General features: G+C 70.0%; 113 protein-coding genes, 3 tRNA genes and 1 pseudogene (1 of these 117 cut by a window edge). 62 read left to right on the plus strand and 55 right to left on the minus strand.

All coding sequences use genetic code 11. The features are described 5' to 3' along the window. Window positions 1-343: 343 nt before the first annotated feature. Window positions 344-1,519: a zinc-dependent alcohol dehydrogenase gene (locus ACYVJ0_RS03305; protein WP_422117798.1), complete on the minus strand. Its 1,176-nt coding sequence runs from the start codon at window positions 1,517-1,519 to the stop codon at window positions 344-346. Between the two features lie 232 nt (window positions 1,520-1,751). Here ACYVJ0_RS03305 and ACYVJ0_RS03310 point away from each other — a divergent pair, with 232 nt between their 5' ends. Beyond that, window positions 1,752-2,276 (plus strand): glycosyl-4,4'-diaponeurosporenoate acyltransferase CrtO family protein, encoded by a 525-nt coding sequence (locus tag ACYVJ0_RS03310; protein WP_460816222.1) that lies wholly within the window; start codon window positions 1,752-1,754, stop codon window positions 2,274-2,276. Between the two features lie 457 nt (window positions 2,277-2,733). On the opposite strand, the gene ACYVJ0_RS03315 is transcribed toward ACYVJ0_RS03310, so the two are convergent. Further along, window positions 2,734-3,885 carry a glycerol dehydrogenase gene (locus ACYVJ0_RS03315; protein WP_364274412.1) on the minus strand — a complete coding sequence of 384 codons (1,152 nt, stop codon included), beginning with the start codon at window positions 3,883-3,885 and terminating at the stop codon, window positions 2,734-2,736. 227 nt (window positions 3,886-4,112) lie between these two features. Here ACYVJ0_RS03315 and ACYVJ0_RS03320 point away from each other — a divergent pair, with 227 nt between their 5' ends. After that, the gene (locus ACYVJ0_RS03320; protein WP_460815997.1) at window positions 4,113-4,598 is read left to right on the plus strand and encodes a CidA/LrgA family protein; all 486 of its coding nucleotides are present in this window, start codon (window positions 4,113-4,115) and stop codon (window positions 4,596-4,598) included. Then, window positions 4,598-5,323 (plus strand): LrgB family protein, encoded by a 726-nt coding sequence (locus ACYVJ0_RS03325; protein ID WP_364274418.1) that lies wholly within the window; start codon window positions 4,598-4,600, stop codon window positions 5,321-5,323. Before ACYVJ0_RS03320 ends, ACYVJ0_RS03325 begins: the two co-directional genes overlap by 1 nt. A gap of 33 nt (window positions 5,324-5,356) precedes the next feature. On the opposite strand, the gene ACYVJ0_RS03330 is transcribed toward ACYVJ0_RS03325, so the two are convergent. The 4 genes from ACYVJ0_RS03330 to ACYVJ0_RS03345 all read right to left on the minus strand — a co-directional run bounded on the left by ACYVJ0_RS03330 (window position 5,357) and on the right by ACYVJ0_RS03345 (window position 9,072). After that, the gene (locus tag ACYVJ0_RS03330) at window positions 5,357-7,198 is read right to left on the minus strand and encodes a GAF domain-containing protein (RefSeq protein ID WP_364274406.1); all 1,842 of its coding nucleotides are present in this window, start codon (window positions 7,196-7,198) and stop codon (window positions 5,357-5,359) included. Next, window positions 7,195-7,818: an NAD(P)/FAD-dependent oxidoreductase gene (locus ACYVJ0_RS03335; protein ID WP_460815999.1), complete on the minus strand. Its 624-nt coding sequence runs from the start codon at window positions 7,816-7,818 to the stop codon at window positions 7,195-7,197. The genes ACYVJ0_RS03330 and ACYVJ0_RS03335 overlap by 4 nt, the downstream gene beginning before the upstream one ends. 142 nt (window positions 7,819-7,960) lie before the next feature. Continuing rightward, the gene (locus ACYVJ0_RS03340; protein ID WP_058871375.1) at window positions 7,961-8,263 is read right to left on the minus strand and encodes a putative quinol monooxygenase; all 303 of its coding nucleotides are present in this window, start codon (window positions 8,261-8,263) and stop codon (window positions 7,961-7,963) included. Window positions 8,264-8,514: 251 nt separating this feature from the next. Next, a complete protein-coding gene (locus ACYVJ0_RS03345) occupies window positions 8,515-9,072 on the minus strand; it encodes a hypothetical protein (protein WP_460816000.1) in 558 nt (185 codons plus the stop codon). 207 nt (window positions 9,073-9,279) lie between these two features. On the opposite strand from ACYVJ0_RS03345, the pseudogene ACYVJ0_RS03350 reads away from it, so the two are divergent. Both ACYVJ0_RS03350 and ACYVJ0_RS03355 read left to right on the plus strand, forming a co-directional pair. Beyond that, window positions 9,280-9,459: pseudogene (locus ACYVJ0_RS03350) on the plus strand (transposase); the annotation flags it as partial. Window positions 9,460-9,752: 293 nt separating this feature from the next. After that, window positions 9,753-9,875: a hypothetical protein gene (locus ACYVJ0_RS03355; protein WP_302794024.1), complete on the plus strand. Its 123-nt coding sequence runs from the start codon at window positions 9,753-9,755 to the stop codon at window positions 9,873-9,875. Window positions 9,876-9,982: 107 nt separating this feature from the next. Here the strand turns inward: ACYVJ0_RS03355 and ACYVJ0_RS03360 are convergent, their stop codons facing one another. Beyond that, on the minus strand, window positions 9,983-10,609 hold the full coding sequence (locus ACYVJ0_RS03360; protein ID WP_302794022.1) for a hypothetical protein: 627 nt from the start codon (window positions 10,607-10,609) through the stop codon (window positions 9,983-9,985). Window positions 10,610-10,848: 239 nt separating this feature from the next. On the opposite strand from ACYVJ0_RS03360, the gene ACYVJ0_RS03365 reads away from it, so the two are divergent. Next, window positions 10,849-11,743 (plus strand): IS5 family transposase gene (locus ACYVJ0_RS03365; protein WP_156145918.1). Its coding sequence is split into 2 segments (ribosomal slippage): window positions 10,849-11,199 and window positions 11,201-11,743, totalling 894 coding nucleotides; the frame shifts between segments, so codons are not numbered across the junction. Between the two features lie 339 nt (window positions 11,744-12,082). Here the strand turns inward: ACYVJ0_RS03365 and ACYVJ0_RS03370 are convergent. Further along, window positions 12,083-13,108 (minus strand): HAD-IIA family hydrolase, encoded by a 1,026-nt coding sequence (locus tag ACYVJ0_RS03370; RefSeq protein ID WP_460816002.1) that lies wholly within the window; start codon window positions 13,106-13,108, stop codon window positions 12,083-12,085. A 110-nt stretch (window positions 13,109-13,218) separates the two neighbouring features. On the opposite strand from ACYVJ0_RS03370, the gene ACYVJ0_RS03375 reads away from it, so the two are divergent. Genes ACYVJ0_RS03375 through ACYVJ0_RS03385 form a run of 3 tightly spaced genes read left to right on the plus strand, consistent with a single transcriptional unit; the run spans window position 13,219 to window position 15,441 of the window. Then, window positions 13,219-13,665: an RpiB/LacA/LacB family sugar-phosphate isomerase gene (locus ACYVJ0_RS03375; RefSeq protein ID WP_329747725.1), complete on the plus strand. Its 447-nt coding sequence runs from the start codon at window positions 13,219-13,221 to the stop codon at window positions 13,663-13,665. After that, entirely contained in the window at window positions 13,662-14,513 is an 852-nt protein-coding gene (locus tag ACYVJ0_RS03380) for a transketolase (protein ID WP_460816003.1), read from the plus strand. Before ACYVJ0_RS03375 ends, ACYVJ0_RS03380 begins: the two co-directional genes overlap by 4 nt. Next, entirely contained in the window at window positions 14,503-15,441 is a 939-nt protein-coding gene (locus tag ACYVJ0_RS03385; protein WP_460816004.1) for a transketolase family protein, read from the plus strand. Before ACYVJ0_RS03380 ends, ACYVJ0_RS03385 begins: the two co-directional genes overlap by 11 nt. Before the next feature lie 44 nt (window positions 15,442-15,485). Here ACYVJ0_RS03385 and ACYVJ0_RS03390 read toward each other — a convergent pair whose 3' ends face one another. Further along, a complete protein-coding gene (locus tag ACYVJ0_RS03390) occupies window positions 15,486-16,223 on the minus strand; it encodes a GntR family transcriptional regulator (RefSeq protein WP_460816006.1) in 738 nt (245 codons plus the stop codon). Between the two features lie 154 nt (window positions 16,224-16,377). On the opposite strand from ACYVJ0_RS03390, the gene ACYVJ0_RS03395 reads away from it, so the two are divergent. From ACYVJ0_RS03395 to ACYVJ0_RS03420, 6 genes are all read left to right on the plus strand, one after another. Continuing rightward, window positions 16,378-17,256 (plus strand): class II fructose-bisphosphate aldolase, encoded by an 879-nt coding sequence (locus ACYVJ0_RS03395; RefSeq protein WP_460816007.1) that lies wholly within the window; start codon window positions 16,378-16,380, stop codon window positions 17,254-17,256. Beyond that, window positions 17,253-18,026 (plus strand): HAD-IA family hydrolase, encoded by a 774-nt coding sequence (locus tag ACYVJ0_RS03400; protein ID WP_460816009.1) that lies wholly within the window; start codon window positions 17,253-17,255, stop codon window positions 18,024-18,026. The genes ACYVJ0_RS03395 and ACYVJ0_RS03400 overlap by 4 nt, the downstream gene beginning before the upstream one ends. Window positions 18,027-18,044: 18 nt before the next feature. Then, window positions 18,045-18,686: a dihydroxyacetone kinase subunit DhaL gene (gene dhaL / locus ACYVJ0_RS03405; RefSeq protein ID WP_460816010.1), complete on the plus strand. Its 642-nt coding sequence runs from the start codon at window positions 18,045-18,047 to the stop codon at window positions 18,684-18,686. A gap of 50 nt (window positions 18,687-18,736) precedes the next feature. Further along, a complete protein-coding gene (dhaK, locus tag ACYVJ0_RS03410; protein WP_068751136.1) occupies window positions 18,737-19,732 on the plus strand; it encodes a dihydroxyacetone kinase subunit DhaK in 996 nt (331 codons plus the stop codon). 191 nt (window positions 19,733-19,923) lie between these two features. Beyond that, complete coding sequence (locus ACYVJ0_RS03415) at window positions 19,924-20,643, plus strand: MIP/aquaporin family protein (protein ID WP_042540857.1); 720 nt, start codon at window positions 19,924-19,926, stop codon at window positions 20,641-20,643. A gap of 133 nt (window positions 20,644-20,776) precedes the next feature. Further along, on the plus strand, window positions 20,777-21,196 hold the full coding sequence (locus ACYVJ0_RS03420; RefSeq protein ID WP_042540859.1) for a GlcG/HbpS family heme-binding protein: 420 nt from the start codon (window positions 20,777-20,779) through the stop codon (window positions 21,194-21,196). A gap of 213 nt (window positions 21,197-21,409) precedes the next feature. Here ACYVJ0_RS03420 and ACYVJ0_RS03425 read toward each other — a convergent pair. From ACYVJ0_RS03425 to ACYVJ0_RS03435, 3 genes are all read right to left on the minus strand, one after another. Then, window positions 21,410-22,304, minus strand: a protein-coding gene (locus tag ACYVJ0_RS03425; protein WP_156145919.1) for an IS5 family transposase whose coding sequence is annotated in 2 segments (ribosomal slippage) — window positions 21,410-21,952 and window positions 21,954-22,304 — 894 coding nt in all. Because the reading frame shifts where the segments join, the coding sequence is not laid out codon by codon here. A 61-nt stretch (window positions 22,305-22,365) separates the two neighbouring features. Next, the gene (locus ACYVJ0_RS03430) at window positions 22,366-23,391 is read right to left on the minus strand and encodes a DUF3375 family protein (RefSeq protein WP_460816012.1); all 1,026 of its coding nucleotides are present in this window, start codon (window positions 23,389-23,391) and stop codon (window positions 22,366-22,368) included. A 111-nt stretch (window positions 23,392-23,502) separates the two neighbouring features. Then, window positions 23,503-24,054: an LURP-one-related/scramblase family protein gene (locus ACYVJ0_RS03435; RefSeq protein ID WP_460816013.1), complete on the minus strand. Its 552-nt coding sequence runs from the start codon at window positions 24,052-24,054 to the stop codon at window positions 23,503-23,505. A gap of 122 nt (window positions 24,055-24,176) precedes the next feature. Between ACYVJ0_RS03435 and ACYVJ0_RS03440 the strand changes: the two genes are divergently transcribed. Together ACYVJ0_RS03440 and ACYVJ0_RS03445 are read left to right on the plus strand one after the other, a co-directional pair. Then, complete coding sequence (locus ACYVJ0_RS03440) at window positions 24,177-24,596, plus strand: VOC family protein (RefSeq protein ID WP_460816014.1); 420 nt, start codon at window positions 24,177-24,179, stop codon at window positions 24,594-24,596. Between the two features lie 125 nt (window positions 24,597-24,721). After that, on the plus strand, window positions 24,722-25,720 hold the full coding sequence (locus ACYVJ0_RS03445) for a PHP domain-containing protein (protein ID WP_460816016.1): 999 nt from the start codon (window positions 24,722-24,724) through the stop codon (window positions 25,718-25,720). 7 nt (window positions 25,721-25,727) lie between these two features. On the opposite strand, the gene ACYVJ0_RS03450 is transcribed toward ACYVJ0_RS03445, so the two are convergent. Next, a complete protein-coding gene (locus ACYVJ0_RS03450; protein ID WP_460816017.1) occupies window positions 25,728-26,489 on the minus strand; it encodes a GntR family transcriptional regulator in 762 nt (253 codons plus the stop codon). 209 nt (window positions 26,490-26,698) lie between these two features. On the opposite strand from ACYVJ0_RS03450, the gene ehuB reads away from it, so the two are divergent. Genes ehuB through ehuA form a run of 4 tightly spaced genes read left to right on the plus strand, consistent with a single transcriptional unit; the run spans window position 26,699 to window position 29,779 of the window. Continuing rightward, window positions 26,699-27,580, plus strand: a complete 882-nt coding sequence (gene ehuB, locus ACYVJ0_RS03455; RefSeq protein ID WP_460816019.1) for an ectoine/hydroxyectoine ABC transporter substrate-binding protein EhuB — start codon at window positions 26,699-26,701, stop codon at window positions 27,578-27,580. Between the two features lie 18 nt (window positions 27,581-27,598). Beyond that, window positions 27,599-28,324: an ectoine/hydroxyectoine ABC transporter permease subunit EhuC gene (ehuC, locus tag ACYVJ0_RS03460; RefSeq protein ID WP_449853013.1), complete on the plus strand. Its 726-nt coding sequence runs from the start codon at window positions 27,599-27,601 to the stop codon at window positions 28,322-28,324. Next, entirely contained in the window at window positions 28,321-28,980 is a 660-nt protein-coding gene (ehuD, locus tag ACYVJ0_RS03465) for an ectoine/hydroxyectoine ABC transporter permease subunit EhuD (RefSeq protein ID WP_460816020.1), read from the plus strand. The genes ehuC and ehuD overlap by 4 nt, the downstream gene beginning before the upstream one ends. Next, window positions 28,964-29,779, plus strand: a complete 816-nt coding sequence (gene ehuA, locus ACYVJ0_RS03470) for an ectoine/hydroxyectoine ABC transporter ATP-binding protein EhuA (RefSeq protein ID WP_449853011.1) — start codon at window positions 28,964-28,966, stop codon at window positions 29,777-29,779. The genes ehuD and ehuA overlap by 17 nt, the downstream gene beginning before the upstream one ends. 23 nt (window positions 29,780-29,802) lie before the next feature. On the opposite strand, the gene ACYVJ0_RS03475 is transcribed toward ehuA, so the two are convergent. Further along, on the minus strand, window positions 29,803-30,312 hold the full coding sequence (locus ACYVJ0_RS03475) for an Lrp/AsnC family transcriptional regulator (protein ID WP_460816022.1): 510 nt from the start codon (window positions 30,310-30,312) through the stop codon (window positions 29,803-29,805). A gap of 122 nt (window positions 30,313-30,434) precedes the next feature. On the opposite strand from ACYVJ0_RS03475, the gene ald reads away from it, so the two are divergent. Continuing rightward, on the plus strand, window positions 30,435-31,532 hold the full coding sequence (gene ald, locus ACYVJ0_RS03480) for an alanine dehydrogenase (RefSeq protein ID WP_460816024.1): 1,098 nt from the start codon (window positions 30,435-30,437) through the stop codon (window positions 31,530-31,532). Window positions 31,533-31,538: 6 nt separating this feature from the next. Here ald and mnhG read toward each other — a convergent pair whose 3' ends face one another. The 7 genes from mnhG to ACYVJ0_RS03515 form a co-directional block, all read right to left on the minus strand. Next, window positions 31,539-31,886 carry a monovalent cation/H(+) antiporter subunit G gene (mnhG, locus tag ACYVJ0_RS03485; RefSeq protein ID WP_460816026.1) on the minus strand — a complete coding sequence of 116 codons (348 nt, stop codon included), beginning with the start codon at window positions 31,884-31,886 and terminating at the stop codon, window positions 31,539-31,541. Beyond that, entirely contained in the window at window positions 31,883-32,146 is a 264-nt protein-coding gene (locus tag ACYVJ0_RS03490) for a monovalent cation/H+ antiporter complex subunit F (protein WP_449853007.1), read from the minus strand. Before ACYVJ0_RS03490 ends, mnhG begins: the two co-directional genes overlap by 4 nt. Beyond that, entirely contained in the window at window positions 32,143-32,742 is a 600-nt protein-coding gene (locus ACYVJ0_RS03495) for a Na+/H+ antiporter subunit E (RefSeq protein ID WP_460816028.1), read from the minus strand. The genes ACYVJ0_RS03490 and ACYVJ0_RS03495 overlap by 4 nt, the downstream gene beginning before the upstream one ends. Then, entirely contained in the window at window positions 32,739-34,301 is a 1,563-nt protein-coding gene (locus ACYVJ0_RS03500) for a Na+/H+ antiporter subunit D (RefSeq protein WP_460816030.1), read from the minus strand. The genes ACYVJ0_RS03495 and ACYVJ0_RS03500 overlap by 4 nt, the downstream gene beginning before the upstream one ends. Further along, on the minus strand, window positions 34,298-34,912 hold the full coding sequence (locus ACYVJ0_RS03505) for a Na(+)/H(+) antiporter subunit C (protein ID WP_460816031.1): 615 nt from the start codon (window positions 34,910-34,912) through the stop codon (window positions 34,298-34,300). Before ACYVJ0_RS03505 ends, ACYVJ0_RS03500 begins: the two co-directional genes overlap by 4 nt. Next, window positions 34,909-37,884: a Na+/H+ antiporter subunit A gene (locus tag ACYVJ0_RS03510; RefSeq protein ID WP_460816033.1), complete on the minus strand. Its 2,976-nt coding sequence runs from the start codon at window positions 37,882-37,884 to the stop codon at window positions 34,909-34,911. The genes ACYVJ0_RS03505 and ACYVJ0_RS03510 overlap by 4 nt, the downstream gene beginning before the upstream one ends. Before the next feature lie 105 nt (window positions 37,885-37,989). Next, the gene (locus tag ACYVJ0_RS03515; protein WP_449853002.1) at window positions 37,990-38,754 is read right to left on the minus strand and encodes an LLM class oxidoreductase; all 765 of its coding nucleotides are present in this window, start codon (window positions 38,752-38,754) and stop codon (window positions 37,990-37,992) included. A 77-nt stretch (window positions 38,755-38,831) separates the two neighbouring features. Here ACYVJ0_RS03515 and nucS point away from each other — a divergent pair, with 77 nt between their 5' ends. The 3 genes from nucS (at window position 38,832) to ACYVJ0_RS03530 (ending at window position 41,487) form a co-directional block, all read left to right on the plus strand. After that, complete coding sequence (gene nucS / locus ACYVJ0_RS03520) at window positions 38,832-39,527, plus strand: endonuclease NucS (protein ID WP_460816034.1); 696 nt, start codon at window positions 38,832-38,834, stop codon at window positions 39,525-39,527. 92 nt (window positions 39,528-39,619) lie between these two features. Next, on the plus strand, window positions 39,620-40,288 hold the full coding sequence (locus ACYVJ0_RS03525) for an HAD hydrolase-like protein (protein ID WP_460816035.1): 669 nt from the start codon (window positions 39,620-39,622) through the stop codon (window positions 40,286-40,288). Between the two features lie 20 nt (window positions 40,289-40,308). Next, complete coding sequence (locus ACYVJ0_RS03530; RefSeq protein ID WP_460816036.1) at window positions 40,309-41,487, plus strand: MalY/PatB family protein; 1,179 nt, start codon at window positions 40,309-40,311, stop codon at window positions 41,485-41,487. A gap of 73 nt (window positions 41,488-41,560) precedes the next feature. Here ACYVJ0_RS03530 and ACYVJ0_RS03535 read toward each other — a convergent pair whose 3' ends face one another. Both ACYVJ0_RS03535 and ACYVJ0_RS03540 read right to left on the minus strand, forming a co-directional pair. Continuing rightward, window positions 41,561-41,767, minus strand: a complete 207-nt coding sequence (locus ACYVJ0_RS03535; RefSeq protein ID WP_067028170.1) for a cold-shock protein — start codon at window positions 41,765-41,767, stop codon at window positions 41,561-41,563. A gap of 442 nt (window positions 41,768-42,209) precedes the next feature. Further along, window positions 42,210-42,296 (minus strand) — tRNA-Leu (locus ACYVJ0_RS03540). A 176-nt stretch (window positions 42,297-42,472) separates the two neighbouring features. Here ACYVJ0_RS03540 and ACYVJ0_RS03545 point away from each other — a divergent pair. The 7 genes from ACYVJ0_RS03545 (at window position 42,473) to pknB (ending at window position 51,497) form a co-directional block, all read left to right on the plus strand. Then, window positions 42,473-43,195: an FhaA domain-containing protein gene (locus ACYVJ0_RS03545; protein WP_460816038.1), complete on the plus strand. Its 723-nt coding sequence runs from the start codon at window positions 42,473-42,475 to the stop codon at window positions 43,193-43,195. A 4-nt stretch (window positions 43,196-43,199) separates the two neighbouring features. After that, complete coding sequence (locus ACYVJ0_RS03550) at window positions 43,200-43,721, plus strand: FHA domain-containing protein FhaB/FipA (RefSeq protein WP_460816039.1); 522 nt, start codon at window positions 43,200-43,202, stop codon at window positions 43,719-43,721. A 9-nt stretch (window positions 43,722-43,730) separates the two neighbouring features. Further along, entirely contained in the window at window positions 43,731-45,083 is a 1,353-nt protein-coding gene (locus tag ACYVJ0_RS03555; protein WP_460816041.1) for a PP2C family protein-serine/threonine phosphatase, read from the plus strand. After that, window positions 45,080-46,456, plus strand: a complete 1,377-nt coding sequence (locus ACYVJ0_RS03560) for an FtsW/RodA/SpoVE family cell cycle protein (protein ID WP_449852986.1) — start codon at window positions 45,080-45,082, stop codon at window positions 46,454-46,456. Before ACYVJ0_RS03555 ends, ACYVJ0_RS03560 begins: the two co-directional genes overlap by 4 nt. A gap of 28 nt (window positions 46,457-46,484) precedes the next feature. Next, window positions 46,485-47,942, plus strand: coding sequence for a peptidoglycan D,D-transpeptidase FtsI family protein (locus ACYVJ0_RS03565; protein ID WP_449852985.1), 1,458 nt, complete (start codon window positions 46,485-46,487; stop codon window positions 47,940-47,942). After that, window positions 47,942-49,714: a serine/threonine protein kinase gene (locus ACYVJ0_RS03570; protein WP_460816042.1), complete on the plus strand. Its 1,773-nt coding sequence runs from the start codon at window positions 47,942-47,944 to the stop codon at window positions 49,712-49,714. The genes ACYVJ0_RS03565 and ACYVJ0_RS03570 overlap by 1 nt, the downstream gene beginning before the upstream one ends. Window positions 49,715-49,802: 88 nt before the next feature. Further along, entirely contained in the window at window positions 49,803-51,497 is a 1,695-nt protein-coding gene (gene pknB / locus ACYVJ0_RS03575) for a Stk1 family PASTA domain-containing Ser/Thr kinase (RefSeq protein WP_460816044.1), read from the plus strand. Window positions 51,498-51,509: 12 nt separating this feature from the next. On the opposite strand, the gene ACYVJ0_RS03580 is transcribed toward pknB, so the two are convergent. Beyond that, window positions 51,510-51,683, minus strand: coding sequence for a hypothetical protein (locus ACYVJ0_RS03580; RefSeq protein ID WP_449852982.1), 174 nt, complete (start codon window positions 51,681-51,683; stop codon window positions 51,510-51,512). Continuing rightward, window positions 51,683-52,447, minus strand: a complete 765-nt coding sequence (locus tag ACYVJ0_RS03585) for a class E sortase (protein ID WP_460816045.1) — start codon at window positions 52,445-52,447, stop codon at window positions 51,683-51,685. The genes ACYVJ0_RS03580 and ACYVJ0_RS03585 overlap by 1 nt, the downstream gene beginning before the upstream one ends. Before the next feature lie 44 nt (window positions 52,448-52,491). On the opposite strand from ACYVJ0_RS03585, the gene ACYVJ0_RS03590 reads away from it, so the two are divergent. Continuing rightward, the gene (locus ACYVJ0_RS03590; protein WP_460816047.1) at window positions 52,492-52,725 is read left to right on the plus strand and encodes a cell division protein CrgA; all 234 of its coding nucleotides are present in this window, start codon (window positions 52,492-52,494) and stop codon (window positions 52,723-52,725) included. A gap of 269 nt (window positions 52,726-52,994) precedes the next feature. Here the strand turns inward: ACYVJ0_RS03590 and ACYVJ0_RS03595 are convergent, their stop codons facing one another. Next, entirely contained in the window at window positions 52,995-53,891 is an 897-nt protein-coding gene (locus tag ACYVJ0_RS03595; RefSeq protein WP_460816049.1) for a rhomboid family intramembrane serine protease, read from the minus strand. A 30-nt stretch (window positions 53,892-53,921) separates the two neighbouring features. After that, the gene (locus tag ACYVJ0_RS03600; protein ID WP_460816050.1) at window positions 53,922-54,476 is read right to left on the minus strand and encodes a peptidylprolyl isomerase; all 555 of its coding nucleotides are present in this window, start codon (window positions 54,474-54,476) and stop codon (window positions 53,922-53,924) included. A 97-nt stretch (window positions 54,477-54,573) separates the two neighbouring features. Here ACYVJ0_RS03600 and ACYVJ0_RS03605 point away from each other — a divergent pair, with 97 nt between their 5' ends. Both ACYVJ0_RS03605 and ACYVJ0_RS03610 read left to right on the plus strand, forming a co-directional pair. Further along, complete coding sequence (locus ACYVJ0_RS03605) at window positions 54,574-55,089, plus strand: DNA helicase (RefSeq protein ID WP_460816052.1); 516 nt, start codon at window positions 54,574-54,576, stop codon at window positions 55,087-55,089. Beyond that, window positions 55,086-55,577: an aminoacyl-tRNA deacylase gene (locus ACYVJ0_RS03610; protein WP_460816054.1), complete on the plus strand. Its 492-nt coding sequence runs from the start codon at window positions 55,086-55,088 to the stop codon at window positions 55,575-55,577. The genes ACYVJ0_RS03605 and ACYVJ0_RS03610 overlap by 4 nt, the downstream gene beginning before the upstream one ends. Before the next feature lie 91 nt (window positions 55,578-55,668). Here ACYVJ0_RS03610 and aroQ read toward each other — a convergent pair whose 3' ends face one another. The 13 genes from aroQ to dnaA all read right to left on the minus strand — a co-directional run bounded on the left by aroQ (window position 55,669) and on the right by dnaA (window position 69,065). Next, complete coding sequence (aroQ, locus tag ACYVJ0_RS03615; RefSeq protein WP_460816055.1) at window positions 55,669-56,109, minus strand: type II 3-dehydroquinate dehydratase; 441 nt, start codon at window positions 56,107-56,109, stop codon at window positions 55,669-55,671. A 32-nt stretch (window positions 56,110-56,141) separates the two neighbouring features. Then, the gene (locus tag ACYVJ0_RS03620; protein WP_449852974.1) at window positions 56,142-56,564 is read right to left on the minus strand and encodes an NUDIX hydrolase; all 423 of its coding nucleotides are present in this window, start codon (window positions 56,562-56,564) and stop codon (window positions 56,142-56,144) included. Between the two features lie 23 nt (window positions 56,565-56,587). Continuing rightward, entirely contained in the window at window positions 56,588-57,649 is a 1,062-nt protein-coding gene (gene cds1, locus ACYVJ0_RS03625) for an L-cysteine desulfhydrase Cds1 (protein WP_460816057.1), read from the minus strand. A gap of 45 nt (window positions 57,650-57,694) precedes the next feature. Continuing rightward, entirely contained in the window at window positions 57,695-58,471 is a 777-nt protein-coding gene (locus ACYVJ0_RS03630; RefSeq protein WP_460816059.1) for a TSUP family transporter, read from the minus strand. A gap of 418 nt (window positions 58,472-58,889) precedes the next feature. After that, a tRNA-Ala gene (locus tag ACYVJ0_RS03635) sits at window positions 58,890-58,962 on the minus strand. 13 nt (window positions 58,963-58,975) lie between these two features. Further along, a tRNA-Ile gene (locus ACYVJ0_RS03640) sits at window positions 58,976-59,052 on the minus strand. 79 nt (window positions 59,053-59,131) lie between these two features. Then, on the minus strand, window positions 59,132-59,536 hold the full coding sequence (locus ACYVJ0_RS03645) for a DUF3566 domain-containing protein (protein WP_460816061.1): 405 nt from the start codon (window positions 59,534-59,536) through the stop codon (window positions 59,132-59,134). Next, window positions 59,533-62,094 (minus strand): DNA gyrase subunit A, encoded by a 2,562-nt coding sequence (gene gyrA / locus ACYVJ0_RS03650; RefSeq protein ID WP_460816063.1) that lies wholly within the window; start codon window positions 62,092-62,094, stop codon window positions 59,533-59,535. Before gyrA ends, ACYVJ0_RS03645 begins: the two co-directional genes overlap by 4 nt. Window positions 62,095-62,135: 41 nt before the next feature. Further along, the gene (gene gyrB / locus ACYVJ0_RS03655; RefSeq protein WP_449852969.1) at window positions 62,136-64,184 is read right to left on the minus strand and encodes a DNA topoisomerase (ATP-hydrolyzing) subunit B; all 2,049 of its coding nucleotides are present in this window, start codon (window positions 64,182-64,184) and stop codon (window positions 62,136-62,138) included. 153 nt (window positions 64,185-64,337) lie between these two features. Continuing rightward, window positions 64,338-64,832, minus strand: a complete 495-nt coding sequence (locus tag ACYVJ0_RS03660; RefSeq protein ID WP_460816065.1) for a DciA family protein — start codon at window positions 64,830-64,832, stop codon at window positions 64,338-64,340. Continuing rightward, window positions 64,825-66,009, minus strand: a complete 1,185-nt coding sequence (recF, locus tag ACYVJ0_RS03665; RefSeq protein WP_460816066.1) for a DNA replication/repair protein RecF — start codon at window positions 66,007-66,009, stop codon at window positions 64,825-64,827. The genes ACYVJ0_RS03660 and recF overlap by 8 nt, the downstream gene beginning before the upstream one ends. 50 nt (window positions 66,010-66,059) lie before the next feature. Beyond that, window positions 66,060-67,202, minus strand: a complete 1,143-nt coding sequence (gene dnaN, locus ACYVJ0_RS03670; RefSeq protein ID WP_449852966.1) for a DNA polymerase III subunit beta — start codon at window positions 67,200-67,202, stop codon at window positions 66,060-66,062. 459 nt (window positions 67,203-67,661) lie between these two features. Then, entirely contained in the window at window positions 67,662-69,065 is a 1,404-nt protein-coding gene (gene dnaA / locus ACYVJ0_RS03675; RefSeq protein ID WP_460816068.1) for a chromosomal replication initiator protein DnaA, read from the minus strand. Between the two features lie 302 nt (window positions 69,066-69,367). Between dnaA and rpmH the strand changes: the two genes are divergently transcribed. From rpmH to ACYVJ0_RS03735, 12 genes are all read left to right on the plus strand, one after another. Further along, entirely contained in the window at window positions 69,368-69,505 is a 138-nt protein-coding gene (rpmH, locus tag ACYVJ0_RS03680; RefSeq protein ID WP_043595303.1) for a 50S ribosomal protein L34, read from the plus strand. A 31-nt stretch (window positions 69,506-69,536) separates the two neighbouring features. Next, entirely contained in the window at window positions 69,537-69,902 is a 366-nt protein-coding gene (rnpA, locus tag ACYVJ0_RS03685; RefSeq protein ID WP_460816070.1) for a ribonuclease P protein component, read from the plus strand. Then, window positions 69,899-70,249: a membrane protein insertion efficiency factor YidD gene (yidD, locus tag ACYVJ0_RS03690; RefSeq protein ID WP_460816071.1), complete on the plus strand. Its 351-nt coding sequence runs from the start codon at window positions 69,899-69,901 to the stop codon at window positions 70,247-70,249. Before rnpA ends, yidD begins: the two co-directional genes overlap by 4 nt. A 3-nt stretch (window positions 70,250-70,252) precedes the next feature. Beyond that, window positions 70,253-71,335: a membrane protein insertase YidC gene (gene yidC, locus ACYVJ0_RS03695; RefSeq protein WP_460816072.1), complete on the plus strand. Its 1,083-nt coding sequence runs from the start codon at window positions 70,253-70,255 to the stop codon at window positions 71,333-71,335. Between the two features lie 13 nt (window positions 71,336-71,348). Next, window positions 71,349-71,861, plus strand: a complete 513-nt coding sequence (locus ACYVJ0_RS03700) for a Jag family protein (RefSeq protein ID WP_460816074.1) — start codon at window positions 71,349-71,351, stop codon at window positions 71,859-71,861. A gap of 25 nt (window positions 71,862-71,886) precedes the next feature. Then, a complete protein-coding gene (rsmG, locus tag ACYVJ0_RS03705) occupies window positions 71,887-72,534 on the plus strand; it encodes a 16S rRNA (guanine(527)-N(7))-methyltransferase RsmG (protein ID WP_460816076.1) in 648 nt (215 codons plus the stop codon). A 2,196-nt stretch (window positions 72,535-74,730) separates the two neighbouring features. Beyond that, a complete protein-coding gene (locus ACYVJ0_RS03710) occupies window positions 74,731-75,657 on the plus strand; it encodes a ParA family protein (RefSeq protein ID WP_460816077.1) in 927 nt (308 codons plus the stop codon). Further along, window positions 75,657-76,652 (plus strand): ParB/RepB/Spo0J family partition protein, encoded by a 996-nt coding sequence (locus tag ACYVJ0_RS03715; RefSeq protein ID WP_449852958.1) that lies wholly within the window; start codon window positions 75,657-75,659, stop codon window positions 76,650-76,652. The genes ACYVJ0_RS03710 and ACYVJ0_RS03715 overlap by 1 nt, the downstream gene beginning before the upstream one ends. A gap of 102 nt (window positions 76,653-76,754) precedes the next feature. Beyond that, complete coding sequence (locus ACYVJ0_RS03720) at window positions 76,755-77,537, plus strand: hypothetical protein (RefSeq protein ID WP_460816079.1); 783 nt, start codon at window positions 76,755-76,757, stop codon at window positions 77,535-77,537. Between the two features lie 156 nt (window positions 77,538-77,693). Next, window positions 77,694-78,578 (plus strand): SDR family oxidoreductase, encoded by an 885-nt coding sequence (locus tag ACYVJ0_RS03725; RefSeq protein WP_449852956.1) that lies wholly within the window; start codon window positions 77,694-77,696, stop codon window positions 78,576-78,578. A 1-nt stretch (window position 78,579) separates the two neighbouring features. Then, window positions 78,580-78,837 carry a DUF7218 family protein gene (locus tag ACYVJ0_RS03730; protein ID WP_449852955.1) on the plus strand — a complete coding sequence of 86 codons (258 nt, stop codon included), beginning with the start codon at window positions 78,580-78,582 and terminating at the stop codon, window positions 78,835-78,837. 59 nt (window positions 78,838-78,896) lie between these two features. Next, window positions 78,897-79,247 (plus strand): tryptophan synthase subunit alpha, encoded by a 351-nt coding sequence (locus ACYVJ0_RS03735; RefSeq protein ID WP_449852954.1) that lies wholly within the window; start codon window positions 78,897-78,899, stop codon window positions 79,245-79,247. Window positions 79,248-79,309: 62 nt separating this feature from the next. Here the strand turns inward: ACYVJ0_RS03735 and trxA are convergent, their stop codons facing one another. From trxA to ACYVJ0_RS03750, 3 genes are all read right to left on the minus strand, one after another. Next, window positions 79,310-79,669, minus strand: coding sequence for a thioredoxin (trxA, locus tag ACYVJ0_RS03740; RefSeq protein ID WP_449852953.1), 360 nt, complete (start codon window positions 79,667-79,669; stop codon window positions 79,310-79,312). Window positions 79,670-79,696: 27 nt separating this feature from the next. Beyond that, window positions 79,697-80,662 carry a thioredoxin-disulfide reductase gene (trxB, locus tag ACYVJ0_RS03745; RefSeq protein ID WP_449852952.1) on the minus strand — a complete coding sequence of 322 codons (966 nt, stop codon included), beginning with the start codon at window positions 80,660-80,662 and terminating at the stop codon, window positions 79,697-79,699. 73 nt (window positions 80,663-80,735) lie between these two features. Then, window positions 80,736-82,904 (minus strand): DUF6049 family protein, encoded by a 2,169-nt coding sequence (locus ACYVJ0_RS03750; protein WP_460816082.1) that lies wholly within the window; start codon window positions 82,902-82,904, stop codon window positions 80,736-80,738. Window positions 82,905-82,990: 86 nt separating this feature from the next. On the opposite strand from ACYVJ0_RS03750, the gene ACYVJ0_RS03755 reads away from it, so the two are divergent. After that, window positions 82,991-84,517, plus strand: a complete 1,527-nt coding sequence (locus ACYVJ0_RS03755; RefSeq protein WP_460816083.1) for a DUF7059 domain-containing protein — start codon at window positions 82,991-82,993, stop codon at window positions 84,515-84,517. Between the two features lie 36 nt (window positions 84,518-84,553). Here the strand turns inward: ACYVJ0_RS03755 and ACYVJ0_RS03760 are convergent, their stop codons facing one another. Then, window positions 84,554-85,621 (minus strand): zinc-dependent alcohol dehydrogenase family protein, encoded by a 1,068-nt coding sequence (locus ACYVJ0_RS03760; RefSeq protein ID WP_460816084.1) that lies wholly within the window; start codon window positions 85,619-85,621, stop codon window positions 84,554-84,556. Window positions 85,622-85,869: 248 nt separating this feature from the next. On the opposite strand from ACYVJ0_RS03760, the gene ACYVJ0_RS03765 reads away from it, so the two are divergent. The 5 genes from ACYVJ0_RS03765 to ACYVJ0_RS03785 all read left to right on the plus strand — a co-directional run bounded on the left by ACYVJ0_RS03765 (window position 85,870) and on the right by ACYVJ0_RS03785 (window position 90,467). Next, entirely contained in the window at window positions 85,870-87,297 is a 1,428-nt protein-coding gene (locus ACYVJ0_RS03765; protein WP_460816086.1) for a CCA tRNA nucleotidyltransferase, read from the plus strand. A 123-nt stretch (window positions 87,298-87,420) separates the two neighbouring features. Beyond that, window positions 87,421-88,608 carry a glycosyltransferase gene (locus tag ACYVJ0_RS03770; RefSeq protein ID WP_460816088.1) on the plus strand — a complete coding sequence of 396 codons (1,188 nt, stop codon included), beginning with the start codon at window positions 87,421-87,423 and terminating at the stop codon, window positions 88,606-88,608. Between the two features lie 6 nt (window positions 88,609-88,614). Further along, window positions 88,615-89,817 (plus strand): glycosyltransferase, encoded by a 1,203-nt coding sequence (locus tag ACYVJ0_RS03775; protein WP_460816090.1) that lies wholly within the window; start codon window positions 88,615-88,617, stop codon window positions 89,815-89,817. Window positions 89,818-89,916: 99 nt separating this feature from the next. Next, window positions 89,917-90,330 (plus strand): rhodanese-like domain-containing protein, encoded by a 414-nt coding sequence (locus ACYVJ0_RS03780; protein WP_460816091.1) that lies wholly within the window; start codon window positions 89,917-89,919, stop codon window positions 90,328-90,330. Continuing rightward, on the plus strand, window positions 90,327-90,467 hold the full coding sequence (locus ACYVJ0_RS03785) for a DUF1272 domain-containing protein (protein WP_449852944.1): 141 nt from the start codon (window positions 90,327-90,329) through the stop codon (window positions 90,465-90,467). Before ACYVJ0_RS03780 ends, ACYVJ0_RS03785 begins: the two co-directional genes overlap by 4 nt. On the opposite strand, the gene ACYVJ0_RS03790 is transcribed toward ACYVJ0_RS03785, so the two are convergent. Then, the gene (locus tag ACYVJ0_RS03790; protein ID WP_460816092.1) at window positions 90,443-90,628 is read right to left on the minus strand and encodes a hypothetical protein; all 186 of its coding nucleotides are present in this window, start codon (window positions 90,626-90,628) and stop codon (window positions 90,443-90,445) included. The two genes, ACYVJ0_RS03785 and ACYVJ0_RS03790, sit on opposite strands and share 25 nt — an antisense overlap. A gap of 117 nt (window positions 90,629-90,745) precedes the next feature. Here ACYVJ0_RS03790 and ACYVJ0_RS03795 point away from each other — a divergent pair, with 117 nt between their 5' ends. Together ACYVJ0_RS03795 and ACYVJ0_RS03800 are read left to right on the plus strand one after the other, a co-directional pair. Then, entirely contained in the window at window positions 90,746-91,750 is a 1,005-nt protein-coding gene (locus ACYVJ0_RS03795; RefSeq protein ID WP_460816094.1) for a GlxA family transcriptional regulator, read from the plus strand. 178 nt (window positions 91,751-91,928) lie between these two features. Then, window positions 91,929-94,076, plus strand: a complete 2,148-nt coding sequence (locus ACYVJ0_RS03800; RefSeq protein ID WP_460816095.1) for an ATP-dependent Clp protease ATP-binding subunit — start codon at window positions 91,929-91,931, stop codon at window positions 94,074-94,076. A 93-nt stretch (window positions 94,077-94,169) separates the two neighbouring features. Here the strand turns inward: ACYVJ0_RS03800 and ACYVJ0_RS03805 are convergent, their stop codons facing one another. Then, window positions 94,170-95,264: an ABC transporter permease gene (locus ACYVJ0_RS03805; protein WP_449852940.1), complete on the minus strand. Its 1,095-nt coding sequence runs from the start codon at window positions 95,262-95,264 to the stop codon at window positions 94,170-94,172. Continuing rightward, the gene (locus tag ACYVJ0_RS03810) at window positions 95,261-96,145 is read right to left on the minus strand and encodes an ABC transporter ATP-binding protein (RefSeq protein ID WP_460816224.1); all 885 of its coding nucleotides are present in this window, start codon (window positions 96,143-96,145) and stop codon (window positions 95,261-95,263) included. The genes ACYVJ0_RS03805 and ACYVJ0_RS03810 overlap by 4 nt, the downstream gene beginning before the upstream one ends. A gap of 198 nt (window positions 96,146-96,343) precedes the next feature. Here ACYVJ0_RS03810 and ACYVJ0_RS03815 point away from each other — a divergent pair, with 198 nt between their 5' ends. After that, window positions 96,344-96,901, plus strand: coding sequence for an NADPH-dependent FMN reductase (locus ACYVJ0_RS03815; RefSeq protein ID WP_460816097.1), 558 nt, complete (start codon window positions 96,344-96,346; stop codon window positions 96,899-96,901). Window positions 96,902-96,988: 87 nt separating this feature from the next. On the opposite strand, the gene ACYVJ0_RS03820 is transcribed toward ACYVJ0_RS03815, so the two are convergent. From ACYVJ0_RS03820 to ACYVJ0_RS03830, 3 genes are all read right to left on the minus strand, one after another. Beyond that, window positions 96,989-97,684 (minus strand): response regulator, encoded by a 696-nt coding sequence (locus ACYVJ0_RS03820; RefSeq protein WP_460816098.1) that lies wholly within the window; start codon window positions 97,682-97,684, stop codon window positions 96,989-96,991. After that, window positions 97,681-99,015: a sensor histidine kinase gene (locus ACYVJ0_RS03825; RefSeq protein ID WP_449852936.1), complete on the minus strand. Its 1,335-nt coding sequence runs from the start codon at window positions 99,013-99,015 to the stop codon at window positions 97,681-97,683. Before ACYVJ0_RS03825 ends, ACYVJ0_RS03820 begins: the two co-directional genes overlap by 4 nt. Before the next feature lie 76 nt (window positions 99,016-99,091). Further along, window positions 99,092-99,937 (minus strand): exodeoxyribonuclease III, encoded by an 846-nt coding sequence (locus tag ACYVJ0_RS03830; RefSeq protein WP_460816100.1) that lies wholly within the window; start codon window positions 99,935-99,937, stop codon window positions 99,092-99,094. Window positions 99,938-100,149: 212 nt separating this feature from the next. Here ACYVJ0_RS03830 and ACYVJ0_RS03835 point away from each other — a divergent pair, with 212 nt between their 5' ends. From ACYVJ0_RS03835 to ACYVJ0_RS03850, 4 genes are read left to right on the plus strand one after another with little or no spacing between them, the layout of a single operon-like run. Continuing rightward, window positions 100,150-101,559 (plus strand): hemolysin family protein, encoded by a 1,410-nt coding sequence (locus tag ACYVJ0_RS03835; RefSeq protein ID WP_460816101.1) that lies wholly within the window; start codon window positions 100,150-100,152, stop codon window positions 101,557-101,559. Next, a complete protein-coding gene (locus ACYVJ0_RS03840; RefSeq protein WP_460816103.1) occupies window positions 101,556-102,569 on the plus strand; it encodes a CNNM domain-containing protein in 1,014 nt (337 codons plus the stop codon). Before ACYVJ0_RS03835 ends, ACYVJ0_RS03840 begins: the two co-directional genes overlap by 4 nt. A 34-nt stretch (window positions 102,570-102,603) precedes the next feature. Next, complete coding sequence (pyrE, locus tag ACYVJ0_RS03845) at window positions 102,604-103,185, plus strand: orotate phosphoribosyltransferase (RefSeq protein WP_449852934.1); 582 nt, start codon at window positions 102,604-102,606, stop codon at window positions 103,183-103,185. Next, entirely contained in the window at window positions 103,182-104,084 is a 903-nt protein-coding gene (locus ACYVJ0_RS03850; RefSeq protein WP_460816104.1) for an ROK family protein, read from the plus strand. The genes pyrE and ACYVJ0_RS03850 overlap by 4 nt, the downstream gene beginning before the upstream one ends. A gap of 218 nt (window positions 104,085-104,302) precedes the next feature. On the opposite strand, the gene ACYVJ0_RS03855 is transcribed toward ACYVJ0_RS03850, so the two are convergent. Then, entirely contained in the window at window positions 104,303-105,121 is an 819-nt protein-coding gene (locus ACYVJ0_RS03855; RefSeq protein WP_449852932.1) for an HAD-IIA family hydrolase, read from the minus strand. An 87-nt stretch (window positions 105,122-105,208) separates the two neighbouring features. Between ACYVJ0_RS03855 and ACYVJ0_RS03860 the strand changes: the two genes are divergently transcribed. Then, window positions 105,209-106,195 (plus strand): SDR family NAD(P)-dependent oxidoreductase, encoded by a 987-nt coding sequence (locus tag ACYVJ0_RS03860; protein WP_460816106.1) that lies wholly within the window; start codon window positions 105,209-105,211, stop codon window positions 106,193-106,195. A 31-nt stretch (window positions 106,196-106,226) separates the two neighbouring features. Here ACYVJ0_RS03860 and ACYVJ0_RS03865 read toward each other — a convergent pair whose 3' ends face one another. Further along, complete coding sequence (locus ACYVJ0_RS03865; RefSeq protein WP_460816108.1) at window positions 106,227-107,072, minus strand: hypothetical protein; 846 nt, start codon at window positions 107,070-107,072, stop codon at window positions 106,227-106,229. Between the two features lie 27 nt (window positions 107,073-107,099). Continuing rightward, the gene (locus tag ACYVJ0_RS03870; RefSeq protein WP_460816109.1) at window positions 107,100-108,020 is read right to left on the minus strand and encodes an ABC transporter ATP-binding protein; all 921 of its coding nucleotides are present in this window, start codon (window positions 108,018-108,020) and stop codon (window positions 107,100-107,102) included. A gap of 134 nt (window positions 108,021-108,154) precedes the next feature. On the opposite strand from ACYVJ0_RS03870, the gene ACYVJ0_RS03875 reads away from it, so the two are divergent. Continuing rightward, window positions 108,155-108,928, plus strand: coding sequence for a hypothetical protein (locus tag ACYVJ0_RS03875; RefSeq protein ID WP_460816110.1), 774 nt, complete (start codon window positions 108,155-108,157; stop codon window positions 108,926-108,928). On the opposite strand, the gene ACYVJ0_RS03880 is transcribed toward ACYVJ0_RS03875, so the two are convergent. Together ACYVJ0_RS03880 and ACYVJ0_RS03885 are read right to left on the minus strand one after the other, a co-directional pair. Then, the gene (locus tag ACYVJ0_RS03880; RefSeq protein WP_460816112.1) at window positions 108,918-109,520 is read right to left on the minus strand and encodes a metal-dependent transcriptional regulator; all 603 of its coding nucleotides are present in this window, start codon (window positions 109,518-109,520) and stop codon (window positions 108,918-108,920) included. The two genes, ACYVJ0_RS03875 and ACYVJ0_RS03880, sit on opposite strands and share 11 nt — an antisense overlap. Before the next feature lie 13 nt (window positions 109,521-109,533). Next, window positions 109,534-109,627, minus strand: partial view of an Nramp family divalent metal transporter gene (locus ACYVJ0_RS03885; protein WP_460816114.1) — the end only. It continues 1,163 nt past the right edge of the window; the window shows 94 of its 1,257 coding nt (coding positions 1,164-1,257); its start codon lies off the right edge, out of view; the stop codon is at window positions 109,534-109,536.

Here is a 109,627-nt window from a genome sequence, read left to right on the forward strand (position 1 = left end):
CTGCACGACGAGCTGGACCGCGTCGGCCTTGAACTCCTCAGTGAACTTCCTGCGATTCGTAGACATCTCTGCCTGTCGTTCCTTCCTGGTAACGACCGTCTACAAGAAGTGTCACACCCCACCCGTGGCAACACGGCCCCTCAGAGCACTATTCCGGCCACTGACTTCGCCCGATGAATCCCCGCGCCCCTCTGCGCTGCTGTGTGCGATCGACCCCGGTGCTGGCCGTGAACGGTGAACGCACCACACGGCCACCCGGTGTGGGCGCGGGCCACGGACGGGCCCAAGACACGCCAGTGCCCGGTCTCGAGATGGAGACCGGGCTCCGGCGCGTACTGGGAGGCTAGGGCTTGAGGACGACCTTGATGCAGCCGTCTTCCTTCTTCTGGAACTTCTCGTACATCGCCGGCGCCTGGTCCAGGGGGGCGGTGTGCGTGGTGAGGTCCAGCACGCCGAGCGGGTCTGAAGGGTCATCGACCAGCGGCAAGAGGTCATCGGTCCACCGCTTCACGTTGCATTGGCCCATGCGCAGCTGGATCTGCTTATCGAACATCGTGAGCATCGGCAGGGGGTCCTTCATGCCGCCGTAAACCCCGCTGATCGAGATCGTCCCGCCTCGCCGGACAGCCTCGATCGCGGTGTACAGCGCATCGAGCCGGTCCACCCCGGCCGTCTCCATCGCCTCGCGTCCCAGCGCGGAGGGCAGTAGCCCTACCGCCTGGTGGACCGCCCCGGCCACCGGGGAGCCGTGGGCCTCCATCCCGACCGCGTCCACCACCGCGTCCGGGCCGCGCCCGTCGGTGAGGTCTTTCAGCTGCTCCGCCACCTCGCCGGACGAGTCCAGCGTCTCGATGCCGTGGCGCTCGGCCATGGCACGCCGCTCGGCGACCGGGTCCACCGCGAGTACCCGGTAGCCCAGGTGGCGGCCGATCCGGGCGGACATCTGGCCGATCGGGCCCAGGCCCAGCACGGCCAGGGAACCGCCCTGAGGGGGCGCGGCGTACTGTACGGCCTGCCAAGCGGTGGGCACCACGTCGGAGAGGAACAGGTAGCGCTCGTCCTCACCGGTGTTGGGGACCTTGATGGGTCCGTAGTCCGCGTGCGGGACGCGCAGGTACTCGGCCTGCCCGCCGGGCACTGAACCGTAGAGGCGGGAGTATCCCAGGAAGACTGCACCGCTGTTGTACTCCCGGACCTGGGTGGTCTCGCACTGGGACTGCAGGCCCTGGGTGCACATGAAGCAGTGCCCGCAGGAGACGTTGAACGGGATCACCACCCGGTCCCCGGCCTTGATGTGGGTGACGGCCGAGCCGACCTCCTCCACGATCCCCATGGGCTCGTGGCCGATGATGTCGCCCTTATCCATGAACGGGGTGAGCACCTCGTACAGGTGCAGATCCGAACCGCAGATCGCGGACGAGGTGATCCGCACGATCGCGTCCGTGGGCTCCTGGATAACCGGATCCGGGACCTCCTCCACACTCACCGTCCGCTTCGCCTGCCAAGTCAAAGCCTTCATGCGTCCTCCTCTCCCAAGGCCGCCGCCCCGACCGGAACGACAGCCTGCTGATCTGATCGGTCCCAACGACCCTACTCACGCCATTTTAGGCGCAGGCGCGTGTTCACCGCCAGAGAACGACGAGACTCACATAAAGTCCCCGCGTAGCAGGGGCCGTGCCTCACATGGTTTTCCCCGCGAAATCTTCCGTGGTTTCGGGGGACTGCCCCAACTTCCTAAGTCAGTGCTTGCCATGCTGGCCGCATTGCTGACGACGGCAATCGCAGCCGGAGGTGTTGCATCGGCGTGGGTGTTCATCGGCCCGACGGGGTTTGTCTTCGCCTTGGTCACTCATTTCCTTCTTATGGCGTGGGTATCTTCGGTCGTTGGCCATCGGGTACGGATTTCGGATTACGGTTGGCTGCGAGTCAGGTTCTGGGAGTTGCGGCTCTACCCAGCATTGGGGGTCCGGCTGTTCGGAAAGCTGCTCGACGTCATCGGATGGAACCGAATCATCTCAAGAGAACGCGGGTTCAACGGCACACGGCAGGGCCTGAAAGAGCTCGATCAGCACACTCGGCGCTCCGAAATCGGCCACAGCAGCTGCCTGTTCGTCACTGCGGCCCTGACTCTCGGCGTGCTAGCGACAGGATCATGGGAAGGCGCTGTCTGGCTAGTTGCTCTCGGGATTCTTTTACACTTGTACCCGGCGCTGCTTCAGCGGCTCTTACGTGCGCGCATCCAAGCCATACCGATCAGCCCCTCAGGGGGCGTTTAGCTAGCCCAAGCCGACCCGCTGACCGATCCTCAAACTGACACGACTGAGCGCGAGCCGCCATATAGCCCTGCGAGAGCCCCGCCACTTATCTCTGCGATTCACAAAACAGGGCGTTCTTTACGGCGCACAGTGTCGCCGTTGGGTATACCCAAACAGGACACTATTAGTGCCGTGCAGTTGTTCGGGAGCACCGCAAGTCACGGCGCAGCGGCGAGCAAGGGCCGAGGAGCCCTCCTGCATCTGCCGGCCGAAAAGGGTGATTCGCCATTGCAGGGGAGGCCATTTAAGGTTCGAGGAGTTTTCCGCTCTCCGGGCGCGACTTATGCGATGACGAAGCTGACCGACCTCCGCCGAGCTGTAGCGGCACGCGCTTCGGCTCGGGGAGGTCGATCCTTGGCGGATTCAAACGGGGCGAGGTTGAATGGTTCCGCGACCCGTCGACCTACTTCGCCCCGGATCAGTGCTTCTTCGGGGTGTACAGCACAGGGGCGGGGAGCCCCGCCTCCTCGCGGATCCGCCGCGAAAGGTGCTCGATCGAACGCAGGGCATCAACGAGCGCAGGCACGGTGACCTCGAAGGGCATGCAGTGGATGGTCTCGCCCTCCGCCGTCGCACCCTCGGCGACCTTGGTGATCGTGTCGATGTCGTCCACATCGATGCCGACCTCGGTGAGGGTCGTGGGCAGCCCCACGCGAGTCGTGAACTCGATGAAGTCAACGATGTCCTGGTACGGGGCACCTTCCAGGACGAGCTGGGTGAGGCTACCAATGTTCACCTTGAAACCGTGCATGAGCCCGTGGGTCTGGGGCACCTGCGTGAGGCCGTTGTGGATCGCATGCGCTGCAGCAAGGCCACCCGACTCAAAGCCAAGACCCGAAAGCAGGATGTTCGCCTCCGTGAGCTTTTCGACCGCGGGAGTGATCAGCCCATGGCGCACTGCGTCCATCGCAGGAAGCGCATTCTCCCAAATGATCTCCCAGGAGAGCTTCGCGAGAGCCGTCCCGGTGACTGTCGCGAGGTCACCCGCGATGGTGTCGGAGAAGGACTCCGCCACGGCTTTGGCCTCGAGCCAGGTCGCGAGCGCATCCCCGACACCTGCCGCGAGGAAGACGGGTGGTGCCGCCGCGATGACATCGACGTCCACAAGGACGAGGTCGGGGTTGTGGGGGAAGATCCGGTACTCCAGGAAGTTGTGCTCGGCGGTGTAGATCACGCCGAGCGCGGAGGTGGGCGCGTCCGTGGATGCCGCCGTCGGTACCGTGACCCACCGGATGCCAGTCTCGTGCCCCGAGGACTTCGCGACATCGATGGCGCTTCCGCCACCCACGCCGACAACCACATCGGCGTCGTGCTGCTTGATGAACTCCACGAACCGGGCGATCTCCCCGGGATGGGGAATGCCTCTGAACTCCTCCCAGATGACAGGCAGCCCGGCTGCCTCGAGGCTCGCGACGACACGGTCGCCGACGAGCTCGCGGACGAAGGCATCCGAGATAATGAGGGGCTTCTTGCCGACGCGGGCGAGGTTTTCGCCGAACTGTGCGAGCGCGCCGCGCCCCTGGACGTACCGACCAGGGCTGACGAGTGTCTGAACAGTGCTCTGAGCCATAGCTGCAGTCTCCTTCGACTGGATTCTTCCGACTGAATTCTTCGAGTCGCCGCTGCGGGTGATGCGCCGCGGTTGTGCTCCACGCTAGGGAAGCCCGCGGGGTGTGCACATCGGGAAGAGCCCTACGCCGGAGGTAGGGAAAATCCGCCTTGTCCGCTCCCGCCGCGAACGGAAGGGTAATCGCGGAGCCCTTCAGGCACGCTGAAGGTTTCGATGAGGAGGCCCCGATGACACCGGAGGACGCACCCCGTACCCGAACGGAGCGGGAGGAAGGCCCCGACGCAGCGCAAGGCGATTCGCTGTATAGCAGCCTTCTCACGCTGATCTTCGGATTTGTGCAGATCCTCGCCTGCCTCGCTCTCGGAGATCTGGTGGTCGCCCTGGCCGGGGTTCCCGTCCCCGGGGCGATCCTCGGGATGATGCTCCTGCTGATCGTGCTGTCCGTGAAGGGACACGTGAAGGGAGACGGGCAGGGCCACGGAGAGGGGCTCGCGGCCATCCGCGTCTCCGACCGTCTGCTGGCCCTGCTCCCGTTGCTCTTCGTCCCCGCGGGCACCGGGGTGATCGCGCTCGTGGCGAGGATCCGGCTCGATGCCCTGCCGCTGCTGGCCGGTCTCGTCCTGTCCTGGGCCGCAGGATTGGCCGTCACCGCGGTGGTCTCCCGGTTCGCCCTCAAGGCCCAGAACGGGTTCCGTTCGAGGAGAGCATCGTGATGTCGATGCTGCACGAACTCTGGCGTGTGCTCACCGATTCCCCGGTCTTCGGGGTCGGCCTCACCCTGGGAGCCTTCCTCCTGGCGAATCGGATCGCGACCTGGGTGCATGGGCACCCGCTCGCCAATCCGGTCTTCCTCTCGATCCTTCTGACCTGCCTCGGCCTCGCCCTGACGGGCGTGGACTATCAGACGTACATGACGGGGGGAGAGATGATCGGATTCCTGCTCGCACCGGCAACCGTGGCCCTTGCGGTGCCGCTGCATCGGGAGGCACAGCGCATGCGAGGCTCCTTGATCGCTGTTCTCGCCTCTGTCGTGGCGGGCGCAACTGCTGCTGTGGTCACCGGGTATCTCGTGGTGCACGTGCTCGGAGGGAGCGCGGCGGCGGCCTTGTCTATGGCTCCGAAGACCGCCACCACGCCGGTCTCGATCGCAGTCTCTGAGAAGATCGGCGGGGAGCCGGCGCTCTCCGCGGTGCTCACGATCCTTGCGGGGATCCTAGGGGCGATGGCCCTGGGTCCGGTACTAACGGCGGCGCGGGTGCACGACCCGCGTGTGCGTGGGCTAGCGATGGGTGTTGTGTCCCATGGGATCGGCACCTCGGCGATGCTCCAGTCCGAACCTCGGGCAGCAGCATATTCAGCTCTTGCGATGGCGATCACGGCGCCGGTGGTCGCTCTCCTCTCGCCCCTGCTGGTTGCAGCCTTGCTGATGGTCGGATAGTTCAGGAGTCACCCATGACACCCCACATCTCTCCTACATCTGTTTGACCTGTGCAAGATCGAGCTGGGCGAGCATGGTCCGATTGCGCACCCCGGTCTTTCGCAGCAGCGAACCGACATGCTTCTCCACGGTCTTGACCGAAATATGAAGGGCGGTAGCGATCTCCTTGTCCGGCATCCCCTGGCTCACGAGGTCTCGCACCTCGTGTTCGCGGGCCGTGAGCGCTTCCGCAGAGGGGTCGGCGCTCTGGGTCAGCCACGCGGCGTTCTCGGCATCCAGAAGGATCTCCCCGCGACCGGCAGCGATCAGGGTGCGGACGATCTGCTCTCCCGTCGCGTGATGGCTGAGATACCCCTTGGCTCGGAACCGCGTGCCCGCGCGATACGTTCCAGCGTTGGGAGCCGCGTTCGAGACCACGACTGAAGGATCTCCCGGCAGATGCAGGTTTCCCTCCGCATCTCGATCCACCCCCGATAGAACCTCGATGTCCGCGACCACGATGTCGGGCGCGAGCAGATCACAGGTCGAGACGAGAGTCGAGGGATCATCGAGTTCCCCGACCACGTGCAGGCTCGGCTCGGCAAGGTTCACTAGGCGCGCGATCCCAGAACGATCCACCGGCCAGCGACAGGCGATCAGGACCCGGATCCGATGGGCCTGCGAATCCTCGCTGCGGCTCGGCGTATCCGGAAGCTGGACGCGTACTTGGGTTCCCCATCCCGGTGTGGAGGTCACGGAGAGATCCCCACCGATCTGCTGCGTCCGGGAACGGACCTGGCGCAGGCCCTGGCGGAGCGGCGGATCCTCGGTGGCGAGCGCCGTCGCGACCTCGAAGCCGACACCATCGTCCTCGACCATCACCGTGAAGGCCAAGGGCTCATACAGCAGACCCACACGCACCTTTGTCGCCTGGGCATGGCGGACCACGTTGTTTAGCAGTTCTTGGACGATCCGGAAGGTCTGGTGCACCGTGTCGTTCGCGATCGGTCGCTCGTCGCCCACGAGCACGAGCGAAGTGTGTGCTCCGCTCGTGGACTTTATCCAGTCCAGTTCGGCGCGCACGGCGTCGTGGAGGGTGCGGCCGCCGAGGCTGTCGGCCACGGAGTCGATCGTGGTCCGCCGGGTATCCTCGAGCGCAGCCTCGGCGGATTCAAGGGCCAGATGGATGTGCTCGCCCACTCTGTTGGCATCGATTACGGCGTCGAGAGCTTGGGCGGCACCGAGGTGGGCGACCAGCCGGGTGAGGTTAGTGCTGAGGGTCTCATGCAGGTCGCGTACGGTGCGCTCGCGCTCACCGGCGATCACTGCGGTGCGCATGCGCTCGACCGTCTGACGATGGGCTTCCGCATTCACGAGAGCCAGCGCCGCATGGTCGGCGAACAGCTCCAGCAAGGCGAGATCACGTGTGGTGAAGACTGTGTCAGCCCCCGCGCCGAAGACGACGAAGACTCCGATCACGTTCTCCCCATGCAGCATCGGGACGGCAATCACCGCCGAGCGATAGCGAGTGGTCGTCGGGTCGATGTGCCCTCGGTAGACCGCTGCGTACTCGTCAAAGATCACGCCTGATCGCGCGCGCACCACCTCCCCGGTCACTCCTTCGCCGATCGGGAAGGTCTCGCCGGCCTGGCAGCCGACGCTGAGGTCGACCATCTTCGTGTAGGTTCCTGAGCGTTCGTCGACGAGAGCAATGGATCCGCTCGAGGACTCCAGTAGGGACACGGCGCGCCGGAGGATTCGCTCGAGGAGCTGGTCGAGGTCGAATTGACCAGCCAGATCTCTCGCGAACTCGCCGACGATGCGGCGCAACTGGACATGGTCGGGCATCGCCAGATGGGTCTGCGGTGCAGATTGTCGCGTGGCAGAGACGTTCATAGAGCTCCTCGTCGAGCTGGTGTGCTCGGACGCCGTCGTCCCGGGCACCAAATGTGATGAGGGACGCTGCGCACCTCGACCGTCCCGTCGGCGCGGGGATCGATGGAGATGACCTCTGCGGTGGTGACGGCATCTGCGAGGGCACCCGTGAGTGCCGTGATCGCGGCGCGGGTGCGGATCGCGCCGCCCGACTCGTCGAGCACCGCTGGCCCCGAGTACCCAGCGAGCAGCGGCATTCGCTGGGCGAGCTCGGCCGCGTCGATTTCGTGCGCTTCCACGCCGCCGACCTGGTCGAGCACCCGCAGCCGCGCCAGGGCGCTGTCGCCGATCGCCAGAACACCGTCTGATGAGACCAGCTCGACGTCGAAGTGTTCGGCCCACTCATCCCATACGCCGCGGCTTTCGCGCGCGAAAGCGACGAGTCGCGGGTCGTCGTGGGCATGCCGGAAGATCCGCGACTCGCCTGCGGACTGACCCGTCCCGGGCAGACCGGCCTCGTACAAGCGCACCGGCACGCCCTGCTCCCGCAGCGCGTACGCCGTCGACAGACCGACGATCCCGCCCCCGATCACTGCTACCTCGGGTGAACGCGTCGGGGCAACGTCGTCAGTTCCTGTCATCGCGGTTCCTCGATCTGTTAGGGATGTGAGATAGACCTCAAAAGTAAGGGGCCGCTGCCACGACGTCAACGGGCTGTGTCAGCCCGAAGTCACCGCGCGCAACGACTCCTCATGTCGGGGTCAGTACTCCCGGTCTGTGGTGTCAGGCGGGAAGTTTGGAGCCCAACACGTCGAGCTTCTCGATCGTCGGTTCGGAGAACAACGCACCGGTCTGCTCGCCGAGAGCTGCCGCAACAGGGCCGGACAGGTGAGCGTCACGTCCGGCGTCATCGGGGAACACGTCGAAGATCCCGAAGGAGGAGGGCCCGAGGCGGATCGCGAACCACGCGGTGGTCGCCGGCTCTTCCTCAACAAGCGCACGGCCGCTGTCAAGGAACTCCTTCACGTCGTCCTCCTTGCCGGGCAACGCGTCAAACCTGACCAGCAATCCCTTGGTCACGCTCATGATGTCTCCTCTTCCTTTGTCGTGGTGCCCGCGAGTTGGGACACGATCGCCTCGGAGAACGCCAGCAGGTCCTTCCGGCGAGCGGCAGAGAATCCCGGCCGATTCACTATGGCTATGGTGATCGCTTCTATGTCGTACGAAAAACGAAAGTATTAGCTCGTTGAGGGATCCCTCAGCGGGCATTCATTCGGGCAGGGCTTACGTACGCCAAGAACTTCAGCCGCACCATCCACCGCCGACCTATTGCCTCCTCAGTGGTCCGGGCCTGCATCGGAGTCCTCTGCACGAGATGTGTCGTCAGCTATTCGGTCGGACTCAGCGACACCGTCGGCGTCCGCGACGACGGAACGTTCATCGACCCTGCGGCGATTCGATCGCTGGACGAACGCGCACGCGAATACGTGACACGGGCGCTGCCCGGTCTCCACCCAGAGCCGCGCGACTTCCTTCACTGCTGGGTGACCGACCTCCCATGGAGCGAGGACGGCGTGGCCGTGTGGGAGGCAGACTCTGTCCTTTTTGTGGCCGGTCACAATCTGTTCAAGCAGGCACCTGCGCTGGGTCGCGCTCTTGCCCGGGCTGCGACCGGCGGCGGTCTCCGCGCCGAGCTCACGCCCGAGGCGCGCCTCGGCGAGGCCCAGAGCTAGGGCGTGTCTCCCAATCGGGGGGGGTGACCCGCGATTCTGGCCGGCAAACTGTTCAGCGAGCCCACGATCGAAAAGTTGGACGTCCGGGGCTCCAAAATCCCCGCCTGAGACCATGATCTCGTCGAGCGTCGCCGGTACCTCACCCTTGTTGGCATAGTCCACGGGTGAGGTACCGGCGACGGTGCGGCGAGTACCCGTGCGATGGTTCTGCCGTCACGATGGGGTCACGCCTGTGGCTTCCTCCAATGCCGCGGCGAGGTATCTCGCGGAAGCGCCGACGCCCTTGTCCGCGACGTGCTCGGGCGTGCCAGCTGCAACCATGGTCCCGCTGGCGTCGCCCGCACCGGGCCCTAGTGTGACTACGAGGGGCTCGCCTGCTTCGACCGGACCGGCACTTCGAACGGCCCGACCGAGGCGATCAACGGCCGCCTCGAGCACCTCCACGGCTCCGCCCTCGGCTTCCGCAACCTCACCACCTACATCGCCCGATCGCTCCTCGAAACCGGAGGTTTCCGACCACTGCTACACCCTCAAATGCGATGGGCCTAACCGGCTCTTCGCAGATGAGGGTGTAGACGTCGAGGGTGCGTCGTTGGCCGGGTAAGGTGAATCGCTCTGGGTTTCGTTCCGTTCCGTTCTTCAAGCAAGGATGGAATTGATGAATCAGAAGTACTCGCCCGAGATGCGGGAGAAGGCGTTGCGGATGCTGGACGAGGCGAAGCCCTCGCATCCGAATCTCATGACCGCGGTGCGTCATGTCGCTGGGCTTCTTGGTATGAGCGGCGGAGACGTTGCGGGTGTGGCATCGCCGTCGCGAAGTCGACGGCGGGCAGCGTCCCGGTGTGCCCACCGATGTTGCCGAGGAGAACAAGCGCCTGCGGCGTGAGAACGCTGAGCTGCGCAAGGCGAACGAAGTCCTCAAAGCCGCGAGCGTGTTTTTCGCGAAGGAACTCGACCGCTCCTGACGGGTCTGCCCCGCGCACACCGCTTCCGCTGTCCCGATAGCCGGTCGTTCAGCGGGCGGCCCATGAACTGTGATGCCGCTGTGTCGAACAGCTCGATAGGCCTCAGCTCAGGGTGACCAGAAAGGGCGAGCGTGGGCGGCGGCTTCGCGCACCGAAGCGGCATCGAGGTTTACGCGCGTCTCCTCTATGCCGAGGGCTGGCCACTGCGTCACCAATACGATCGGGCCGGCAGGGGGCAGTGGCCACAGCCACAAATCGTCCGACGCCGAGTAAGTGCTCCCGCCCCCGCCTCCACCCTGCTGCTGGCGTTTCAGCGAGTGCCCTTCGGGCTCAGCCATCGGATCCCGGCCGCTGACGAACGGGAGCGCGTCAGCCAGCACCTTTTCACCATCGTCCAGCAGAAGCCCGAACCGCAGCCGCCCGGATGGTTCGAAGCGATCGCCGTAGGGCATGTGCTCCATGAACGTGCCACATAGGTCATTCCACTCGCGCAGGGGGAGACCATTTCGTCGCAGACGTCGCTGGATTCGAAGCTGCATGCCGTCGCGATAGACCGCGATTCCGACCAACGCGATCGCGACGTGCCCAGTCGCAGCGATGAGTTCCGATATGGGCAGCAGCGTCGGGAGCTCATCCTCGGGAGCCTGCCACCACCTCGGCTGCGATGAATCGAACTCTTCTGGTTCCGGGAGCTCAGGGTCGGGCGGAAAGAAGGCCATGCCATAGCCCACCATGCGCGCTCCCTCCCACGCAAGGACGCTGCGCACTCTCCGCAGGCCGATGCGTAGCAATGACCGAGGCAGGACGACGACGCCCGGAAGCCGGTCGGCCCACGCATGCCCTCAGATATCGACTACGCCCGAACCCATCGAAGCGCGATGTGCACGTTTAGCCCGCCCGGTGAATTGAACGTCCATGGTGCCCTAGGGCGTGTCTGACAAAGGTTCGGGTGGCTGGCTGCGAGCCTGAAAGCATGTCTCGTTTTCGGATGCTTTCGGATGCTCAGTGGTCGCTGATCGAGCCGATGCTGCCACGTCCGACGGGGCGTCCGGGTCGGAAGTTCTCGGATGCGCGGACGATGGTCGAGGGCATCGTCTACCGGTACCGGACTGGCCTCGCATGGCGGGATCTGCCGCCGGTGTTCGGGCCGTGGCAGACGGTGTGGACGTGGCATCGGCGGATGGCGTTCGACGGGACGTGGGATCGGGTAGCGGCGATGATCACGGCAGCAGCAGACGCGGCGGGCCTGATTGATTGGTCGCTGTCGGTGGACTCCACGATTGCTCGTGCGCATCAGCACGCAACGAGCATCACCCGCCTCACAGGGGGCTGGATCGAGTTACAAGAATCTGCAGGTCGAGCCGCCTGATCACGGCATCGGCCGCTCCAGGGGTGGCCTGTCGACGAAGATCCATCAGCTCGTCGATGGCAATGGGCTGCCTCTGGTCACTCTGGTCACGCCAGGGCAGGCCGGGGACTCTCCGATGTTCCTGCCGCTGATGGGACATCTGCGGGTCGGGCGCGAAACGGGCCGGCCCCGCACCCGTCCGGACGCGGTGCGGGGCGAAAAAGCGTACTCATCCCGCGCGATCCGTTCTCACCTTCGAGGCCGAGGCATCAAAGCCGTGATTCCCGAGCCCGACGATCAGAAAGGACACCGCAAACGTCGCGGCTCACGCGGCGGCAGACCCGTCGGTCTCGACGCCGCCGACTACCGGAACCGGAACGTCATCGAGCGCGGCTACTGCCGCATCAAGCAATGGCGAGGCCTCGCCACCCGCTACGACAAACTCGCCGTTATCTACCGCGCCGCCGTCGTCCTCAACACCGTCATCGCATGGACCAAACCTTTGTCAGACACGCCCTAGCCCGAGTCGATGTCCGCATTTTGAGCCGGATCGCTGATTGACACGTACGTGTCAGCGGTGTGGGGCACGTGGTGATGGAGCGCTCCGGTGCGAAAGCCACTGCCATCATGTGATGTCGTAGACCATCGGGTCGAAATCCACGAACTCGGGGCAACTGCCGTCCTAGCCATGAGTTCCCCTTCCGTCTACTCATCCAGCAAACGCCGCCCATCCGACGGGCGACGGAGCACTCTCCCGCGCTGTAACCGACGTCAGCCCTCCGGCGAGGGGGATGTTGTGCTGTTGCGGATCTTCGCAGAGCAGGAGGTCGGCAGGTGCTGATGAGGGACGTACCGGCCGTCAGTCGAGGGCCGCGGTGATGACGTCGTGGAGCTCGGTGTCGAGCTTGAGGCTGTCGAATGCTGCGGCATATTCCCAGATGAGAGCGGCTGTGGCTCGGATGACATTCATCGGCTCGTTTCCTGGCGTGACGAGGCGAACACGTTGTCCTTCAGCCGCGACCACCGCGTTGGAGACGGTCGATGTCAGGAACTGGTCGTTGCGCGTGAGCCGGGTGGAGGGGTACGGCAGGGTGAGATCGCGCAGGTCGCGCAAGATGAAGTCGGGGCGTGCATCGGGGGGTGCAGCGAAAACATCCTGAGGCCGGCTGATGCCGGTGAGGACGAGAGCGCTACTCATCTCGGAGCGACGTGCGCCTCTGATGTCTGTGTCGATCCTGTCCCCAATGAACAGCCATCGGGAGCCGGGGAATCGCTCGCGGGCGGCGTCGAAGAGCGCCGTCTCCGGCTTTCCGGCAGCGAGAGGTTCGCGATTGATGACCGCGCGGACGGCAGCAACGAGTGCTCCGTTGCCAGGTGCCAGTCCGCGCTCGAGTGGAAGTGCGGTGTCGAGGTTCGTCGCGACCCACGGAATCCCGGAGGCGAGAGCGTAAGCAGCTTCGGCGAGGTCATTCCAGTTCACGTGTGGTGAGAAACCTTGCACGACTGCGTCGGGATGCTCATCCGCGGTGCGGACAAGTCGGTACCCCGCCCCTTGGAGCACCGTCGTCAGCCCCGGACCACCGACGACCAGCAGAGAAGCTCCGGGCTCGACAACCCTTGAGAGGAGCAGCAGTGTCGCCTGCGGTGAGGTGACGACATCATCTGCGTCGACGTCCAGTCCCATTGTCGTCAGCTGTTCCGCGACGTCCGCTGCCAGCCGAGAGGCGTTGTTCGTCAGGAACCCCACCGTCTTCGTCTCTCGAGCCGCGTTCAAAGCGGTGACGGCGTGCGGTATGGGTGCTGCGCCGCGGTACACGACTCCGTCGAGGTCGGAGAGGATGACGTCCGCGCTGTCAAGAGGGGTGGGGTGGGCATCTCTGGCCATGCTGTCTCCCAGGTCAATGGGTGGACTATACAGTCCGGTCTTCCATCCTACGCCGATTCGGTCTATCCTCAGCTAGACAAGGCTATACAGGTATAGATAGGAGTCCCCGCATGTTGATTGGTATTGGCTGCGACCCGAATGCAACCACCCTCAAGGATGCCGTCGCTGATTACCTTCGCGAGCTCGGCCACGAGGTTCGTGATTTCGGCTCCGACGACCCCCTGTACTCGAAGACAGCCATCGCGGTGGCGGAAAGCGTCGCGGCGAAGGAGGTCGAGCGTGGTGTCGTGATGTGCGGCACCGGCATCGGCGTCTCCATCTCTGCGAATAAGGTTCCCGGGGCGTACTGCGCACTGCTCACGGACGCGTACCAAGCCGAGCGTGCTCAGCTGAGCAACGACGCCAACATGGTCGCATTCGGAGCTCAGGTCACCGGCGTCGAGTCGGTCAAGCGACTCGTTCGCGAATACCTTTCGGTGTCGTACGTGGAGAACGAGCGGAGCGCTCCGAAGCTCGCCGCTCTGTACGACTACGAAACCGAGAGCACTCGCGTATGAATACCGTCCCGCTGCAGATCGAGGCGGAACTCGCACGCCTCAACGTCCTGCGGATGGTGCGGGCAGGCGGTTCTGGCCACCTTGGAGGAGCACTCTCGTGCATCGACATCGTGACCGCGCTGTACTTCGCGACCATGCGCGTCAACCCGCAAGCCCCGAAGGACCCGAACCGCGACCGGTTCCTGCTGTCCGCGGGCCACAAAGCAATGGCGCAGTACGCAGTTCTCGGGCGTCGCGGTTACTTCGAGGAGGCGCTGTTCGACACGTACGGCTCTGTCGGCAGCAAACTCGGCGGTCACCCCGACCTTCACAAGCTTCCGGGCATCGAAGCGAATACGGGTGCCCTGGGTCACGGGCTGTCGATTGCTGCAGGGATGGCACTGGGCCTCCGTGCCGCGAGCAACGGAGGACGGGTTTTCACCATCCTTGGGGACGGTGAGCTCCCCGAGGGGGCGAACTGGGAAGGGGCGTCGATTGCTGCGCACCACCGACTCGACAACCTCGTCGCTTTCGTCGATGTCAACAATCTGCAGATCTCCGGGCCGACCGCTGAAGTCATGAACATGGAGCCGATTGCCGACAAGTTCGCAGCGTTCGGGTGGAACACCGTCACCATCGACGGGAACGATATCGATGCCGTCCTCGACGCTGTCAGCGTTGCGGACGGCGAAAAGGGCCGGCCGACCGTTGTCGTTGCTCGCACGACGAAGGCGAAGGGCATCAGCTTCCTGGAGGGAACCCTTGCCTCGCACTACTGGAAGCCGACGGTCGAGGAGCTCGACCGAGCCGAACGTGAAGTGCACGCCCGCATCGACAACCTGCGCGAATGGAACGACCATGGCTGCTGAGACGCATACTCTTATCGATCCGCGAAAGACCTTCGGGCAAGCAGTGACCGACCTCGCTGCGGACGATGACCGTGTCGTCGTCCTCTCCGCCGACAGCGGGCTGTCGTCGGGGTTCGGCTCATTCCGCGAGCGCTTCCCCGACCGCTACTATGAGTTCGGCATTCAGGAGCACGGAACAACGGGCGTCGCCGCAGGTCTCGCGTCGACCGGGAAAATCCCCGTCTTCGCGGCCATCGCAGCGTTTGTCACCAACCGGAACTACGAAGCATTCCGTAACGACATCGCGTACATGGGTCAGAACGTCAAGATCGTCGGTCGCAACGGAGGGATCACTTACTCCGACCTCGGGCCCACACACTACTCCCTCGAAGACTATGCAATCATCCGCATGCTTCCCGGTGTCGTCGTCCTCTCACCCCAGGACCCCGGAGAGATCCGGGAGGCAGCGAAGGCGATGATTGAGCACGACGGGCCCGTGTACATGCGCATCGGGGGCCCATCGATCCCCGATCTGTTCCCACAGGCACCGTTCACCATCGGGGAAGGGCGGATGATTCGGGAAGGGTCTCGCGCAACGGTCGTCACGACGGGGACCATCACCCCCGAGGTCGTGGTCGCGGTGCAACGGCTCGCGGACGACGGCATCGATGTGGACCTCATCGGGATGCCAACTGTCGAACCTGTTGACGCGGCGCTTATCCGCGCGTCCGCTCATCGCACCGGACGAGTCATCACCGTCGAGGAGCACTACACCCGCGGCGGTCTCTCCGCGGCCGTTGGCGAGGCGTTGGCCTCCTCAGGAATTCCTGTGCACGCCATCGGGTTGCCGCATGAGCACATCGTCACCGGGACGTACTCTGGACTGCTTGCTCGATACGCGCTTGACGCCGCGGGACTGGACGAGCGCATTCGGCTGCTCGTCCGCTAGGCGGACCCGCTGTGGTGGACCCCGAGTCATCCAGCACGGCGGGTTCACTCACACTTGTAATCGAACTTCAGCCGCACCGTATCGCCGCGGAAGACGATGGTCGAGTACTCAAAGGCCGTCCCTGCCGGGTTCCTGATGACATCCGTCAACAGCAGTGCCGGGTCGCCCTTGCGCAGCTCCAGCAGCTTGGCGTCGGTTCCTTCGACGGCGATGACTTCCAGATCTTCGGAGACGCTCTTCATCGACAGATTGAATTTGTCTTCGAGAACCACGCACAGCTGCTCGTTGACGACATCCAGCTGATCCAGTCCCGGCGCGAGGCTCGCTGGCACGAAGGAGCGGTGGACGCTCAGAGGCTTCCCGTCTACCGTCCGCAGTCGTATGATGGCGATGACCTCGGCGCCCGCCGGCAGATTCAGGTGCTCACGCACTCTCGTCGGCGCGGGAACGCGCTCCGCAGAAATCAACGTCGTCGCGATGTCGTACCCGAGCACTTCGAGCTGCTCACGGATTCCTTTGTATGCAGGAGAGACCGCGTTGATCTTTTGCGGGGCGACGAACGTGCCCTTGCCGGCAACGCGGATGAGCAGACCATCACCCGCCAGTTTGTTGAGCACACCACGAATCGTCATGCGGCTCAGGCTGTACTCCCGGTTCAGCTCGTTCTCCGACGGGATGCGCTGCTCGGGTGCCCACTCACCACTGGCGATCTTCGCGTGAAAGATGTCCTCGAGCTGCTGATAGATCGGTGTCGCTGAGTCGCGCTCAATCACGGCCGTCATCTTTATGCCTCCAAAACTTTCCACATGATCTTACCTAGTCCGTCTTGTATAGAGTTGTATAGCCATGTACTCTGAACCAAAAGGACCGGAACGAAAGATGTTCTGGCCGGAGCTCGCTGAGGCAGAGCCTGACACAAGGAAGTGAGATCGGACTATGGCCGTATCAACTCGTCGTCTCACGACGGGAGCGCGGAAGCACGGATACGCGGTTCCCGCTGTGAACGTCTTCGACGAGATCAGCATGCGCGCGGTCATCGCCGCAGCCGAGGAGAAGGACTCGCCTCTGATTGTCCAGATCTCGACAAAGACTGTTCGCACCTCGGGGACCGCTTTCATCACGAGCCTTTTCCAGGCGCTCACGCGGCACACATCCGTGCCGGTCGCGCTCCACTTGGATCACTGCCCGGACCGTTCTGTCCTCTCTGACGTCATTGCCGCCGGGTGGTCATCGGTTCTCTTCGATGCTTCTGACCGTGATCTTGCTGACGCAGAGCGTGAGACGACGGAAGTCGTCAAGGAGGCTCACGCAGCGGGCGTCGACGTCGAATCCGAGATCGAGAACATCCTCGGGGTCGAAGACGGAGTCGGCAGCGACGAAGCCCACCACGCGTATACCGTCGACCAGCTCGCAGCCATCGCGGAGCGCACCGGTGCTGACCTGCTCGCCCCGCAGTTGGGCACGAGCCACGGCCTGTTCACGTCCAAGCCGACCCTTCTCCCTGAGCGCGCCCGCGAACTCGCGCACCTCACGGACAAGGGAATTGTTCTTCACGGGGGAACCGGCCTTGAGCCGGCCGACTTCCGCGCCTTCATCGACAATGGCGTCTCCAAGATCAACATCTCCACAGCCGTCAAGCACGCGTACATGCAGGCATCGGCGGAGCATCTCGATTGGGCGCGCGCCAACAACCATTGGGATCCGCCGAAGTTGATGACTGCCATCGGTGATGCTGTCACCAGCGTCATCGGTGACCACATCGAATGGTTCGGCTCCGATGGCACGGCAGCCAAGGCGAAGGCCGCCAAGCCGTGACTCGCGCCCTGATCTTCGACTGCGACGGAGTGCTCGCAGACACCGAGCGCGACGGTCACCTGCCCGCCTTCAACGACACCTTCGCGCATTTCAACCTTCCCGTGCGTTGGTCCGAAGAGGACTATGCCGAGAAGGTACGAATCGGCGGCGGCAAGGAGCGTCTCGCCTCGCTTCTCACCAGCGACTTCATTGCGTCGGCGAACTTGCCCACGGACGAAGCTGCACAGATCGAACTCGTCAAGCGGTGGCACCGCTTCAAGACGGACCGCTATACAGCGAAGGTTCGAGCCGGCGAGATGCCGGGGCGGCCCGGAATCGCCCGAATCGTTAATGCCGCCCATGACGCAGGATGGCTGCTCGCCGTCGCATCCACGTCCGCCGAAGAATCGGTGCGCGCCGTGCTGGAACATGCGGTCGGCGAGGACGCGGCCTCCTGGTTCCGTGTCTACGCAGGAGACGTGGTCCCGGCGAAGAAGCCGGCACCGGACATCTACCTGCTCGCTCTGCGGGACCTCGGTGTCGACGCGGCGGACGCTGTGGTCGTCGAAGACAGCCAGAACGGGCTGCGGGCCGCCGCCGCGGCCGGCATCACCACGGTCGTGACGGTGTCCAGTTACACCGCCGACGAGGACTTCACCGAGGCGGCACTGGTCGTTGACAGCCTGGGCGACCAGCCGCAGACGCCAGCACACTTCCTTTCCAACCCGCGCGGCGTCGAGGAGACCGGCCAGGTCACCCTCGACACCCTCACTGCCCTCACCACCCGATAACCGAAGCCGAGGAACATCATGAGCAGCACCTTCAGCCAGGCGGGCGTCGCCCGCGTCGAGAGCGTCATCAAGCTCATCGCACAGACGTGCGTCGACAACGAGAAGTACTTCAGCGACCTGGACGCCGTCGCCGGCGACGGTGACTTCGGATACTCGCTCGCTCGCGGATTCGAGAACGTCATCGCCGAATGGGACGAGTACGACCGGTCGGATCTCGGCACCTTCATTCAGAAGGTCGCGACAACGATGTCCGGCCGCATCGGCGGTACGTCCGGCCCGATCTGGGGCACCGCGTTCCTGCGCGCCGCTATCTCCGTGAAAGACAAGAACGACATCACCCAGGCCGATGTGGTCGCGATGCTCCGCTCAGCCATCGAGGGCATCATGAAGCGAGGTGGCGCATCCCTGGGAGACAAGACGCTGCTCGACGCTCTGGTCCCGCTCACCGATGCCATCGAGGCGGACCTCGATAAGGGTCTGGACGGCAAGGCCGTCGCTCAGCACGCAGCCGAGGTCGCACGCACCGCCGCCGAAGAGACCGCGAAGCTCGAGGCACATCGAGGCCGCGCGTCCTACATCGGTGAGCGCAGCATCGGCTCCCCCGACCCGGGCGCCATCGCGATGGCAGTGCTCGCCGAGCGCATCGCCGAGACCTGGTAACGACTTACCCTCCCTCCACCCCCCATCCGACACAAAGAAGTGAGAACACAATGAAGAAGTTCATCAACGACCCGAAGGCGTTCGTTCCGGAGATGCTGAAGGGCCTGGCCCTGGCGAACCCTGACACGCTCACGTACGACCCGAAGTACAACCTCATCGTCCGCGCCGATGCGCCCAACAACGACAAGGTCTCCATCATCCAGGGCTCCGGCTCCGGCCACGAGCCCGCACACGTGATGATTGTCGGCAAGGGCATGCTGGACGCCGCCTGCCCCGGTGACGTGTTCGCCGCCCCGCCCACCGATTTCGTCGTCGAGGCCGCACGCCGCGTCAAGAGCGACAAGGGTGTGCTGCTGCTGGTGAACAACTACACCGGCGACAAGATGGCATTCGAAATGGCAGAAGAGCTCGCGGCCGCAGAGGGCATCAAGGTGCGCACCCTCTTCATCGACGACGACGTCGCAGTGAAGGACTCGCTGTACACCATCGGTCGCCGCGGCGTCGCCGGCAACTTCTTCGTCATCAAGGCCGTCGGCGCTGCCGCTGAGGCCGGCAAGGACCTCGACGAGATCGTCCGGATCGGCGAGAAGGTCAACGCCGTCACCCGCACCATGGGCGTGGCGCTCACCGCCTGCACCCCGCCCGCCAAGGGCGAGCCGCTGTTCGAGATCGGCGACGACGAGATCGAAGTCGGCATCGGTATCCACGGTGAGCCCGGCCGTGCACGTCAGAAGTGGGTCCCGGCGAACGAGATCGTCGACCTGCTTCTGGAGCCCATCGTGAGCGACATCCCCTACAGCAGCGGCGATGACGTCGCGCTGATGGTGAACGGTCTCGGTGGCACCCCCATCAGCGAGCTGTACCTTCTGTACGGCATCGCACACGAGAAGCTCGCGGCCCAGGGAATCACCCCAACCCGTAGCTATGTCGGCGAGTACTGCACCTCGCTGGACATGGCGGGCGCGTCCATCACGCTTGTCAAGCTTGACGACGAGATTCGCGAACTTCTCGAGGCTCCCGCGGAGATCCCGATCCGCACCTTCTGAGGAGCCCCCCGCTGTTCGGCGTAGGTCACGCTGCGCCGCACAGTCCCGTACCGAGCGCGCCCGGGTAGACCGCGATTGACCTTCCACCTTCTACCCGGGCGCCGCCCCCTCGCACCACCATCTGTGACCACGCGCACCCGAGCGCGTGGTTTGACCTGCGCGGACGCAGACGTCCGCGGAAAGGAAACACCATGGACCTCGGATTGATCTTCCTCTCCGAAACGGTCGGAACGGCCCTGCTACTTCTGCTGGGTTGCGGAGTCGTCGCCAACGTCTCCCTCATCAAGAGCAAGGGTCTCGGATCAGGATTCCTCGCGGTCAGCATCGGTTGGGGTCTCGCCGTCTTCGCTGGAGTCACGGCATCGTACTCCTCGGGCTCGCACCTCAACCCGGCCGTCAGCATCGCCCTGCTGATCCTCGGAAACATCACATTCGTGCAGTTCCTCGTCTACATTGCCGCTCAGCTCGTCGGTGCCATGCTCGGAGCGCTCCTGGTCTGGATCACATACCGGCGCCACTTCGACGAAGAGCCCGACCCCGCCACGAAGCTCGGCGTCTTCTCGACCGGTCCTGCCATCCGTGCCTACGGCTCCAACCTCGTCACGGAGGTCATCGGAACGTTCGTCCTCGTGTTCGGCATCCTCGCCTTCACCAATGGAGGCACCCCCGCGGAACTCGGCGCCCTGCCCGTCGCCTTCCTGGTCATCGCTATCGGTATCAGCCTCGGCGGCCCCACCGGTTACGCCATCAACCCCGCGCGCGACCTCGGGCCTCGCATCATTCACGCCATCCTCCCCATCAAGGGCAAGGGCACCTCCGACTGGGCGTACTCCTGGGTGCCCGTGGCCGGCCCGCTCATCGGAGGCGCGCTCGCCGCCGCGCTCTCCATCGCACTGCTTCCCGTCGCCTGACGGGAACTTTCAACCCCTCGGCCGGCCCATGTCTGTCAGGCCTTCATCGGGGCCGACCGAGGCTCCACCCCAGTCGTCGCTCACGCGACGCCTAACACCCGCAACACCTGACCTTCAATGAAGAGGAGACACCATGTCGAACCCCAAGATCCAGGACACCATCACCCTTGAGGACGCTCGCCGCGTCATCGATGCCGCCATCGCGCGCGCTGAGGAGATCGGACAGCCCCAGGACATCGCCGTCGTGGACGCCGGAGGCAACCTCAAGGCACACGTGCGGATGGATACTGCGAACATCGGCAGCATCCACATCGCCATCAACAAGGCGTACACGTCCATCGCTTTCCAGACCCAGACCAAGGACCTCACCGAGGCAACGCGCCCGACGGGCGACCTGTACGGACTCAACGACGCTCACGGTGGCCGTATCGTCGTGTTCCCCGGGGGCATTCCGCTGGTCCGCGACGGCGTCATCGTCGGAGCCATCGGAGTGTCCACCGGTAGCATCGAGGAAGACCAGACTGTGGCTGAGGCCGGAGCCGCCGCACTCTGACTTCGGACCGCACGAGCTGGCGCCGATCCCTGATGAGCGGTGTCCGATCTCACGAGAACCTCAACTCCACCCAGCCGTCAGCACAAGACGGCCAGCAACGCTAGTCAATCGGGGTAGCGACGGTCGCCTCCCACAGCTCGCCAGCCGGGAGTACGGCGTCTTCCAACGGTGCCGCCCGCACGCCCACGAACCCCGCGCCTGCATCGACACCGACTAGGGCGTGTCTGACATTGCCTTTGTCCAGGCGATGACGGCGTTGAGGACCACGGCAGCGCGGTAGATGACGGCGTGTTTGTCGAAGCGGGTGGCGAGGCCGCGCCATTGCTTGGTGTGGCAATAGCGGCGCTCGATCACATTGCGGTTCTTGTAGTCGGCGGCGTCAAGCCCGACCGGCCTGCCGCCGCGTGACCCGCGACGCTTGCGATGCCCCTTCTGATCGTCGGGTTCGGGGATCACCGCCTTGATCCCGCGAGAGCGGAGGTGCCCGCGGATCGCGCGTGATGAGTACGCCTTGTCACCGCGGACCGCGTCCGGACGAGTTCGCGGCCGGCCAACGTCCCGGTCAACGCGCAGCTGCGCCATGAGCGGCAGGAACATCGGGGAGTCGCCGGCCTGCCCCGGCGTGATCAGCGTGACCAGTGGCAGCCCGTTGCCGTCGACGAGTTGATGGATCTTCGTCGACAGCCCGCCGCGGGAGCGGCCGATGCCATGATCAGGCGGCTCGATCAGCAGATTCGTGTAGTTCGACCCAGCCCCCTGTGGTGCGAGTCGTGTTCGTCGCGTGCTGATGCGCGCGGGCGACGGTCGAGTCCACCGACAGCGACCAATCGATCAACCCCGCCGCGTCGGCCGCGGCGGTCAGCTTCGCCTGCACCTTGTCCCAGGTACCGGCGGCGGCCATCCGGTGATGCCACGTCCACACCGTCTGCCACGGCCCGAACACCTCGGGTAAGTCCCGCCACGCGATCCCGCACCGGTACCGGTAGATGATCGCCTCGACCATCAGCCTCGCGTCAGAGAACTTCCGCCCCGGCCGCCCGGTCGGACGCGGCAACATGTCCTCGATCAACGACCACTGAGCATCCGAGAGCAACCGAAACCTAGACACGCGTCGAGACTCTCAGCCTGAGCCGTCAACCTTTGTCAGACACGCCCTAGCTCGTCAGGGACTAGATGTCCCACTTCTTGCGGTTGCATGGTGCGCAGAGCAGGATGCAATTTTCGGCGATGGTCTTGCCGCCCTTACTCCACGGGAGCTTGTGGTCGGCGTGCATCTCGTGCAGCTCGAAGTGCTCGCCGCAGCTGGGGCAGATTCCCGCCTGCTGTTCGTAGGCGGTCTGACGCATCCGAGCATCGAACGCACGGATACTCAGGTGCTTTTCGGCGCCGGTCAGCACGTAGGTGTAGACGCCCCTGTGATTGGTCACGTCGGGGTCAGCTATCAGCCTTGACACCTCGGCCTCGAGGATGTCGGAATCGAGGTCGGCGTCCTTGAACTGGTTGTAGAGCGGACCCCAATCAACCGAGGTCATCACGGAACGCTTTCTCGGGAAGGTCGCCTGCAGGTCGCGATTGAGGCTCTCGAACTCGGCCCGCACACGCGCGAAATCACTCGGGATGTCCTCCGCAAGCGTCAGAACCTCGCGCACCCGCTCCATGGCTCGCTCCGGATCGAGCGTCGGCGCCTCACCCCGATTGACCGCCTCGATCTCGGCATCGATCCGCTCTCTCTGCTCCTCGAGACGGGCGATCCGGGTGCGTGCATCCGGGTCGGAGTCGACGGCGAGCCGGTGCAGCTGGTCGGCGATGCTTGTCAGACGGGATTCCGTCGCCGTCTGCCGCGGTTGTGCCAGCTGGTTCAGAAGGCGGATCGCGGCGAGGGCCGCGGGAGACAACTCGAACGTCTCGCCGCGACTCGACTCGGCCGGGCGACGCACGAGGTATCCGGCCTGCCGCCAATCGGTGCAGTATGCGCGCGCAGTGAGAGGAAGGTCGAAGCCGTGCGCACGCAGGTCGTCGAGGTCGACATCGATTCGCTCATACAGCTCCTCGCTCTCGATGCGGCGCTCCTCTCCGCCCAGATGCGCGTCCAGGATCGCCGCGATCACCGGCGCGTTGTCGGCGCGCAGCAGACGCCACGCCTCGTTCTCGTCGAGGAGTCTGGTGAGCGCATGAGCCTGCGCCAGAGCTCCCATCGCCTCACCCTCCGTTCCGGCCTGCTCCCGGGTCAATCTTGGGGCATGGCGCGGACATTCTTCAGTCCGGGCATGCGCGTACCGAGCTCGAAGCCGCCGGCACCCACTGAGCTAGCTGTTGCGGCCCTGCTTCTCGCGGATGAGGTCGAGCGCGATCACCGATCCGATGACGGCGGCGCGCTGCGCGTCGCTCAGGCCGTCGGCCAGCTGCACCACGTAGGTCGACTTGCCGAGCAGGGCGTTGCTCATGCCCGACCACTGCCGCGACACGGTCGCCATGACGCCGTGCGCGCCCACCACCCGGAACTCGAAGCCCCACAGGTTGCCCTCGAGCTCGATCGGCTCGCCCATCAGGTCGACCGAGACGCGCGTCTTGAAGAACGTGATCCGCTTGACGAGGCTCGCGAGCGGATTCCCCTGACCGTCGAGGATCTCCATGCGGTCGCGCCCGAGCGTCATGGTGTCCTTCACCTGGATGATCGGGTTGCCGGGGCCGTCGAACACGGTGAGCTCGCGGGCGCCCACGAGCATCCGGCCCATCGCGCTGCCGCCGGTCTCGACGTGGGCGACCTGCTGTCCCTGACCGTCCAGGATCGCGAAGTCGTTCTTCGAGAAGTTCCTCGTCTGCTGGAAGACGAGCACGTTGTTGCGCAGGAGCGACATGCGACCGATCCTTCCACCCCCGCGCGTTCACCGCACGGTCTATCGGATGTCGGCGGCGGATGCCATGATCCAGACGTGACCGGGCATTCCGGCCCGGCGCTCAGCGACGAGGGGATCGGATCATGGCGTTCAAGGTTTCGCCGTACATGGGCTTCAACGGGCGGGCGGCCGACGCGCTCGCGTTCTACCAGGCGGTGTTCGGCGGCTCGCTCGACATCACCCGCTACCGCGACATGCCGATGGAGGACATGCCGGGCGACCCGGACTGGGTGATGCACGGCCAGCTCGAGCTGGAGAACGGCATCACGCTCATGGCGGCCGACGGCCCGGAGGCCCGCACGAGCGGCAACGTCGAGGTCTGCCTCTACGGCGACGACGAGGCCGAGCTCGAGCGCTGCTTCGAGGCGCTGAGCGACGGCGGCACGGTCGAGCGCCCCTTCGAGCCGGCGCCGTGGGGCAGCTACTTCGGCCAGGTGAAGGACCAGTTCGGCATCGTCTGGATGCTCGAGGGCGGCAGCACGGGCGACCAGCCCGCGGAGTGACGCGCGCCGCCCGGGTTGCGGAACCGATCGGTTGCGGAGCGGAGCGCCGGAGGCCGCGCAGATGAAGCGACCACCGCAACACACCCGCTTCACCCACGCACAGGCCCACCGGCAGACTGGCACGCATGGATCCTCTCGACGCGCTCACCGAGATCGCCTTCCTGTTGGAGCGCGAGCGGTCGTCGCGCTACAAGTCGAAGGCCTTCCGCACCGCGGCCGACGTCATCGCGGGGCTCACCGCCGAGGAGCTGAACGATGCCGCGGCCCTGCGCCGGCGGCCCGGCATCGGGGAGACGACGTTCCGCGTGATCCAGGAGGCGCTCGCGGGCGAGGTGCCGTCCTACCTCGCGGAGCTGCGCACCCGCACGGGCGTGGCCGGGCGCAGCGCGCTGCGGGAGGCCCTGCGGGGCGACCTGCACTGCCACTCCGACTGGTCAGACGGCCTCACGCCGATCGACGCGATGTCGGCGGCGGGGCGGCGCCTCGGGCACGAGTACCTGGCGCTCACCGATCACTCCCCGCGCCTGCGCGTCGCCAACGGCCTCTCGGCCGAACGCCTGGAGCGGCAGCTCGAGGTCGTGGCCACGCAGTCGGGCGACGGCTTCACCCTGCTCAGCGGGATCGAGGTCGACATCCTCGCCGACGGCGGGCTGGACCAGGACGACGCGCTGCTGGACAGGCTCGATGTCGTGGTGGCGAGCGTCCATTCCGAGCTGCGGATGGACGCGGGGAGCATGACGAGGCGGATGCTCGCCGCCGTCCGGAACCCGCGCACCGATGTCCTGGGCCACTGCACGGGGCGGCTCGTCGAGGGGTCGCGGGGCACACGCCCGCCCTCGGAGTTCGATGCGCGAGCGGTGTTCGAGGCCTGCGCGGAGCACGGCGTGGCCGTGGAGATCAACTCGCGACCCGAGCGGCAGGATCCGCCCGACGAGCTCCTCGCGCTCGCCCTCGAGCTCGACTGCCTCTTCTCGATCGACAGCGACGCCCACGCCCCCGGGCAGCTGTCGCTGCTGGACTACGGGGCCGAGCGCGCCGAGCGCGCGGGTGTGCCGGCCGACCGCATCATCACGACGTGGCCGCTCGAGCGGCTGCGCACCTGGCTCGACCGCGACCGCGGGTGAGCCACCGCTACTCCCCCGTGCCGAGCTCCTCCGAGCCGATGGGGGTGAGCGCGTCGGGCAGGTCGCCGTCGGCGGGCTCGAAGGTCTCCACCTCGACCTCTCCCCGCAGCCGAGCCACGGCCTCGCGGAACTGCTCGTCCAGCGCCGCGACGGCGCGCTCGGCATCGCCGTCGCGGAGGGCGCCGATCAGCGAGCGATACGTCTCGGACACCTCGCGGCGCACCGAGTACCCGTCGGGCGCGCTGAACGCGGCGATGCGCGTCTCGAGCGCCAGCGTGGTCATCGCGCGGCTCAGACGCGGGCTGCCCGAGGCGTCGACCAGCGTCTGGTGGAACTCGAGATCCGCGTTGCCCGCGTCGATCGCGTCGTCGCCGGCGCTGCGACGTACCAGATCCTCGTACGCGCGCTCGATCGCATCGACCGACGACATCCGCTCGTCGCGCACGATCCTCCGGATGGCCTGCCCCTCCACCGCCAGCCGCGCCTCGTAGACGTCGGCCACCTCCTCGGGCCCGATGGTGGTCACCCGCAGCCCGCGTCCGGGCACCGAGGTCAGCACGCCTTCCTCGACGAGGCGCTGCGCGGCCTCGCGCAGCGGTCCGCGGCTCACGCCGAGCTGCTCGGCGATCTCCACCTCGCCGATCTGCGCGCCGACGGGCAGCGCACCCGAGCGGATGGCCTTGCGCAGCTCCACCGCGATGAGATGGGCCGTCGAGGTGCGCGCCACCCGGAAGACGGAGCTCTGGCTCCCTCGCGCCCTGCCGGTCATCCCCGTCCTTCCGTTCCGCTGCCTGCGCCGATCCTAATCGCCTCCTTCGCCTCCATCCGGACCCTGCCGTCTCATGGTAACGATACGGTATATCTGTCAACAATCAGCGCCGTCGAATGTACATGTGTACGCAAACTCCGTAAGGTGATCGACGGCCCACCCGAGGGTCGCCGGTGCAACGCGCCGCAGCACAGAGAAGAGGAGCATCGATGACGAAGCGGACCCTGACCACGATCGGAATGTCGACCGCGGCGGTGGCGGCCCTGGCACTCGCCGGCTGCTCCTCGACCGCGAACGACCCCGACGCCAGCACGCTTGAGCGCGCACAGGAGGAGGGCAGCATCACCCTCGCGGTGGCCTCCGAGCGCCCCTACTCATGGGTGGACGAGAGCGGCGAGCCCACCGGCGCCACCATCGCGATGCACAAGGAGATCTTCGGCAACCTCGGCATCGACGACATCGAGGTCGAGGAGGTCGCCTGGGACAACCTCATCCCCGGTCTCAACGCCGGCCGCTGGGACGTCATCAGCGCGGGCATGTCGATCCTTCCCGACCGCTGCGCCGAGGCGGCGTTCAGCGAGCCGGAGATCATGTACACCACCGCGCTGGCCGTGCCGGTCGGCAACCCGCAGGGCCTCACGGATCTCGACTCGGTCGCCGCGGCCGACGGCGTGACGCTCGCGGTGCAGTCGGGTGCGATCGAGGACGGCTACGCCGACGAGCTCGGGATCTCGGACAAGATCGAGGTCGACACCGCCAGCTCCGGCCTCGAGGCCGTGCAGACCGGGCGCGCCGACGCCTTCGCGCTCACCGCCGTGTCGCTCAACTGGATGACCGAGGACATGGACGACCTCGAGACCACGGAGCCGTTCGTGCAGGAGATCGACGGCGTCGAGCAGATCGGCGCGGGCTCGACCGTGTTCCGCAAGCAGGACACCGCGCTGCTCGAGGCCTACAACGCCGAGCTCGAGAAGATCAAGGGCGACGAGCAGGCCTACCTGGACCTCGTGGAGCCGTTCGGCTTCACCGCCGAGAACCTGCCGCCGGCCGACCTGACCGCCGAGCAGCTCTGCGCCGGCGAGCTCGAGTAAGCGGGGCGCGGACCACTCGTGACCGATAATCTCGAGGCGCTCGGGAGGGCGCTGCCGCGGATCCTCGACGGGTTGCTGATCACCCTCGAGCTCACCGTGGGCGGCGCTCTCCTGGCGTTCGTCGTCGCCGTCGTCTTCGGGCTGCTCGCCCGCTTCCAGAACATCCTGATCCGCGGCATCGCGCGCGTCTTCATCGAGTTCTTCCGGGGCACGTCGCTGCTCGTGCAGCTGTTCTTCCTGTTCTTCGTGCTGCCGCTGCCGCCCATCAACCTCGAGATGGAGCCGGTGCTCGTGGGCATCGTCGCGCTGGGCCTGAACTACGGCGCGTACGGCGCCGAGGTGGTGCGCGGATCGATCAATGCGGTTCCCGCAGGGCAGTGGGAGGCGACGACGGCCCTGAGCCTGTCGCGCTTCCAGCGCATGCGCCGGGTGATCTTCCCCCAGGCGTGGGCGCTCATGATCCCGTCGCTGAACAACCTGCTGATCCAGCTGCTCAAGGGCACGGCGGCCGTGTACCTCATCACGATCGTCGACCTGACGGCCGAGCTGAACAGGCTGCGCGTCGACACCGACGTGTTCTTCGCATACAGCATCGGCCTCATCCTGTACTTCGCCCTGGCCTACCTGCTGAGCCTCGTCATGAACGCGCTCGAGGTGCGCGCCAAGCACCGCCTCGGGCAGGGCGAGTCGCTGCGTGAAGCGCTGCGCTTCGCGAAGGCCGACACGAAGGGGACCGCCGCATGATCGACGAGAGCCCCTGGAACTGGGACCACGCGCTCGCGGCGCTGCCGCAGCTGCTGCAGGGCTTCTTCACCGTCACGCTGCTCGTGACGGTGGTCGGCAGCACCATCGCCGCGCTGCTCGGCCTCGTCGTCGCGCTCGTGCGCCGCACGGCGCCGCGCCCCGTCGCCGGCGTCGTCGCGTTCGTCATGAACTTCGTGCGGATGACGCCCATCGTCGTGCAACTGCTGTTCGCGTACTACGCCCTCACGAGCGTGCCGCCGATCGTGCTGGGGATCGTCATCTTCGGCATCCACTACGCCAGCTACATGGCCGAGGTGTACCGGGCCGGGATCGACGCCGTGCCGCGCGGCCAGTGGGAGGCCGCCACGGCCCTGTCGATGTCGCCGCGGCGCACGTGGACCGCCGTCGTCATCCCGCAGGCGGTGCGATCGACCCTGCCGGCGCTCGGCAACTACGTGATCTCGATGTTCAAGGACACGCCGTTCCTCGCGGTCATCACCGTGACCGAGCTCGTGCGCGCCGCGCAGCTGTACGGCGGCCAGCACTTCCGCTACATCGAGGCGATCACCCTCGCGGGCCTCATCTTCCTGGCCGCGAGCTACCCGACATCCGTCCTCATCGGGCGATTGGAGAAGCGACTTGCCTACCGTTCCTGAGACCCACACCGGAGCCATCGCGCTGAGCGACGGCGAGGTGCCGGCCATCCGATTCGACAAGGTCGAGAAGCGGTTCGGCGACCACGTCGTGCTACACGACCTCGACTTCACTGTGCGCCGGGGCGACCGCGTCACGCTCATCGGCCCGAGCGGATCGGGGAAGACGACGATCCTGCGCCTCCTCATGACGCTCGAGGAGGCCGACGCGGGGTACATCCTCATCGACGGGCAGCCGCTGACGCACGCCCGTCGCGGCGACCGGCGCGTGGCGCTCAAGGAGAAGCACCGCAACGAGATGCGCAAGCGCATCGGCATGGTGTTCCAGCAGTTCAACCTCTTCCCGAACATGACGGTGATGCAGAACATCATCGAGGCGCCCGTGCACGTGCTCGGGCTGTCGAAGGACGAGGCGATCGCCCGCGGCCGGCAGCTGCTGGAGAAGGTCGGCCTGCCCGACAAGGAGGACGCGCACCCCACCTCGCTGTCGGGCGGGCAGCAGCAGCGCGTGGCGATCGCCCGCGCCCTCGCCATGGAGCCCGAGATCCTGCTTCTCGACGAGGTCACGAGCGCGCTGGACCCCGAGGTCGTCGGCGAGGTCCTGAACATCCTCCGCGACGTCGCCGCCACCACCGACGTGACGATGCTCATCGTCACGCACGAGATGCAGTTCGCGCGCGACGTGTCCAACCGGGTGCTGATGTTCGACGGCGGCCGGATCGTGGAGGAGGGCTCCCCGGAGAAGATCTTCGGCTCCCCCGACGAGCAGCGCACGAAGGACTTCCTCTCCGCCGTGCTCTGAGCGCTGCGCCCTGACCGGGCCCCTCAGCTGAAGCTCGCCGCGACGCCGTTGCGGTGGTACTCGAAGATGAGGCTCGTCCGGGTCGCGGCGACGAACGCCTGCGTCGACAGGTTGTCGACGACGAACTGCCGCACCTCGCTGGAGTCGCCCACGGCGATGTGCACCATGAAGTCGTCGGTGCCGCCCAGGAAGAACAGCTGCACGACCTGCGGCAGCGCGCGCACCTCGTCCGCGAAGCTCACGATGCTGTCGTGCCGTGTGCCGCCGCGCAGCGTCACGCCGATGATCGCCTGCAGGCCCCGCCCGAGCCGGCGGTGGTCGACGCTCGCGTGGAAGCCCGTGATCACGCCCCGCTCCACGAGCGATCGCGTGCGGGCGTGCGCGGTGGACGGCGCGATGTCGAGCGCGGCGGCGAGGCCGGCGTTCGTGATGCGGCCGTCGCGCTCCAGGATCTCCACGATCCGCTGGTCCGTCTCGTCGAGCTCGATGGGCCGAAGCTTCTTCGGATCGGATGGCCCCAGCGCATCGGTCATGCAGGCGAGCGTACGCGGTGAACACAGGATGTCGAAGGATCTTCGCCCGTTACGCGACGGAAACGAATCTCCTGCGATCCTCGACGCAACCGCACACCCGTGTCGCTGAACGAGGAGCCCCGATGCGCGTCGGCATTCCCACCGAGATCAAGAACAACGAGAACCGCGTGGCCATCACGCCCGCGGGGGTCGACGCCCTGGCGCGGCGCGGACACGAGGTGCTCGTGCAGGCCGGCGCCGGCGCCGGCTCGCGCATCTCGGACGCCGACTTCGCCGCCGCGGGCGCCCGGATCGTGCCGAGCGCCGCCGACGTGTGGGGCGATGCCGAGCTGCTCGTGAAGGTGAAGGAGCCGATCGCCGAGGAGTACCCGCACCTGCGCGACGACCTCACGCTCTTCGCCTACCTGCACCTCGCGGCCGACCGTCCGCTCACCGACGCGCTCGTCGCCGCCGGCACCACGGCCGTCGCCTACGAGACGGTGCAGCTGCCCGACCGGTCGCTGCCGCTGCTCACCCCCATGAGCGAGGTCGCCGGCCGCCTGTCGATCGCCGTCGGCTCGTACCACCTGATGCGCGCGCAGGGCGGGCGCGGCGCCCTGCTGGGCGGCGTGGCCGGCACGCGCCGCGGCAAGGTCGTCGTCATCGGCGGCGGGGTCGCCGGCGAGCACGCCGCCGCGAATGCGCTCGGCCTCGGCGCGCAGGTGACCGTGCTCGACGTGAACCTGCCGCGGCTGCGCGAGCTGGAGCACCGCTACGGCAACGGCCTGCAGACCGCGCACTCCACGCGCTACGCCATCGCCGAGGCGCTGGCCGACGCGGATCTCGTGATCGGGTCGGTGCTCATCCCCGGCGCTGCCGCGCCGAAGCTCGTCACCGACGACATGGTCGCGGGCATGAAGCCCGGCGCCGTGCTCGTCGACATCGCGATCGACCAGGGCGGCTGCTTCGAGGGATCGCACGCGACGACCCACGACGACCCGACCTTCGCGGTGCACGACACCCTCTACTACTGCGTCGCCAACATGCCCGGTGCCGTGCCCGAGACCTCGACGCGCGCGCTCACGAACGCCACGCTGCCGTACCTCACCGCGATCGCCGACCGCGGCTGGGACGCGGCCGCGGCGGCCGACGCGGCCCTCGCCAAGGGCCTGAACGTGCGGGCCGGCAAGGTCACGAACGCGGGCGTCGCGAGCGCCTTCGGCTACGCCCTGGCCAGCTGATCCGCCTCAGCTCTCGTCGCGCTCCTGCGCCAGCTCGTCCACGATGAGGCTCTCGGGGTTGTAGGTGCCGTTGCGGTACGCCTGCCGGCCCACCATGTGCGCCGACAGCGGGGCCGTCGCCAGCTGGATGAGCACGACCGGCACGAGCATCGCCAGCACCGGCCACGACCGCATCGTGAGGGCGATCGCCGTGGCGATCAGCAGCAGCCCGAGCACCTGCGGCTTCGTCGCCGCGTGCAGACGCGAGAGCACGTCGCCCAGACGCAGCAGGCCCAGCGACGCGACGAGGCACAGCAGCGCGCCGGCCAGCACGAGCACCAGCGCGACGGCGTCGAGCACGGATTCGAGGGTCACTGGTCCCTCCTCGCCACGAAACGGGCCACCGCCACGGTGCCGAAGACGCCGACGGCCGCGATGATCAGCATGATGGGCAGCGTCTCGGTGTGACGGTTGATCACCATCTCGGCCCCGATCAGGCACATCACCTCGGTGAGCAGCACATCGCTCGCCACGGCGCGATCCAGGATCGACGGCCCGCGCACGAGGCGCACGAGCGCGATCGCCGCCGCCGCGGCGAAGACCACGGCGATGATCGTCACGAGCACGCCCGTCATTCCGCACCTCCCGCATCCGCGTGATCCGGATCCGCGCGATCCGCGATGGGCTCGGCGCCGTCGCGCAGCGCGCGCAGCTGAGCCCTCGTGCCCACGGCCGCGACGGCGCGCTCCTCCCAGTGCTGCACGCGACGGCGCTGCGCCTCGACCGCCGCCTCGTCCCTCATGCCGATCGCGTGCAGGTAGACCACCCGGCGCTCGCGGTCCGCCTCGATCACCGTGGATCCGGGGATCAGGGAGGAGGCGACGGCGACGTGCGTCATGATCAGGTCGTCGTCCACGCGCAGCGGCACCCGGATGATGGCGGCGCGCGTCGGGCCGGGGCGCAGCACCTCCCACGTCACGCTCAGCGCACCCTGGACGAGCTCGACGAGGAACGTCACCCCGAACACCACGCCGTACCAGAGGTTGACGCGCCCCGACATCTGGGCGGCGGGAAGCCGGAACCACGTGCTCACGAAGATCGCGACGAGCACGCCCGTGATGAGCGCGAGCATGGTGAGCTGCCCCCACAGCAGCATCCAGAGCACGACCAGCCAGACGAAGAACGGCAGCTGACGCCAGAACAGCTTCAGACGGGCACGGAGATCGATCACGGCTGCGCCTCCGCATCATCGAGCTCGACGAGCGAGATGGGCTGGAGCAGCGATTGGCCGATCCGGTCGCAGATGGCGTACAGCGGCCCGGCGAACACCGTCAGCCCCACCGAGAGCACGACCATGCCGGCCGTCGCGGCCGTCATGATGCGCGGGATCACCCGGCGCTCGCTCTGCTGCTGCGCCTCGGGCGATCCGCCGAGGTAGGCGATGCGCGCCTCCGTCTCGCTCGAGTCCTCCTGCTCGCGCCAGAACGACAGGTTCCACGCCCGCATCAGCGCGTACAGCGTGAGAAGGGACGTGACGATCCCGCCCACGATGAGCACGTACATCAGCGGATCGCCCTGCTCGGCGGCCGCGTCGAACAGCGCGTACTTGCCCAGGAAGCCCGAGAAGGGCGGCAGCCCGCCGAGGTTCAGGGCGGGGATGAAGTAGAGCACGGCGATGAGCGGAGCGGTCGCCATGAGCCCCTTGACCTTCAGGATCGACGTCGACCCGGCGCGGCGCTCGATGAGTCCGACCGCGAGGAACAGCGTCGTCTGCACGACGATGTGGTGGACCATGTAGTAGATCGTCGCGCCGACGGCGGCCTCGGTGCTGATCGCGAGCCCGAACACCATGTAGCCGACGTGGCTCACGAGCGTGAACGAGAGGATCCGCTTCAGCTCGGCCTGCGCCACGGCGCCGAGGATGCCGACGATCATCGTCGCGAGCGCGACGATCAGCAGCAGCGGATTGATGTCGCTGTCGTGGAACAGCTGCGTCTCCGTGCGGATGAGCGCGTACACGCCCACCTTCGTCAGCAGGCCCGCGAACACGGCCGTGACGGGCGCGGGCGCCGTCGGATACGAGTCGGGCAGCCAGAACGACAGCGGGAACACCGCCGCCTTGATGGCGAAGGCCAGCACGAGCAGCAGGTGCAGCAGCAGCTGCACGTCGTCGGGCAGCTCGACCATGCGCTCGGCGATGTGCGCCATGTTCACCGTGCCGAGCGCGCCGTAGATCATCGCGATCGCCGAGAGGAACAGGATGCTCGACACGAGCGATACGACGATGTACACGGTGCCGGTGCGGATGCGCGACTCCGTGCTGCCGAGCGTGATGAGCACGTACGAGGCCACGAGCAGGATCTCGAAGCCCACGTAGAGGTTGAACAGGTCGCCGGCGATGAAGGCGTCGAAGATGCCCGCCGCGAGGATGAGGTAGGAGGGGTGGAAGATCGACACGGGCGTCTCGTCGTCGCCGTCCGCGGCGCCCTGGCCGACCGAGAACAGGAGGACGGCGAGCAGCACGACGCTCGAGACGGCCACGAGCAGGGCCGACAGCCGGTCGACGTACAGCACGATGCCGAAGGGCAGGTCCCAGCCCGCCACGCTCACGGCGAGGGGGTTGCCGGCATCGACGACGAGCAGCAGCACGACGGCGATGACGAAGGTCAGCGTGAGCGTGGCGATCGACACGCTCACCTGCCAGCGTCGGTGATGGCCGAGGACGAGCGTGACGGCCGCTCCCAGCAGGGGCAGCACCACGAGCATCGGCACGAGGAGGCTCCAGCTCATCGCTTCCCCTCCCCCTCGCCGGATCCGCCGGCATCCGATCCGCCGGCCGCCGATCCGTCCCCGTCGTTCGGCCCGTCGTCCGACCCGTCGACGCCGTATGCGCCCGTCGGCATATCCACGGGCGCGTCCTCCGCGATCGCCGACATGTCGGCCGATCCGAGCACGCGCAGCGGGATGGGCGCGCCGTCGACGAACTCCGTCGTCGCCTCGTCCTCGGTGGCGGCGTCCTCCGCCTCGTCCTCCATGGCGTCCTCGGTGCCCGCCGCGGTCTCGCGCAGCGCCAGGTCCTCGGCGTCGTCCATGACGGTGTCGGCCTGGCCCAGCTGCCACGAGCGGTAGATGAGGGCCAGCAGGAACGCGCTCACGGCGAAGGTGATGACGATGGCCGTGAGCATGAGCGCCTGCGGCAGCGGATCGCTCTGCGGCTCGTCCGCGCCGTAGAACGGCGCCGTCCCCGGGAAGCCCATGACGATGAGCAGCAGCAGGTTCGTCGCGTTCCCCAGCAGCAGGAACCCGATGAGCACGCGCGTCAGGCTGCGCTCGAGCATGGCGTAGACGCCGCCGGCGTACAGCGCGGCCATGACGATCACGAGGGTGAGCGAGACGCTCATCGCGTCACCTCCACGCCGCCGGTGTGGGCATCGGGCGACGGCGAGCTGTGGAACGTCTTGTCCGAGGACTCCTTCAGCTGCTTGTCGACCTCGGCCCCGAGGCTGCGCAGCACGTCGAGCACGAGCCCGATGACGACCAGGTAGACGCCCATGTCGAAGATCGTCGAGCTGACGAACTCGATGTGGCCGACCACCGGCAGGTCGGCCTCCCACACCGCCCGGGTGAGCGGGTCGAGGCCGAAGAGCATGGGGGCGAGCGCCGTGCCGACGGCCAGGATCATGCCCACGCCCAGCAGCTGGCCGGCGTCGCCCGGCGCGGCCGCGCCCAGCTCCCAGCGCCCGCCGGCCACGTAGCGCATGACGAGGGCCATGCCCGCCACGAGGCCGCCGGCGAAGCCGCCGCCCGGCAGGTTGTGGCCGGCGAAGAGCAGGTAGATCGACACGACGATGATCGTGTGGAACAGGACCCGCACGACCACCTCGAGGATGATCGAGCGCGATTCGGCGCGCAGCTTCTGACCGCCCACGAGCCAGGCGCGCGGGCTGTCGCGGTTGTCGGCCGTCTGCGGGCGCAGGCCGTCGGTGGTCTCGACGAGCGGCCGGCGCGAGGCCTTGTTCGCGGCGATCCGGCTGCGCAGCGGCAGCCGCCGGCTCAGGCGGGTGAGGGTGTTGTCGGTGCGATGCGTCACGAACACGAGCGAGGCGACGCCCGTCGCGGCGAGCACGAGCACCGACAGCTCGCCCATCGTGTCCCACCCGCGCAGGTCGACCAGCGCGACGTTGACGACGTTCTTGCCGTGCCCGATCTCGTACGCGAGCTCGGTCCACGACGCCGACACCGGTTCGTGCACGCGCGCGCCCGTGGCGATGACGACGAGGAACGCCATGGTCACGCCGACGGCGACGCCGATCACGGCGCGCAGCAGCGGCACCGAGCTGCCGCTGTGGGCGCCCAGCCGCGAGGGCAGCCGGCGCAGCACGAGCGCGAACGCCACGAGCGTGACCGCCTCGACGAGCACCTGCGTGAGCGCGAGATCGGGCGCGCCCATGCTCGCGAACAGGGCGACCATGCCGAGGCCCGTGACCGAGACGAGCACGACGCCCGTGTAGCGCTTGCGGGCCATCACGGCGATGATCCCCGCGAGGATCATGATCGGTGCGGCGGCGAGCTGGAGGGGGTGCTGCCAGGCGTCGAGCTCGACGCGCCACTCGCGGCCCGCGAGCAGCACCGTGCCCTCGGCCGCGATGAAGACGAGGAACACCGTGCCGACGTAGATGGGGAGCGATCCGCGCTGCGTGAAGCGCGTGACGATCACCGACAGGCGATCGACGGCGCGCACGGCGAGGAAGTACACGTCCGATGCCGTGAACGGCAGCACCCGGCCGGACGCGTCCCAGCGGCTCGCACGGGCGGCCCAGAACACGAGCGCGCCGAGGGCGAGCGTGCCGAGCGAGATGAACAGCGCGGGCTGCAGGCCGTGCCACAGCACGAGGTGCCCGTGCGCCTCGCCCGGTGCCGTATCGGCGTACGGCACGAGGAGCCGCTCGATCCACGGCCCCGCGAATCCGCCCGCGAGCGCCAGGACGGCCAGGGTGATGGGGGCGGCGAGGAAGCCGAGCGGCGGATCGGGCCACTCGGTCGTGGGCCGGGGGTGCCCGGCCCCGTCGCGCTTGACCCAGAAGGCGCCCCACAGGAAGCGGATGCCGTAGGCCACCGTGAGCACCGACCCGAGCGACACCCCGATGAGCGCGGCCCAGCCCCACCCGCCGCCGGCGAGCGCGTCGTCGACGAGCGCGGTGAGCGCGGCCTCCTTGGCGACGAAGCCGAGCGTGGGTGCGACGCCGGCCATCGACGCCACGGCCACGAGCGAGACGATCGCCATCGTGGGCGCCTGCCGCGCGAGCCCGCTGAGCTCGTCCACGTCGCGCGTGGACAGCTGCCGGTCGATGACGCCGACGACGAGGAAGAGCGTCGACTTGAACAGGGCGTGCGCGAGCACGAGCGCCCCGCCCGCGAGCGCCGCGTCGCGCGTGCCGAAGCCCACGACGACCGCGATGAACCCGAGCTGGCTCACGGTGCCGAACGCGAGGATGCGCTTCAGGTCGTTCTCGCGCAGGGCCTGGACGCCGCCGAGCAGCATCGTGAGCAGCCCGAGCGAGACGACGATGGGCCGCCACGGCCCCGTCTCGGCGAAGAAGGGCGCGAACAGGGCGAGCAGGTAGACGCCCGCCTTCACCATGGCCGCCGCGTGCAGATAGGCGCTCACCGGCGTGGGCGCCGCCATCGCGCCGGGCAGCCAGAAGTGGAAGGGGAAGATGGCCGACTTGCTCAGCGCGCCCACGAGCACGAGCACGAGCGCCGTGTTCACCATCGCGCCCGCCGGCGGATCGGCGAGCAGGGCCGAGATGCTCGTCGTGCCGCTGACGGCGACGAGCATCACGACGCCCACGAGCATCACGAGCCCGCCGAGCGTCGTCACGAGGAGCGCCTGCAGCGCGGCGCGGCGGCTTGCGGCGCGCAGGTGGTTGTGCCCGATCAGGAGGTACGACAGGATGCTCGTCGCCTCCCAGAACATCACGAGCAGCACGAGGTCGTCCGTGAGCACGAGCCCGTACATCGCTCCGGCGAACGCGAGCAGCACGCCGGCGAAGCGCCCGATCCCGTCGGCCGTGCCGCGGAAGTAGACGACGCAGTAGATCATCACGAGGGCGCCGACGCCCGTGACGATGAGCGCCATCAGCGCCCCGAGCGCGTCGAGCTGCATGGAGAGGTGGATGTCGAGCGCCTCGATCCACACCCACGACTCGGTGACGACCCCGCCGCCCGCCACGAACGGCAGCTGCAGCACCGTGTGCACGAAGGCCGCGAGGGGGAACACGGCGGCGACGAGGAAGACGAGGGGGCCGAGCGGCCGCGCGAGCAGCGCCGTGAGGACGGAGCCCACCGCGAACGACAGCAGCAGAGCGAGCATGGGCGGCTCCTCTCGCTCTGCCGAGCAGGGGTCATCGTGGGCTTTTGTCTATTCTAGCGGGCACTGCCGTGGCGGCGCTGGTCGATCCATTCCGCCGCGGGAATGTCATGCCAGCGCCCGGATGAGTTCGAGGTGCTCCGCGGCGTCGTCGGCGGCCGTGATCCCGCGCACGACGACCTCGTCGACGATCCCCTCGTACTCCCGCAGTCGCGACGGGATGTCCGCCGGATCATCGGCAAGGATCGCGGAGGCGGCGGGCTCGTACCCGTACCGGGCGAAGTTCGCCGCGTAGGTGGGGATCGCGCCGTACCGTTCCGCCTCCTCCCGCAGCCGGTCGTGTGCCGGCGGCAGCGCCGTGCGCACGTAGAGGGCGAGCTGCGAGCCGCCCTCGGGGTCGTCGGCGTCGCGATCCGCCCGCGCCTGCCGCGCGGCCTCCGGGGTGAGCCAGTTCAGGAGCACGCCGTCGGCCTCGGTCACGCCGAGCCGCCGCATCCGCGGGCCCAGCGCGCCCACGACGACCGGCACGCCGAGGTCCGCCCGCAGCCGCGCCGCCGCCTCGCCCACGGTCGTGAGCGGGCTCGGCTTCGCGCTCGCCCCGATGCCGATCACCGTGCGCTCCGGCGGCAGCCGCAGCGCGCGCACCCGCGCGACGATCTCGTCCGCCGGGTACAGGTCCACCGGGATCACGCCGGCGGCCACGCGCAGCGTCGTCGTCTCGGCGGCGGCCGCGGCCATGGCGCCCAGCGCGTCGCCGTGCCGCCCCGGCTGGTTCACCCAGAGGGTGTCGACGCCCGCCCTCTCGAGCTCGGGCGCGATCGCCCGTACCGTCTCCACCGCCAGCCCACCCGTGATCCCGTACCCGATGCGCATGACCTCAACCTATCCGCGCGCGCCGGCCGGCGGCAGGGGCGGCGACCGCGGGGAGGGGTGGCGGGTAGGCTCATCCGGTGCGCCTCGTCATCGCCCAGTGCTCCGTGGACTACACCGGCCGGCTCAACGCGCACCTGCCGCTCGCCAAGCGCGTGCTCATGCACAAGGGCGACGGCAGCGTGCTCATCCACTCCGACGGCGGCTCGTACAAGCCGCTGAACTGGATGAGCCCGCCGTGCCGCGTCGACGTGATGGCGCCGGAGGAGGAGCTCGCCGAGGCGGGCGTCGTCGAGGTGTGGAAGGTGACGCACCAGAAGACCGGCGACGCGCTGACGGTGCGGATCCACGAGATCTTCAGCGACTCCTCGCACGACCTCGGCGTGGACCCCGGCCTCATCAAGGACGGCGTCGAGTCCGACCTGCAGCGCCTGCTGGCCGAGCAGGTGGACCGGATCGTGGAGGGCGCGACCCTCGTGCGCCGCGAGTACCCCACCGCGATCGGCCCGGTCGACCTGCTCGTGCGCGACGCGCAGGGCGCGCCGATCGCCGTCGAGGTGAAGCGCCGCGGCGACATCGACGGCGTCGAGCAGCTCACCCGATACCTCGAGCTGCTGGGGCGGGATCCGATCCTCACGGGCATCCGGGGCGTGTTCGCCGCCCAGGAGATCAAGCCGCAGGCGCGCGTGCTGGCCGAGGACCGCGGCATCACGTGCCTCGTGCTCGACTACGACGACATGAAGGGCATCGAGTCGGGCGTGCCCCGCCTGTTCTGAATCCGCGAACCCGCCCTCGTTCCGCGAACCCGCCCCGGATCGGGCGCGGGCTCGACGATCGGGTGCGGGTTCGCGGGCGATAGGCTCGAGGCATGTCGTCGTCCCCCTGGTCCTGCGTCCTCTGGGACGTCGACGGCACGGTCGCCGACGCCTCCGCCGGCATCCTGCCCCGCATCACCGAGGTGCTCACGCAGCTCGGCCGCACGCCCCCGGAGCCCGAGGAGCTGCGGCACTGGATCGGCCCTCCCATGCTCGAGTCGTTCGAGGTGCGCGGCCTGCTCTCGCCCGACGAGGCCGTCGAGGCGGTGCGGAGGTACCGCGAGCTCGCGGCGCGCGACGGCTACGCCGCCTCAGTGCGCCTGTATGACGGCGTGGCCGACCTGATCCGCGCGCTGCACGAGGCGGGGGTCCCCCAGGCCACCGCGAGCACGAAACCCGAGAACCAGGTGAAGGCGATCCTCGAGCACTACGGCCTCACGTCGTGCTTCGTCACGATCGTCGGCGCCCGCGCCGAGGCGACCGTGCTCGACACCAAGACCGACGTGATGCGCCGCGCGCTGGATCGCCTCACCGAGGCCGGCGTCGATGTGTCGCGCCCCGTGCTCGTGGGCGACCGCCATCACGACGTGGACGGCGGCGCCGCCCTCGGCGTGCCCGTGATCTTCGCCCGCTGGGGCTTTGGCAACCCGGGCGAGGAGGAGGGCGCGAGCGCGGTGGTCGACGACGCCGGCCAGCTGCGCGAGCTGCTTCTCACCGACTGATCGCCCACACGGAGGCACGCATGACACAGCCCGCACCCGACATGGCCGCGGTGTTCGACGCGGTCACCGCCGGGCAGCTCCGCGCCGCGGGGTCGATCAAGTGGACGCTGTTCCCCGACACGATCGCGGCATGGGTGGCGGAGATGGACTTCGGCACCGCGCCGGTCGTCACCGAGGCGCTGCACGCCGCCGTCGACGCCGGTGCGTTCGGCTACCTGCCTCCCGCGTTCGCGACGCGGCTCGGCGAGGCGTTCGCCACGTGGTCGGCGACGCGCTACGGGTGGGCCGTCGACCCCGCCGACGTCAAGCCGATGCCCGACGTCATCGCGGCGCTCGAGCTCGCGATCGAGCACTTCAGCGCCCCGGGCTCCGCGGTCGTCCTGCCCACGCCGGCGTACATGCCGTTCCTCACCGTGCCGCTCGCCCACGGCCGGCGGATCCTCCAGGTGCCGATGATCCGCACCGCCGACGGCTGGGAGTACGACCTCGACGCCCTCGACGCCGCCTTCGCGGATGGCGGCGGGCTGCTCGTGCTCTGCAACCCGCACAACCCGATCGGGCGCGTGCTGCGCCGCGACGAGATGGCCGCCATCGGCGAGGTCGTCGCCCGCCACGGCGGTCGCGTGTTCTCGGACGAGATCCACGCGCCGCTCGTCTACGACGCGCCGCACGTGCCCTACGCCTCGGTCAACGCGGTCAACGCCGGTCACACCATCACGGCGACGTCGGCGTCGAAGGCCTGGAACCTGCCCGGGCTCAAGTGCGCGCAGCTCATCCTCTCCAACGACGCGGATCGCGCCTACTGGCAGGAGCACGGGCAGTCGTTCGGTCACGGCGCGGCGAATCTCGGCGTGATCGCGAACACCGCGGCCTACTCCGCCGGCGGCGCCTGGCTCGACGGCGTGGTGTCGTACCTCGACGGCAACCGCCGACTGCTGGCCGACCTCGTCGCCGAGCACCTGCCCGGCGTGGTCTACACGCCGCCGGAGGGAACGTACCTGGCGTGGCTCGAATGCGCCGCCCTCGGCCTCGAGGGATCGCCGGCCGAATTCTTCCGCGAGCACGCGGGCGTCGTCACGACCGACGGCGCGATGTGCGGCGCCGGGGCGGAGACGGCCATCCGGTTCAACATCGCCATGCCGCGCCCCCTGCTGGAGCAGGCGATCGCCGCAATGGGTGCGGCGCTGCGCGCCCGCTGATCCGCCTCGCCCGCGCGGGGGCAAGACGAAAGCCCCACCCGCCTGAGCGGATGGGGCTTGTCGGTGATCCGGACTACAGCGGCCGGATGTTCTCCGCCTGAAGACCCTTGGGGCCCTGGGCGATCTCGAACTCCACGCGCTGGTTCTCTTCCAGCGAGCGGTAGCCCGACGACTCGATTGCGGTGTAGTGCGCGAAGACGTCGGAGCCGCCCTCATCGGGAGAGATGAAGCCGAAGCCCTTCTCCGAGTTGAACCACTTGACGGTGCCCTGCGTGCTCATTTACTGCCGTTCTATAGAAATTCGGCCGCCGTAGTGTTGTCGACGACCAATGCTCACGCTAGCGTCTCGCGGCTGTGAGCGATAGGGGAACGGCGTAAAGAAAGGAAACAGCCCTCACCGTTGGGGGGAAACAGTGAGGGCCGGACGACCGAGAGAGGACGTCGGGCAATATGTTACGCCACGTGTCCCCCAAACGGCGGACACGTACCCACCCTCCCCGGGCAGTCCCCCGAGCTCACCGCGTGAAGCGTCCCAGGCGGCCGTCACCAGGAGCAAGCGGCGCCCCGAACGCGCACCCGATCGCTCGCCCCGGCCCGTCACCCCACCGCCCCCGGCGTCGCGAAGCGCCGCATCGGGGGCGGTGGGGTCGCCCCCCGCACAGACAAACGCAGATGGCCCCTGGGAAGCGACATCCGTCGCGACCAGGGGCCATCCATCTGCGTGGTGCGCGAGGGGGGACTTGAACCCCCACGTCCGTAAGGACACTGGCACCTGAAGCCAGCGCGTCTACCTATTCCGCCACTCGCGCGAGGCGGCCTGCGACCGCACTCAACCAAGCGAGGATATCACGGCGCACGGGGCCGTCACGAACCGGCCGGGGTGCCGTGCGAGGACCCCGGCGCGTGTCGCGAAAGGCCCCGCCACCGTCCATACAGATGCCCTGGCTACGATGGCCGCAACCGATACGCCCCGCGGAGGAGCCACATGGGACTGCTGGACAGCTTCGAGAAGGGTCTCGAACGCGCCGTGAACGGTGCGTTCGCGAAGACCTTCCGCAGCGGCATTCAGCCCGTCGAAATCGCCTCCGCGCTGCGCCGCGAGCTCGACACGAAGGCCGCCGTGGTCAGCCGCGACCGCATCCTCGTGCCGAACGAGCTGACGGCGCGGCTGAATCCCACCGACGAGGAGCGCATGGCGCGCCTCGGCTCGGCGCTGCACACCGAGCTCGACGAGATGGTGCGCAAGCACGCGGCCTCGCAGGGGTACAGCTTCGCCGGCGCCGTGCGCATCGCGATCCGCGCCGACGAGCAGGTCTCCACCGGAACGATCGCGGTCGACTCCCGCTCGGCGGAGGGCGACGTCTCGTGGCAGCCCGTGGTCGAGATCGGCGGGCGGCGCCACCCGCTGCGCGGGGCGCGCACGGTGATCGGCCGCGGCAGCGACGCCGACATCACGATCGCCGACACGGGCACGAGCCGCAAGCACGTCGAGATCCTGTGGGACGGGCGGAACGCGATGATGCGGGATCTCGGATCGACGAACGGCTCGAAGGTCGACGGGCGCGCCACGAAGCAGGCGCCGCTGACGTCCGGATCGGTCGTGCGCATCGGCCGCACCGATATCGTGTTCCGCGTCGTGCCGCAGTCGGCGCCGCGGAGCGCGCCCGGCACGAGCGCCACGCGCCTGTTCGACGCCCAGGAGAGCTGAAGACGTGACCGATCTGACCCTGCTGATCCTGCGCGGCGGCTTCCTGCTGCTGATGTGGCTGTTCGTGCTGTCGGTCGTGTTCGCGCTGCGTGCCGACCTGTTCGGGGGCCGCGTGCGGCGTCTGCCGGAGTCCGCGGCGAGCGCGCCGCGGCCGGCCGCCGCGAAGGCGCCCTCCACTCCCCCGACGCCCAGCCCGGCGGTCGGATCGAGCGGGCCGGCGACGACCTCCACGGTGAACCGGATCGTCATCACGTCCGGCCCGAAGGCGGGCCTCGAGCTGCCCCTCGGCACCGAGCCGCTGACGATCGGCCGCTCCTCGGAGGCCGGCCTCGTCATCCGCGACGACTACACCTCCAGCCACCACGCGCGCCTCGTGCTGTGGGGCGACCAGTGGATGATCCAGGATCTCGACTCGACGAACGGCACCCTGCACGACGGCGAGCGCGTGCAGCCCTCGTCCCCCGTGCCGGTGCAGGCCGGCGCCCCCATCAAGGTCGGCGCCACGACGTTCGAGCTGCGGAAGTAACCCGAACGCATGGTCTTCGAGGGCTCGAGCGCCGCCATCTCCCACACGGGAAAGGTGCGAACGAACAACCAGGACTCCGGGTACGCCGGGTCCAACCTGTTCGTCGTCGCCGACGGGATGGGCGGGCACGCGGGCGGCGACGTCGCCTCGAGCGTGGCCGTGAACCGGCTGCAGGCCCTCGACCGCGCGTTCGAGACCCCGCAGGAGGCCGAGGCCGAACTGCGCGACACGATCGCCGACACGGCGGGCGATCTCATCCAGCTCGTCACCCGCCGGCCCGAGCTGGCCGGCCTCGGCACCACGGTGAGCGCGATCGCGATGGTCGACGAGTGGGCCGTCATCGCGCACATCGGCGACTCGCGCATCTACCTGTGGCGCGACGGCGAGCTGACGCAGATCACGAACGACCACACGTTCGTCCAGCGCCTGGTCGACTCGGGCCGCATCACGCCGGAGGAGGCGCGGTACCACCCCCGCCGATCCGTGCTGATGCGCGTACTCGGCGACATGGACGCGAATCCCGAGATCGACACCTTCATCATGCAGACCCGACCGGGCGACCGGTGGGTGCTGTGCTCCGACGGCCTGTCGGGCGTGGTGGACGAGCAGCACATCGCCAAGGTGCTGCGGCGCGACGAGGCGCCGGGGCGCACGGCCGACGCGCTGCTGCGCCAGACGCTCGACGGCGGCGCGCCCGACAACGTCACGATCGTCATCGTCGACGTGGGCGGCCAGCACCCCACCTTCCTCGCCGCGCCGTCGGTCGTGGGCTCGGCCTCCAATCCCCAGGGCGTCAGCCTGCCCGCCGCCACGCGATCCGGTCTGCCGACCGGCTGGCTGCATCCCCGCAGCCAGGCGGCGAACGAGCCCAGCCACTTCGAGCCGGACTCGGACTACCTCGAGGAGCTCATCGCCGAGGACCGTCGGCGCGCGCGGCGGCGCCGCATCGGCGCGATCGTCGCGATCGTGCTGCTGGTCGGCATCCTCGCCGCCGGATTCGCCGGCTTCTACAGCTGGACGCAGACCCGCTACTTCGTGGGCGCCGACGAGGACACCGTGGTCGTCTACCAGGGCGTGCAGGCGAACCTCGGACCGATCACCCTCGCCCGGCCGTACGAGGACACCGAGATCCCGCTCGACGAGCTGACCGACGCCAACCGCGCGGCGGTGGAGCGCACGATCACCGCGCGCTCGCTCGCGCACGCGGAGGAGATCGTCGACCGCCTCGAGGCCAACCTCCCCGCCGAGGACGAGGAGGCCACCCCCACGCCGTCGCCCTCGTCGAGCACCGCGGTGCCCACCATCCCGAACCCCGTGCCCACCGACGAGCCCACCCAGACGCCCGACGGAGGTGAGGGATGACCGACGTCGCCGCCGACACCGCGGTCCTCAAGGCCCTGCGCCGCGTGCGCACGCCCGCACCGCGCCGCAACCGCGAGCTGCTCCTGCTGCTGTTCGCCATCGTCCTGTCCACGGGCGCCATGGTGCTCGTGCAGTTCGGCGCCCTCGGCGAGCTGTCGACGACCGAGCTCGTGCTCTCGGGGCTGCTGGGCGCGCTCGCGCTGGCCCTGCACGTGGTCCTGCGCATGCGCGCACCCGACGCCGACCCGCTCGTGTTGCCGATCGCGTTCCTGCTCACCGGCCTCGGCATCGCCGAGATCTATCGGATCGGGCTCTCGGGCGCCGACGGCACGAGCCCCACGGCGGGCAGCAGCCAGATCGCGTACGCGGCGGTGTCGATCCTGCTGGCCGGCGCGGTCGTGTGGCTGCTCGGCAACTACCGCATCCTGTTCCGGTACACGTACCTCTTCGGCCTGGCGGGCATCGTCCTGCTGCTGCTGCCGTTCATCCCGTTCCTCAACGGCGGCGGCAACGCGCAGGTGTGGATCCAGATCGCGGGCTTCAACTTCCAGCCGGGCGAGATCGCCAAGATCTGCCTCGCGATCTTCTTCGCCGGCTACCTCGTCCGCACGCGCGAGAGCCTCGCCACGACGGGGCGGAAGTTCCTGGGCTTCACGTTCCCGCGCGCCCGCGAGTTCGGCCCGATCCTCGTGATCTGGCTCGTCTCGCTCGCCATCATCGTGTTCCAGCGCGACCTCGGCACGGGGCTGCTCGTGTTCGGCATGTTCGTCGCGACGCTCTACGTGGCCACGGGCAAGACCGGGTGGATGCTCATCGGCGTGCTCCTCGCGCTCGGCGGCGCCATCGCCGCGGCCTTCACCCTGGAGTACGTCGGCTGGCGCTTCACGAACTGGCTCGACGCGTTCGACCCGGAGGTATACGACAGGCCGGGCGGCAGCTTCCAGCTCGTGCAGGGCATCTTCGGCCTCGCGCACGGCGGCCTGTTCGGCACCGGGCTCGGGCAGGGACGGCCGTACATCACGCCCGTGTCGCAGAGCGACTACATCCTGCCCTCGCTCGGCGAGGAGCTCGGGCTCGTCGGCATCTTCGCGATCCTCTCGCTCTACCTCGTCTTCGTCGGGCGCGGCCTGCGGATCGGCGTGGCCGGGCAGGACGACTTCGGCAAGCTGCTGGCGACGGCGCTGTCGTTCACCCTCGCGCTGCAGGTGTTCGTCATGGTCGGCGGCGTCACGCGCCTGCTGCCGCTGACGGGCCTGACCACGCCGTTCCTCGCGGCGGGCGGATCGTCGCTCGTGGCGAACTGGATCATCGTGGCGCTCGTGCTGCGCATCAGCGATGCGGTGCGCCAGCAGCCGAGGGCGGTGATCGGATGACGATCCGGACCCGAGGAGGTTCCCTCCGATGACCAAGGAGCTGCGCAGGCTCACGACCATCGTGATCCTCATGTTCATCGCGCTGTTCGCCTCGACGAGCGCGGTGCAGTTCGTGTACGTGGGCGCCCTCAACGACCACCCGAACAACCGCCGCACGCTGTACGACAGCTACGAGGTGCAGCGCGGGGCGATCGTGGCGGGCGGCCAGCGCATCGCCACCTCGGTGCCGAGCGGCGACCTGTACGCGTGGCAGCGCCAGTACGTCGACTCGCCCATGTGGGCGCCGGTCACGGGCTACATCAACCCGGTGCTCCAGTCCGCGCGAGGCATCGAGGAGGCGATGAGCCAGGAGCTGGCGGGCAACGCCGATTCCGCCTTCTTCTCGCGCCTCGAGCAGATCCTGTCGGGCCAGGACCCCCGCGGCTCGTCCGTGGAGCTGAGCCTCGACCCCGACGTGCAGCGCGCGGCGTACGAGGCGCTCGGCGACCTGCAGGGCGGCATCCTCGCGATCGAGCCCGCCACCGGGCGCGTGCTGGCCATGGTGAGCACCCCGAGCTACGACGCCAACCAGCTGGCGGGCCACGACTCGCAGGCCGTGAACGCCACCTTCCAGGCCCTCGTCGACGACCCGGGCGACCCGCTCCAGAACCGCGCCATCGGCGGCAACCTCAATCCCCCCGGCTCCACGTTCAAGCTCGTGGTCGCGGCGGCGGCGCTCGAGTCGGGCGAGTACACGGCCGACTCCACGTTCCCGAACCCCACCTCCTTCACGCTGCCCGGCACGTCCACGTCCATCCGCAACGCCGGCGGCGGGGCGTGCGGGCCCGGCGAGACGGTCACGCTCGCCGACGCGCTGCGGCTCAGCTGCAACATCCCGATGGCCGAGCTCGCGATCGAGCTCGGCGACGAGGCGATCCGCCAGCAGGCGGAGCGGTTCGGCTTCAACCACGAATTCCTGCTGCCGCTGCCGGCGACGCCGTCGGTCTACCCGACGAGCGCGCTCAGCGACGACCAGACCGGCCTCACGGGATTCGGGCAGGGGCCGCTCATCGCCACGCCCCTGCAGATGGCGCTCGTCTCGGCGGGCATCGCCAACGGCGGCGTCGTGATGAACCCCTGGATGGTCGATCAGGTGGTCGGCGACGACCTGTCGGTGCAGCAGAGCTGGGACCCGACGGTGTTCGGCGAGGCGATGGACCCGGAGATCGCGGATGCCCTGGTGGACATGATGGTCCGGAATGTCTCGGACGGGGCCGCGTCGAATGCAAGAATAGACGGCGTCGAGGTGGCCGGGAAGACGGGCACGGCCGAGAACGACGGGGACGATCCCTACTCCCTCTGGTTCACCGGATTCGCGCCGGCGGACGATCCGCAGGTCGCGGTCGCCGTCGTCGTGGAGGCCGGCGGTGGCCAGGGTCAGTCGGGCATGGGTAACACGATCGCGGCACCCATCGCGAAGAAGGTCATGGAGGCGGTGCTGGACTGATGAGGCCAACGCAGGGAGTGACGTTCGGCGGACGCTACGAGCTCAGCTCGCGGATCGCGATCGGCGGCATGGGCGAGGTCTGGGAGGCCACGGATCACGTCATCGGACGGACCGTCGCCATCAAGATCCTCAAGGACGAGTACATGGGCGACCCCGGCTTCCTCGAGCGCTTCCGCGCCGAGGCCCGCCACGCGGCGCTCGTGAACCACGAGGGCATCGCGAGCGTCTTCGACTACGGCGAGGAGGCCGGATCGGCGTTCCTCGTCATGGAGCTCGTGCCGGGCGAGGCGCTCTCGACCATCCTCGAGCGCGAGACGTCGCTGCCGCCCGAGCGCACGCTCGACATCGTCGGCCAGACCGCCGCCGCGCTGCAGGCCGCGCACGCCGCGGGCCTCGTGCACCGCGACATCAAACCGGGCAACCTGCTCATCACCCCCGACGGGCGCGTGAAGATCACCGACTTCGGCATCGCCCGCATCGCCGACCAGGTGCCGCTGACGGCGACCGGCCAGGTGATGGGCACCGTGCAATACCTCTCGCCCGAGCAGGCCTCGGGCCACCAGGCCAGCCCCGCCACCGACATCTACTCGCTCGGCATCGTGGCGTACGAGTCGCTGGCCGGGAAGCGCCCCTTCACGGGCGAGTCGCAGGTGGCCATCGCGATGGCGCAGATCAACGACGCGCCGCCGCCGCTGCCCGCCGACATCCCGCAGCCGGTGCAGAACCTCGTGATGACGATGATCGCGAAGAAGCCGGAGGACCGTCCGGCCTCGGCCGCCGCCGTCTCGCGCGCCTGCACCGCCCTGCGCCGCGGCGACGTGGCGGCCGCCGCGGCCGCCGTGCCGGCCATCGCGACCGCCGGCGCCCTGGCCGACGAGGGCTTCACGCAGCTGCTGGGCACCGCCGGCGACGGCACCACGCAGCTGATCCCCGCGACCTCGCCGCTGCCCGTCGCCACCGACGAGGAGGTCGTCGAGGAGACGCCGCAGAAGAAGAAGCGCAGCCCCTGGACGTGGCCGCTCGTCGCGCTCATCGCGCTGCTGCTGATCGCGGTGGTCGGAACGCTCATCGCGCTGTTCGCCAACCAGGACGACGAGCCCTCGGCCGATCCGTCGACCCCCAGCAGCAGCGCCCCGCGCCCCACCCCCACACGCACCACCTCGACCCCGACTCCCACGGGGGTCGACATCGACGCGCTGCAGCTGAACGGCCGCACGTGCGACGAGGCGACCTCGCTGCTGGGCGCCGAGGGCGACTTCCAGGTGAACTGCCCCACGGGCAACGCCGCGGCCACCCAGGACGAGGTCGGCCGCATCTACAGCGTCGACCCGCGCGGCGTAGTGCCGGAGGGCAGCACCATCACGCTCACCGTCTACGGCGACATGGTCGCGATCCCGGCGCCGGGCAGCGGTCCCCGCTTCCCGGAGACCGTCACCACGGGCACTCAGAGCACCGTGTACTGGGACTACTACCAGTGCCCGAGCGGCGCCGGGTCGCTCACGGGCTACGCCGTGACGCTGCACCAGGGCGCCACGTTCGTCGACGACGGGTCGACGTCGCGCATGTTCGGCGCCGACGTGACGCAGGCGCAGATCAACGTGACGGGCCCCGCCGCGTCGTCGGTCTCGGCGAGCTACACGGCCCTCTGCGGCGACCGCGAGTCGCCCGCGTCGCCGTCGGGAAGCCAGGTGGTCAGCGGCGCCGAGCAGCCCGAGCCCGCGCCGACCCCGACCACGAGCCCCGAGGCGGGAGGCGAGCAGGGTCAGGGCTGATCGCCCCCGCGCCTCTCCCACGGGCCTCTCGGCTCGGCGGGAGGGGCCTCGGATATTCTGAACTGATCACCGACCCCGGGAGTCATCTGTGCCGTCTGAGACCCGCGTCCTCGCCGGGCGCTATCGCGTCGAGGAGCTGATCGGCGAGGGCGGGATGGCCCGGGTGCACCGCGGGTACGACGAGACGCTCGACAGGGCGGTCGCCATCAAGATCCTGAAGCGGGATCTCGCCTCCGACAGCACCTTCCGCACGCGGTTCCGGCTCGAGGCGCAGGCCGCGTCGCGCATGGCGCACCCCTCGATCGTGCGCGTGTTCGACGCGGGCGAGGAGGTCGAGACCGAGGGCTCGCGCACCTTCCACACGCCGTACATCGTCATGGAGCTGGTGCAGGGCACGCTGCTGCGCGACATCATCGCCCGCGGCCCCGTGCCGCCCGCCGACGCGGCCCGCTACGTCGACGGCATCCTCGAGGCGCTCGAGTACTCGCATCGGGCCGGCGTGATCCACCGCGACATCAAGCCCGCGAACGTCATGGTGACGCCGGCCGGTCAGGTCAAGGTGATGGACTTCGGCATCGCCAGGGCCGTCTCCGACAGCTCCTCGACGGTCGCCGAGACCACGCAGATCCTGGGCACGGCCGCCTACTTCTCGCCCGAGCAGGCCAAGGGCGAGCCCGTCGACGCGCGCGCCGACCTCTACTCCGCCGGCGTGGTGCTCTACGAGCTCGTCGCCGGAAGGCCGCCGTTCCGGGGCGAGTCCCCCGTCGCCGTCGCGTATCAGCACGTCAGCGAGACGCCGGTCAAGCCGTCAGAGCACAATCCCGACGCCCCGCGCGCGCTCGATGCCATCGTGCTGCGCGCCCTCGCGAAGGATCCGTATCAGCGCTACCCCGACGCCGCCTCCTTCCGCGCCGCGCTCGCGGAGGCATCCAGCGGCCGCGAGCCGTCCAAGCGCGCCATCACGTCGCTCACGAACACGCTGTACGGCCCCAACCCCCGCCAGGCGCAGGAGACGGCCCGCTCGCTGCGCCAGCTCAGCACCGACACCACGATGACGCGCACGCAGTCCGGGCCGCCGGTGGCGTGGATCTGGGCCGGCGTCGCGCTCCTGGCCGTGCTGCTGATCTCCGTGCTCATCTGGGTGCTCGCCATCCGGCCCATCCCGGCGGTGCCGGCGGGCGCGCGGGTCGTGCCCGAGGTCGCGGGCCTCGCCGCCGATCGGGCGATCGAGGATCTCGAGGCGCTCGATCTCGAGCCCATCCGCACCGAGGAGCCGAGCGAGACCGTCCCGGAGGGCGTGGTCATCCGCACCGATCCCGAAGCGGGCGAGTCTGTGGCGCCCGGGCAGCGGATCGACGTGGTCGTGTCGGACGGCCAGGAGCTCGCCGCCGTGCCCGCGCTGGTCGGCACGAGCGAAGCGGAGGCGCGCGCCGCGCTGGAGGAGGCCGGACTGTCGGTCGGCACGATCACGCCGCGCAACGACCCGCAGGCCGCCGCCGGCACCGTGCTCGAGGCGGATGCGGACGAGGGCGACGAGCTCGCCGTCGGCACGCGCGTCTCGCTCGTGGTGGCGACCGGTCGCGTGGCGATCGTGGACTACAGCGGGTTCACCCTCGATGCGGCCAGCCGCGATCTCGAGCAGCTGGGGCTGACGCCGGAGCCGGTGGGGGATCCGGGATGCCCGGGATCGGCGGACGATCCGCAGGTCAGCCGCCAGCAGCCGGCCCCCGGCGAGGTCGACATCCACTCGGCCGTGCAGCTGTTCTACTGCACGGGCGAGTGAGCCGGCCTCGGATCACGTCGCGAACGAGAGGGCGTCGATGACGCCGTCGTCCGGCACGAACGTCGCGGCGACCCACGGGAAGATGTGGAAGAACAGCCCGTACAGCGCGAGCGCCGCGAGCACGAGCAGGATGAGCACCCGCACCCACCACGGCCCGGGCAGCACGCGCCACAGTGCGCCGTACATCAGGCGACCGCCTCGGTGAGCGAGGCCGGCTCGCCCTCGGCGCGCGGCTGGAACGACTCGAACACCCCGTAGGCGATGATCCGCTCCGCGAGCGAGTACCGCGGCGAGCACGCCGTCAGCGTGATGTACGCCTCGTCCGCCGGTGCCTCCGGGGCCTGCGGCACGTCCAGCAGCACGTCCACCTCGTCGGGGCGCACGTACTCGAGCGTGCGGAACCGGTAGGTGAACCACCCCTCCTCCGTCTCCACGACGATCGCATCGCCCACACGCAGCGATGCGATGTCGGCGAAGGGCTTGCCGAACGTGGTGCGGTGGCCCGCCAGCGCGAAGTTGCCGATCTGCCCCGGCATCTCCGTTCCCGGGTAGTGCCCGATGCCGATCGGGTCGAGCGTGACGGGCCGCGTCACGCCGCCCGCCATCGGCATGAGGTAGTCGTCCCCCCAGCGCGGCACGTGCATCACTCCGAACCGCTCGCCATCGGCCGGCTCGGGCAGCGCCGGGGGCGCGAACACCGGCGCGCCCGTGTCGGGATCGGCGACGACCGGCGGCGGCGCCGGCGGGTCGCCCGCCTCCCATTCCTGCGCGAGCTCGGCGCCCTGCGCGTTGCGCTCGGCGCCGTAGATGACATCGCCGATCCACAGCTGCCACACCACGTACAGCAGCAGCACGACGCCGGCCGTCAGCAGGAGCTCGCCGAGCACGCCCGTCACCGAGACGCGGCGCGGAGGGCGCGGCGCGCGGAGTGGCTCTGCCACGGTGCTCACGTGCCCAGTCTAGGGATGGCGCCCCGGCCCAGTAGACTTTCCGCATGGCACGCAAGAGCGACGACGAGACCCCCGAGCGCCCCGTCGGCGAGCCCGGCCCGAATCCGGTCTGGTTCAAGCCGGTGATGATCGGGTTCATGCTGCTCGGGCTGGTGTGGATCCTCGTGTTCTACCTCTCGAGCCAGGCCTACCCGATCCCCGACATCGGCGCCCTGAACCTGCTCATCGGCTTCGGGATCGCCTTCATCGGCTTACTCATGACCACACGCTGGCGCTGACGCCGGCCGACAGAACCCCGCCCCCGAGGCGGGGTTCTCTCGTTCCTCGGCAGACGACCGGCGAATCACACCGTTGTGATTCTTCCCACAGCTGTGGGAAGACCTGTGGAGAGCGCGCGCCGCGGCAACCGCCCGCCAGGACGAATGACACGGGTGTAGTTCTCCCCAGTGTGGAGGAATCTGTGGATAACTCCGGGGAGAACTCCGCCGATCCGTGGACAGCCCGTGGAGGAGCCGGTGGACAACGGGTCGATCGGCTCCGAGCGGCGTCAGGTGAGGACGGGGAATCCGAGCAGCGGGGGCACGAAGAAGACCGCGACGATGCCCGCCGCGATGACGCCGAGCAGCACGCGCTGGCGCACCTGCTGGTCGGCCCGCCGCGTGCGGGTGAAGACGAGCCCGATGAGCGCGCCGACGAGCAGGCCGCCCACGTGCGACTGCCACGAGATGCCCGCCCCCGGGATGAAGCCGAGCACGAGGTTGATGCCCAGCACGATGAGCATGCCCGTCATGTTCGCGCCGATGTGGCGGGCGATCACGATGAGCGCGCCGAACAGGCCGAACACCGCGCCGGACGCCCCGACCACGGGCGTGTCGAACGACAGCAGCGCCACCGCCGCCGAGCCGCCCGCGGCGCACAGCACGTACGTCGTCACGAAGCGCGCCGTCCCGAGCATCGGCTCGAGCACCCGCCCGATCATCCACAGCGACAGCATGTTGAGGAAGACGTGCATGAAGCTCGCGTGCGTGAGCGCGACGGTCACGACGCGCCACGGCTGGAAGTAGCCGGACTGCGGGTACACCAACGGCGCCGCGAAGTCGAGCCATTGGCTCAGCGCGAACCCCACCGTGCGCCCCGCCCAGTCGACGAGGAACGCGACGGCGGTGAGGATGAAGATCCACATCATGCCGCGGGTGTCGCCGCCGGTCGACGCCGCGACCGCCGAGCCGCCGCGGCCCCAGCGGCGGCGGGCGCGCTTCTGCGCGGGCGTGTGGGCTCGGCGCTGCTCGGCGAGGCACTCGGGGCAGATGACGCCGACGGCGGCGGGCGTCTGGCACTCACCGCAGATGGTGCGCGCGCACCGCTGGCATAGCACGAAGCTCTGCCGACCGGGGTGCAGGTAGCAGAAGTTGTCGCGGTTGCGCGCGAAGTCCGGCGTCGTCATCCGAGGGTCCTCACGCCCGCCGCTGCCCGGTCAGACCGCGGCGATGTCGATCGACGAGATGACGACGTCCGAGGTCGGGCGGTCCTGCGCGCCGGTCGGCACGGCGGCGATCGCGTCGACGACCCGCTTGGAGTCCTCGTCGGCGACGGCGCCGAAGATCGTGTGCTTGCCGGTCAGCCACGGCGTCGGGTCGGTCGTGATGAAGAACTGCGAGCCGTTCGTGCCCGACAGCTTGCCGAACGCGTTCGGGCGCTTGCCCGCGTTCGCCATCGCGAGCAGGTAGGGCTCGGTGAAGGCCAGCTCCGGGTGGATCTCGTCGTCGAACGCGTAGCCGGGGCCGCCTGAGCCCAGCCCGAGCGGGTCGCCGCCCTGGATCATGAAGCCGGGGATGATGCGGTGGAAGATGACGTCCTTGTACAGCGGGCCCTCGCCCTTGGCGCCCGTGCGCGGATCGGTCCACTCACCGGATCCGTCGGACAGGCCGATGAAGTTCTGGACCGTCTTGGGCGCGTGATCGCCGAAGAGGTTGACGACGATGTCGCCGTGGTTGGTGTGGATGGTCGCGACGGCGGTGTGCTGGGGCATGATGCCATTCTCTCAGAGTTCCGTGAAGCCTCTGCCGACGCGGCGCCCGCATGGCAAGATGAGGGAAACCAGACCGCCACGCAGATGGAGGGCGACCGTGAGCATCAGCCCCAGCAGGAAGCAGAAGAAGGAGCTTCGCAGGCTCCAGAAGACGGCAGCGGAGCTGTGGGAGGACCAGCAGGTGCTGGCGCAGCGGGCCGCGCACGTCGCGCGCGAAGCGGGGCGCCAGGCCAGCGTGTTCGGCCGCCAGAAGGTCGTGCCCGCCGCGCAGGCGAAGTACCACGAGGTCGTCGACCCGTACGTCCAGAAGGCCCGCCCGTATGTCGAGCAGGGCATGACCACGACCAAGCGCGTGGTGGACTCGAAGGTCGTGCCGGTCGTCGGCTCCGTCGTGGGCAAGGCGATGGGCGCCTGGGACGCGGCGAACGAGACGCGCCTCAAGCTGACCGGCAAGCCCGTGGTCGTGCCGAAGAAGAAGAGCGCGGGCCCGGTCATCGCGCTCGTGCTCGGCGCCGCCGCCGCGATCGGCATCCTCGTCGCCGCCTGGCAGACCCTGCGCGCCGACGACGAGCTCTGGGTCGCCGACGACCCGCTGTCCGCGCCCGACGCGTGACCCACGACGATCCGACGGCGCGCGTGCGCGCCGCGGCGGCCGAGCGCGGGCTCGAGATCGAGGTGGTCGAGAGCCCGCGCGCCGCATCGCTCGAGGAGGCGGCCGCGCTGCGCGGCATCACCCCCGGCGACATCGTCAAGACGCTCGTCGTCAAGGGCAAGGGCGACGAGTACTACTTCGCTCTCGTGCCCGGCGACCGCGCCATCTCCTGGCCCAAGCTGCGCGCGCTCCTCGGCGTGAACCGCCTGCGCCTGCCCGAGCCCGAGCTCGCGCTGCGGGCCACCGGGTACGAGCGCGGCACGATCGTGCCCCTCGGCTCGACGACCGCCTGGCCCGTGTACGCCGACGAGCGGATGCGCGGCAAGCGCGTGTCGATGGGCGCCGGCGCCCACGGCTGGACCATGTACGTCGACGCCGACGCCCTGCTCGATGCCTACGGCGCAACGGTCGCCGACATCACCGACCCGATCGACGAGCTCCGCGCCTGACCTCGCCGTCCCTCAGCGAGACAGCATCCGCGCGCCGAGACCGCGTGCAGACGCCACTGTCTCGGCGCACAGTTGCTGTCTCGCGCGTGGATCAGGCGGTGACGACCGCGGCCAGGCGGCGCACCGCGAACTCGTAGCCCTGGATGCCGGCGCCCACGATCACGCACGAGGCCACGTCCGACAGGTAGGAGTGGTGGCGGAACGGCTCGCGCGCGTGCACGTTCGACAGGTGCACCTCGGCGAACGGCAGCGCCACCCCCGTGAGGGCGTCGCGCAGCGCGACGGACGTGTGGGTGAAGGCCCCGGGGTTGATGACGATCGCGTCGCAGTCGGCGCGCGCGGCGTGGATCGCGTCGATCAGCACGCCCTCGTGGTTGCTCTGCACGGCGCGCACCTCGAACCCCAGCTCGCCGGCCGTGCGCGTCGTCAGCGCCACGACGTCGTCGAGCGTCGCGGTGCCGTAGACCTCCGGCTCGCGCGTGCCGAGCAGGTTGAGGCTGGGGCCGTTGACGAGGAGCAGGCGGCTGTTCATCGCTTCAGCGTATCGGCTGGCCGGCGGGGCCCTCAGTGCCCGAGCCCGGCTACGCGCAGGCCGTACCCGACGAGCGAGGTCCGCTCCAGCCCGCGCACCGCGTCGAGGGGGAACCACTCGGCCATGTCGGTGGACCCGTCGATCTCGTGGGCGAGATGGCCGCCCACGATGCGGGCGCGGTACACGATCCGCAGCGCCTGCAGCGGCGCGTCGCCGTGGATCCGCCGCCGCGCGGGGATCACGTGCGAATCGACCCCCAGCAGGTTGCCGACCTCGACCTCGTAGCCCGTCTCCTCGCGGACCTCGCGTCGCACGGTCTCCTCGGGGTGCTCGCCGGGCTCCATGCCGCCGCCCGGCATCGTCCAGGCAGGCTTGGATCCGTCGATCCATCGGGAGAGCAGCACGCGGCCGGCGTCATCGGTGACGACGGCGTAGGCGGCGACACGCAGGTCCATCCGCCCACATTACCGATCCGGCGTCAGGACCAGTCGCCCGTCTCGAGGAACCGGTCCATCCGCGCCCGGTGCGGCGCGAGGTCGAAGCCCTGCGCCGCGACCCAGTCGTCGTCGTAGTACGTGTGGGCGTAGCGGTCGCCGGCGTCGCAGATGAGCGTCACGACGCTGCCGCGCTCCCCCGCGCGCCGCATGCGCGCGATGAGCTCGAACGCGCCCCACAGGTTGGTGCCGGTGGATCCGCCCGCCCAGCGCCGCGTGCGCTCGCGCAGCAGGCGGATCGCGGCGAGCGAGGCGGCGTCGGGCACCCGGATCATCTCGTCGATCACGCTGGGGACGAACGAGGGCTCCACGCGCGGCCGCCCGATCCCCTCGATGCGGCTCGGCAGGCCCGTGGCGTGGTCGCTCGCCCCGGTCTGCCATCCGCCGTAGAACGCGGAGTTCTCGGGGTCGACGACGGCGACCCTCGTCGGGTGGCGGCGGTAGCGCACGTAGCGCCCGAAGGTCGCGCTCGTGCCGCCCGTGCCGGCGCCCACGACGATCCACGTCGGCACCGGGTAGCGCTCGGCCGAGAGCTGCTGGAAGACGCTCTCGGCGATGTTGTTGTTGCCGCGCCAGTCGGTGGCCCGCTCGGCGTAGGTGAACTGGTCGAGGTAGTGCCCGCCGCACTCGGCCGCGAGGCGCTCGGCCTCGGTGTACATCGCGCTCGGCACGTCGACGAAGTGGCAGCGGCCGCCGTAGTGCTCGATCAGCTCGATCTTCTCGGGGCTCGTCGTGCGCGGCATCACGGCGACGAAGTCCAGGCCGAGCATGCGGGCGAAGTAGGCCTCCGACACTGCCGTCGATCCGCTCGACGCCTCGACGAGCGTGGTCCGCGGGCCGATCCGCCCGTTGACGAGGCCGTACAGGATGAGCGAGCGCGCCAGGCGGTGCTTGAGCGAGCCGGTGGGGTGGACCGATTCGTCCTTCAGGTAGAGATCGATGCCCCACTCGGCCGGCAGCGGGAACACGTGCAGGTGCGTGTCGGCGCTGCGGTTCGCGTCGGCCTCGAGCAGCCGGATCGCCTCGTCCACCCATGCGTCGCGCATGCGTCCGATCCTCTCATCCCCGGGTGCCGGGGCGTCCCGGCCGGATCAGGCGCCGGAGATCAGGTCCCACGACAGCTTCACGATGAGCGCCCCGACGACGACGATGAAGACCACACGCACGAAGCGCGACCCCTTCGACATGGCCATGCGCGCGCCGAGGTAGCCGCCCGCGAGGTTCGCGGCGCCCACCGCGAGCCCCAGCGGCCAGAGCACGTGACCGGCGGGGATGAAGAACACGAGCGCGCCCAGGTTGGTGCAGAAGTTGGCGATCTTGCCGAGCGCCGAGGCCGGCATGAAGGCGTAGCCGAGCACGCTCACGAGCAGGATGACGAAGAACGATCCCGTGCCCGGCCCGAGGGCGCCGTCGTAGAGCCCGATCCCGAGGCCGATCGCCATGGCCGCGACGATGTGGCGCCACCCGTGCCAGCGCTGCACGGTGTGCACGCCCATCTTGGGCTTCAGGACGGTGAACGCGCCCACGCCGATGAGCACGACGAGGATGATCGGCGTGAAGGCGTCGTCCGGGATGAAGGTGGCCAGCATCGCGCCGAGGATCGCGCCCGCCAGCGCCGTGATCGCGAGCGGCGCGGCCGTTCGCGGATCCGGCTTGAGGCGACGCGCATACGTGACCGCCGCCACCGACGTGCCCATGATGCTCGCGAGCTTGTTCGTCGCGAGGGCCTGCAGCGGGGAGATGCCCGGCACGAGCATGAGCGCGGGCAGCTGGATGAGCCCGCCGCCCCCGACCACCGCGTCGACCCAGCCGGCGGCGAACCCGGCGAGGATCAGCAGGATCAGCGTCAGCAGATCCAGATCGGGCACCAGACGATCCTACGTCCGCGCCGCACCCCCGCCGCACGGGTCGGCTGCCGCCCGCGATCGTCGTCCGGGTGAACCCGTGTTCGAGATACTGGGTCCATGCCCTGAGTCGCCACCGCCGCCCCTCCCCGCATCGGCGCCAGACCGTCGAATGCCGGCGCTGCGTCGGCGGGAGCCGAGCGATGACCGAGTCCGCAGGCGCCAAGGTCCGCCCGTCTGCTCGCGATCCGCGCTCGCATCCTGGACATCCTGGTGGACCGGGGGTTCATGAGCGCAGAACTCGCGGAGCAGGGGAAGGCCATGCCGCTGGGAAGGCTTCACATGCTGGACCCCGAGCTGGCGGAGGCCGAGCGCAACGGCAAGTGAACCGGCCCGATATGCAGCAGAGCGCCGCCCCTTCGGGACGGCGCTCTGCTGGTTGTGGAGCCTAGGAGATTCGAACTCCTGACATCCTGCTTGCAAAGCAGGCGCTCTACCAACTGAGCTAAGGCCCCGAGAAGAGGTACGTGGTGGGGCTACCAGGACTTGAACCTGGGACCTCTTCATTATCAGTGAAGCGCTCTAACCGCCTGAGCTATAGCCCCGTTGTGACCGGCTCGCGCCGTCAACCTTCAAGAGTTTACTCGATGGCTCGCGTTCCCGCGAATCGGCGCGAGCGCCCGGTCAGTTCGAGGTGAAGCCCACGAGCAGGCCGCCCGTGATCTTCACCGCGAGGTTGTAGATGCCCGCCAGTACCGCGCCCAGCACCGTGACGATGATGAGGTTCAGGATGGCGATGACGACCGCGAAGGCCATCACCTGGGGCAGGCCGATGACCGCGGCGATCGAGATGCTGCCGTCGGTGAAGCTGACGAAGAACTCGTCGAGCTGCGCGATGAGGCCGGTGGTCTCGACCACGAGGTAGCTCAGCAGGAACGACACGAGGGTGACGATCGCGACGGCGACCGCCGCCAGGAACGACATCTTGATGGCCGACCAGAAGTCGATGTAGACCAGGCGCAGGCGCACCTGCTTGGCCTTGGGCTTGCGCGAGGACTTCTTGGCGAGCTTGTCGGCTACGGTCGTCATGCGTCGGTGCTCTCTTCGGGGGTCTTGGGAGCGGTGCTCTCTTCGTCGTCGGCGACCTCTTCGGCCTCGCCGTCGTCACCCAGTCCCCGCTCGCTGTTGCGCGCGATGGCCAGGATCCGGTCGTCCTTGTCGGGCCGTGCGAACAGCACGCCCATCGTGTCTCGGCCCTTCGCGGGGACCTCGGCAACGGCCGAGCGTACCACCTTGCCCTTGGCGAGGACCACGAGCACCTCGTCCTCCTCGTCGACGATCAGGCCGCCCGCGAGGGTTCCCCGCTCGTCGTTCAGCTTGAGCGCCTTGATGCCCAGTCCGCCGCGGCCCTGCACGCGGTACTCGTCGATCGAGGTGCGCTTGGCGTAGCCGCCGTCGGTCACGACGAACACGAACGTGCCCGGCCGGGCGACGCCCGCCGTGAGGAGGTCGTCGTCGGCCCGGAACGACATGCCCTTCACGCCGCTCGTCGAGCGGCCCATCGGGCGCAGCGCCTCGTCGGTGGCCGAGAACCGCAGCGACATGCCCTTTCGGCTGAGCAGCAGGATGTCGTCGTCCTGGTTCACGAGCATCGCCGAGACGAGCTCGTCGCCCTCGCGGAGGTTGATGGCGATGATGCCCCCCTGGCGGTTCGAGTCGTAGTCGGCCAGGCGCGACTTCTTCACGAGACCCGAGCGGGTGGCGAGCACGAGGTACTCGGCGGCGTCGTACTCGCGCAGCTCGATGACCTGCGCGATCTGCTCCTCGGGCTGCAGCGCGAGCAGGTTCGCCACGTGCAGGCCCTTGGCGTCGCGGCCGGCCTCGGGCACCTCGTACGCCTTGATGCGGTAGACCCGGCCCTTGGTCGTGAAGAACAGCAGCCAGTGGTGCGTCGTCGTCACGAAGAAGTGCTCCACGACGTCGTCGGCCCGCAGCTGCGCCCCGCGCACGCCCTTGCCGCCGCGGCGCTGCGAGCGGTAGTTGTCGCTGCGCGTGCGCTTGATGTAGCCGTCGCGGGTGATCGTGACGACCATCTCCTCCTCCGCGATGAGGTCCTCGATCGACACGTCGCCGTCGAAGCCGGGGAGGATCTGCGTGCGACGCTCGTCGCCGAAGCGGTCGACGATCGCCGTGAGCTCGGTCTTGATGATGTCGCGCTGGCGCATCTCGTCGGCGATGATCGCCTTGAAGTCCGCGATCTGCGCCTCGAGCTCCTGCGCCTCGTCGACGATCTTCTGCCGCTCGAGCGCCGCGAGGCGGCGCAGCTGCATCGCGAGGATCGCGTCGGCCTGCAGGTCGTCGATGTCGAGCAGCGACTTCAGGCCTGTGCGGGCGTCGTCGACCGTGGGCGAGCGGCGGATGAGCGCGATGACCTCGTCGAGCGCGTCGAGCGCCTTGAGGTAGCCGCGCAGGATGTGCATGCGCTCCTCGGCCTTGCGCAGGCGGAAGTGCGTGCGGCGCACGATCACGTCGAGCTGGTGGGTGATCCACAGCGTGATGAACGCGTCGAGCGGCAGCGTGCGGGGCACGCCGTCGACGATCGCGAGCATGTTCGCGCCGAAGTTCTCCTGCAGCGAGGTGTGCTTGTAGAGGTTGTTCAGCACGACCTTCGCCACGGCGTCGCGCTTGAGCACGACGACCAGGCGCTGACCGGTGCGGCTCGAGCTCTCGTCGCGGATGTCGGCGATGCCCGTCACACGGCCCTCGCGGGCGAGCTCGCCGATCTTCACGGCGAGGTTGTCGGGGTTGACCTGGTACGGCAGCTCGGTGATGACGAGGCAGGTGCGGCCCTGGATCTCCTCGATCTCGACGACCGCGCGCATCGTGATCGATCCGCGGCCGGTGCGGTACGCCTCGTGGATGCCCTTGTTCCCGAGGATCTGCGCGCCGGTCGGGAAGTCGGGTCCCGGGATGCGCTGGATGAGACCGGCGAGCAGCTCCTCGCGCGGCAGCTGCGGGTTGTCGAGCACCCACAGGGCGCCGGCGGCCACCTCGCGCAGGTTGTGCGGCGGGATGTTGGTCGCCATGCCGACGGCGATGCCGACCGAGCCGTTCACGAGCAGGTTCGGGAACCGCGCCGGCAGGACGGACGGCTCCTGGGTCTGGCCGTCGTAGTTGTCCTCGAAGTCGACGGTCTCCTCTTCGATGTCGCGCACCATCTCGAGCGCGAGCGGAGCCATCTTCGTCTCGGTGTAACGCGGGGCCGCCGCGCCCTGGTTGCCCGGCGAGCCGAAGTTGCCCTGACCGAGCGCGAGCGGGTAGCGCATCGACCACGGCTGGACGAGGCGGACGAGGGTGTCGTAGATCGCGCTGTCGCCGTGCGGGTGGTACTGACCCATCACCTCGCCGACGACGCGCGTGCACTTCGAGAACGACTTGTCGGGCCGGAAGCCGCCGTCGTACATCGCGTAGATCACGCGACGGTGCACGGGCTTGAGGCCGTCGCGCACATCGGGCAGCGCGCGCCCGATGATCACGCTCATCGCGTAGTCGAGGTAGCTGCGCTGCATCTCCGACTGCAGATCGACCTGGTCGATGCGGCCGTGGTTGTGATCCGCGTTGATGTCGGGGCGCTCTTCGTCTGCCATGTCCGTCTTTCCCTACGTCTGGTTCCGCTGTCCGTGTCGACTCAGATGTCGAGGAACCGGACGTCCTTCGCGTTGCGCTGGATGAAGCTGCGGCGGGACTCGACGTCCTCGCCCATCAGCACGGAGAAGATCTCGTCGGCCGCGGCCGCGTCGTCGATGGTGACCTGACGCAGCGTGCGCGTCTCGGGATCCATCGTCGTCTCCCACAGCTCGCTGTCGTTCATCTCGCCGAGACCCTTGTACCGCTGCAGGCCGGCGTCCTTGGGCAGGCGCTTGCCGTTCGCGAGGCCCTCCTTCAGCAGCGCGTCGCGCTCGCGGTCCGAGTACACGTACTCGTGCGGCGCGTTCGACCACTTCAGGCGGTACAGCGGCGGCATCGCGAGGTAGACGTAGCCGGCGTCGATGAGGCCGCGCATGTACCGGAACAGCAGCGTGAGCAGCAGCGTCGTGATGTGCTGGCCGTCGACGTCGGCATCGGTCATCAGCACGATCTTGTGATAGCGCGCCTTCTCGATGTCGAACTCCGGCCCGATGCCCGTGCCGAAGGCCTGGATCATCGCCTGCACCTCGCGGTTGCCGAGGGCCTTGTCGATGCGAGCGCGCTCGACGTTCAGGATCTTGCCGCGCAGGGCCAGGATCGCCTGGGTGCGCGGATCGCGGCCGCCGACAGCCGATCCGCCGGCGGAGTCTCCCTCGACGAGGAAGATCTCGGAGATCGACGGGTCCTTGCTCGTGCAGTCCTTGAGCTTGTCGGGCATCGCGGCCGACTCGAACACGCTCTTGCGGCGCGCGGTCTCGCGCGCCTTGCGGGCGGCCAGGCGCGCCGTGGCGGCGTCGATCGCCTTGCGGATGATGTTCTTGGCCTGCTGCGGGTTGCGCTCGAACCAGGCGCCGAGCTCCTCGTTCACCACGCGCTGCACGAAGGCCTTGACCTCGGTGTTGCCGAGCTTCGTCTTGGTCTGACCCTCGAACTGCGGCTCGCTGAGCTTGACGGAGATGACGGCCATGAGGCCCTCGCGGACGTCCTCTCCCGTGAGGTTGTCCTCCTTCTCCTTGAGCAGGTTGTTCGCGCGCGCGTACCGGTTCACGAGGGTGGTCAGCGCGGCGCGGAAGCCCTCCTCGTGCGTGCCGCCCTCGTGCGTGTTGATCATGTTCGCGTAGGTGAACACGTTCTCGCTGTACGAGGTGGTCCACTGCATGGCGACCTCGAGCGAGATGTTCCGCTCGGTGTTCGCCGTCTCGCTCGAGAAGTCGATGACCTCCTCGTGCACGCGCTCGGCCTTGCGCACCTTGCACAGGTACTCGACGTAGTCGACGAGGCCGCGCTCGTAGAGGAAGGTGTCGTGACGCTGCACGAGCTCGGGCGAGCCGTCCTCGAGCTCGTCCTCCTCCATGGCGGCCGGGCGCTCGTCCTTGAAGTCGATCCGCAGGCCCTTGTTCAGGAACGCCGTCTGCTGGAACCGCGTGCGCAGGGTCTCGTAGTCGAAGTCGATCGTCTCGGTGAAGATCTCGGGGTCCGGCCAGAACGTGATCGTCGTGCCGGTCTCGTCGGTCGGCTCGCCCTGTTCCACGGGGCCGAGCGGCGCGCCGCCGTTCGCGAAGGACTGGCGCCACTCGTAGCCGTCGCGCTTGACGACCGCGTCGAGGCGCGTCGAGAGCGCGTTCACGACGGACGATCCGACGCCGTGCAGGCCGCCCGAGACGGCGTATCCGCCGCCGCCGAACTTGCCGCCCGCGTGCAGCACCGTGAGCACGACCTCGAGCGTCGACTTCTTCTCGGTCTTGTGCTCGGCGACCGGGATGCCGCGGCCGTTGTCGACGACCCGGATGCCGCCGTCCTCGAGGATCGTGACCTCGATCGTGTCGCAGTAGCCGGCGAGGGCCTCGTCCACCGAGTTGTCGACGATCTCGTACACCAGGTGGTGCAGGCCGCGGGGGCCGGTCGAGCCGATGTACATGCCGGGGCGCTTGCGCACGGCCTCGAGGCCTTCCAGCACCTGGATGTTGTCGGCGCCGTAGTTCCCCTGGGACGCATCACCCCCGGCGGCAGCGGTGTTCTCGGGCTCGCTCTGAGGGGTGTCCGTCGTCATATGGGGGCGCGCTCCGCATTCCGTGGGTATGGGCACCTCCATCCTAGCCGGGAATCGGTTCTCAACAGCCGCAGACAGGCCCGCAGAGGCCATAACGGGAGCGGGGGCAGGACGCCGATCGTGGTCGGGGGTATTGCGGGCCCTGCCGACGGCTCAGCCGTACGTATCGCGGGGGCCGCGGCCGGGGACGGTGCGCGGGCCCCACTTCCAGGTCGGCGCATCGGGGCCCACGAAGCGCACGTGCTCCACGGCGGCGTCCGGGAAGCGGGTCGTGATCTGGGTCAGGATGTGCGAGCGCATGAACTGCAGGTTCTTGGCCCACGCCGTCGAGTCGCACTGGATCGTGAGGGTGCCGTCGACGAGCGAGGTCGGGGTCGAGTGCTGGGCCGTCTCGGCGCCGGCCACCTCCTCCCATCGCCGCACGAGGTCCTCGCGCGCGAGCTGGCCCGACCAGCCGTGCTGCTTGGACAGCGCGTCGAGCGCGTCGCCCACCGGCTTCGGATCGCGTCCCGGCGTGAACGGCAGGTTCTCGTCGCCCTCCGCGGGCCGGCGTCGCCGGCGGCGCTTGGCGTACTTCGACGGCTCGAGCCCGCGCAGCCGCAGGTAGGTGGCGAGCGTCTCGGGCACCTCGGGGGTCGGCTCACTCATCGCGGTCCTCCCCGGCGGTGAGGGGATGGTCGGCGAGCGCGCCGAGGATGCGCCCGTGCTCGATCCGCACGGCGTTGGCGCGCAGGGGCTCCGGCACATCGGCCGAGACGGCGGCCGTGACGATGACCTGCTCGTAGCCGGCGACGACCCCCGCCAGGCGCGCGCGCCGGTCGGCATCGAGCTCGGCGAAGACGTCGTCGAGGATGAGGATCGGATCGCCGCCCGGCGACTCGGCCCGCAGCAGCTCGGCCGAGGCGAGCCGCAGCGACAGCGCGGCCGACCAGCTCTCGCCGTGCGACGCGTACCCCTTCACGGGCAGGCCGCGCAGCCGCAGCAGCAGGTCGTCGCGGTGGGGGCCGACGAGCGTGAGCCCGCGCTCGAGCTCGAGCGGGCGCTTCGCCTCCAGCGCCGCGCGGAACTGCGCCGCCGTCTCGCCCTCGCCGCCGGCGTCGGCATCCTCCCCGTCCTCGGGGTCGGCTCCGTGGATCGTGAGCGTCCACGACAGCTCGGGGCGATGATCCGCCCCCGCTACGCCCTCGTACGCCGCGGCGACCGGTCCTGACAGATCCTGCGCCAGCCGGATGCGCGCGTCGATGATCTCCGATCCGAGCGAGACGAGCTTGTCGTCCCACACGTCGAGGGTCGTCAGCTGCGCGGCCTTCATGCCCCGCGCCCTGGCCGACTTGAGCAGCGTGGTGCGCTGGCGCAGCGTGCGGTCGTAGTCGGCGAGCACGCCCGCCAGCCGCGGGGTGCGCTGCACGAGCAGCTGATCGGCGAAGCGCCGGCGCTCGGACGGATTGCCCCGCACGATCTGCAGGTCCTCGGGCGCGAAGAGCACGACCTGGGCGTATCGCGGCAGCTCACCGGGGCGTGACGGCGAGCCGCCGATGCGCGCGCGGTTCGATCCCTGCCGGTTGATCTGCAGCTCGAGAACGATGCGGCGGGCGCCGTGGGCGAGGCGGGCGCGGACGAAGGCCGCATCCTCCCCTTCCCGAACCAGCGGCGCATCGGAGGACACCCGGTGCGAGCCGAGCGTGGCGAGGTAGGCGACGGCCTCGGCGAGGTTCGTCTTGCCCTGGCCGTTGCGCCCGACGAGCACGTTCGGGCCGGGCAGCAACTCGAGCTCGGCCGCCGCGTAGTTGCGGAAGTCCTTCAGGCTCAAGTGCTCGATGATCACTCGAAAACCCTAGCTTTCGGGCCCGACAGCGGGCCGAGGCCGTGGCGGACTCAGCGCAACAGCAGGTTCGGCTGCAGCAGGTACTTGAACGAGTCGCTGCCGGCCTGGTCCACCGAGGTCTGGCTCGTGATGAGCACCGGGCTGAGCTTGTTGGCGTTCTCGCTCGAGGTGAACGTGATGCGCGCGAACTCGCTCTTCACGGCGCCGAGCGCCTCGAGGAGGTACTGCGGGTTCAGACCGAGCGTGACATCCTCGCCCTGCAGGTGGGCGTCGACCGACTCGGATGCACGCGCCTGGTCGCCGCCGGAGGCGTCCATCGTCACGGCCGAGGTCGTGAAGGTGAAGCGCAGCGGCGCGGAGCGGTCGAGCACGAGCGAGACGCGGCGCACGGCCTCGGCGAGATCGGCGGTGCTGACCACGGCGTAGTGGTCGGTCTGCTCCGGGAACAGCCGGCGCACCGGGGGGAAGTTGCCCTTGATGAGCAGCGAGGTGACGGTCTTGTTGCCCGACGTGAACGCGATGATCTCGCGGTCGCCCGATCCGCTGAACGCGATGGAGATCTCGCCGCCGTGCGAGAAGGTCTTGCCGACCTCCTGCAGGGTGCGGGCCGGCACGAGCGCGTGCGCCTCGTCCTGGCTGCCGTCCCACTGGATGTCGCTCAGCGCCACGCGGTAGCGGTCGGTCGCCACGAGGCTGAGCTGCGTGCCGGTGACCTCCAGCTGCACGCCCGTGAGCACGGGGGTGACGTCGTCGCGCGAGGCGGCGAAGGCGACCTGCGAGATCGCGGTGCCGAAGTCCTCGGCGGGGACGAGACCGGACTCGCCGGAGACCTCGGGGATCGCGGGGTACTCCTCGACGGGCATCGCCGCGAGGGCGAACCGGGCGGAGCCGCAGGTGAGGGCGATGTTGCCGTCCTCCTCCGTCACCATCTCGATCGGCGCGTTCGGCAGGCGGCTCGCGATGTCCGAGAGCAGGCGGCCGTGGACCAGGATCGTGCCGGGCTCGTCGACCGTCGCCTCGATCGTCGTGCGCGCCGACGCCTCGTAGTCGAACGCCGACAGCGCGAGCGAGCCGTCCTCGGATGCCTCGATGAGCACGCCGGCGAGGATCGGCTGAGGGTTCCGCTGAGGCAGGAGCTTGACGACGAACGACACGGCCTCGCTGAAGACATCACGGTTCACGTGGAACTTCACAGGTGGATCCCCTCGTATCGCCACGGTTCCCTATCCGTGGGGAATCCCATGCTAGTGCCCACCGGCAGACGCCGTGTTGCGCCGGCTCGTCCGGTGAAGGTCATCGGATCGCGCACAAGGAAGAGATGTTCTTTCTTGGTATTCACTGCTGTGGATAATGTGGATAACTGTGTGGATGCCTGTCGCGCGTAGGGAACTACATCCGTGTGAGATGTGGGTCGGCTGCGGATGAGCGGTGAGGGAATCTCGTCCTCCGGCGGTCGCGGTCACAGGCCGGTCCACATCCGCACCGCGTGTCGCTCACAGGCCGCAGGGCGTGTCTCAACAGTTATCCACAGGCTGTCCACACTGGGGAAAGAGATTTATAGGGGTCGCCGACGCGCACTGTCAAGGACGAGTTCAGGAATACGTCGCATTCCGAACGCCCCATCCGGTGAACGAGGGGTGACGGGAACCGGATCAGCGGCGGCTGAGCTGCGTGGTGATCTCGCTGACCTGGTTGTAGATGGAGCGGCGCTCCTTCATGAGGTCGGCGATCTTGCGGCACGCGTAGATGACCGTGGTGTGGTCGCGGCCGCCGAACAGCTGCCCGATCTTCGGCAGCGAGAGGTTGGTGCGCTCGCGGCACAGGTACATCGCGATCTGGCGGGCCTGGGCGACGGCCTGCGACCGGCTGGAGCCGTAGAGGTCGTCGACGGTGAGCTTGAAGTACTCGGCGGTCATCGTGATGATGTCGGTCGGCGAGACGACGTTGTCCTCGGCCTGATCCACGATGTCGCGCAGCACGGTCTGGGCCAGCGGCACGTCGACGTCGGAGCGGTTGAGGCTCGCGAACGCCGAGACGCGGATGAGGGCGCCCTCGAGCTCGCGGATGTTGGTGGAGACGTTCTTCGCGATGTACTCGACCACGTCGTCGGGGATGTGCAGACGCTCGGACTGCGCCTTCTTGCGCAGGATCGCGATGCGGGTCTCGAGGTCGGGTGCCTGCACATCGGTGATGAGGCCCCACTCGAAGCGGCTGCGCATCCGATCCTCGAAGCCGGTCAGCAGGCGCGGCGCGACGTCGCTCGTGATGACCACCTGCTTGTCGTGGTCGTGCAGCGTGTTGAAGGTGTGGAAGAACGCCTCCTGCGTCTCGGCGCGACCCTGCAGGAACTGGATGTCGTCGATGAGCAGGATGTCGACCTCGCGGTAGCGCGCATTGAAGGCGGCGCCGCGGTTGTTCGCGATCGAGTTGATGAAGTCGTTCGTGAACTCCTCGCTCGACACGTACCGCACGCGCACCCCGCTGTAGAGGTTGAGCGCGTAGTCGCCGATGGCGTGCAGCAGGTGCGTCTTGCCGAGGCCGGAGTCGCCGTAGATGAAGAGCGGGTTGTACGCCTTGGCCGGTGCCTCGGCCACCGCCACCGCGGCCGCGTGCGCGAACCGGTTCGACTGGCCGATGACGAAGTTGTCGAAGGTGTAACGGGGGTTCAGCCGCGTCTCGCCCCGGGCCGCGCTGCCGCCGCCGGTGCTCTCGGTGGGATTCTCGGCGATCGGGCGCTGTGCGGCCTCGACCGCGATCGGGACCGGCTCCGGCACGTAGGGCTGGTCGCCGATGTCGGGGTTCACGACCACCCGGAAGGTGTGGACATCGCCGCCGACGGCCGCGAGGGCGTCCATGATCGGGGCGCGCATGCGCTTGTTGATCTGCGCCGCCGTGAGGTCGTTGGGCACCTCGACGTACACGGTGCCGCCCATCACTCCCTGCGGGACGGCGAGGTGCAGGAAGCCCCACATCGGGGCGCTTATCCGGTCGTCCGTCTCGAGCTGCGCCAGCACGGCCGCCCACACCGGAACGTCCGGCACCTCCTGCGTCGACATGTCCCCCCCTCGTGGATGAGCGCGTCACGACGATCCTGCCGCGCACGCATCGGGTCGCGGGGCGCGGCCCCGTCCTGTGGATAACTCTCCACAGGCTAGCCAGGACGCGCGGGGACGGCAAACCCTCGTGCGTGTCCTGCCCGGGGATCGCGCGGACTGTGGAGATACTGTCAGGTTGCCGGGCCATTTGCGCCGGGCAGCGGGGGCGACGTAGTCTATGTCGGTTGACTTATGCCCTTTCGAGGGCGCTGTTCCGACTGTCCCCGGGGAAACCGGTGACGCATCCTCCGGAGTGATTTTCCATGAGCAAGCGCACGTTCCAGCCCAACAACCGTCGTCGCGCCAAGAAGCACGGTTTCCGCGCCCGCATGCGCACCCGCGCCGGCCGCGCGATCCTCGCCGCCCGCCGCGGCAAGGGCCGCACCGAGCTCTCGGCGTAAGGCCGACGGCACGGCGTCACGGCAGTCCAGCGTGCTCGCGCGGCCGAATCGCCTGACCCGCGGGATCGACTATCGATCGGTCTCCCGTCGGGGGGCGCGGTGCGCGGGCGCGCATGTGGTGACGCACGCGGTGCTGACGGACGAGGCGCGCCCGGCGCGCTTCGGCTTCATCATCACGAAGGCCGTGGGCGGCGCGGTGGTGCGCAACACCGTGCGGCGGCGGCTGAAGGCCGTCTGCGCGGAGGCGCTGCCCGACGTACGGGAGGGCGCGGATGTCATCATCCGCGCCCTCCCGTCGTCTGCCGACGCCTCGTTCGCCGAGCTGCGCGCCGAGGTGCGACGTTGCCTGCAGCGACGGTCGGTGCTGACCGCCGGCCGACGGGAGGCGTCGCGGTGAGCGTGCTCCCCGCCAGCTCCTACGGCACCGCGCGCCTCGATCCGCGCGACGCGCTCCAGGCGATTCCGCTCGCGCCGCGCAATCTCGGTGTGGCGCTGCTGATCGCGTATCGCGCGACGATCTCGAGGCTGTACGGCGATGTGTGCCGGTACTTCCCCTCCTGCTCCGCGTATGCCGTGGGCGCCGTGCAGCAGCACGGCCTCGTGAGAGGATCGGGGATGGCGCTCGCGCGCATCGCCCGGTGCCACCCATGGGCGGCCGGCGGCGTCGATGACGTGCGGCCCCACTCGAACTTCCGCTTTGACCTGACCCCCCGCGGCTTCGTGGTGCCGCGCCGAAAGGACTGATCCGTGGACTTCTTCGGAACCCTCCTCTTCCCCATCCGCTGGGTGATCGAGGCGATCCTGGTCGGCTGGCACTGGCTGTTCACCGCGGTCGGCATGGACTCGGCCGGCGGCCTCACCTGGGTGCTGTCGATCCTCGGCGTGGTCGTCATCGTGCGACTGCTGATCTTCCCGCTCACGATCCGCCAGATCAAGAGCCAGCGGAAGATGATGGAGATCGCGCCGGAGATGCGCAAGATCCAGGAGAAGTACAAGGGCAAGCGCGACCAGCTTTCCCGCGAGGCGATGAGCCGCGAGACGATGGATCTGTACAAGAAGCACGGCACCTCGCCGGTGGGCGGCTGCCTGCCGATCCTCATCCAGATGCCGATCTTCTTCTCGCTGTACTGGACGCTGTTCGACATCAAGACGTGGGCGGCGAACGACAGCTCGGGCCGCAACTCGTGGCTGTTCACGCCGGAGCGGGTGCACGAGTTCAACGATGCGTCGCTGTTCGACGTCGCGCCGCTGCACATGACGCTGATCGACCACTTCAACGCGTCGCCGGTGTCGGTGGCCGCGATCGTGCTGCTGATCATCCTCGTCGCGCTCATGATCGCGACACAGTTCTTCACGCAGCTGCAGATCGTGTCGAAGAACCTCTCGCCCGAGGCCAAGACAGGTCAGGCGTACCAGATGCAGCGCATCATGCTGTACATCATCCCCTTCGCGATGATCTTCTCCGGCGTGGCGTTCCCGCTCGGCGTCGTGACCTACTGGTTCTTCAACAACCTCTGGACCATGGGGCAGCAGTTCCTCGTGATCCGCTCGATGCCGACGCCCGGTTCTGAAGCGGCCAAGGCCCGCGAGGAGCGCCTGGCGCGCAAGGGCAAGGCACTGAACTCTCAGGGCAAGGTCGTGTCGATGGAGGAGTACGAGCGCGAGCAGGAGGAGCTGCTGCGGCAGGCCGAGCTCGAGCGGCAGCAGCGTGCCAAGCGTCAGCAGCCGATGAGCAAGCAGCGCGCGAAGAAGCAGGCGCAGAAGCAGCCGAAGCCGGGCAATGGTCAGCCCGACCCTGGCGCCCCCGCGCCGTCCGGATCCGACTCCTGACCGCACGAGGACGATGATGAACACCACTCCCCTGCCCAGCGCTGGCATGCCCGGCGCCGAAGAGCCGACCGAGGCCGAGCTGGAGCGCGAGGGCGACGTCGCGGCCGATTTCCTCGAGGGCCTGCTCGACATCGCCGACATCGACGGCGACCTCACGCTCGACGTCCGCCAGAGTCGCGCGTACGTGTCGGTGGAGTCGGAGGACGAGTCGCTGCGCCGACTCGCCGCCCCCGACACCGTGCAGGCGTTGCAGGAGCTGACGCGCCTTGCGGTGCAGAGCGAGACCGGACGGTTCTCGCGGCTGATCCTCGACATCGGCGGATCGCGCGAGACGCGCCAGCGCCAGCTGGAGCGACTCGTCGACGCCGCGGTGGCGAAGCTGGACGAGGGCGCGTCGCAGGCGTCGCTCCCCGCCATGTCGTCGTACGAGCGCAAGCTCGTGCACGATGTCGTCGCGGCGCGTGGGCTGATCTCCGAGTCGTACGGCGAGGGCGCGGATCGGCACACCGTCATCCGTCGTCGCTGAGCCCGTCGCGGAACGAGGAGCGTTCATGACCGATCCGTCCGTTCCCCCCGTCGAGGCGGAGCCGGCCGAGGCCGCCGCGCTGTTCGGTGATCGCATCGGGCTGGCGCGCGCCTATGCCGATGCGCTCGTCGCGCATGGCGAGGAGCGCGGGCTGATCGGGCCGCAGGAGCTGCCCCGACTGTGGACGAGGCACCTGCTGAACTGCGCGATCGCCGCTCCCCTGTTCCCGTCCCGCGGGCGCGTGGGCGACGTCGGCTCGGGCGCCGGGCTCCCGGGGATCGTGCTGGCGATCGCCCGTCCGGATGTGACGTGGGAGCTGATCGAGCCGATGGAGCGCCGCGTGGCCTGGCTCGAGGAGCAGGTGGCGAGCCTCGGCCTGGCGAACGTGGCGGTGCATCGGGCGCGCGCGGAAGAGGCCGGTCTGGAGGGGCTGCTCGATGCCGCGACGGCGCGGGCCGTGTCGGCGCTGCGGATCCTCATCCCGTGGACCGCTCCCCTGGTCCGCGACGGCGGAGAGCTCATTCTGCTCAAGGGCCGCAACGCCGAGAACGAGATCGAGGCGGCGGCGAAGCAGATTCGGAAGTTCACGCTGAGCGAGGTTCGCGTGGAGGTCCTCGGTGAGGGTCTGCTCGCCGAGGAGACCCGCGTGGTCCGGGCTCGCGTCCGCGCTTGACGTTTCACGTGAAACGCGGCGGCTGCCGCTTGCGGTTTGAGATGTTTCACGTGAAACGCCAGTCGGAACGTGGCGCGTCTGCTGGTTGCGGGTCTCGCTGAGCCGAGCGAACGCGCCATCCAAGCCACAAGGTGGCTCGCGGCATTCGACCAGCGCCGCGGATGTTTCACGTGAAACCTCCCGGCCGACCGACACCATCGCTCAGAAACCGAGGGCCGCACTCCATCGGCCGCTGACGGGTGCGCCGGAGGCGTGGAGTCCCAATCGCCACTCCCCTTCTGACCGCTCGCGCGCTCGCTCAGCCCGTCATCGTTGCCGAGGCCGCGCGTGCCTCGGGCGAGAAGCGGAGTTGCTGTGGTCGCTTCATCTTCGGCCGCTGGCGCAGCCTTCGTTCAGCAGCCGGGGGTCTCTCCGGCCGGTTGAACCTCTTGGTTGCTGAACGGAGCGGCCGGAGGCCGCGAAGATGGAGCGACCACCGCAACCGGTCGTCGACCGAGCGAAGCGATCGGAGACGGCTTGAGCGAGCGAAGCGAGTCGAAAGCATCGCCCGCGCCCTCGGCCTCGACTCGCTTCGCTCGCTCGGCCCGTCTCCGCTCCGCGCCCTGCGGGCGCTCCGGTCGACGAGCGGTGTTGCTCTGGTCGCTTCAGCTGCGCTCGCTCTGTTCAGCAACCGTGCGTTGCACTTCATCGGTTGCTAAGCGGAGCGGCCGGAGGCCGCGGAGATGAAGCGATCACCGCACCCGGTCGTCGACCGAGCGCAGCGAGCGGAGACGGCTTGAGCGGAGGCCGCGCAGCGCCCGGAGTCGAAAGCAAGGCCTGCACCCTCGGCCTCGGCTCGCTGCGCTCGCTCGGCCGGTCTCCGCTCCGGCGGCTCTGCGCCTCTGGTCGACGAACGACGTTGCCCTGGTCGCTTCATCTGCGCTCACTCTGTTCAGCAACCGTGGGGTTGAACTCATCGGTTGCTGAACGGAGCGGCGCAGCCGCGGAGATGAAGCGACCACCGCAACCGGTCGTCGACCGAGCGAACAGAGCGGAGGTGGCTTGAGCGAGCGAAGCGAGTCCAAAACAAGGCCTGCGCCGTCGGCGTCGGCTCGCTGCGCTCGCTCGGCCCGTCTCCGCTCCGGCGCTTCGCGCCTCCGGTCGACGAGCGGGAGTTGCTGTGGTCGCTTCATCTCCGGCCGCTGGCGCGGCACTCGTTCAGCAACCGTGGGGTCGCACCCGATCGGTTGCACTCATCGGTTGCTGAACGGAGCGCCGCAGGCGCGGAGATGAAGCGACCACCGCAGCCGGTCGTCGACCGAGCGGAGCGAGCGGAGACGGCTTGAGCGAGCGAAGCGAGTCGAAAGCAAGGCCTGCGCCGTCGGCGTCGGCTCGCTGCGCTCGCTCGGCCCGTCTCCGCTCCGGCGCTTCGCGCCTCTCTGGTCGGTTGAACCTCTCGGTTGCTGAACGGATCGGCGAAGCCGCGGAGATGAAGCGACCGCCACAACCGTGCTCGACACGCGCTCACGCGCCAGCGCCCGCGCCGTGCGATGTTTCACGTGAAACAGACGCAGGGGGATCGCGGGGGCCGAGTGGTCGAGCGCGCCCTCAAGGTGCAGGAGGTGGAGACGACCCCGATCGCCGGCACCGGACGGGCGGCCTCGACCCGTTCACTCAGACCATCCGCGCTCCCGGGCCCCGGGGGTGGCTCGGCTCTCGCTCAGCAACTGCGCCGTCACGCCCGCGCGGCCACGGGACGGAGCGAACACCACAACCGGGCTCGACACCTGCTCGCGAGCCAGCGCCCGCGAGGTGGAGAGGATCCCGATCGCCAGCACCGGACGGGCGACCTCGACCCGTTCACTCGATCCATCTGCACCCCCGAGTCCCGGAGGCTCGATCAGCGACCGCGCCGCCACGCCCACGCGGCCGCGCGACGCAGCGCGAACGTGCGGAACGACGCGGCCAGCCGGCGTTTCACGTGAAACGCCCCCGAGTCCCCGATCCGTCGTCTCGGACGCTCACGGGTGCGCGTGGAACGAGATCGCTCGGCATTTGATTGAAGCGACACACACCCGGCCGCCGGCGTAACCGTCCGCGCGCTCGCAGTTTCACGTGAAACATCACGCGCCACGGCGGTCGGCCGAAGTTCCTGTCGGGCCCGCGGGTTAGAGTGGAACCTGCCCGCCGGAAGCGAAGCGAAAGAGTGTGTTTCACGTGAAACAGTCCGAGAACGAGAGCTCCTTCTCGCTTCCCGACGACACCCCGCTCGCCCGCGAGCTCGCGGATCTCAGCGCGCGCAGGAAGCGTCTCGCGCAGGCGGAGGTCACGTTCACGGGCGAGACCCGGATCATGACCGTGTCGAACCAGAAGGGCGGCGTCGGGAAGACGACGACCACGGTCAACGTCGCCGCGGCGATCGCGACCCTGGGCGGTCGCGTGCTCGTCATCGATCTCGACCCCCAGGGCAACGCGTCCACGGCCCTCGGCGTGCCGCACACGGCCGATGTCCCGAGCGTCTACGACGTCCTCATCGACGAGTTCCCGATCGCGGATGTCATTCAGCAGAGCCCGGAGCACGAGAACCTGTTCTGCGTGCCCAGCACGATCCACCTGGCCGGTGCGGAGATCGAGCTCGTCTCCCAGGTGGCGCGAGAGCACCGGCTGAAGACGGCGCTCGACGACTTCCTCGAGCACGCGGAGACCCCGTTCGACTTCATCCTGATCGACTGCCCGCCCTCGCTCGGCCTGCTCACGATCAACGCGTTCACGGCCGCCGACGAGGTGTTCCTGCCGATCCAGGCGGAGTACTACGCGCTCGAGGGCCTCAGTCAGCTACTGGGGAACATCCGCATGATCCAGAAGCACCTGAACCCGCGGATCCACGTCTCGACGATCCTGCTGACCATGTACGACCAGCGCACCAAGCTCTCGCAGCAGGTGGCCGATGAGGTTCGCCAGCACTTCCCCACCGAGGTGCTGAACACGCTCATCCCGCGCTCGGTGCGCGTCTCCGAGGCGCCGAGCTTCGGGCAGACCGTCATCACCTACGACGGCGGCTCCGCCGGCGCCGTGGCCTACCGGGAGGCCGCACTCGAGATCGTGACCCGTGGCGCGCGACGCACGGAAGAAGGGACATCCTGATGGCGAAGCGAACGGGTCTGGGCCGAGGCATCGGCGCCCTCATCCCCACCTCCGAGTCGACGAACACCCGCCCGGTGGACGTCTTCTTCCCGGGTGGCAGCAAGACCAAGAAGGACGCCCCGGTCGAGGCGGCCGCCGAGGAGGCGCCCGCGCCCGAGCCGGAGGCCGACCTCGTTGCGGTGCCCGGCGCGCGACTCGTCCAGATCGACCCGCACGCCATCGTGCCGAACCCGCGTCAGCCGCGCACGCACTTCGACCCCGACGACCTCGCGGAGCTCGTGCACAGCGTCCGAGAGTTCGGCGTGCTGCAGCCGGTGGTCGTGCGGGACAAGGGCGACGGCACCTACGAGCTCATCATGGGAGAGCGCCGCACCCGTGCCTCGCGCGAGGCGGGCCTCGAGACGATCCCGGCGATCGTGCGCGACACATCGGACGAGGACCTGCTGCGCGACGCGCTGCTCGAGAACCTGCACCGCTCTCAGCTGAACCCCCTCGAGGAGGCGTCGGCCTACCAGCAGCTGCTCGAGGACTTCGGCATCACGCAGGACGAGCTGGCCAAGCGGATCGGGCGCTCGCGCCCGCAGATCAGCAATACCATCCGTCTGCTGCGCCTGCCCGTACCCGTGCAGCAGCGCGTGGCGGCGGGCGTGCTCAGTGCCGGCCACGCGCGTGCCATGCTCTCGCTCGACGATCCCGAGGCGATGCAGCGTCTGGCCGACAAGGTGGTGAACGAGGACCTCTCCGTGCGCGCCGCCGAGGCTGCCGCGAAGGCGATGGCGGCGGGATCGGAGAAGAACGATCCGAAGCCCAAGCCGAAGGCGGGAGCCCGCCGCGCGTATCTCGACGACGTCGCCTCGCGCCTGGGCGATCGGCTCAACACGCGCGTCCGGATCAGTCTCGGCGCCAGAAAAGGCCAGGTCACCATCGATTTCGCATCGATCCAGGACCTGAACCGGATCCTCGCGGAGATCGGCGAGGAATCGTACGGCGAGTAGGCGAGGAATCCGCGCCCGAGTCCGGAGGCGCCCTCGGCGCGCTGCGGGTATGGGCAGTGGTACCCCTCGCGGTGCTCGGTCGGCGGCCCTAGGCTCGCGAACATGAGCGATCAGAACCGCGGCGACCAGAACCGCGACGAGCAGCCCGCGTCCATTCCGACACCCGAGCCCGTCGTCGATTCACCGTTCGACGCGATCCCCCCGGCCGCACCCGGATCTGTGCCGCCCCCGGCCGCACCCCGCGCGCCCGGCTCGGGCGACCACGCCACGCCGCCCGTCGTTCCTCCCGCGGCCGCCGCGTCCCACGCGAACCCCGGCGGATACCCGGGCCACCCCGGCGCCGCGCCGGACGCCCCCTCCCCCGCGCCGGCTCAGCCTCCGTACTCCGGCACGCCCCAGCCGTACCCGGGTTCTGGTCCTGCGCAGCCCGGCGGATACCCGGGCGCATACCCGGCGCCGGGATACCCGGGGCAGCCGTACGGGTCGGCCCCCGTCCCGCCGGCCGGACGACCGCGCCAGGTGACGACCGCCTGCATCCTCGCGTGGGTGATCGCCGGGCTCGGGCTGTTCAGCGTCGTCGCCGCGCTGCTCCTGCTGGTGCAGTACCCCGGGATCGACGGCGCCTTCCTGTTCGGCGCCCTGGTGATCCCGGTGCTCGTGATCATCGGGCTCGCGGTCTTCGCGTTCTTCACCTGGCAGGGGAAGGGCTGGGCGCGCATCGCCCTCACGGTGGTCTTCGCGCTCAATGCCATCAGCGCACTGTCCAACATCGGCAACGGACAGCCGCAGTCGCTCCTGGGCCTCGTGCTGAGCGTCGGCTCCATCGTGCTGCTGTGGCTGCCGGCGAGCAACGCCTGGTTCCGCGCGAAGCGCTCCGCAGCCTGACGGCTGCGGCCGGACCGATTCGGTGTGCCGGCGACGGCCCGCCGGCTGTTGCGCAGGGCCGGGGCGTGTCAAGGGGGTATCGGGCGTCGCGGGCCGGCGCGAGGGTGGATGACGTACGCCCAGGCCGGCGTGCGAATCGTCTAGGAGGAGGCAGAGATGACCGATCCGAACACCACCGATCCGCGCGAACCCGCCGAGCAGCCGCCGGCTCAGCAGCAGGGGTCGCAGCCGGGGCACACCGGCGAGATGGCTCCCACCCCCGATCACGGCGAGAACGAGTGGCAGGGTCGTGAGCGCCTGGTGGGGCGCAAGGCCCTCATCACCGGTGGTGACTCCGGGATCGGGCGCGCCGTGGCGATCGCCTATGCGCGCGAGGGCGCGGACGTGGCGATCGCGTACCTGCCGGAGGAGGAGCAGGACGCGCAGGACACGGAGCGGCTGGTCCGGGAGGCGGGGCGCACCTGCGCGCTTTTCCCGCTCGATGTGCGCAGCGAGCAGTCCTGCATCGATCTCGTCGCGGGCGCGGTCGAGCAGCTGGGGGGGCTCGACATCCTCATTCCGAACGCGGCATATCAGAAGCAGCGCGATGGGATCGAGAGCCTGCAGCTCTCCGAGATCGAGCGCGTCTTCGCGACGAACATGACGAGCGCGCTCCTGCTGGCCCGAGAGGCCGTACCCCACATGTCGGCGGGGGCATCGATCATCACGACGACGTCGATCCAGGCGGCCGAGCCGTCGCCGGGGCTGCTCGACTACGCGATGACGAAGGCGGCGCTCGTCGCCTTCACGAAGGGCCTCGCGCAGGAGCTCGGCCCCAAGGGGATCCGCGTGAACGCGGTGGCACCGGGGCCGATCTGGACGCCGCTCATCCCCGCCACGGGATTCCCCGACGACAAGGTCGAGAGCTTCGGCAAGGACACGCCTCTCGGCCGGCCCGGCCAGCCGAGCGAGCTCGCGGGGGCGTACGTCTATCTCGCAAGCGACGAGGCGTCGTATGTCTCGGGCGCCGTCATCCCCGTCACGGGGGGAAAGGGGTTCTGAGATGCCGAACCCGAGCATCAAGGACGAGGAGCTCTACGAGAAGCTGCGCGACGAGGGCAACTCGAAGGAGAAGGCCGCGCGCATCGCGAACGCCGCCGCCCGCGACGGCCGCGAGAAGGTGGGTGAGCGCGGCGGCGAGGCCGAGAACTACGAGGAGCGCACGGTCGACGAGCTGCGCGACCGCGCGAAGGAGCTGGGCATCGAGGGCACCTCGAAGCTGAAGAAGGACGAACTGATCGACCGCCTCCGGCGGCACTGACCGGCCGGGCGCGGTGCGGGTCCGGAGCCCGTCCAGCCCCCGCGCCTTAGGCTGGATTGATGGACGACGAGCACTCGGCACCGCGCCGGCGCGCCAGCGTGGAGCTGCTGCGCGCCGAGGCGGGCGACGAGCTCGCGGCCCTCGTGCACGAGCGGCTGCGGGCCGGCGAGGACCCGTGGGAGTTCATGGAGGACCTGCCGACGGTCGACGAGCTGGTCGTCTTCACCCTGCGCGCGGAGCACATCCAGGCCGATGGCGGGCTGCGTCCCACGCGGGCGCGCAATCAGCGCCTGTTGCGCCAGATCGCGGCCGAGTACCCCGAGCTCACACGGGCGGTGTGGCGGCTCATCGGGCAGGAGAACACGCACCGCCGCTGGGACGCCGTCGTGCGGGTGATCGACAGGGCGTGAACCGAGAGACGAAGAGACCCCGGTGCCGACTGGCGACCGGGGTCACTTCGTTGCGGGGCTGATCAGCTCAGGTACTGCGCGAGGTCCTGCTCGAGGGCGAACTTCGGCTTCGCGCCGATGATCGTCGTGGCGACCTCGCCGCCCTGGAACACCTTCATGGCGGGGATCGAGGTGATCTGGTACTTCATCGCCAGATCCGGGTTCTCGTCCACGTTCAGCTTCAGCACGGTGATCTTGTCGGGGTGCTCGGCCTGGATCTCGTCGAGCACGGGCGAGACCATGCGGCACGGGCCGCACCACTCGGCCCAGAAGTCGACGAGCACGGGGCCGTCGGCCTGCAGCACGTCCTGCTCGAAGGTGGCCGAGGTGGTTGCCTTGGCGGTCATGTCGTTCTCCCTTGTCTTCGGATCTGTCGGTGTCAACGCGGCGGCGCGCCGCGCATTCCCGTGTCAGACGGTGGCGATCTGCTCCAGCGCCTCGGCATTGTCGAGATCCTCCTGCGCGGCGAGGTAGTGCTCCGCGTCGAGGGCCGCGACGGTGCCCGATCCGGCGGCCGTGACGGCCTGGCGGTACGTGGGGTCGATGACGTCGCCGGCGGCGAAGACGCCCTCGACCGAGGTGCGCGACGAGCGCCCGTCGACGGCGACGGTGCCCTCGGCCGTGAGGTCGAGCTTGCCGTGCACGAGGTGTACGCGCGGGTCCGATCCGATCGCGACGAACATGCCGTCGAGCGGGAGCTCCAGCTGCTCGCCGGTGGTGAGGTCGCGCAGCAGCGCGCCCGTGAGGCCGGAGGCGCCGAGCATCTCGACGACCTCGGTGTTCCAGATGAACTCGATCTTGTCGTTCGCGAACGCGCGGTCCTGCAGCGCCTTGGAGGCGCGCAGCTCGCCGCGGCGGTGGATGACGATCACCTTCGAGGCGAACTTCGTGAGGAACGTCGCCTCCTCGAGCGCCGAGTCCCCGCCGCCGACGACGGCGACCGTCTTGTCGCGGAAGAAGAAGCCGTCGCACGTGGCGCACCACGAGACGCCGTGGCCGGAGAGGGCCTCCTCGCCGGGGACGCCGAGCTTGCGGTAGGCCGATCCGGTCGCGAAGATCAGCGCGCGGGCCTCCTCGACCTTGCCGCTGCCGAGCGTCACGCGCTTGACGGGGCCGTCGAGGTCGAGCTCGGTCGCGTCGTCGTAGGCGATCTCGGCGCCGAACTTCTCGGCCTGCTCCTGCATCTTGGCCATGAGGTCGGGGCCCATGACGCCCTCGGGGAAGCCGGGGAAGTTCTCGACCTCGGTGGTCTGCATGAGGTCGCCGCCCACCTCCACCGAGCTGGCGATGACGAGCGGCTTGAGGTTCGCACGCGCCGCGTAGATGGCGGCCGTGAACCCGGCCGGACCCGATCCGATGATGATGAGCTGTCGCACGCGCGCCTCCTGTGTTCGCCGACCTCAACCCATACTAGCCGCGGGGTATTCCGCGCGGCTGAGGATCGCGGTGCTAGTCACGCCCGGCAGCGGCCGCGCGGCGACGACGGCGGCGGACCGTTCGGATCGTGCCGAGCACGGCCAGACCGGCCACGAGGACGCCGAGGACGATCATCGCGGCGCGCTCCCAGTCCGCCCGCACGGTGACGTCGATGGCCTGCGGCGCGCCGACCGCGACCCCCGTCGGGCTCTGCAGCGACAGCGAGATGCGCACCTGGCCGTTGCCGATGCCCGCCTCCACGGGAACGCGAACGCGCGTGTTCTGGGACGGCGCGGCCTCCACCGTGGTCGTCTCCTGCACGGCGACGCGCGGATTGTCGGGCTGGGCGTGCAGGGTGACGGTGACGGGGTACGGCAGATCGTTGCGGATCCACACCGGCAGCGGCGCCTCGGAGCTGAGCAGCTGCACGTCGCTCGGCGGCACGATGCCGACCGCGCCGCCGAGGGCGGTGATCGACTCGCGCTCGGCCGCCACGGCGGCCTCCCAGGCGTCCGGGTGCGCGCTCCACGGTGTGCCCAGCAGCTGCAGCGTCTCGGCGCGTGCGCGGGCGGTGAGGAGCGTGGGGTCGTTCAGGATGCTGCCGAGCTGCGTCAGCCGATCCTCGCGGCCGCGCATCTCGTTCGCGGCGGCCACGCGCGCCGCATCGGGGCCGGGACCCGTGACGTCCACGGGGACGGGGGCGGCGGCGAGCAGCGCCGCGAGCGTCAGCGGGGCGAAGGAGCTCGCGGTCGCCACCGCATCCGACACGGCCTCCGCGGGGCGCGGGGACGGGTCGCGGTCGAGGCGGTCGTCGCCGGCGTCCACGCCGCCCTGCCGCTCGAGCGCGACGAGCAGGGTGCCGCCGACCTCTCCCGCGGCGAGCCAGAGGGAGGCGCGCGCGGCGGCGAGGGCCTCCTCCCGTGCGCGCTCGTCCTCGAGCGCGGCCGCCGCCGACAGCAGCTCCGACGCCGCGGCGTCGTACACGAGGGCTCCGTCGGCGCGGGGCGGGACCGGTGCCCCGTCCGCCCCGGCGGCCGTGGCGGTGGAGGGCACGAGCGAGGCGCTGCCGGCATCGCGCAGCGCGGCGACCGTGGCGGCGTCGACCGCGGCCGGATCGGGCCAGCCCACCGCGGCGGGATCGCCGCCGATCGACAGCAGCTCCTCGAGGTCGAGCGAGCCGGGGTCGGGCGCCGCCGACGCCGTCGGGCTGGGCGTGGGCGTGGGGGTGGGTTCGCCGGTCGGCTCCGGGGACGGCTGGGGCGCCGGCTCCCCCGCCCCCGGCAGGTACGGCGCGAGGGAGAGGGGGGCGAGCGGATCGCCGAATCCGGCGGCGATCTGGACGGCGGGATCGGCGTCGCCGAACCCGAGGGCGAAGCGCTCGTTCGGCAGCGACTCGAGGCGCTCGAGCCACGTGATGGCCGACGCCGGCGCCGAGGAGCCGAGCGCGCGGATGGCAGCGGGGATGGCGGGGTCGACGGCCAGCACCGCCTGCGTGCCCGCCACGGCCTCGAGCTGCGTCGTGAGCGAGCCGCCCGCGACCGTGAGCTGCGCGAGCTGCTCGCTCGTCAGCAGTCCGCGATCCGTGGCGGGGGCCGTGAGCGGGACGACGACGGCGATCGACGGGCGCGTGCCGCCCTCCACGAGCACGAGCGCGTCGTCCTCGAGACGCTGCCCCCCTCCCGAGAGCGCGGCGCGGAGCGGATAGACGCCGGGCGCACGCGCGGTCGTGCGCTCGTCCTCTCGAAGCGTGATCGTCTGCGACGCGCCCGGCGCCGTCACCCCCGCCTCCGCGGTGTCGAGGTCGACGAGGCGCGCGGACGAGGATCCGTCCAGCCAGGCCTCCAGCGCGGCGCGATCCGGCAGCGGCTGGTCGCCGATGCGAAGCGTCACGGTTCCCGCCGGGACGGCGGCGAGGCCCAGCGGGCTCTCGATCGAGGCGGTCGCCGCGACCTCGTCCTCGCCGCCGATCGTGCCGGCCGACGGCGTGAGGGTCAGCCGCGCGCGCTGCTCGTCGTCGTCCTCGCCGGTTCCGGCCGTCGGGGTGGGCGTGGGCGAGAGGGTGGCGGCGTCGACCAGGCGCGCGTCGGCGGCGGCGGGCCCGGCGAGCCCGGCCGTCAGGAGCGCGGCGAGCACCGCGGGGAGGGTGGCGAGGAATCGCCGCCTGCGCGCGGTCGTGCTGGAGGGGCGACGGGGTGCGGACATGCCGGAACCATCCTACGAACGCGCCTGGGCGTTCCCCGCAGGCCGTGCGGCGCGGCAGGCACCGCGGCTCCGCTTGAATAGGACGCATGGTGCCCCGTCCCGACCCCGCCCTGTGCCGAGCGCTCGCCGCGGACCTCGCCGCCGCGCGGTTCCGCTCCGAGGCGCTGCGCGCCGCCTGGGGCGTGGAGGCCGACGACGCGGCCGGCCGCGGGCTGCGCGAGCCGGCGCTGCGCGGCCTGGGCGACCGGCGCGACCCGCTCGCGGTGCTCGCCCGCCTGCTCGTCTTCGGCGTCGGGCAGCCGGCTGCGGACGTCGATCGCGCGCTCCCGACCCTGGGCGCGGCCGGCCTCGAGCGGCTGGGGCTGGCGGAGCGAGACGGCGACGTCGTCGCCCCGCGCGCCATCGTGCGCCCCCAGTCGTTCCACGACGACCGCGGGCCGGGCGAGTGGTGGGTGGCGAGCGACCTCGACGAGCTCGCGCTCGGCGGCGGCGCGCTCGACGAGGACCACGTGCTCGGCGTGGGAGGGGCGTCGCTCACCCTGGCGGGGCTGCAGCTGCCCACCCCCGCGCGCCGCGTGCTTGACCTCGGCACGGGGTGCGGCATCCAGGCGCTGCGGGCGCGGCGCTATGCGGAGGCGGTCGTCGCCACCGACATCTCGGAGCGCGCGCTCGCGTTCGCGCGGCTGAACGCGCATCTCAACGGCGTGGACGGCGTCGAGGAGCGGACGGGATCGCTGTTCGCCCCCGTGGCGGGGGAACGGTTCGACCGCATCGTCTCCAATCCCCCGTTCGTCATCACGCCGCGCGCAAAGGGCGTGCCCGCCTACGAGTATCGCGACGGCGGCCTGATCGGCGACGCGCTCGTCGAGCAGGTCGTCGCGGGCGTCGGCCCCCACCTGGAGCCGGGCGGCGCGGCGCAGATGCTCGCCAACTGGGAGACCCGCGACGGCGTGGCGGGTCTGGATCGCGTGCGCGCGTGGGTCGCGGCGTCGCCGGTGCCGCTGGACGCGTGGGTGATCGAGCGCGAGGAACTCGACCCGATCCGGTACGCGGAGATGTGGATCCGCGACGGCGGCACGACGCCGGGATCGGCGGCCTTCGACGCGCTGCTGACGGCGTGGCTCGACGATTTCGCCGCCCGCGGGGTGACGGCGATCGGCTTCGGCTACGTGCTGCTGCGCCGCGCCGAGGGGGAGCCGACGCTCGCACGATATGAGCGCGTCACGAGCCCGATCCCGTCGGAGGGAGCGCTCGGATCGCACCTCGCAGCGGCGCTCGCGCACCACGACCGCGCGGCCGCCCTCGACGACGAGGCGCTCGCCGCGGCCCGGCTGCGCACGGCCGCGGATGTGACCGAGGCGCGCCACCACCGCCCCGGCGAGGAGGCGCCGAGCGTGATCGAGCTGCGCCAGGGCGGCGGCTTCGGCCGATCGGTGCAGGCCGACCCGGCGCTCGCCGGCCTGCTCGGCGCGTGCGACGGCGAGCTGCCCGCCGGCGTGCTCATCGACGCGATCGCGCAGCTGCTGGAGGCGGACGCCGCCGCCCTGCGTGCCGCGCTGCTGCCGACGATCCGCGAGCTGCTGCTCGACGGCTTCCTCGCCTTCGCGGACTGATCCTCGTGTCCGCCCCGGTCGGAAGCACCGCCGACGTCAGGGGCGCAGCAGGGACTTGATCGCGCGCCGCTCGTCCATCGCGGCATACGCCTCGTCGGCGTCGGCGAGGGCGAAGCTCGCGTCGAACACGGCGCCGGGGTTCAGCGATCCGTCCAGCACCTCGGGCAGCAGCTCGTCGACGTAGTCGCGCACGGGCGCCACACCGCCGCGCACGCCGACGTTCGTCGAGAACATGGTGCGCATCGGCAGCTCCGGGCCGCCGTTCGGCACCCCCACGAACCCGACCTGGCCGCCGGGGCGCGCGGAGCGCAGCGCCTGATCCATCGACTCCTTGGTGCCCACGCACTCCAGCACGCAGTCCGGCCCGATGCCGCCGAAGAGGTCCTTGAGCGCCGCGACGCCCTCGTCCCCGCGCTGCGGCACGATGTCGGTGGCGCCGAACTCCGTCGCCAGCCGCTGGCGCGACTCGTGGCGCGACATCGCGACGATCCGCTCGGCGCCCAGGCGCTTCGCGGCGAGCACGCCCGAGAGCCCCACGGCGCCGTCGCCCACCACGGCGACGGTCGAGCCCTCGCGCACGCCGGCCGAGACGGCGGCGTGGTGCCCGGTGAGGAACACGTCCGAGAGCGTGAGCAGGCTCGGGATCATCGACTCGTCCGGCAGGCCGCCCTCGACCACCTTCAGCGTGCCGTCCGCGTGCGGCACCCGCACGAGCTCGCCCTGGCAGCCGTCCACGTCGAGGCCCCAGTGGTCGCGGCCGCCCCAGCTGCCCGCCTCGAGGCACGAGGTCGTGAAGCCGTTGCGGCAGTTCGCGCACTCGCCGCAGCAGTCGTAGAAGGGTGCGATGACGAAGTCGCCGGGCTTGATCCGCGACACGTCGGCGCCGACGCGCTCGACGACCGCGATCATCTCGTGCCCGATGCGCCTGGGGGTCTTCGGCTCCGTCACGCCGCGGTAGGGCCACAGGTCGGAGCCGCACACGCACGCCACCACCACGCGCACGATCGCGTCGAGGCCGACGCCGCCGCCCTCCGTCGCGAGCTGCGGATCGGGCACCTCCTCGACGCGGATGTCGCGGGGCCCGTACAGGATCGTCGCCAGCATGCTTCGAGCGTATCGCCGTGGTGCTGGCTCGCGGCGCGCGCGGGCCCGATCCCGCTCGTCGACCGGAGCGCCCGAAGGGCGCGGAGCGGAGACGGGCCGAGCGAGCGCAGCGAGCCGAGGCCGCGCCGTTGCGGCCTCGCTTTCGACTCGCTTCGCTCGCTCAAGCCGTCTCCGCGCGCTTCGCTCGGCCGACGAGCGGAGGCGGCCTTCGACCGGCCCCTCAGCGCGCCCCGGCTACCCTGGAACGCATGCTCAACATGGCCGCCGGACTCGCGCGCCTCGGCGACCTCGCGGCCTCCCCCGTGGTGGCGGAGCTCGGCCGGGCGTTCGCCGCCGCCGGGCACGACCTCGCGATCGTGGGCGGTCCCGTGCGCGATGCGCTGCTCGGCCGCGCGACGCACGATCTCGACTTCACGACCGATGCGCGGCCCGACGACATCCTGCGCATCGTCACCCCGATCAGCACCGCGCAGTGGGACATCGGCCGCACGTTCGGCACGATCGGCGCGCGCGTGCGCGGCGAGCAGGTCGAGATCACGACGTACCGCGCCGACAGCTACGACGGCACCACGCGCAAGCCCGCCGTCGAGTTCGGAGACACGCTCGAGGCCGACCTCACGCGCCGCGACTTCACGGTGAACGCCATGGCGCTGCGCGTGCCGTCGGTGCAGCTGGTCGACCCCACCGGCGGCGTGGAGGATCTGCTCGCCGGCGTGCTGCGCACCCCGATCGATCCCGCCGTGAGCTTCGGCGACGACCCGCTGCGCATGCTGCGCGCCGCCCGCTTCTCGTCGCAGCTGGAGTTCGACATCGAGGACGCCACGCGTGCCGCGATCGAGCGGCTCGGCCGCACGCTCGAGATCGTGAGCCCCGAGCGGATCCAGGGCGAGCTGACCCGCCTGGTCGGCACGGAGGATCCGGTGCGCGGCATCCGCGTGCTCGTGGAGACGGGCCTCATCGAGGAGTTCCTGCCCGAGGTCTCGGCGCTGCGGCTCGAGGTGGACGAGCACCACCACCACAAGGACGTGTACGAGCACTCGCTCACGGTGCTCACCCAGGCGATCGAGCACGAGCACGCGCGTCGTCCCGGCGCCGATCCGGACATCCCGCTGCGGCTGGCCGCGCTGCTGCACGACATCGGCAAGCCGCGCACCCGCAAGCTCGAGAAGGGCGGCGCCGTCACCTTCCACCACCACGACGTGGTCGGCGCGCGCATGGCGCGCAAGCGGCTGCAGGCGCTGCGCTTCGACGGCGACACCATCGCCTCGGTCTCGAAGCTCATCGAGCTGCACCTGCGCTTCTTCGGCTACTCGGAGGGCGCGTGGACCGACTCGGCCGTGCGGCGGTATGTGCGCGACGCGGGCGACGAGCTCGAGCGGCTGCACATCCTCACCCGCGCGGATGTCACCACGCGCAACAGGCGCAAGGCCATGCGCCTGGCGACGGCCTACGACGACATCGAGGAGCGGATCGCCGCGCTGCGCGAGCAGGAGGAGCTCGAGGCGATGCGCCCCGAGCTCGACGGCAACCGCATCCAGGAGATCCTGGGCATCCGGCCCGGCCCGCAGGTGGGCGCCGCCTACCGCTTCCTGCTCGATCTGCGCCTCGACGAGGGCGTGCTCGGCGAGGAGGAGGCCGAGCGCCGCCTGCGCGCGTGGTGGGCCGAGCAGGGCTGAGCGCGCGCGGCCGGGCACCCCGCCGGGCTCGCACGGGAAGGACGCGCCCGGTGAACTCCGGGTAACCCCCGAATCCCGGCAGGGCGCCGCGGAAACCGGGCCCTCCCCGGGTAACTTCGTGGGGTGGACCATACGTCGAACGAGCAGCCGCTGAAGATCCTCCTCGGATGCGACACGTTCTCGCCCGACATCAACGGCGCCGCCCGGTTCGCCGAGCGGCTGGCCGCGGGCCTCGTGGAGCGTGGGCATGAGGTGCACGTCTCCGCGCCGAACACGCGCTACCGCCGCGCCGAGCCCCGATTCGAGACGATCGAGGGCCGCGAGCTCATGATGCACCGGCTGCCGTCGGTGCGCTGGCCGGGCCACGAGTGGCTCCGGTTCGTGTGGCCGTGGCGCTCCAAGCACTACGCGCGCGCCGTGCTCGACCGCGTGCGCCCCGACGTCGTGCACATCCAGTCGCACATCGTCATCGGCCGTGGCCTCGCGCGCGAGGCGCGCAAGCGCGGCATCCCGGTGATCGCGACGAACCACGTCATGCCCGAGAACATCGTGGACTCCACGATGCTGCCCGATGCGCTCAACCGCCTTCTCGTGAAGTGGGCGTGGGGCGACGCGAAGCGCACGTTCGACCTCACGGCCGCCGTCACGACGCCCACGCGCAAGGCGGCGGAGTTCCTCGAATCGACGATCGACATCGCCGGCGTCATCCCCATCAGCTGCGGCATCGACGAGTCGAAGTACACGCCCGATCTGTCGCCGCGCACCGAGAACCGCGTCGTGTTCGTCGGCCGCATCACCACCGAGAAGCACGTGGACGTGCTGCTGCGCGCCGTCGCCAAGCTCGACCCGGCCCTCGACGCGAAGCTAGACCTCGTCGGCGACGGCGATCAGCGACCCTCGCTCGAGAAGCTGGCCGAGGAGCTGGGGATCCGCGACCGGGTCACGTTCTTCGGGCACACCACCGACGAGGAGCTGCGTGCCGCGCTGACGCGCGCGAGCGTGTTCGCGATCGCGTCGATCGCCGAGTTGCAGTCGATCGCGACGATGGAGGCGATGGCGTCGGGCCTGCCCGTCGTGGCCGCCGACGCCGTGGCCCTGCCGCACCTCGTGCACGAGGGCGAGAACGGCTACCTCTTCCCGCCGGGCGATGTCGACGCGCTCGCCGCGCGGCTCACCGACGTGCTCACCGCCGATCCCGAGCAGCGCCGCCGCATGCAGGAGGCGTCGCTCGAGATGGTGCAGGCGCACGACATCAATCGCACGCTCGACACGTTCGAGGCGCTGTACCGCGGCGAGCCCCTGCCCGAGTAGGCCGCCGTGCACATCGTGATGTTCGCCGACCAGCACGTCGAGACGCTGGGCGGCGCGCAGGTGTCGACGCGGCTGCAACGGCGGTACCTCGAGCGCGCGGGGCACACGGTGACGATCGTCGCGCCGCGGCGGCACGGCCCGCGCGCGTCGGTGAACGCCGCGGACCCGGCCTACGCCGACCTGCCGTCGATCCCCGTCACGGTGGACCTCGAGTACTCCTTCACCTGGCCGGGGCGGCGCTCGGACGACGCGGTGGAGCGCGCGCTCGCGTCGCGCCCGCACGCCGACGTCGTGCACGTGCAGGCCGACTTCTGGGGCGCCCTCCTCGGATACCGTTACGCGCGCCGGCACGGCCTGCCCGTGGTGCACACGATGCACAACCGGGTGGACGTGGGCCTGCGCGCCACCGCCCCGTTCCCCGAGCTCGTGCTGCGCGCGCTGAACGCGTGGCGCCGCCGCGTGATGCCGGGCAGCGGGCCCGGATCGGACGGCTGGGCCTATCTGCGCGGGCTCGCGAAGACGGCGTCGGCGGTCACGGCGCCCTCGCACCACTTCGCCCGGCGGCTCGAGCGGCACGGTGTCGCCGCGCGCGTCGACGCGATCTGGAACGGCATGGACGACGACGTGCTCGACAGGATGTCGACCGAGCGCGCCGCCCCGCGCCGCGACGGCGACGTGCCCGCGTTCGTGTGGATCGGGAGGATGAGCCCCGAGAAGCGGCTGCTTCCGTTCCTCGAGGCCGTCGCGCGCGCCGGCGCCCCGATGCGCGTCGAGGTGATCGGCGGCGGCGCCCAGCGCCGCGCGGCGCAGCGGATCGTGCGCCGCTACGGGCTCGACGAGACGGTGACGTTCCTCGGCGGCCTCCCCTACGAGCAGACCCTCGCCCGCATCCGCGCCGCCGATGCGCTCGTGCAGACCTCGATCGGCTTCGAGACGCAGGGCATGACGCCCTTCGAGGCGGCGGCGCTCGGCACGCCGTCGGTCATGAGCGATCCCGACATCGCCGCCGAGGTGGGCTCCGGCGTCTGGCACGTCGGCGAACCGGATCGTGCGGACGCGTCCGTCGACGCCCTCGCCGCGGCGCTGCGGCGGGCGTCGGCCGACATCCGGTCCGGATCGGCGCCCGCGCCCGACGCGGCGGTGCGGCAGCGGTTCCGTCAGTCCGCGAGCACGGCGGCGATGATCGAGGTCTACGAGCGCGTGCGCTGACCGGACCGCGGCGTCGGCGCTCTGCCACGCTGCGGCGGGATCCTGCCGTTGTGCCCCGGTGCGGCGGGGCGAGGCGGCGCCGTCGCCTACGGTGTGGCCATGACCGCACCCGCCGACATAGCCGCGCACTACCGCGCCAAGCTCGCCTTCGAGACCGACCCCGCCGACGTGCGCGCAGCGCAGAAGGCGGGCGAGCGCTTCGTCCTCGTCGACACCCGCTCCGCCGAGGCGTGGGCCCAGGGCCGGGCCGCGGGCGCCATCCACCTGCCCACCCGCGAGATCCCCGCGCGCGCGGCCGCCGAGATCCCGGCCGGCACGCCCGTCGTCGTGTACTGCTGGAGCCCCGGCTGCAACGGCGGCGACAAGGCGGCGCTGGCCCTCGCCGAGCTCGGCTACGAGGTGAAGCTCATGATCGGCGGCTTCGAGTACTGGGCCCGCGAGGGCTACCCCGTCGTCACCGGCGAGGGCGAGACGCGCTTCCCCGTCGATCCGCTCACCGGGGTCGTGCGGTGACCTCCTGTCAGCGGTGCGAGGGCGCCGAGGGGCCGTTCCTCGCATGCTCGTTCGGCTGCACGTGGTGCGCCGCGTGCGTCGCGACGTTCCCGGGTGGCCGCTGCCCGAACTGTCAGGGCGAGCTTGTGCGGATCTGAGCGGTCACCGGTCGCCACGAGGGGCGAGATCCGGGGGGCTGCGACCAGTCGTCGGTGCCGAACACGCGCTGACCGTAGCCGTCGTTGGGCAGCAGCCACAGCGTGGCCGCGACGGCCGCGACGGAGACCGCGGCGAGGAGGATGCCGAGAAGAAGGCCCATGTCCGAAAAGCTACGGTTGTGCGGATCCGGCCACGAGTGGCAGATTCGACGCAATCCGTTCGATTCCTGCCACCACGACTGCCGCCGTCCGCAGGAATCCCGCCACCGGGAGGATCCATGATCAAGACCGTCGCCTGCATCGTGCTGGACGGCGCCGCCGTGTTCGAGTTCGGCGTGGTGTGCGAGGCCTTCGGGCTCGACCGCTCCGACCAGGGCGTGCCGACGTTCGACTTCCGTCCCGTGACGCCCGATCCCGGCCTGGTGCGCACGAAGATGGGGTTCTCGCTGCAGATCGAGAACGACCTGTCGTTCGCCGACGAGGCCGACGTGGTCGTCGTCACGGCGACGCCCCGGCAGTACTGGGACGACGTGGACCCGCGCGTGGTCGACGTCGTGCGCCGCGCGGTGGACCGGGGCGCGTGGGTTCTCAGCGTGTGCAGCGGCTCGTTCACCCTCGGGGCCGCGGGGGTGCTCGACGGCCGACGCGCCACCACGCACTGGATGTACGCCGACGAGATGGCGCGGCGCTTCCCGCGGGCGACGATCGATCCGGACGTGCTCTACGTGCAGGACGGGCGCATCATCACGAGCGCCGGCACGGCGGCCGGCATCGACGCGTGCCTGCACCTGCTGCGCCAGGAGATCGGCGCCGAGCTGACGAACGTCGTCGCGCGGCGCATGGTCGTCGCCCCGCAGCGCGACGGCGGCCAGGCGCAGTTCATCCTGCACCCGCTGCCCGAGGCGCAGGGCATGTCGCTCTCCCCCACGCTGGACTGGGCGCTGGCGAACCTGAGCCGCGACCTCACGGTCGACGATCTGGCCGCCCACGCGCACATGTCGCCGCGGACGTTCGCCCGGCGGTTCCGCGCCGATCACGGCACGACTCCCGCCGCGTGGCTCGCCCGCCAGCGCGTGATGCACGCCCAGCGCCTGCTGGAGCGCACGGACTGGGGCCTCGACCGGATCGCCGCCGAGTGCGGCTTCGGATCCGCCGCCGTGCTGCGCCAGAACTTCGCCAGGGCGCTGGGCACGAGCCCCACGGCCTACCGCGCGCGGTTCGCGTGCACCCCCGCGGCGGAGGCCGCGGCGGGCCGGGCCGCGCCGGAGCTGGCCCTCGCCTGACCGGGTTTGCGGCCCCTCCCCTCCGCGAGACAGCATTCCCGCGCCGAGACAGCGTGCAGACGCCGCTGTCTCGGCGCACAGTTGCTGTCTCGCGGGGACTGGTGGTTCCCCCCGGGCGGGTGCGGTTGCTAAAGTTGAGTGAGTCGGACTCAAGTGCGCACGGATCATCGGAGGGGACATGGCGGATCAGCCGCAGCAGGAGGAGCAGACCGCTCTCGCGCAGTTCGGGATCAACCTCACCGAGCGCGCGCGGGCCGGCAAGCTCGACCCGGTCATCGGGCGCGACGCCGAGATCCGCCGCGTCAGCCAGGTGCTCACCCGGCGCACGAAGAACAACCCCGTGCTCATCGGCGAGCCCGGCGTCGGCAAGACCGCCGTCGTCGAGGGCCTCGCGCAGCGGATCGTCGCGGGCGACGTGGCCGAGAGCCTGAAGGGTCGCGAGCTCATCGCGCTCGACATCTCGGCGCTCGTGGCGGGCGCGATGTACCGCGGCCAGTTCGAGGAGCGGCTCAAGAACGTGCTCAAGGAGATCACCGAGTCGGAGGGCCGCGTGATCACCTTCATCGACGAGCTCCACGTGCTCATGGGTGCGGGCGGCGGCGAGGGATCCGTCGCCGCGGCGAACATGCTCAAGCCGATGCTCGCCCGCGGCGAGCTGCGCATGATCGGCGCCACCACGCTCAACGAGTACCGCGAGTTCATCGAGAAGGACGCGGCGCTCGAGCGCCGCTTCCAGCAGGTGTACGTCGGCGAGCCGAGCGTGGAGGACACCATCGCGATCCTGCGCGGGCTCAAGGAGCGCTACGAGGCGCACCACAAGGTCGCGATCGCGGACGGCGCGCTCGTCGCGGCCGCCTCGCTCAGCCATCGCTACCTGCCCAGCCGCCAGCTGCCCGACAAGGCGATCGATCTCATCGACGAGGCCGCCAGTCGGCTGCGCATGGAGATCGACTCCGCGCCCCTCGAGATCGACGAGCTGCGCCGGCACGTCGACCGCCTCAAGCTCGAGGAGCTCGCGCTCAAGAAGGAGAAGGACCCGGCGTCGCAGGAGCGGCTCGCGGCCCTGCGCGAGACCCTGGCCGAGAACGAGCAGCGCCTGGGCGAGCTGCAGGAGCGGTGGGAGGCCGAGCGGGCCTCGCTCAACAAGGTCGGCGACCTCAAGACGCGCCTCGACGCCGCGCGCGGCGAGGCCGAGCGCGCGCAGCGCGAGGGCGACCTCGAGCGCGCCTCGCGCCTGCTGTACGGCGAGATCCCGTCGCTCGAGCGCGAGCTGGCCGAGGCCGAGCGCGTGGAGCAGTCGGACGAGCGCATGGTGGGCGACCAGGTGACCGAGGAGGACATCGCAAGCGTCATCGCGGCCTGGACCGGCATCCCCGTCGGCCGACTGATGCGCGGCGAGACCGAGAAGCTGCTGCACCTGGAGTCCGAGCTCGGGCGACGTCTCATCGGCCAGAAGGACGCGGTGCGCGCCGTGGCCGACGCCGTGCGCCGCTCGCGGGCCGGCATCAGCGATCCGAACCGGCCGACGGGATCGTTCCTCTTCCTCGGCCCGACGGGCGTGGGCAAGACCGAGCTCGCCAAGGCGCTCGCGGCGTTCCTCTTCGACGACGAGCAGGCGATGGTGCGCATCGACATGTCGGAGTACGGCGAGAAGCACTCCGTCAGCCGCCTCGTGGGCGCCCCTCCGGGATACGTCGGCTACGACCAGGGCGGCCAGCTCACCGAGGCCGTGCGCCGGCGCCCCTACAGCGTCGTGCTGCTCGACGAGGTCGAGAAGGCGCACCCCGAGGTGTTCGACGTGCTGCTGCAGGTGATGGACGACGGTCGCCTCACCGACGGCCAGGGCCGCACGGTCGACTTCAAGAACGTCATCCTCATCCTCACGTCGAACCTCGGCTCCCCCGTGCTCATCGATCCGACGCTCTCGCCCGAGTCCAAGCGCGAGCAGGTGATGCAGCTCGTGCACGCGGCGTTCAAGCCGGAGTTCATCAACCGCCTCGACGACATCGTGATGTTCCACGCGCTGGGGCAGGACGACCTCGCGCAGATCGTGGAGCTGCAGGTGGATCTGCTGCAGCGGCGCCTGTCGGATCGGCGCCTCACGCTCGCCGTCACGCCCGACGCCCGGGCCTGGCTGGCCGAGCGCGGCTACGACCCCGTGTTCGGCGCGCGCCCCCTGCGCCGGCTGATCCAGACCGAGATCCAGGATCGCCTGGCCCGCGCGATCCTGTCGGGCGGCGTGCACGACGGCGACGCCGTGCGCGTGGACGTGGCCGCGACCGGCGACGAGCTCGCGCTCACGAGCCAGGGCCCGACCGAGGCCTGATCTCCCCCGCCGAACCCGCCCTCCTTGCGCGAACCCGCCCCCGATCCGGCGCGGGTTCGCGGATCGGGGGCGGGTTCGGCGGCGTGCGCGCGGTCAGCTGCGGAGGGCCTCCGCGAGCTTGACGCGGCCGCCCATGCGCAGCAGCGAGTTCTCGTAGATGCGCGCGCCCAGCAGCACGATCGCGACGCACGTGGCGGCCATGATCCCGAGTGCGAGGATCGGCTCCCACCAGGCCGCCTCGTCGAAGTACAGGCGGATCGGCATCGCGATGGCCGCCGAGAACGGCACGTACGACATGACGGTCATGACCACCGGATTGTCGCCGAGGAACATCGGCAGGTACGACGGGATCATCACGAGCATCATGATGGGCGTGACGGTCGGGCTGATGTCCTCCTGGCGCGAGACCATGGCGCCCGCGGCGGCGAACATCGCCGACAGGATCGGGAAGCCGAACAGGAAGAACACGGCGAACCAGGCCATGGGGGCGCCGAAGTCGTTCAGCACGTCCGACTGACCGGTCACGGCCAGCGTGATGGTCGCCGCCGCGATGATGAGCAGGATCTGGCCCATCGAGAGCACGAGGTTGCCGAGCACCTTGCCGGCCAGCAGCACGCGGGCGGGGACCGTCGAGATGAGGATCTCGATGACGCGCGTCTGCTTCTCCTCCACGACGGCGGTGGAGATCGGCATCGCGAAGCTGAGCGCCGCGCCCATGAACACGAGGCCGAAGATCATCCCGAGGATGTAGCGCAGGAAGAACGGCACGTCCGAGTCGTCGAGCAGCGTGACCTCGGGCGCGACGGACAGCAGCGAGACGACGTCCGAGGGCGCCTCGGTCAGCGCCACCACCTCCATGCCGGTGGCCGAGTCCGGGCTCGCCGCGATGAGGGCGTCCACCTCGCCGTCGCGGACGAGCTGCTCGCCCTCCGCCCGGTCGGCCACCTCCGTGACCTCGAGGGCGTCGGTGTCGGGCAGGGTGGCGGCGACGTCCGCCGTGGCGGCCACGGGCGTGCCGCCGGACGTCGCGTTCACGATGCCCATCACGACGATGCCGCCGACGACGATGAGCAGCAGGATGAGCGTCGAGATGACGAACGACTTGCTGCGCAGGCGTCCCATGATGTCGCGCTCGGCGACGAGCCACGTGGACTGGGCGGGCGCGAGGGGCCGGGGTGCGGTGCTCACTGGATGACCTCCTTGAAGATCTGGGCGAGAGAGGGGCGCTGGGGCGTGAAGCTCGCCACGTCGCCGCGGGCGACGGCCTGCTGCAGCACGCGCTGGGCGGCGGCGGCGTCGGCCGCCTCGAACAGCGCGTAGCCGCCGTCGAAGTCGAGCACCTCGACGCCGGCCTCGTCGCGGATCCAGCCCGCGTCGCCGGACGAGACGAGCTCGTAGCGGCGGGTGGAGTGCTGCTCGCGCAGCGCCTCGCGCGATCCGGCGGCGCGCACGGCTCCCGCGGCGATGATGACGAGGTCGTCGCACAGGCGCTCGACGACGTCGAGCTGGTGCGACGAGAACAGCACCGCCGCGCCGCCGGCCGCGCGCTCCTGGAGCACGCCGGCGACGACGTCGACGGCCAGCGGGTCGAGGCCCGAGAACGGCTCGTCGAGGATGAGCACCTCGGGGTCGTGCACGAGGGCCGCGGCGATCTGCGCGCGCTGCTGGTTGCCCAGCGACAGCGCCTCGACGTTGTCGTTCAGGCGCTCCCCCAGGCCCAGCTGCTCCAGGATGTCCTGCGCCCGGCGGGTGGACTCCGCGCGGCCGTATCCGTGCAGGCGGGCGAGGTAGGCGATCTGCTCGAGCACCTTCATCTTCGGATACAGGCCCCGCTCCTCCGGCATGTATCCGAAGCGGCGGCGGTCGGCGGCGGTCAGCTCGACGCCGTCGAGGGTGACGCTGCCGGCGTCGCGGGCGAGCAGCCCGAGCACGATCCGCATCGTCGTCGTCTTGCCGGCGCCGTTCCCGCCCACGAAGCCGGTGAGGCGGCCGGGCGAGACGTCGAACGTCACGCCGTCGAGCGCCCTCCGCTCCCCGTAGCTCTTGGTGATCCCCTGCAGTCGCAGCATGGTCATCCTTTCTCGGTGATGCGTCCAGGCTAGGAACGCACCGGTGCGCGGCACATCCGCCGCGTGGGGGATTCCGGCCGCTCCCCCGAGGCCGCGCTCCCCCGGGCGGGGGAATAGATCCGGGGGAGGAGAACTTGCACCTGAATGGATCGGCCGACCGGCCGAGGACCTCCCTCCCGAGTACAGGAGCAATCAATCGTGACCAAGATCGGCTACATCGTCGGCAGCATCAGCAGCACCTCGATCAACCGCACGCTGGCCGAGGCCGTCGTGAGGCTCGCGCCGGAGGGCGTGGAGTTCGTCGAGATCCCGATCAGGGACCTGCCCTTCTACTCGCCCGACTACGACGCCGAATTCCCCCAGGTGGGCACCGACTTCAAGGCCGCGATCGAGGCCGTCGACGGCGTGCTCATCGTCACGCCCGAGTACAACCGCTCCATCCCCGGCGTGCTGAAGAACGCGATCGAGTGGTCGGCCCGCCCGTACGGCCAGATGTCGCTCAGCCGCAAGCCGGTGGCCGTGCTCGGCGGCTCGCAGGGCGGCATCGCCACCGCCGCCGCGCAGCAGCACCTGAAGGCCGTGCTCTCGCACGTCGACGCCATCGTCATGGGCCAGCCGGAGGGGTTCATCCAGCTCACCCCGGGCCTCATCGACGAGAACCGCGAGATCACGAACGAGGGCACCAAGGCGTTCCTGCAGGGCTACCTCGACACGTTCCTGGGCCTCGTCGCCCGCGTGCAGAAGGCCAACGCCTGACACGCACCCACCCGGAAGCGCCCCGCGGCCCCGCACCGACCTCGGTGGGGCCCGGGGCGCTTCCGCGTGCGGGCTTCCGTGTGTGGCTCAGGCGAGGCCGTGGCGGTGGGCGTAGACGACCGCGGCGACGCGGTCGCGCACACCGAGCTTGAGCAGGATGTTCGACACGTGCGTCTTCACGGTCGCCTCGCCGATGTAGAGCCGCGCCGCGATCTCGGCGTTGCTGAGGGCCTGCGCCAGCAGCCGCAGCACCTCGGCCTCGCGGTCGGTGAGGTCGACGGCGGTGAGGTCGACGCCCGGCGGGGCGCTCGCCGGGGCCGTGGACGGCGCGGTCGTAGACGGCGCGGGCGCCGCGGTCGCGAACCGCTCGATCACGCGGCGCGTGACCTCGGGCGCCAGCAGCGCGTCGCCCGCCGCCACGACGCGCACGGCGCTCACGAGCTCCTCGGGACCGGCGTTCTTCAGGAGGAACCCGCTGGCCCCGGCGTCGAGTGCGGCGAAGAGGTAGTCGTCGCGGTCGAACGTGGTCACGATGAGCACGCGCGGCGGCGGAGCGTCGGCGGCCGACGCCTCGGCGAGGATGAGGCGCGTCGCCTCGATGCCGTCCAGGTCGGGCATCTGCACGTCCATGAGGATGACCTCGGGCCGCATGCTGCCCACGGCATCCACCGCCTCGCGTCCGGTCGCGGCCTCGCCCGCGACCTCGACGCCGGAGGCCGCGAGGATCGTGCGGAAGCCCATCCGCATGGCGGCGTGATCGTCGACGATCAGCACGCGCGTCACGCGGCGCTCCCCTGCTCGCCGCGCGTGACCGGCACGCGCACGCGGACGAGGTACCCCGTGCGCTCGAGGCCGCCGGCGGCGTGACGGGGGCCCAACTGCAGCGTGCCGCCGCAGGCCGTGGCGCGCTCGCGCATGCCGAGCTGCCCGATCCCCGGGCGCGCGCCCGAGCGCACCCATCCCGTGTTCGCGATCTCCAGCTCGACGGCGTCGGGCTCGTAGCGCAGCCGCACGTCGGCGGTGACGTCGGGACCGCCGTGACGACGCGCATTCGTGAGGGCCTCCTGCGCGATGCGGTACAGGTTCACGTGCACGAGATCCGAGACCTCGACCGGCTCGCCGACCACGGTGAACCGCGTGGGCGTGCCCGCCGCCGTCATGGCGCGGGCGAGCTCCTCCAGGCCGGAGAGCCGCAGGGCCGAGGGCGCCTCGCGCGCCTCGCGCGCCTCGTCCTCGGGGCTGCGGAGCGTGTCGAGCAGGTGGTGCAGCTCATCGATCGCCGAACGCGCCGAGTCCTCGATGCCGCGCAGCATTCCCTCCGCGGCATGCGGATCCGTCTCGAGCACCGTGCGCGCCGCCCCGGCCTGCACGCCCATGACCGACACGTGGTGGCCGACGACGTCGTGCAGCTCGCGCGCGATCCGCACGCGGTCCAGCGCCACCGCCTGCGCGGCCGAGAGCTCGCGTTCCTCCTCGAGCCGGGCGGCCAGCGCGCTGAGCGCCTGCCGGTCGAGGGCCGCGCGGTACGCGTGGTCGCCCAGGAACCAGGCGCCGCCGAAGTACGCCGCGTTGATGAGCCACTGGATGAGCATGAAGGCGACGAGCGGCGAGAAGGCGCCCGCGTACAGGTCCGGATCGTCCGAGGCCTCGCCCGTGACGGCGAGGAAGGTGGTCACGAGCATCCACACGAACATCGCGATGACGATCCCCGTGCGCGCCCAGAACGCGCGGCGACGGTCGTTCAGCCACGCGCCGATCGTGTAGATCGCGATGAACATGGCCACATTGCTCGCGAACGCCTCGGGCACATAGGCGGTCACGCCCACGAAGTAGGCCGCGCAGATGACCACGGCGACGGCAACGGGGTACCGCCGGCGCAGCGCGAGCGGCAGCGTCGTGCCGATGGCGAGCGGGATCGTCCACACGACGTCGGCGGTCCGCTCGCCGTAGAACTGCGAGATGGACGAGAGCGCCCCGCTCACGATCGCGGCGACGAACATCGTCCCCGCGAGCACGAGGTCCATGCGCAGCTGCTGCCGCGTCGGTCCGGTCCTGCGCGCCGAGTCGGCCGGCGCCGCGGGGGCGCCGACGGGCGCGTCCTGTACTGCCGTCATCCCTTCACCGTACGGGGCCGCTCGGCCGGGATCCTCCCCCGCGCGACGGATCCGCGGGCCGAAGCACCGGGCGGGCTCAGCCGAAGATCATCGGGACGTCGGCGTCGTCCTCGTCCACGGGGAAGTCGAGATCGACGACGACGGGCACGTGGTCGCTCGGCTGCACGCCCTTGCGCTCCTCGCGGTGGATGGCGGCGCCGGCCGCCGCGTCGGCGAGGGCGCGCGAGCCGAGGATGAAGTCGATGCGCAGGCCCTGGTTGCGGGGGAACTTCAGCTGCTTGTAGTCCCAGTACGTGAAGCCCTCGGGCACGAACGGCCGCACGACATCGCGCAGGCCGGCGCCCTCCAGCGCGCGGAACGCCTCGCGCTCGGCGGGCGAGACGTGGGTGGAGGCGCCCTCGACGACCGCGGGGTCGCCGTTGTCGGCGTCGGTCGGCGCGATGTTGAAGTCCCCGACGAGCGCGAGCGGCAGGTCGGGATCTGCGGCGAGGGCACCCGCCGTGTACTGCCGCAGCGCCTCGAGCCAGCGCAGCTTGTACGCGTAGTGCGGGTCGGCGAGCGTGCGGCCGTTGGGCACGTAGAGGCTCCACACCCGCACGCCGTTCACGGTGGCGCCGATCGCGCGTGCCTCCTGTGGGGCGTCGTCGCCGGCGTGGCCCTTGAGGAAGCCGGGCATGCCGTCGAAGGCATACTCCACGTCCTCGATCGGCTCGCGGCTGGCGATCGCGACGCCGTTCCACTGGTTCAGACCGTGTGCCTCGACGTGATACCCGGCGGCCTCGAACGCCTCGTACGGGAACTGCTCGGGCTTGCACTTGATCTCCTGCATCGCCAGCACGTCGACGTGCTCGCGATCCGCGAAGCCCACGATGCGATCCACGCGGGCGCGGATCGAGTTCACATTCCAGGTGGCCAGGCGCATGGCTCCCAGCCTAATCCGGGCGCCCACACGGGCTCGTCCTCTATGCTGTGCCCACCCGCGTCTGCGGGAACCGACTGCACATACAGGAGTGTGAAGCCGCACATGGACTCGTCCGCGAGCCCTGGGTCGTCATCCGACGACCCGAGTCATAGTCCGAGCCCCATCCCCCGCCCCCGCCGAGGATCCGTCGCGCCGCCCGAGGTGAGCGCACGATGATCGCGGCCCTGCTCACCCTGCTCCTCGGCATCATCGCCATCCTCGCGATCATCGCGGCGAACGGGTACTTCGTCGCGCAGGAGTTCGCCTACATGTCGGTGGACCGCACGCGCCTGGCCGCGCGCGCCAAGGAGGGCGACGCGGCGGCCGAGCGCGCGCTGCGCGTGACCCGCCGCACATCGTTCATGCTCTCCGGCGCCCAGCTGGGCATCACGGTGACCGGCCTGCTCGTCGGCTACGTGGCGGAGCCGCTGATCGGGGAGTCGCTCGGCGTGCTGCTGGGCGACGCCGGCGTTCCGGCCGCCGTGAGCGTCACGGTCGGCACGGTCCTCGCCCTGGGCCTCGCGACCGTGGTGCAGATGCTCTTCGGCGAGCTGTACCCCAAGAACCTCGCCATCGCGAGCCCCGAGCCGCTCGCCCGCGGCCTGGCCCGGTCCACGCTCCTGTACCTCACGGTGTTCGGCTGGCTGATCGCCGTGTTCGACCACGCGGCGAACGCGCTGCTGCGGCTGCTGCGGATCGAGCCGATCCACGACGTCGACACGAGCGCGACGCGCGAGGACCTGAAGCACGCCGTCGCGGACTCGCGCGAGAGCGGCGACCTCCCCGCCGACCTCTCGCTGCTCATCGAGCGGGTGCTCGAGTTCCCCGAGCGCGACGCCGAGCACGCCATGATCCCCCGCGCCCGCGTGGACGTCATCCCCGAGGACGCGACGCTCGCCGAGGTGCGGGAGCGCATGGCGGGCGGGCACTCGCGCTACCCGGTGGTGGACGCGAGCGGTCAGCCCGTGGGCGTCGTGGAGCTCTCGTCGCTGCTGCGCGCGGAGCATCCCGGCGACGCGCCGGTGCGGCTGATCCTGCGCGAGCCGCTGCTGGTGCCCACGCTGATGCCGCTGCCGGCGGTTCTCGAACGGCTCGCCGAGACGCGCAACCAGATCGCGTGCGTCCTCGACGAGTACGGCGGGTTCGTCGGCATCATCACGACCGAGGACCTGGCCGAGGAGCTCGTCGGCGAGATCACCGACGAGCACGACCCGCGCCCCGTGCCGAGCGCCGAGGCGGTCGGCGAGGCCACGTGGATCGTCGACGGCGACCTGCCGGTCGACGAGGCCGCGCGCGTGATCGGCCACGTCCTCCCCGAGGGCGACTACGAGACGATCGCGGGCATGGTGATCGCGCACCTCGGTGCGCTGCCCGAGGTCGCCGACCGCACGAGCGTGCCGCTGCCGGATGACCCATCCGAGTCCGCCCTCGTCGGCCCGCGGCGCCGGCGACTCGACATCGAGGTGACCGAGATCGCGCAGCACGTGCCCAGCGCCCTGCGGATCGAGCTCGTCGAGTCGCTCGACGACGAGGAGGACGGGGCCGCCGTCGACGTGCCCGAGCCCGGGAGGGACCAGCGATGACCGATCCGGTTCTCGTCACCGTCGTGACGGTGGCGCTGATCGCCCTCAGCGCGTTCTTCGTCGTCATCGAGTTCGCGCTGCTGGGCGCGCGTCGTCACCGACTCGAGGCCGAGGCGTCATCGAGCGCGTCGGCCCGAGCCGCGTTGCGCGGCGTCAACGAGCTGACGATCATGCTGGCCGTGGCCCAGCTCGGGATCACGGCGTGCACCTTCGCGCTCGGCGCCGTCACGAAGCCGGCCGTCGACGCCTGGCTGGCTCCCCTGCTCGAGGCGGTCGGTGCGCCGTACTGGCTGGCCGACGGCGCGGCCTTCGCGATCTCCCTCCTGTTCGTCACGTTCCTGCATCTGGTCGTGGGCGAGATGGCGCCCAAGTCGTGGGCCATCGCGCACCCCGAGTTCGCGGCCAAGATCGTGGCGCTGCCCTCGCGTGCCTTCGCGTGGGTGTTCCGCCCGCTGCTGACCTGGATCAACGGCATGGCCAACCGCCTCGTCGCCGCCAGCGGCGTCACGCCCGTGGATCGGGCCGCCGTGGGCGGGCAGGATGCCGACACCATCCGGCAGCTCGTCGAGCACTCCGCCTCGGTCGGCACGCTCGAGCGGTCGTTCGGCGTGCAGCTGTCGGAGATCATCGATCTCGCGCGGCTGACGGTGCGCGACCTCATGCCCGCGCGGGGCGAGCCCACCGCGGTTCCGGCCGCGGGCACCGTGGCCGACGTGCAGCGTGCGGCCGGCGAATCCGGGCACATGCGCATCCTCCTGGGCGGGGCCGACGCCGTGCCGCGGATCGTCCATGTGCGCGACACGCTGCTCGAGCAGGGCGACGCCCCCGCGCTCCCCCTGTCGCGCCCCGTGCTCACGGTCGCCGACGAGACGCCGGCGTACCACGCCCTCGCGCGGATGCGTCAGGCGGGCGAGCAGCTGGCCGTCGTGACCAGCGGGTCGCGCTGGGTCGGCGTGGTGACGATCGCCGACATCCTGCGGCACGTGCTGCCGCAGGATGCGCACGCCTGAGGAGGGAGCGTGGCCTTTCCCTAGACTGGGGCGCATGGCCGCACCCGCATCCACGCCCGAGCTCGAAGCCGACCGTCAGCAGCTCATCGAGCTCATCAAGGCGGAGGCGGTGTTCCACGGCGACTTCACGCTCTCGAGCGGCAAGAAGGCCACGTACTACGTGGACATGCGCAAGCTCACGCTCGACCACCGCGCCGCCCCGGCGATCGGCCGCATCATGCGCGACCTCATCGCCGACATCGACGGCGTCGTGGCGGTCGGCGGCCTCACGCTCGGCGCCGACCCGATCGCGAACGCCGTGATGCATGCCTCGGCCGGCACGGATCGGCCGCTCGACGCGTTCGTCGTGCGCAAGGAGCCGAAGGACCACGGCCGCGGCCGCCAGATCGAGGGCGCGGAGGTCGAGGGCAGGCGCGTCGTCGTGCTCGAGGACACCTCCACCACGGGGCAGTCCGCCCTGAAGGCCGTCGAGGCGCTGCGCCGCGCGGGCGCGGAGGTGCTCGCGGTCGCCGTGATCGTCGACCGCAAGACGGGTGCGCAGGCGGCCGTCGAGGCCGAGGGCCTGGAGTGGCGTGCCGCGATCGACCTCGACGACCTGGGACTCGAGCCGCAGTGAGCGCCGTCGCCCTGGGCGTGGATCTCGGCGGGACCAAGGTCGAGGCGGCCCTCGTCGCCGTCGACGGCACGGTTGTCGCGGGGACGCGCCACCGCAGGGCGACGGGCCGCGACATCACCTCGCACGGGCTGCGCGAGGCCGTCTCGGCCGTCGTCGGCCAGGCGCTCGCCCACCTCCCCGTCGACGCGGACTTCGCCGGCGCCGGCATCGGATCGGCCGGACCCATCGACCTGGACGCCGGCACGATCGCGCCGGTGAACATGCCGGGCGCGCACGGCTTCGCGATCGTCGACGCGGTGCGCGACGCCGTGATCGGGGCGACCGGTCTGCCCGACGCCGAGGTGCGCCTGCGGCACGACGGCGGCTGTCTCGCGCTCGCGGAATCGTGGATCGGCGCGGCGGCCGGATCGCGCGCCTCGCTGTCGATCGTCGTCTCGACGGGCGTGGGCGGCGGGATCGTCGTCGAGGGGCGCCCGGTCGGCGGGGCGAGCGGCAACGCGGGGCACCTGGGCCAGACGCACGTCGACGGGGCGACGACCGAGGAGAGCGCATCGGGGCCGCACACCGTCCGCTGGGCGCGTGAGCAGGGCTGGACGGGCGAGACCGGCGAGGACCTCGCGCGATCCGCCGCCGCCGGCGACGCGGTCGCGCGCGGGGCGATCGAGCGGTCGGCGCGCGCCGTGGGCCGCGCGCTCGCGGATGCGACGACGCTGCTCGACCTCGAGGTCATCGCCATCAGCGGGGGTTTCTCGCGCGTCTCGGCCGACTACGTCGACCTCGTCGCGGCGGCGCTGCGCGAGGCGGCCGCGCTCCCCTACGCCCGCGCGACGCGCGTGGTCCGCAGCGCGCTCGGCGACGAGGGACCGCTCGTCGGCGCCGCCGCCCTCGTGCTGCGCTGAGCGCCGGCGCCCCCGGTCGCCGAGAATCCACCTGCGCGCCGACAATCCCGTTGCGCACGGATTCCCGGCGCGTGGATGGATTCTCGCGGATCGCGGCTACTTGTCGCGGTTGCGCCACCACTGCATCACGAACACCACCAGCGTGCCGCCGATGCACAGCACGGCGACGGCGAACAGCAGATCGCGCGCGTCCATGATCCCCCTCCGGTCGGGGCCGGTCAGACCCCGGCGTCCAGCTCCGCGCCGCCGTCGCCCTCGATCGAGGGATCGAGCAGATCGGCGACCGAGTCGACGATCTCGTCGGGCCGGAACGGGTAGCGCTCGATCGACGACGGCGTGCTGATGCCCGTGAGCACGAGCACCGTGTGCAGGCCGGCCTCGATCCCCGCGACGATGTCGGTGTCCATGCGGTCGCCGATCATGCCCGTGTTCTCGCTGTGCGCGCCGATCCGATTGAGCGCCGAGCGGAACATCATCGGGTTCGGCTTGCCCACGATGTACGGCTGCTTGCCGGTGGCCGCCGTGATGAGCGCGTTGATGGCGCCGGTGGCGGGCAGCACGCCCTGCGCGCTCGGGCCCGTCGCGTCGGGGTTGGTGGAGATGAACCGCGCTCCCCCGTTGATGAGCCGCACGGCCTTCGTGAGCGCCTCGAACGAGTAGTTGCGGGTCTCCCCCACCACCACGTAGTCGGGATCGGACTCCGTCATGATGAACCCGGCCTCGTGCATGGCCGTGAGGATGCCCGCCTCGCCGATGACGAACGCCGTGCCGCCGGGGCTCTGCGACTTGAGGAACGCCGCCGTCGCGAGCGCGCTCGTCCAGATGTTCTGCTCGGGCACCTCGATGCCCGAGTTGCGCAGCCGCGCCGAGAGGTCGCGGGGCGTGAAGATCGAGTTGTTCGTGAGCACGAGGAACGGCGTGCCCGTCTCGCGCCACTGCGTCAGCAGCTCCCGGGCGCCGGGGACGGGCTGGTCCTCGTGCACGAGGACGCCGTCCATGTCGGTCAGCCAGCACTCGATTCCGTCGCGTCGCGCCATGTGGCCAGCCTATTCCGCGCGGCCGCCGTGCGCTCCCCGGCAGCGCGCCGTGCCGATCCGGGCACGCGCCGGGGATATGTTCGGAGGGTGATCGCCCGCGAACGTCCGTCGTGGGATCCCGCGCGCCTGCCGGACCAGTCGGGACGCACGTTCCTCATCACGGGCGGCAACAAGGGGCTCGGCTACTTCGCCGCCGAGCAGCTGGCGGGCGCCGGCGCGCACGTCATCCTGAGCGGGCGCAACCCGAACCGGCTCGCCGCGGCGCACGACGCCCTTGAGGCGCGCGTGCCCGGCGCCTCGGTCGAGACGCTGCTGCTCGACGTCGCGAACCCGGGGTCCATCCGCGCGGCGGCGGCCTCGGTGCGCGGCGGCCTGTTCCAGCGCGGGCGCCTCGACGGCGTGCTGCTGAACGCGGGGATCGTGCACACGCCGCGCACGCGCGAGCTGACGCGAGACGGCCGCGAGCTCGTGATCGCCACCAACGCCCTCGGGCACTTCGTGCTCGCCGCGGAGCTGCTCGTGACGCTCGCGAAGACCGCGGCGCGCGGGAGTGACGTCCGGATCGTCTGGCTCGGCAGCGTCTCCACGCGGATGGGGGCGTATGACCCGACCGACATGCAGCTGGAGCGCGAGTACGCGGCGTGGCGCGCCTACGTGCAGTCGAAGGTCGTCGTGCAGGCGCTGGGGCTCGAGGCCGACGCGCGGCTGAGGGCCGCCGACGTGCCGGTGGCGAGCGTCGTGGCGCACCCCGGCTACTCGATCGGCGGGCGGACCCCCACCGTGCACGGCGTGAATCAGCCGAGCCGCTGGAAGCGCGTGCGCGACGCGCTGCAGGCGCCGATCGCGCAGAGCAAGGAGCGCGGCGCGTGGGCGCCGGTGCGCGCCCTCATCGATCCGCGCGTGCAGGGCGGGGAGTACTGGGGCCCGCGCTTCGTCACGCGCGGCGCGCCGGTGCGGCAGACGCCGTCGGCCACCTCGAGCGATCCCGAGGTCCGCCGCAGGGTGTGGGAGGAGTGCGAGCGCCTCACCCGCAGCGAGTGGCCGTTCGCGAGGGCGGCCCGCGCAGCCCGCTGAGCGCGGCCGCGCGGGCTACGCATCCCGCGGGCTACGCGTCGCGGCGGTGCATGACGGCGGCACCGCCGGCGAAGGCCGCCGCCACCCACGCGATCGTGACCGCGAGGTCGGTCAGGTACTCGCCCGTGAGGCCGGCGGTCGTGTCGGGCAGCACCTGGATGGTCGTGCCGAGCAGGTACTCCGAGACGCGGTGGGCCCACTCCCACGGCAGCGTGGCCATGATCATCGGCAGCACGAACAGGAAGACGAAGGTGAGCGTGATCGACCACGTCTCCGAGCGCAGCATGGCCGAGAGGCCGAGCCCGAAGACGCCGGCCAGGGCCGTGCCCAGCGCGAGCCCCAGCACGGGAAGCACGAGATCCGCGAGCACGTCGGGCGCATTCGTGGGCATGCCGAAGGAGGCATAGATGGCGGCGCACGCGGCGAGGCAGAGGGCGAAGCCGACCGCCGCGAAGGCGAGCAGCGTCGCCCCGACCACGACGGCCTTGGCGGCAAGCGTGGCGACGCGGCGGGGCGCGGCCGCCAGCTGCGTGCGCAGCGAGCCGGTGGCGTGCTCCTTGGCGTACGCGGCCGCGCCGAGCACCACGCCCACCGCGATCGCGACGATGTAGCCGTTGACGATGGCCATCGGCAGCGGCGGCACGGCCTCCATCGGCATGGGGAACTCGGCCTGGTTGGTGGACAGGCCGAACATGAAGGCCATGCCCGCGGTGAGGGCGAAGGCCAGCGCGGCTCCGACCCACAGCGACACGTGCGTGCCGCGCAGGCTGGTGAGGGCGATCCACTCGGCCTTCACGAGGCCGCCGAACGTGAGGCGGGAGACCGTGGCGGGGGTGTGCGGCGCCTGGACGGGGGCGGCGGATGTGAGGGATGACATCGTCATATGCCTTTCGAGGAATCTAGCTCAGGCGGCGACGGCGGCGGCGTCGCTGCGGTACTCGGTGGCCTCGCCGGTGAGCGCGAGGTAGGCCTCCTCGAGGGAGGCCGAGACGGGCGTGAGCTCGTCGAGCTCGAGGCCGGCCTCGGCGGCGATGCGCGCGATGCGCCGCGGCGGCACGCCGGCGATCTCGAGGGCGCCGTCGGCTTCGGGCGAGACGGTCACGCCATCCGCGCCGAGCAGCGAGGCCAGGGCGGCGGCGTCCGAGACGCGCACGCGCGTGACCTCGCGGCGTGCGGCGGCGAGGAACTCGGCGATCGGGGCGTCGGCGAGCACGCGGCCCCGGCCGAGCACGATGATGTGGTCGGCCGTCTGCGCCATCTCGCTCATGAGGTGCGACGAGATGAACACCGTGCGGCCCTCGGCCGCGCGCGCCCGCGCGAAGCCGCGCACCCAGTGCACGCCCTCGGGGTCGAGGCCGTTCACGGGCTCGTCGAAGATCAGCACCTGCGGGTCGCCCAGCATCGTCGCGGCGATCCCGAGCCGCTGGTGCATGCCCAGCGAGAATCCGCCGATCCGCCGTCGCGCCACCGATTCGATGCCCGTCAGCTCGAGCACCTCCCTCACGCGCGAGCGCGAGATGCCGTTCGTCGCGGCGAGCATGCGCAGGTGCGCCTCGGCGGTGCGGCCGGGGTGAACGGCCTTCGCGTCGAGCAGCGCGCCGGCCTGGCGCATGGGATCGGCGTGCTCCGCGAACGGACGGCCGCCCACGGTCGTGCGCCCGGACGTGGGGCGGTCGAGCCCCATGATCATGCGCATCGTGGTCGACTTGCCGGCGCCGTTCGGGCCGAGAAAGCCGGTCACCTGCCCGGGCCTGGCGACGAACGAGACGTCGTCGACCGCCGTGTGGGCGCCGAAGCGCTTCGTGAGGTTCTCTGCCGTGATCATGGGCCTCACGCTACGGGGCCGGGCGGGGCCGGTGCATCGGCGCGGGGGACGATCCGGCATGGTCCCTCAGGATGACCTCCCGGCGGGGGACGTCCGCGATCCGCATCGCGCGCCTCTGCGGGATGATGGAGCGCGTGACCGACGCTCAGACCACGGCGGGCGCGCCGCGCGTCCCGAAGCGCGCCTGGACCCGGGCGTCCGGGATCTACCCGGTCGTCGGGGTCGCGACGCTCGCCGCGGTGTGCGCGGTCGTGGCGCTGACCGAGTCGATGGACGATGCGCTGACACGGATCCTGCTCGTGGTCGTCATCCTCGCCGGGGTCGCCATCGGGCTGCTGCTGAGCAGGCGGACGGGCGCCGAGGCGATGCACCGGCGCGTGCAGGCGGCGCGCGCCGAGTGGGCGAGGCGGCACGGCTGGCATGCGCTCCCCGATGCGGAGGCGGACCCCGCGGACGTGGCGCTCGCGCTGCCGAGCGGATGGTGGCGCGACGTCGCCGCGCGCGGGCGGCTGGGGCGAGCGGCGACGGGGGAGCAGACCGTGCGCATCGAGACATGGGTGCTGCAGTCGCTGCCCGGCTCCAAGCGCCATCCGGAGCGCCGGGAGATCGTGCGCATCGCATGCGAGACCGGCGCGGAGCGGTTCACCGTGTCGAACGTGCCGACGATCGATCCGCTGATGATCGCGCCATCGTGGTGGAGCGGTCGCTCCGCGCGGGGGAGCGAGCCGCGGTGGGCGGAACAGGTGCGGTCGCTCGTGACGGCCCGCAAGGGAATGCCGTTCAGCCTCTCGGTCGGCAGCGGGCGCGTGGTGCTCCTCGCGCTCGATGACCCGCGGCCTCAGGCGGCGGAGGCCCGGGTCGAGCTCGTGCGCGCGGTCGCGCGGCTCGTCGCGTCGCTCAGGCGCTGAGCCAGATGGCGTCCTCGGCGCCCGGGGGCACGGGGGCGCCGGCGCGCAGGGTCGAGCCGACCTCGATGCCCGCGTCCTCGATGGCGCGCAGCAACTGCGGATCGCGGTCGCTCACGCGCAGCACGCGCCCCTCGTGCCCGGGCGCGGCCTCGGCCAGCAGCACGAACGGCTCGCGCTCCACGCGGCCGGACGCATCGGGGATCGCGTCGCCGTGCGGGTCGAAGCGGGGTCGGCCCAGTCGCTCGTCGATCTTCTCGAGCAGCCGGTCGCTGATCGCGTGCTCGAGCACCTCGGCCTCGTCGTGCACCTCGTCCCACGTGTACCCGAACTCGCGCACGAGCCACGTCTCGATCAGCCGGTGCCGGCGCGTCATCTCGAGCGCGCGGCGCTCGCCCTCGGGCGTGAGGCGCACGGCGCGGTACGGCTCGTGCGCCACGAGGCCCTGCGCCGCGAGCTTCTTGACCATCTCGGTCACGCTCGACGGAGCGATCCCCAGCCGCGAAGCGAGCACCGACGGAGTGATGGGCGCGTCCTGCCACTCGGTGTGCGCGTACACCGTCTTCAGGTAGTCGTCGACAGCGGGGGAGGGCACGCCACCAGGGTACTCACGCCCCCGTGAACGTCAGCCACAGCAGCGCGCCGTTGAGCGCGATGAGGAATGCGCTGCAGACGACGCCGAGCGCGGTCGTCCACCAGCGG

The sequence above is a fragment of the Microbacterium petrolearium genome, from assembly GCF_054782875.1.

What these genes read in the sequence shown, in the direction of transcription:
- ACYVJ0_RS03305 (WP_422117798.1), bottom strand. Translation starts at nt 1,519, where the DNA reads ATGAAGGCTTTGACTTGGCAGGCGAAGCGGACGGTGAGTGTGGAGGAG.
- ACYVJ0_RS03310 (WP_460816222.1), top strand. Translation starts at nt 1,752, where the DNA reads ATGCTGGCCGCATTGCTGACGACGGCAATCGCAGCCGGAGGTGTTGCA.
- ACYVJ0_RS03315 (WP_364274412.1), bottom strand. Translation starts at nt 3,885, where the DNA reads ATGGCTCAGAGCACTGTTCAGACACTCGTCAGCCCTGGTCGGTACGTC.
- ACYVJ0_RS03320 (WP_460815997.1), top strand. Translation starts at nt 4,113, where the DNA reads ATGACACCGGAGGACGCACCCCGTACCCGAACGGAGCGGGAGGAAGGC.
- ACYVJ0_RS03325 (WP_364274418.1), top strand. Translation starts at nt 4,598, where the DNA reads ATGTCGATGCTGCACGAACTCTGGCGTGTGCTCACCGATTCCCCGGTC.
- ACYVJ0_RS03330 (WP_364274406.1), bottom strand. Translation starts at nt 7,198, where the DNA reads ATGAACGTCTCTGCCACGCGACAATCTGCACCGCAGACCCATCTGGCG.
- ACYVJ0_RS03335 (WP_460815999.1), bottom strand. Translation starts at nt 7,818, where the DNA reads ATGACAGGAACTGACGACGTTGCCCCGACGCGTTCACCCGAGGTAGCA.
- ACYVJ0_RS03340 (WP_058871375.1), bottom strand. Translation starts at nt 8,263, where the DNA reads ATGAGCGTGACCAAGGGATTGCTGGTCAGGTTTGACGCGTTGCCCGGC.
- ACYVJ0_RS03360 (WP_302794022.1), bottom strand. Translation starts at nt 10,609, where the DNA reads ATGGTGGGCTATGGCATGGCCTTCTTTCCGCCCGACCCTGAGCTCCCG.
- ACYVJ0_RS03370 (WP_460816002.1), bottom strand. Translation starts at nt 13,108, where the DNA reads ATGGCCAGAGATGCCCACCCCACCCCTCTTGACAGCGCGGACGTCATC.
- ACYVJ0_RS03375 (WP_329747725.1), top strand. Translation starts at nt 13,219, where the DNA reads ATGTTGATTGGTATTGGCTGCGACCCGAATGCAACCACCCTCAAGGAT.
- ACYVJ0_RS03380 (WP_460816003.1), top strand. Translation starts at nt 13,662, where the DNA reads ATGAATACCGTCCCGCTGCAGATCGAGGCGGAACTCGCACGCCTCAAC.
- ACYVJ0_RS03385 (WP_460816004.1), top strand. Translation starts at nt 14,503, where the DNA reads ATGGCTGCTGAGACGCATACTCTTATCGATCCGCGAAAGACCTTCGGG.
- ACYVJ0_RS03390 (WP_460816006.1), bottom strand. Translation starts at nt 16,223, where the DNA reads ATGACGGCCGTGATTGAGCGCGACTCAGCGACACCGATCTATCAGCAG.
- ACYVJ0_RS03395 (WP_460816007.1), top strand. Translation starts at nt 16,378, where the DNA reads ATGGCCGTATCAACTCGTCGTCTCACGACGGGAGCGCGGAAGCACGGA.
- dhaL (WP_460816010.1), top strand. Translation starts at nt 18,045, where the DNA reads ATGAGCAGCACCTTCAGCCAGGCGGGCGTCGCCCGCGTCGAGAGCGTC.
- dhaK (WP_068751136.1), top strand. Translation starts at nt 18,737, where the DNA reads ATGAAGAAGTTCATCAACGACCCGAAGGCGTTCGTTCCGGAGATGCTG.
- ACYVJ0_RS03415 (WP_042540857.1), top strand. Translation starts at nt 19,924, where the DNA reads ATGGACCTCGGATTGATCTTCCTCTCCGAAACGGTCGGAACGGCCCTG.
- ACYVJ0_RS03420 (WP_042540859.1), top strand. Translation starts at nt 20,777, where the DNA reads ATGTCGAACCCCAAGATCCAGGACACCATCACCCTTGAGGACGCTCGC.
- ACYVJ0_RS03430 (WP_460816012.1), bottom strand. Translation starts at nt 23,391, where the DNA reads ATGGGAGCTCTGGCGCAGGCTCATGCGCTCACCAGACTCCTCGACGAG.
- ACYVJ0_RS03435 (WP_460816013.1), bottom strand. Translation starts at nt 24,054, where the DNA reads ATGTCGCTCCTGCGCAACAACGTGCTCGTCTTCCAGCAGACGAGGAAC.
- ACYVJ0_RS03440 (WP_460816014.1), top strand. Translation starts at nt 24,177, where the DNA reads ATGGCGTTCAAGGTTTCGCCGTACATGGGCTTCAACGGGCGGGCGGCC.
- ACYVJ0_RS03445 (WP_460816016.1), top strand. Translation starts at nt 24,722, where the DNA reads ATGGATCCTCTCGACGCGCTCACCGAGATCGCCTTCCTGTTGGAGCGC.
- ACYVJ0_RS03450 (WP_460816017.1), bottom strand. Translation starts at nt 26,489, where the DNA reads ATGACCGGCAGGGCGCGAGGGAGCCAGAGCTCCGTCTTCCGGGTGGCG.
- ehuB (WP_460816019.1), top strand. Translation starts at nt 26,699, where the DNA reads ATGACGAAGCGGACCCTGACCACGATCGGAATGTCGACCGCGGCGGTG.
- ehuD (WP_460816020.1), top strand. Translation starts at nt 28,321, where the DNA reads ATGATCGACGAGAGCCCCTGGAACTGGGACCACGCGCTCGCGGCGCTG.
- ACYVJ0_RS03475 (WP_460816022.1), bottom strand. Translation starts at nt 30,312, where the DNA reads ATGACCGATGCGCTGGGGCCATCCGATCCGAAGAAGCTTCGGCCCATC.
- ald (WP_460816024.1), top strand. Translation starts at nt 30,435, where the DNA reads ATGCGCGTCGGCATTCCCACCGAGATCAAGAACAACGAGAACCGCGTG.
- ACYVJ0_RS03490 (WP_449853007.1), bottom strand. Translation starts at nt 32,146, where the DNA reads ATGACGGGCGTGCTCGTGACGATCATCGCCGTGGTCTTCGCCGCGGCG.
- ACYVJ0_RS03500 (WP_460816030.1), bottom strand. Translation starts at nt 34,301, where the DNA reads ATGAGCTGGAGCCTCCTCGTGCCGATGCTCGTGGTGCTGCCCCTGCTG.
- ACYVJ0_RS03505 (WP_460816031.1), bottom strand. Translation starts at nt 34,912, where the DNA reads ATGAGCGTCTCGCTCACCCTCGTGATCGTCATGGCCGCGCTGTACGCC.
- ACYVJ0_RS03510 (WP_460816033.1), bottom strand. Translation starts at nt 37,884, where the DNA reads ATGCTCGCTCTGCTGCTGTCGTTCGCGGTGGGCTCCGTCCTCACGGCG.
- ACYVJ0_RS03515 (WP_449853002.1), bottom strand. Translation starts at nt 38,754, where the DNA reads ATGCGCATCGGGTACGGGATCACGGGTGGGCTGGCGGTGGAGACGGTA.
- ACYVJ0_RS03525 (WP_460816035.1), top strand. Translation starts at nt 39,620, where the DNA reads ATGTCGTCGTCCCCCTGGTCCTGCGTCCTCTGGGACGTCGACGGCACG.
- ACYVJ0_RS03530 (WP_460816036.1), top strand. Translation starts at nt 40,309, where the DNA reads ATGACACAGCCCGCACCCGACATGGCCGCGGTGTTCGACGCGGTCACC.
- ACYVJ0_RS03535 (WP_067028170.1), bottom strand. Translation starts at nt 41,767, where the DNA reads ATGAGCACGCAGGGCACCGTCAAGTGGTTCAACTCGGAGAAGGGCTTC.
- ACYVJ0_RS03545 (WP_460816038.1), top strand. Translation starts at nt 42,473, where the DNA reads ATGGGACTGCTGGACAGCTTCGAGAAGGGTCTCGAACGCGCCGTGAAC.
- ACYVJ0_RS03555 (WP_460816041.1), top strand. Translation starts at nt 43,731, where the DNA reads ATGGTCTTCGAGGGCTCGAGCGCCGCCATCTCCCACACGGGAAAGGTG.
- ACYVJ0_RS03560 (WP_449852986.1), top strand. Translation starts at nt 45,080, where the DNA reads ATGACCGACGTCGCCGCCGACACCGCGGTCCTCAAGGCCCTGCGCCGC.
- ACYVJ0_RS03565 (WP_449852985.1), top strand. Translation starts at nt 46,485, where the DNA reads ATGACCAAGGAGCTGCGCAGGCTCACGACCATCGTGATCCTCATGTTC.
- ACYVJ0_RS03570 (WP_460816042.1), top strand. Translation starts at nt 47,942, where the DNA reads ATGAGGCCAACGCAGGGAGTGACGTTCGGCGGACGCTACGAGCTCAGC.
- ACYVJ0_RS03580 (WP_449852982.1), bottom strand. Translation starts at nt 51,683, where the DNA reads ATGTACGGCGCACTGTGGCGCGTGCTGCCCGGGCCGTGGTGGGTGCGG.
- ACYVJ0_RS03590 (WP_460816047.1), top strand. Translation starts at nt 52,492, where the DNA reads ATGGCACGCAAGAGCGACGACGAGACCCCCGAGCGCCCCGTCGGCGAG.
- ACYVJ0_RS03595 (WP_460816049.1), bottom strand. Translation starts at nt 53,891, where the DNA reads ATGACGACGCCGGACTTCGCGCGCAACCGCGACAACTTCTGCTACCTG.
- ACYVJ0_RS03600 (WP_460816050.1), bottom strand. Translation starts at nt 54,476, where the DNA reads ATGCCCCAGCACACCGCCGTCGCGACCATCCACACCAACCACGGCGAC.
- aroQ (WP_460816055.1), bottom strand. Translation starts at nt 56,109, where the DNA reads ATGAACAGCCGCCTGCTCCTCGTCAACGGCCCCAGCCTCAACCTGCTC.
- ACYVJ0_RS03620 (WP_449852974.1), bottom strand. Translation starts at nt 56,564, where the DNA reads ATGGACCTGCGTGTCGCCGCCTACGCCGTCGTCACCGATGACGCCGGC.
- cds1 (WP_460816057.1), bottom strand. Translation starts at nt 57,649, where the DNA reads ATGCGCGACGCATGGGTGGACGAGGCGATCCGGCTGCTCGAGGCCGAC.
- ACYVJ0_RS03645 (WP_460816061.1), bottom strand. Translation starts at nt 59,536, where the DNA reads ATGACGACCGTAGCCGACAAGCTCGCCAAGAAGTCCTCGCGCAAGCCC.
- gyrA (WP_460816063.1), bottom strand. Translation starts at nt 62,094, where the DNA reads ATGGCAGACGAAGAGCGCCCCGACATCAACGCGGATCACAACCACGGC.
- gyrB (WP_449852969.1), bottom strand. Translation starts at nt 64,184, where the DNA reads ATGACGACGGACACCCCTCAGAGCGAGCCCGAGAACACCGCTGCCGCC.
- ACYVJ0_RS03660 (WP_460816065.1), bottom strand. Translation starts at nt 64,832, where the DNA reads ATGAGTGAGCCGACCCCCGAGGTGCCCGAGACGCTCGCCACCTACCTG.
- dnaA (WP_460816068.1), bottom strand. Translation starts at nt 69,065, where the DNA reads ATGTCGACGCAGGAGGTGCCGGACGTTCCGGTGTGGGCGGCCGTGCTG.
- rpmH (WP_043595303.1), top strand. Translation starts at nt 69,368, where the DNA reads ATGAGCAAGCGCACGTTCCAGCCCAACAACCGTCGTCGCGCCAAGAAG.
- ACYVJ0_RS03700 (WP_460816074.1), top strand. Translation starts at nt 71,349, where the DNA reads ATGATGAACACCACTCCCCTGCCCAGCGCTGGCATGCCCGGCGCCGAA.
- rsmG (WP_460816076.1), top strand. Translation starts at nt 71,887, where the DNA reads ATGACCGATCCGTCCGTTCCCCCCGTCGAGGCGGAGCCGGCCGAGGCC.
- ACYVJ0_RS03715 (WP_449852958.1), top strand. Translation starts at nt 75,657, where the DNA reads ATGGCGAAGCGAACGGGTCTGGGCCGAGGCATCGGCGCCCTCATCCCC.
- ACYVJ0_RS03720 (WP_460816079.1), top strand. Translation starts at nt 76,755, where the DNA reads ATGAGCGATCAGAACCGCGGCGACCAGAACCGCGACGAGCAGCCCGCG.
- ACYVJ0_RS03725 (WP_449852956.1), top strand. Translation starts at nt 77,694, where the DNA reads ATGACCGATCCGAACACCACCGATCCGCGCGAACCCGCCGAGCAGCCG.
- ACYVJ0_RS03730 (WP_449852955.1), top strand. Translation starts at nt 78,580, where the DNA reads ATGCCGAACCCGAGCATCAAGGACGAGGAGCTCTACGAGAAGCTGCGC.
- ACYVJ0_RS03735 (WP_449852954.1), top strand. Translation starts at nt 78,897, where the DNA reads ATGGACGACGAGCACTCGGCACCGCGCCGGCGCGCCAGCGTGGAGCTG.
- ACYVJ0_RS03750 (WP_460816082.1), bottom strand. Translation starts at nt 82,904, where the DNA reads ATGTCCGCACCCCGTCGCCCCTCCAGCACGACCGCGCGCAGGCGGCGA.
- ACYVJ0_RS03755 (WP_460816083.1), top strand. Translation starts at nt 82,991, where the DNA reads ATGGTGCCCCGTCCCGACCCCGCCCTGTGCCGAGCGCTCGCCGCGGAC.
- ACYVJ0_RS03760 (WP_460816084.1), bottom strand. Translation starts at nt 85,621, where the DNA reads ATGCTGGCGACGATCCTGTACGGGCCCCGCGACATCCGCGTCGAGGAG.
- ACYVJ0_RS03765 (WP_460816086.1), top strand. Translation starts at nt 85,870, where the DNA reads ATGCTCAACATGGCCGCCGGACTCGCGCGCCTCGGCGACCTCGCGGCC.
- ACYVJ0_RS03780 (WP_460816091.1), top strand. Translation starts at nt 89,917, where the DNA reads ATGACCGCACCCGCCGACATAGCCGCGCACTACCGCGCCAAGCTCGCC.
- ACYVJ0_RS03790 (WP_460816092.1), bottom strand. Translation starts at nt 90,628, where the DNA reads ATGGGCCTTCTTCTCGGCATCCTCCTCGCCGCGGTCTCCGTCGCGGCC.
- ACYVJ0_RS03795 (WP_460816094.1), top strand. Translation starts at nt 90,746, where the DNA reads ATGATCAAGACCGTCGCCTGCATCGTGCTGGACGGCGCCGCCGTGTTC.
- ACYVJ0_RS03800 (WP_460816095.1), top strand. Translation starts at nt 91,929, where the DNA reads ATGGCGGATCAGCCGCAGCAGGAGGAGCAGACCGCTCTCGCGCAGTTC.
- ACYVJ0_RS03810 (WP_460816224.1), bottom strand. Translation starts at nt 96,145, where the DNA reads ATGCTGCGACTGCAGGGGATCACCAAGAGCTACGGGGAGCGGAGGGCG.
- ACYVJ0_RS03825 (WP_449852936.1), bottom strand. Translation starts at nt 99,015, where the DNA reads ATGACGGCAGTACAGGACGCGCCCGTCGGCGCCCCCGCGGCGCCGGCC.
- ACYVJ0_RS03830 (WP_460816100.1), bottom strand. Translation starts at nt 99,937, where the DNA reads ATGCGCCTGGCCACCTGGAATGTGAACTCGATCCGCGCCCGCGTGGAT.
- ACYVJ0_RS03835 (WP_460816101.1), top strand. Translation starts at nt 100,150, where the DNA reads ATGATCGCGGCCCTGCTCACCCTGCTCCTCGGCATCATCGCCATCCTC.
- ACYVJ0_RS03840 (WP_460816103.1), top strand. Translation starts at nt 101,556, where the DNA reads ATGACCGATCCGGTTCTCGTCACCGTCGTGACGGTGGCGCTGATCGCC.
- pyrE (WP_449852934.1), top strand. Translation starts at nt 102,604, where the DNA reads ATGGCCGCACCCGCATCCACGCCCGAGCTCGAAGCCGACCGTCAGCAG.
- ACYVJ0_RS03855 (WP_449852932.1), bottom strand. Translation starts at nt 105,121, where the DNA reads ATGGCGCGACGCGACGGAATCGAGTGCTGGCTGACCGACATGGACGGC.
- ACYVJ0_RS03865 (WP_460816108.1), bottom strand. Translation starts at nt 107,072, where the DNA reads ATGTCATCCCTCACATCCGCCGCCCCCGTCCAGGCGCCGCACACCCCC.
- ACYVJ0_RS03870 (WP_460816109.1), bottom strand. Translation starts at nt 108,020, where the DNA reads ATGATCACGGCAGAGAACCTCACGAAGCGCTTCGGCGCCCACACGGCG.